Raw genomic sequence first — 90,469 nt, 5'->3', positions numbered from 1 at the left:
GATAGGGTTGAATTCCGTCATACGGTTCCTTTCTTGGCGTCGACGAGGGTGTAATCGCTTCCAACTGCCGTCTTGATACGCCCGTTGCTGAACAGGGAGAGGACAATGCGCAAAAAGATAGCATGGCTACGGCGACAAAAAGGTGATCTAACGCGAAAAATGGAATCGTTTACACTTCGACGGAAAGCACCCGACTTGCGGACAGAGGCTGATTGTTGAGTGGCTCGAGACGTTGTGGTGCGATGTTGATGATAGCGTTTTCACCCGCTTGGCCGGCAGAGAGGAGATCTCTGCCGGCGTCGGGCGTTAAGGGTGCTGATACAGCGGGTAGGTGAAGAACAGCAGGTGAGTCAGGTTAAGCCCGAAGTGGAACAGAATCGGCACCCACAGGCGGCCGCTCCACATCCACGCCAGGCCGTAGATCAACCCGGCCAGGGTGGCGAAGATCACCATCAGCATGCCGCCGGCCAGATGCGCGGCGCCGAACACCAGGGCGGCGACGATCAGCGCCGGCCAGGCGCCCAGCCATTGGCTGAGACGTTGCTGCAGGTAGCCGCGAAACAGCGCTTCTTCGGCCATGCAGACGAAGAACAGGTTCGCCATCACGAACGGCAGGATCCAGGCGGGCGCATGCAGTTCGATTTTTAAACCGCCCAGCGCTACGGCCAACAGCAACAGCGCCGGTACGCTGACGATCAATGCAATCCAGGAACCCGAGGCGGCGTTTTTTTCCGGTTTATCGGTTCTGAACAGCGTTGGCAAGCAGGCGAACAGCAGGAAAGGCACCATTGCCTTATCGAAGTTGTAATACATGGTGAACGGCGCGCTGAGCGGGCCGGCTTTTTCGCCGTCGATCATCAGCTGGTTGTGGATGCCCGGTACCAGATGCAAGAACAGCGCCACGCAGCCGGCGACCACCAACCCTTCCAGCGCGATTGCCAGATTGCGTTGCGCGCGAAAATGGTGACGCAACCCCGCCAGCGCCACGATCGCCAGCAGATAACTCAGGCTGAGCGGCGTCAGCACCCCATGATAAAGCCCCATGCCCGCCGAGGCGGCCAGGATCACCCAGGCTATCAGCCGGTTATACGGCAAGAAAAATAACGAAGCAGCCAGAACGCCCCACATAATATGTCCCTTTAAAATATGTACACGGCGCTCAGCGCCTTTGCGGCGTGCGATGATGGCGAAATTGAGCGCTAAAGCGGATAGTAGCACACCAGAATGACGCTAAAGGTCGGGGCAGTGATGGATTTGTGCATGTTGCCGGCCCACACGACCGGCGACAACGCGGGTTAGCCTTTCATCCAGGCCTGCGAACGGGTGATTTCGGCCAGGTTTTGCAAGGTATCGAGGCTTTGCTGGTGGATCTCCTGCGTGGGGGCCGCGCACAGGTCTTGCAGCACGGTCACCTGGAAACCGGCGTCGTGCGCCTGACGCGCAGTGCTCTCGATGGCGAGCGGCGTGCTGACGCCCGCCAGCAGCAGATGATGGCACCGATGCTGGCGCAGCCAGGCTAACAAATTGTTACCGGAGAAAGCGCTCACCGCCGTTTTTTCAAACTGCAGATCGCTCTCTTCCTGATGCAGTTCGGGCGACCAGCGGCAGCCCGGGCTGTTTAACCGCAGCGCGCCGATCTGTTTGAGATGGTTGAACAGCGGCGAGTGGGGCGGAATGTCGTGATAATCGTCGGCGAATCCCACCCGGACCCAAATCACCGGGATTTTTCGCACCCGGGCATAGGCCGCGGCGGCATTGACGTTGGCGAGCAGGTGGGTCGCCGCCACCTGTTCGCGGCAGTGGTTGGCGCGCCCTTTGGGCCCGATCAGATCCTCGATCAGGTCGATGATAATCAACGCAGCGGACATGGCGTCTCCAGAAAATGGCCTTCTTTCTTTCTATGATAAAAGGCCAAATGTGATGTGCTGCGGTGAAGTGTTGCCGGATATGTTTCCGCCACGTTCTAGATGGAGGCTGCCGCCAGCCGCTGATGTTGGTAGCCGTAGCCGCCCTCGCCATCGGGCACGAAGCTGAGGCGATGAGTGATGCACTGCGGCGCGTCTTCGGCATGGTGCGAGACGAACAGCAACTGGGTGGCGCCCTGGCCGATCAGCACATCGATGAAGCGGCGCACCAGTTGGCGATTGAGCGGATCCAAGCCTTGCAGCGGCTCGTCGAGGATCAGCAGCGCCGGATGCTTCACCAGCGCGCGGGCGATCAGCGCCAACCGCTGTTGGCCCCAGGAAAGGCTGTGGAACGGGGCGTCACCGTGGGCGCCGTCGAGCCCGAGCAGCGCCAGCCATTGTTCGGTCAGTTGCCGCTGACGATCCGAAACCGCCTGATAAATGCCGATCGAATCGAAGAACCCTGACAGCACCACGTTGCGCACGCTGGTGTTGACGCGATAATCCAGATGCAGGCTGCTGCTGACATAGCCGATATGGCGTTTGATTTCCCAGATGGTTTCCCCGCTGCCGCGCCGGCGGCCGAACAGCGTCAGATCGTTGCTGTAACCCTGCGGATGATCGCCGGTGATCAAACTGAGCAGGGTGGATTTGCCGGCACCGTTCGGGCCGACGATCTGCCAGTGTTCGCCGGGATTAACCTGCCAATTGAGGTGGTTGAGGATCGGCCGATCGTCATAACTGACCACGCCGTCGCGCAGGACGATCAGCGGACGATCCGTCGGCAGGGCGATCTTCTGTGTCGGATCCTCGGTCTCCGGCAGGGCCAGCCCGCTGAGATTTTCGCTGTGCGCCAGCTGTGCCACCAGCGCATCCGCCATCACCTGCCGGCGTGGCCCGCGGCTGGTCAGGGTGCAGTCAGCCAGCACGCCTACCTGCTGGACAAAGTCCGGTATCTCGTCAAAACGGTTGAGCACCAGCACCAGGGTTTGGCCCTGGGCGGAAAGCTCGCTCAGCAGCGCGGCGAGCTGCGCGCGTGAGTGCACGTCCAGTCCGTCGAAGGGTTCGTCGAGGATCAGCAGGTCGGGCTCGGGCATCAGCGCCCGGCACAGCAGGGTCTTGCGCGTTTCGCCGGTAGACAGGTATTTGAAGCGGCGCGTCAGCAGGCCGGTGATGCCGAACTGCGCGGCCAGCCGCTCACAGCGAGCGGCGTCTTTCACCTCTTCCTGAATGATCTCCGCCGCTGTGCGGCCGGTGTCGTCTTCGTCCGCGCTGAGCAGGTCGGTGTTGTTGCGTTGCCATTCGTCGCTGACCATTTTCTGCAGCTGCTCGAAGGAAAGGCGCACCGCATGTTGAAAATCGCTGCGGCGCTCGCCGCTCAGCAGAACCAGTTCGTCAGCCAGCGCGCGCGCCAGGGCGGATTTGCCGCTGCCGTTGGCGCCGACGAAGGCCCAGCTGTCGCCGGCCTGGATCGCCAGCGCGTCCAGCGTCAGGATGCGGGTATCGCTTAAGCGGAATGAACCTTGCGAAATGTGCAACGACGACATCACCTGTTCCTTTTTTTGCAATTATTTGCCTTAGAAATAGGCGCATTGCAGGGGGATGTCAATCAACAAAAACGCAACGTTACGTTGCGCTTAACACAACGTGGCGACAATCACGCGATCGGCGTTGAACAGGGCGTGTACGGCGTCGCCGACGCTCAGCCGCAGACGCTGCAGCTCCGTCGTCGTCAGCGTGGCGCACAGGGTTTCGCCGCCCGCCAGCGTCACCAGCACCTCGCTGTGTTCGGCGCCCGGCTGAATGGCGGCTACCACGCCCGCGAGGGCGTTATCCGCGTCGGCGTTATCGGCCGCATCGACGCTTAATCGCACCCAGGGCGCCTTGATCAGCGCCAGCACCTCTTTGCCGGGCGCCAGCTGCAGCCGGTCGGCGCTTTGCTGGGTTATGGCCGCCGTCAGACGGGTGCTGCCGTCGTTCAACAAAATCGCCAGATGCTGCTGCACCTGCTGATGATCGCGTTCGATCACGGTGCCGAAAAACTGATTGCGCGCGCTGGTTTGCAGCGAAAAGCGCGAGATGGCCGCCAGCAGGCTGTCGAGCGGCAGATCGTCCTGCTGCAACACGTCGAAGGCTTTTTGCTGCACCTGGCCCAGCAGGTCATACAGTTGGATCAGCCGCTGGCCATAGTGCGTCAGCTGCGCGCCGCCACCGCCTTTCCCGCCGGTGGCGCGGTCCACCACCGTTTGTTCCGCCAGCTGATTCATTTCATTGATGGCGTCCCAGGCGCTTTTGTAGCTGATGCCCGCCAGCTTGGCGCCCTGGCTGATGGAGCCGGTGTGCTGCACCTGTTTCAGCAGCGCGATGCGGCGCGGATCGGCGAACAGCTTTTGCTGGAGTTTGAGAGTCAGAAGAATTTCGGCCTGCATAGCGCATCCTGTCGGCGGCAAAAATCTTATTGTCGCCGATTTGGTGGCAAAGCGCCAAACGCAGTGCGTTGGAGAGCGAGGTAATAAAGACTGGTATTGCTTTATTGTTATAATATAACATAACAGAAAAACGATAAGGCTTTACGCCGGCTGCGGCCGGTTTTTATTTCACCACAGGGATGCTCCACATGAGTACGACACGCCGGCGTCTTAGCGCGCCCAGAAAATCTTTATGCCTTGCCGCCGCATGGGTCGGCAGCGCCTTGGCGGCGCCGTCGGCTTTCGCCGCCGACTGCGATAAAGCCCGCAATGCCACGGGATGCGAAGAACATCTCACCGTGGAGGCGGCGTCCCCCGCCGGGCGCTACGATGCGTTGAACGCCGTGAGCCGCAGCGCGTCGCAGCTTGGGCTGACCGCTCAGGAGACGCCGCGCAGCGTCGACATCATCAGCGCGCGGGCGATCCAACAGCGGGGCGACCGCTCGCTGGCCGCCGCCGTCGAGCACGCCACCGGCCTGTCCGGCGTGGCCTCGCCGACGTTATCCAATAACTTTTCCGCCCGTGGTTTCCGGCCGATCGCCTGGCTGTATAACGGCGTAGAAATGCCCGGCAGCACGCTGCAGCTGGGCGATCCGGCGCATTACGACAGCATCGAGGTGCTGCGCGGGCCGGGATCGGCGCTGAACGGCCTGAGCGCAGCGGGCGGCAGCGTCAACCTGATCTCGCGGCGGCCGACCTTCAGCCGCCAGCCGTTCGAGCTCGATTATGGCCTCGGCAGCTACCGCAGCCAGCGCTTGCATCTGGGAGCCGGCGGTGCGCTGGTGGACGATGCGGTGGCGTACCGGCTGGACGTCAGCGGCAACGACAGCGGCAGCAACGTGCAGGACGAGCGCGATCGGCAGAAGCGGGTTTCCGGCTCGTTGCTGTTTAAGCTGACGGACGATGCGCTGTTGACGCTGAGCCTGGACCGCATGCTCAATCGTACCAACAACCCTTATTACGGCACGCCGCTGCTGGACGGGCGCATCGCCGGCGAGCTGCGCGACATCAATTACAACAACCTGACCGACAGCCGCATCCAGAGCAACGCCACCGCATTTCAGGCCGGTCTTGACTGGTTTATGACGCCCGAAGTGGAATGGCATAACCAATTCTATTACTACAGCGGCTTTCGCGAATGGCGCAACGTCGAGCGTTTTCGCGTCGCGGCGGCGGCCCGGCTCGGCGACGTCAACCGCGACTCCTTCGGCGCCCTGGCGCATGACGACGATCTGATCGGCAACCGCAGTTCGCTGGTGTTCGATCGCGCCATCGCCGGTTTCGATAACCGGTTGCTGGTCGGCTTCGACCTGAGCAAGCGGCATTTCCAGTACTACTCCAACGGCTTCCCCGGCTCGGAAGATGTGCCGCTCGGCGCGCCGCCCAGAGAGTCGTTCGCTCAGGGTACCGACCGCCAACGCGCACCGGTGCGCCATGTCACCCAGAACCAGTACGCCGCCTTTCTCGAGGATCGCTTCAGCCTGACCGAGCGTTTAGCGTTGCTGGGCCAGCTGCGCTACAACCATATGAACATGGACTGGCGCTTCCAGGGGCCGCAGGAAGAGAGCCGCGCGCATACCTACGTGTTCAGCACCTGGAGCCTGGGCCCCAGCTATGCATTGACCGATAACCTCAGGCTCTACGCCAACTACACCACCGGCCAGGAGCCGGGCAACGATCTGTTCTTCCTAAGCCCAACGCAGACCGACCTGCCGTTGACGCGGGCGCGCCAGTGGGAGGCCGGCGCCAAAGGGCAGTTCTGGGGTAACAAGGGCGAGGCGACGCTGGCGCTGTACGAACTGCGCAAGGACAACCTGTTTGTGCCTGACGCGCAGCGGCCGGATGCGTTGAACGCGGTAGGCAGGCAGACGTCGCGCGGCCTAGAGCTTGGCGTGGTGCTGCGCCCCGACGATCGCTGGGAGTTGGCCGGCAACGCCGCCTACACGCACGCCCGCTACGACGACTATCGCGGCGGCAGCCCGCTGCGCAGCTACAACGGCAATCGCCCGGCCTATATCCCGGACTGGACCGCCAATCTCAGCGTGCATTATCAGGCGACGGCGCGCCTGGGGTTGGCTTCTTCGCTGCGCTACGTCGGCAGCAGTTACAACGACGACGCCAATCAGCGCAAGATGCGCGCGTACACCACGCTCGATCTGGCGGCGGACTATCAGCTTACGCCGATCGTCGATGTCGGTTTTCGCATTCGCAATGCCACCAACCAGCTGTACGCCTATCAGCGCACCTACCCGGATCAGGCGCTGATCGCGCCGCCGCGCAGCTATGAAACCTTCGTGTCGGTCAGGTTCTGACGGCGTGAAACATTCGTTTTACTCGCTGCTGTATGCCCTGGGCTTGATGTGGGGCGTTTCGCTGCCCGCCGATGCCGTCAGCCTGCACAATTGCGGAGCAATGCGCGATTACCCGCAGGTGCCGCAGCGGGTGCTGGTTTATGCCAACCCGGCGCTGGAAAACCTGCTGGCGCTGGGGCTGGCTGGCCGGGCGATCGGCGTGGTCGGGTATGACCGCGCGCGCGATCCCGCGCCGACGGTGTCGGCCGATGCGTTGCGGGCGCCCATCAGCCCGGCGCCGCCCACGGCGGAAGCGTTGCTGCTGATGCGGCCGGATTTTGTCTATTCGGCCAGCTATTACTGGCTGCACAGCCCGGAAACGCCCGATCGGACGCGGCTGGCGGAATGGGGCATCGGCACCTACCTCTCTCCCGGCGCCTGCAGCGGCCAGCAAAGCGCGATTGCCGCCGTGTTGACGTTCGAAGACATTTTCACCGAGCTGAGGGAGCTGGCGCGCATTTTCAACGCCAGCCGCGCCGGTGAAGCGCTGATCGCGCGGCTGCGCGGGCAGCTGAGAGCGCTTGAGGCGCAGCGCGCACAGCTGCCGCATTTGCGGCTGTTGTGGTGGTATGCCGGCGCGCAGACGCCCTATGTGGCCGGCTGCTGCGGTGCGCCAGGCTTGCTGAGCCGCAGCGTCGGCAGCGAGAACCTGTTCGGCGATCTGCCCGAGCTGTGGCCGACGGTGTCCTGGGAGGTCATCGCCGCGCGCGATCCGGATGCGATCGTGCTTGGCGATCTGCCGCGCGGCGGTCTCGGCGACAGCGCGGCCGACAAGATCGCCTTTCTGGAACATCACCCGCTGACCGCCAGGCTGCGCGCCGTGCGTCAGCGGCGCTACGTGATCCTTCCCGGTTACGACATGGACCCTTCCGCCCGCACCGTGGCGGCGCTGGGCCGTTTGATTCGGGGCCTGGCGGCGTTGCCGCCGCAGGTGCCGACTTTTTCCAACAAGGAACCTTGATATGACTGCCGTTTCATTCTCTTCGCTGCTGGACTCCTGGGATCGCCAGCAGGCGGCCTACATCGCTGAACGCGAAGCGCGTTTTAACGCCCAGCTGGACGTGCTGGCGCTGGCCGCCGGCCAGGATTTTCACGTGGTGGATCTGGCCTGCGGCCCGGGGTCGCTAAGCCTGCGCATTTTGCAGCGCTTTCCGCAGGCCAGGGTCACCGCCATCGATCTCGATCCGCTGCTGTTGGCGGTGGCGCGCGGCGCGTTGGCGGCGTACGGCGATCGGATCCGCATTCTGCAGGCCGATCTGGCGGATCCTGCCTGTTTTTCCGCGTTGTCCGGCCCCGCGCCGCAGGCGGCGGTGTCCAGCACGGCGCTGCACTGGCTGATGCCGGAACAGCAGCTGGCGCTGTTCCGCAACGTCGCCGGGCTGCTGGCCGACGGCGGCGTGTTCCTCAATGCCGATCATCAGCGCTATGACCATCGCCATCCGCGGCTGAAAGCGTTGGCGGAGCGGCATGATGAGCAGACCCAACAGCGCGCCTGGGACAACGGCGTCGAGGATTGGGATCGTTGGTTCGCCGGTGCGCTGCAATCGCCGGCCTTGGCCGCTTATCAGGCCGAGCGCGAAGCGCTGTTCGCCGGTCGTCCGGTGCCGCCGCCGACGCCGGTGGGCTTCCAGCTTGCGGCCCTCAGACAGGCCGGTTTCAGCGAGGTGGGGACGGTATGGCAGCTGTTGGACGACTATGTGATTGCAGGCTGGAAATAGCATGAGCCTGCGGTTACTGCCCGGTCGTGAGGCGGCGTGGCTGTTGCTGCTGGCGGCGGCGTTGCCGCTGGCCCTGCTGGGGGCCACCTTGTCGGGGCCTGCGCCGATCGCGTGGCGCGACGTATTCGGCATCAGCGGCGGCGCGGCGACCGATGCCGAAGTGTATCAGCGCATCATCTGGTCGCTGCGCATACCGCGCGCGCTGCTGGCGGCGCTGGCCGGCGCCGGGCTGGCGTTGGCGGGCACCGTGCTGCAGTCGCTGACCCGCAACCCGCTGGCCGATCCCTGGGTGCTGGGGATCTCCTCCGGCGCCGGTGTGGGGGCGGTAACGGTGTTGGTATTGGGGCTGGGGGGCGGCCTGCTGTCGGTGTCCGGCGGCGCGTTTATCGGCGCGCTGGGAGCGTTTGCGTTGGTGATGCTGCTGGCCGGGCGTTCGCTGCAGGGGGAGTCCACGCTGTTTATTCTGGCCGGGGTGGCGGTGACGCAGCTGCTCTCCGCGCTGACTTCGCTGATCACCCTCTGGCAGGCGGACGCCAACGCCACGCGCGGCGTGATGTTCTGGCTGCTGGGATCGTTCAGCGACGCGCGCTGGCCGCAGGTCGGGCTGTGCGGGCTGGCGCTGGCGGCGGTGCTGCTGCTTTGTTGGCTGCGGGCCGGTGAGCTGGACGCGCTGGCTTTCGGCGGCGTGACCGCCGCTTCGCTGGGTGTGGCGGTAGCTCCGTTGAAGCTGCTGCTGTATGTGGCGACCACCGCGCTGACGGCGGCGATCGTCGCGTTCAGCGGCGCGGTGGGATTTATCGGGCTGACGGTGCCGCACGTCGCCCGGCGGCTGGTCGGTTCGCGGCATCGGCTGTTGTTGCCAGCCAGTGCGCTGTGCGGCGCGCTGTTCGCCGTGGCGGCGGACACGCTGGCCAGAACGCTGTTTGCCCCGCGCGAGCTGCCGGTCGGGGTGCTGACGGCGCTGCTGGGGGTGCCGGTATTCCTGCTGTTGCTGTATCGGAAGGTCAATGCATGACGATTGAAAAAGCGCGCTCTGGCCTGTGCGCCGAGGCGGTGAGCTGGCGAACGGGCGCCCGCACGGTGCTGGAAAATCTCAGTTTCTGCGCCTTGCCCGGTGAGGTCACCGGCGTGCTCGGCGTCAACGGCAGCGGTAAATCCACGCTGCTCAAGCTGCTGGCCGGGCTGCAGCCCGCCGCCGGGGGCCGCGTTTGGCTGGAAGGGCGCGAAATTACCGCGTTTTCCGGGCGCGAGCGCGCCAGGCGCATCGCTTTTCTCGAGCAATCCGCCCCCGGCGCCTTCGCGCTGCCGGTGAAGGAGGCGGTGCTGCTGGGGCGCCTGGCCCATACCGGCCGCTGGCGCGGTTTCGGCGCCGAGGATCGCCGCCTCGCCGGGAGGGCGATGGAGCAAGTGGGCATCAGTCACCTGGCCGATCGCGATTGGCAGCGGCTGTCCGGCGGCGAACGGCAGCGGGTGCATCTGGCGCGCGCGCTGGCGCAGCAAACGCCGTGGCTGCTGCTGGACGAGCCCGCCAATCATCTGGATATCGCCCATCAGCAGCAGTTTATGGCCTTGCTGCGGCGGCTGAAACTCAGCGTGGTGGTGACGCTGCACGATCTTAATCTGGCGGCCTGTTATTGCGATCGGGTCGCGCTGCTGCAGCGGGGCGGGATCTGTGCGGCGGGCGCGCCGCGGCAGGCGCTGACGCCGGAGAACATTCGCGCGGTATACGGTGTGGAGGCCAGGCTGGCGGCGCCCGCCGGCTATGCGCCGCCGTTGATCTATTACCCCGCGCCAGGATGAGGGAGGCTGAAAGGGCACGTTTGGCCGATCACAATTTCACCCCGCTGGCTAAAATAACTCCGGTTTTGTCGATTTTTTGGGTTAGAATAACCCTTATGCGGTGAAAGGCATTTGCCGCTCAATGGGCAGTTAAGCGAGGCTATCATGTTGGAATTATTGAAAAGTCTGTTGTTTGCCGTGGTGATGGTGCCGGTGGTGATGGCACTGATTCTCGGCCTGATCTACGGTTTTGGCGAAGTGTTCAACGTCTTCTCCAAAGTGGGGCGTTCGAAAGAAAACCGCACCCAGCACTAACCGTTCCCCATCCCGATACCCGCCGGCATCCCCCGGCGGGCATTCCTCAAGTTATCTCACGCTTTGCCGATAAACCGCATGACAAGCTTTCGCGCAACGTTATATTATTTTTTATATAACGAAGAGTGATAATGCACGTTAACTTGCGGAGAAAAACAATGAAACAGCAATGGACTAAATGGGTTGGCGGGATCGTTCTGGCATCGGGTCTGATGGCTCAAGCTGCGGCGGCGGAAAAGATCACCGTGTTCGCCGCCGCGTCGCTGACCAATGCGCTGCAAGACATCGCCACCCAGTATCAAAAAGGCAAGGACGTGCAGGTGGTTTCCTCCTTCGCTTCGTCCTCGACGCTGGCGCGCCAAATTGAGCAGGGCGCCCCGGCCGATTTGTTCATCTCCGCCGACCAACAGTGGATGGATTACGCCATCGACAAGCAGCAGATGGTGAAAGACACGCGTTACACGCTGCTGGGCAACGAACTGGTGCTGATCGCCGCCAAGAGCGATAAGCAAGATAAGATCGCCATCGACAAGCAGACCGACTGGGCCAAGCTGCTCAACGGCGGCCGCCTGGCGGTGGGCGATCCGGATCATGTGCCGGCCGGCATCTACGCTAAGGAAGCGCTGGAACACCTGGGCGCCTGGAGCGCATTGGAGCCGAAACTGGCGCGCGCCAACAACGTGCGCAGCGCCATGGCGCTGGTGGAGCGCGGTGAAGCGCCGCTCGGCATCGTCTACGGCTCCGACGCGGTCGCCAGCGACAAGGTGAAAGTGGTGGGCGTCTTCCCGGAAGACAGCCACAAACCGGTTGAATATCCGATGGCGATTGTGAAAGATCGTCAAAATCCGACGGTCAGCGCTTTCTATACCTATCTGAAGAGCCCGGAAGCGGCCGCTATTTTCGAACATTATGGATTCACCCCGCGTAAATGATTTTGAGTGAGTACGAGTGGCAGGCGGTTGAGCTGAGCCTGAAAGTATCCGGTTTGGCGGTGGTCTGCAGCCTGCCGTTCGGCATTCTGATGGCCTGGGTGCTGGTGCGTTGCCGCTTCCCCGGCAAGGCGCTGCTGGACGGCGTCATTCACCTGCCGCTGGTGCTGCCGCCGGTGGTGGTCGGCTATTTGCTGTTGATCGCCATGGGGCGGCGCGGCGTTATCGGCGAGTGGCTGTACGACTGGTTCGGTTTCAGCTTCAGTTTCAGCTGGCGCGGCGCCGCGCTGGCGTCGGCGGTGGTGGCGTTTCCGCTGATGGTGCGCGCCATCCGGCTGGCGCTGGAGGCGGTGGATACCCGGCTGGAGCAGGCGGCGCGCACGCTGGGCGCCAACCCGTGGCGGGTGTTTTTCACCATCACGCTGCCGCTGTCGCTGCCCGGCGTCATTGTCGGCGTGGTGCTGGCCTTCGCCCGCTCGCTGGGGGAGTTCGGCGCCACCATCACTTTCGTCTCCAACATTCCCGGGGAAACCCGCACCATTCCGCTGGCGATGTATACGCTGATCGAAACGCCGGGGGCGGAGGCCGCCGCCGCGCGCCTGTGTGCGATCGCCATCGTGCTGTCGCTGGCTTCGCTGATGGTGTCCGAATGGCTGGCCCGCTGGGGCCGCAAACGGATGGGGGTGTAAATGCTGGAGCTGGATTTCTCGCAGCAGCTGGGCGATCTCAATCTCAACGTCCGCGCCGATTTACCGGCGCAGGGCATCACCGCGATTTTCGGCCTGTCCGGCGCGGGCAAAACCTCCCTGATCAACGCCATCGGCGGCCTGACTCGCCTGCAGCAGGGGCGCATCGTGCTCAACGGCCGCACGTTGGCGGATACCGCCACCGGCCAGTGCCTGCCGCCGGAAAAGCGCCGTATCGGCTACGTGTTTCAGGATGCGCGGCTGTTTCCGCATTATCGGGTGCGCGGCAATCTGCAGTACGGCATGGCGGCTGGCATGCGCGCGCAGTTCAACACCATTGTCGAGCTGCTGGGCATCGGGCCGTTGTTGAACCGGCTGCCGCTGACGCTCTCCGGCGGTGAAAAGCAGCGGGTGGCGATCGGCCGAGCGCTGCTGACCGCGCCGGAACTGCTGCTGATGGACGAACCGCTGGCCTCGCTCGATCTGCCGCGCAAGCGCGAGCTATTGCCGTATCTGGAGCGGTTGGCGCAGGACGTCAACATCCCCATCCTTTACGTCAGCCACAGCCTGGACGAGATCCTGCGCCTGGCCGAGCAGGTGATGGTGCTGGATCGCGGCGAAGTGCGCGCATTCGGCGGGCTGGAAGAAGTCTGGGCCAGCAGTGCGCTGCGGCCGTGGCTGCAGCGTGAAGATCAGAGCAGCGTGCTGCGCGTCAGCGTGATCGAGCATCATCAACGTTATGCCATGACGGCGTTGGCGCTTGGCGATCAGCGGCTGTGGGTCAGCGGCATCGACGCCGAATTGGGCACCCAACTGCGCATCCGCATCAACGCCGCCGACGTTTCGCTGGTGCTGCAACCGCCGGTCAACAGCAGCATTCGCAATGTGTTGCCGGCCAAGGTGAGCGAGTGTCTGGACGTGGACGGGCAGGTGGAAGTGAAACTGGCGCTCGGCGAACACGTGCTGTGGGCGCGAATTACGCCGTGGGCGCGCGATGAACTGGCGATCCGCCCTGGGCAGTGGTTGTATGCGCAGGTGAAGAGCGTATCCATCAGCCGCGAGAGCCGCTAAGGCAGGCCCTCCCGACGGGAGGGCGAAAAGATTACAGCACGCGGGTGCGGATCACCTCGGCGATGCCCGGCTGCAGGTTATCGGCGATCACCAGATCGGCGCGTTCCTTGATGGCGTCATCGGCGTTGCCCATTGCCACCCCTAACCCGACCGCTTCCAGCATGCTGATGTCGTTGTAGTTGTCGCCGAACGCCACCACCTGATCCATGCTCAGCCCCTGTGACTCTACCCATTGGCGCAGGCGCTTGCCTTTGCTGTTGCCGCCTTTGGCGATATCCACCTGATCGTGCCAGGACCATTCGCACGCCAACCCCAGCTCTTTCTCCACCGTGTCGGCAAACTCGCGCAGCGCGGGGATATCGGCATGTGAGGTGGCGAATTTCCAGATCGCCTGCGCGTCGTCGGCCGCCTGCGCCAGACTGCCGACCTGCAACAGCGTCGGGCGCTGCGCCGCCGGCAGAGTCTCGGCCCAGGCCAGCGATCGGGTCACGTGGCCGCTCGGTTCCTGATACAGCATGGCGTCGTCGACGTACATCAGCCCGTGAATGTCGGTCTGCTTGAGCATCTGCAGCACCTGCTTGGCCTGATCTTTCGCCAGCGGATCGGCGGCCAGCACCTTCTTCTGCTGAAAATCATACAGGTAGGTGCCGTTGCAGCAGATGGCAGGGGTGTCTATTTGCAGCGCCTGGTAAAACGGATGGATGGCGACGTGGTGGCGGCCGGTGACCACCACCACCTGGACGCCGGCGGCGCGCGCCTGCGCCAGCGCTTCCAGCGACTGCGGTAAGATGCGTTTTTGGTTGTCCAGCAGGGTGCCGTCAAGATCGAGGGCGATGACGCGGTAGCTCATAGGGTTCTCGTTATCGTTAGCCATAAAATTAATCCGATGGTACATCTTGATTATGATATATAAAAATCAATGAGTTATTTTTATCGGGGGTGCTATTGGGGTGCTGGTGGGGCAAGCCCCACACAGCATTACTTGCAGCGTTCTAACTCTTCTTTGGCGTCTTTTCTTCGTTGATCAATCAGTTCAGCCAAGTCAGCAACATGTACCATACGTGGTGATTTTTGGGTATTACCTACACGAAATGTTACTATGGGTAGTTTCCCCTCTGCAGCCTTCTGTTCAGCAGTTGATGGGCGTAGCCCAAGGTAACGCTCAGCAATTTCCGATAGTGGAATACTGGACCTTTCGTATTCGGCCATCAATAAAAACATCGTATTCATATTTTTTCTCCACACGTATCGCCCGCCGCATACGGGCATTAACTCAATCGTGACATGTCACACTGTTAATTTCGTTTCGTGCCATCCAAGGGTAAGCCAGCATGTTGCATCACCTACGCATGGACATTCTTTTACCGGCAGTTTGTCGCCGCATTTTTGACAAGATCGCTTTTGCTGGTGGCTCAGTTTCTGCTGATATTCTGCATGGCATCTCCGAATTAGCAGGCCAACAACTTCGTTGAATTCGTAAGGCTCGCGGCCAGGACGCAGGCCTGTTAATAGCTCTTGCGCCATCTGTTCTTCTTCTTGCTCCAACTGCAACTCACGAATAACAATCCCGCCTTTACGCTGGCGCGCTCGCTGGGCCGCTTTACGTTCTGCCGCTGTCTTAGCCATTCCCACCCTCCGGTGCTGCTGCCAGCATTGCGGCGCGACAGGCGTTCCACACTTCTGCAAACATGACCGATCCACCGTGCGATAAGCTGCCAGCAGTGAAAAAAAGAGTGATGTCTGCCAGCAGATTTTCAATATTCTCGGGCGTTGCTTCCGGCGGCACTGCAGGTGCTGGCGGGGCGGTGTAGAGCCACTCAATCTGGCATTGCTCCGCTTCAACCGAATCAGGCCAGCGCCAATCGTTGTACAGCCATGATACTGTGTCATTATGTCGATATCTGAACCCCACCGGCTGCGCCTCCCGGTTAGCCAGTTTGCGGCTTGCCTGCCACGCCTGCCACAACCCTCGAAACTCACCATCATCATCGCGGTATCCGTCGCCGTCTCTCCAATGTTCCCAGCCGAATCTTGGCGGATAGCCATTATGCATAGCGGTTTCCCACCATTGCTCAAACTGCTGGCGTTCTAGTGTCATTTAGTTTTCCCCATAGCGAAGTGAGTCAGCAAAGCCAGCAGGCCAATCGATCCGGCAGCGGCCATAGCGAATCGGAGCCACTCGACGTTGCAGATACCCAGTCCTAGGCCGCCGCCGAGCAGCGCCATTAGCACAGAGCAAATATGTTTTCTCATGGCTACTCATCCCCCTCGACTTTGAACCCTGCGCGACGGATTTCATTTTTGACGACATCAGCACGCATGACTGGTAAATCAATGCCGCTAATTTTTACAAATTCGATATCAGGCAACCGCACCGGCGTAGCCAGCCGCTTTTCTGCCGCATCAGCGCGCTCTTTATCCTTCTGCCACGCGTCGCGCACCAATAGAGTTGTCTCGCGTGACTCTTCCAGCCGCTTTTCCAGTTCACGAATGCGTTCGTAAGCGTGAGCATTTGCAGCACCCTCGTTATGTAGTTCTTTTTTAAGCTGCTCACTCTGCTCTTCCAGCTCGGCGATGCGCGATTCCGCTTCCTCGGCGCGTTGCTGTGCGTCCGACGCCGCCTTAATTAGATACTCACCAGTTTCGCGGAACAGCGTGTTTTCGGCCTTTACCTCTTCCAGCTCTGCCAGCAGTTCGAGAACGGCAGCAGGGTTAGCTGCGGCGATAAATGCTGCGTTTGCGCGATCCTGTTCGGCTGATAGCTCGTTGTCACCGAAAATATTAGTCAGCATGAAATCCGCTGTCCCATCACTAACAACCCAGACTTCAGTAAGTTCTGCGGCCCACTGCCCAGGAGTAGCGGCCATTGCGGCCGCTTTTAGTTCACTGAATTTATCCATTGCTCTGCTCCTTCATGGCTTTGCGTCGAGATTCGAAGAAGTCCATGCACTTGCTGTACTCAACGTCGATTTTCTCTGACTCGCGATTGAAATATGCCTGCGCGTCTTTTTCGCTATCCGGCGCAAACTCTCCAGGCCCAGCCAATTTATTGACGATCCACGCCATCGCAGCGTTTGGCCCTTCGCCATGTTCAATTTCAATAACCGCCGCTTGCATAGTCAGTAGCATTTGGCCGAACAGCAGATCGATTTCTTTGATGCGCCAGCGCATGTATTCGTTGTCGGCGAGCAGGGCGGAGACGTACTCTTGCGAGTAGAGAGGCGCGGCAGTACTACCATGCTCCAGATACCAGTCAGCATATTCCGCATCTGCTGTTAGGTGTTTGCATGACGGAGTACCAAGAACCCACGCCACCGGCTTGCTCAGTTCGCTCAGCTTATTGTCCATCTACCAGCTCCTTGATGGTGAATGTCATCGCCTGAAGTTTTTTTGCTTGCTTGTCGATCGATGCCAGCTTGGCTTCCAGCTCTGAAACCATATCCGTGGCGCGGATCAGGGACTCTTCAACGCTACGCATGTGCTTAATCGTCGGCACCTGCTCCAGCTCGGCGATGCGCCTATTCTTCGCTTCCAGCTCTGCCAGCAAATCGCGGATGACCTTTGCGACAGCGTACTCGTCAGGGAAAGTTTTCCGCCATTCTTCGCCAACAATCTTGGAACTAACTGGATTCATCGAGAAACGTTCCAGCATAAAATAGGTCAGTTCGCTCAGCTTATTGTCCATCAGTACTCACCCCAGCTGTAATTTGATGCGATCGGCCCGGGCTGTTTTGCGGCCAGGAATTCACCGTCAGGAACACTGACAACCTCCCCGCGCCGATTGATCTGTAACCCATCGTCGAGGCTTACATTTCGGACGTGTCCGGCTTCCTGAAGTCCTTTTAGGCAAAGTTCGACAGTCTCTGCAGTCAGCCAAATACGGTTGAGCTGGAACGCCTTGCGGTAGATGAATGCCTGCATTGCCTGCTCTTTAGTCAGGTGATAGCCAGAGCGTGCAGCGTTTTTCAGGCAGCGCTTTACCTGCTTGTTGCCTGGCCTGGAGTGGTACTGGCGCATCGTCTCAAGCGACATGTAAGGCATGTCGTGAGCGTGCCAAAACGTCTTTTCAGTTTCGCGCAGAATCACCCGCTCCCACAGCATGACTATCGGGCGTCCTTCGCTGTCGTTGCCGTCCACATAGCGGTAGCAATATTTTTTGTCGCTCATAATGCTTTCTCCTGGGCCTCGGCCCGCAAGGTAAGGTGTGCTATCCAACGCCTGGCAAATTCTTTCCTGTTGCGCTCAAGCCGCGATTGTTTCTTTGGCTCGGCGGCAAATAACGCTCTGGCCGCTCTGTTGCTCTTACGCTTAGCCATGCTGTAACTCCTTCGAATTAGCCTCAAACACCGCCATTGCAAATCCCCGCGGGGTTGCGCTGCGAATGTTCTTTGTTCGCGTTGACTTACCACCGCACAGACGCCAGCCTGGGTTGTCTTTCTGTGCCGGCGCTATATGACGAGCTTTTGGTTGGCGAAAGCCGTTGCCACACCAAATGTTCGTCGTCTTGTTGTAGCGGTCGCGTCCTGGGTAAACCTCTGGGTAGAGCGGGTGCTCATCACCATCAGGCAGATAGCCGGAGAAGTCGCATGGCTGAAACGCAAAGTCCGGCTTGCGATAGATGCTTGACAGAACTCCGACGGGGTTTTCGAAAGCCCACGGCGCGCCGGTGATAACGCCGACGATGCGCACCAGGTCGGCAAGCTCTGCTGCTTCAATCTGGAACATCGGATTAGCCTGGCGCTTTGCTTCGAAGTGGCGGGCGCCGGCAACAGTCAGGTCGGTACACTCCGGGAACCCGAACACCATCGCCACTCCATCACCCACCATCCGTGCAATCTCGCGCGCCTGGCTAAGCTTGTCGCCCGCGCTGAACCACATACCGACGCGGACATGGTTGCCATCTCTGGTAATGCCGGCATCGTGTTGCCCATCGAAGCACCAACACTCATAGCCAGCATCAAGCCACGGTTTTGCCATCAGCCCGGTGAAGTCGTAGAGGAAGATTGCCTTCCGCATCACTGGGCGCTCTTTCATTTGGCCTCCCGCAGCTCGTTGACGAATCGGCAAGCTAAGAAAACGACATGCTTGTACGCCTTTCCCTTAGCAGTGTTGGCCTTTTCGCATTGATATAGTTCGCCGAGGAAGTCAGCAAACTTCTCCACTCCCTGCGCCTGGATAGCTGCAAGTGCTGAGTCAGTGGTTGGGGCATCAACAGCGCACATGCTTTGAATATGTGGCGATAATCCATAGCTACCGGAAATCAACGATAGTGCTGCGGACAGAGCCTGATTCTCCACAGCCAGCGCATTAACTCGCTGCAATGCTTCCTGCTCACCCCAGATTGCATTTCCAAGATTGTGAGCCAGCATCTCAACCCGTTGTGCCAGCGCATCGCGCTCAGCCTTCAGTGCGATCACTTCCTGCTGGTGGGCATCAAATCGAACATATTCACCGTGTTCAGCTTCACGCGCGAAAGCCTCAAAGCGCACTGCGTGCATTTTGTAGTCAGGGGTAAACCGCTGGATGGTTGTCATTCGTCGTCTCCAAGCACCCAGCGGAGCGCCTGAGCGTAATCGCCGCTCGCACCCTCAAGGGCTTTCGTGATTTCTTTTCGGGACTTCATGCGGGGTTTGGCATCGCCAATCACCTGGCGCTGCCGGCGTGCCTTTTCATGGCCTTTGGTGCCGGCAGTTGCCGCTTCAACCTCTTTCACTTTTTCGCGCTGTTCGTCGGGTGTGAGGTTCGCCAGCTGTCGCGCCTGGGTAACGGTAATGTCGCCAGATTCAACCGCATCTTTAACGGCCTGAGTGGCATCGAGTAGAGCGAGTGTGGCGCGGATCGTCTGCACGCCGACGCCAAACATCAGTGACAAATCTTCTTCATCGTGGCCGCGTTCCAACGCATCGGCCATCTTCTTGGCTCGGCCCAGCGGGGTATCGGCACGCCGAATTTCGTTGGCGCTAATCATTGCTTGGGCCATGCGAACAGCAGAGCCGCGTTTTGTTACGGCAGGAACGAGCAGCAGAGCCTTTCCTGCAGCTGCCAATCGCTTGTTAGCTTCTACGGTATGCCGAACACGCTGGCGGCCATCTACCACGCAAGACAGGCCGGTTTCAGGGTCTTTCCAAACGATGATTGGCTCCAGTACCCCCTGATCCATGATGTTCAATACCATTGCCTCATCAAGCGGCAAGTGAATGCGCTCATCGTAGAGAGGGTGTGCTGTATCCGTTACGAGGTGCAGCCTTTCTGGCTCAAAATTGAGCACGTTGGTTTTGCCGCTGGCGCCGTAGGCCTCAGTTGAGTTTTTAGCCATGCTGTTTATCTCCATGTTTAACGTTAACCATCACAGCACTCCCCATTCGGTCAGCTCATTAAACCGAGCAATGAACATTGCCCGCGCCTGTAGCGGCATCACCGGATTAATTACGATGTCCGCTGGGAAAACACCTTCCAACATTGGCCATATCTGACCATCATCGATATCAAGATCCCGGCGTTCGGTAGCCAGCATCACCAGGTCTGCATGCTTCACGGCAATATCTATCTGTAGTGGCAGGCCGAAGCGTTGGCGAATCACAGCGTCGAATTGTTCCTCGATCCGCTGATAATCTGGAAGCATGCGTTTGAGTGGCGCCGGGATGTCTTTGCAATAGGCTTCTGTGGCATCGTGCATCAGCGCTTCCAGGGCAAACTCAGGCGCCACAATTTGACTGCACAGCACTGAGTGCTGGGCCACGCTATAGAAGTTCGGCAGGTGGCCGGCAAAGCGGCATTCATGGGACAGTGCCTGGGCGATATCCTCAATACAGATGCTTTCTACTGCAGGCGCCGCATAGTCCAAGTGACGGCCTGTAAAAGTGGTAATCCAGCTCATACGTTAATTACCCCACACTGATTTTCGGCAAAGCGAATCCCTGCCAGAAACTGGCAATTTTCCGCAGATAGAAAATCGGTTTTTAAGAAGGGAGGCCAGACGCCCGCATAGCGCTGGCTCCCGGTTAATTACTCACACATCTGGTGGCGCACCGAGCCGGGTATTTATACTGTGTAGATATAAATTAGGGACCGACAGAGTACGCCACCAGATATGTGAAAAAATAGCGGCCAGCCTATGAACATTATCTTCACCCCTTGTTGGTTGAAGTTCGGCGTGGCCGCCAAAGACTACACACAGCAATCGCATTTTTGCCGGATATCTGCGCTCGCTTTCGCTGCAGTGCCGCCGGCCCGGCGCATTTGGTGTGGCGGCTGGTAAACAACGCCCCTGAAGTTTCCAGCCTTGAACCACATTGGGCTGACCACTCATGGTTAGGATCCGTCACCACTTCCAGAATTAAGGAGTCGCGGAGTGATCAGCCCGATGTGCGCCTGTCAGCCGGCGCGGTGAATAAAAATCCAAAGTAAAAACCAGAAAACAGCACAACCAACAACGCAATAAACCAAAGACCGCCATCCTCGTTTACTCATCGAACGACCCTCTGCTATGAGCCTGGTTCAGCGAATCATCCCGATCTTCGTGTGCCTCGGGCGGCTACTTCGTGGGCGTCCTGCCTGTTCGCTGCTGACGTAATTAATGTAACTATAGTTACCTTTTCAGTCAAGCAAGAAATGTACTTAAAGGTACATTTATGGATAAAAAAAAGCCCCTGGCTGGGGCTTGATTGGTGCTTAGAGGTCTTGTGTGACTTGGACTACTCTTCCTATAATCCTGCAATTACCATCAATTTCAATAGGTTTGAAATTTGGGTTTAGTGGCATGAGATATTTGTTAGGGCCATCGATAACCAATTTTTTTATAGTGGCTTCAGAGCTTCCATCTATCATCGCAACAACGATCCGTCCAGATAATTCTTCGACTGAACCATAATGAGGTTCAACGATTACTGTGGATCCCTCTGGAATTGTTGGGCTGCCATGAGGATTAGTCATAGACTCACCGCGAACATCAAGCCCAAATGCATCATCAGAAACATTCACTGTAGTACTACACCATCTAAGTACATCTGAAATACGCGCAGAGCTATATGAATCAGTCCATGATCCAGCCTGCACGGAAGAAATTACCGGGACATTGATAGGGTTCGCGATAATCGGTTTAAGCCTTGTATCATCTTTGTTCTCTGGCTCGCCCTGGGCATAGAGAAGCCACTCAGGTTTTACAGAAAGAACCTGGGCCAATACATGTAGATTTTCACCGTCTGGTTGTGTGGTTCCAGTTTCCCATTTGGTAACTGAAACGCGGCTCACACCAACGGCCTTAGCTAACTGCAGCTGTGTCATATTCAGCTGCAATCGCCTCATGCGAATACGGTCATTCATTGCTGTTTTCATGTAACCAATGTTACGCGATATGAAGGTGAAAGGTGTTTGCTTTATGATGTACCTTTTGTTACCTTTATCGTGTAAACCAACAAGGAGTTTCTATGAACAAAGAAACAGTAATTTCCCATTTCGGGGGTGTTGTTAATACAGCCGTCGCCTTGGGAATAAAGCACCCAGCAGTTTGCCGTTGGGGGACAATTATTCCAGAAAAGCAGGCCATGAAAATTGAACACATCACAGGGGGTGAGTTGAAGTACGACCCTGATCTTTACAAAAAGTCTACCGCGCCAGCGGCTTAACCAAAACCACAGAAGCGGAGAAACCTTGTGGACAACAAAGACTTTCCTACCCAGGACGACATCAGCGAAGCGATACACAAGCTGATCACGTTGTTCCCAGGTAAGTACAGCGCGATGGCTCAGCAGCTGGACCCGGTGTCCGGTACCGAAAACGCATTGCGTAACCGCGTTCGCCAGGTGTCTGGTCAGGTAGTACCGCTGGGTATGGCAGCTGAAATGGAGTCTATTTCTGGCCGCAGCGATATCACAGAGGCCATGTGCAAACGGGCTGGTGGAGTTTTCGTGAAGCTTCCAGAAGTCGAGCAGATGGGCAATGAAGAGCTGCTTTACAAATTCAATGATCTGCTGGCGTCTCTCGGCCAGTTCGCGCGCTTCCACAACGAGTCAACTTCTGACGGCGTTCTGGACCGCGAAGAAAGCAAACGCATGAAGGCCAAGGGCTATCGGGTGCAGTGTCTGGTGGCTGAAATCATGGTCGTTACAGAGATGTTGTTTGGAGAGGGTGACGCCACAGATATGCGGTCTGTGGCGTCTGGCGCATTAACTAAACGTGTGGAGTAATTAACGCATGAACAGATTAGCAGATAGTCGGCTGCGTGGGCAATTTCGGTGTGTGGCTTCAAGCTGTTCAAAGCCGCTCATGCCGTTGCGTTATGTGATGAGAATACCGGGCGGCTGGATGCCTGTCACCCACAGCGCTTTGCAGGAAGTTGTGGATCGATTCAAGTATTTGGCACTGCCGGCGCCGGGAGCTGCTGCATGAGCATGAACCTGATGGCTCAAGCAATGAGCATAAAGGTTGGCAATCCCCTGCGTAAGCTGGTGCTGATTAAGATGGCTGATAACGCCAATGATGAAGGCGAATGCTGGCCGTCATATCAACACATTGCTGACCATTGCGAGTGCAGCAAGAGCGCCGTGAAGGCTCATATCACTGCACTGATAAAAATGGGGCTGCTCTCGAAAGAGAACCGCCTTGGCGTCAATAACGGAAAAGGAAATACATCAAACATTTACCAACTGACACTTGGTAACCATGTGTCGTCAGAAAACACAGCCCCTGTGTCTCGTAAAAGCACAGCACCTATGCCACCAAAAAACACAGGTGGGTCAGGAAAAGGCACAGGTGAGGCGTTAGAAAACACAGCCCCTGTGTCATCTGGTGGCACCCCCTGTGGCAGCACGTGGCACCAGAACCAGTCATTAGAACCTAAAGACCAAAACCCTTCTTGTCAGGTCGCTCCGCAACCCGACGAATCAGGCGATGAAAAGTTTTTATCTCGGCATCCAGAAGCAGCGGTATTCAGTGCCAAGAAAAAAATCTGGGGCAGCGCTGAAGACCTGAAGTGCGCGGAGTGGATCCGCTCTCGCATCGTGAAGCTGTACGAGCAAGCTGCGGAAAGCGATGGGGAAGTTGCCAGACCGAAGGAGCCTAACTGGGCTGACTGGGCAAACGAAATTCGTCTGATGTGCTCGCAGGACGGTCGCACGCACAAGCAGATCTGCGAGCTGTTCGCTAAGGCAAACCGGGATCCATTCTGGTGCAAGAACATCCTGAGCCCGTCAAAGCTGCGTGAGAAGTGGGATGACCTGACGCTGAAGCTGAGCGTTAGCCCTGCATCACAGGCCGGTGGCCATTGGAACACTGCTGAAGCATGGGAGAACACCCTATGAATAAATTCATGAGTGCTGTCCAAAATCGCGATGGTAACGCACTGGCAAGGATGATGCCGGCAGAACCGCAGGCGCGAGTGGTCAACGGGAACGCTGAAAAATTGGTTGATCTGTTGTTCGTCAATCTCATGCAAGTCTTTCCCGCTGCTAAGAAAACAGCGCTGAGTACGCCAGCAGAAGTGGCAGCCGCAAAACGTCAGTGGATCCTGGCATTCGCGGAGAATGGGATTACCTCCTTTGAGCAACTGCAGGCCGGCATGCGCATGGCTCGTCAGCAAGAAAGCGACTTCTGGCCGAGCTGTGGGAAGTTTATTGGCTGGTGTAAGGCTGGCGCTGCCGAGAATGCTGGTCTTCCATCTGTTGATGACGTTGAAGCAGAGTTCAAGCGCTACAGCGCGAATCGCGGTCAGCATTCCCGGCCTGAAGATTTCAACTGGTCGGCACCAGTTATGTACTGGATTGTGATCGACGTTCGCCATCTGATGCTTCAGCACAACTACACCGAAAGCGAGATCCGCAAATCAATTCAGCAGCACCTCAACCGATGGGCTAAACGGCTGGCCAAGGGGGAACGTGTGCCAACCCCTGCGCCACAAATCGCCCACAAGCAACACATCCCGGCGCCGTCAGAGCTAATCGATAAAGACGGCAAATTTCAGCGTAAAGGTGAAGAGCTGCTGGCGCGCATCCGCTCGAAGCGAGAGGGGAACCCATCATGAAGAAATTAACGATCCCGGTAGACGCTTTAGAAAGCGAACGCATCAACAAGGGCATTCGTCGATTGGTTCGAGAAGGTTACCTGAAAGACAACCCAGATAGCCAGATTTGCCGCGTGCGAAATGCCGCTGCTGGGGCAACGTGGCGCACGCTGCGTGACCTTGAACGGTTGGTGGGGGACATGTACGGCGTCTACGACACGCAAGCAGCTATCAGCGCTCGTCTGCGTGAATTCAGCAAGCCATTCCAGGGGCTGGTTAAGGAACGCCGGATGGCAAAAAGCAAATCGGGTAAGTGGGTTTACTTCTACCGCCTTGTTGCCGTTGAGAAGGAGCCTTCAGCATGAAGTGTGTATCTGGAATTGAGGTTATGCCGCTGCTGGTTATAGCTCATCGCATGTGGCGCTGGTGGATGCTCAGAGAAGCACGCCGTACATGGCAAGAACGCGGTGATTTTCGAAAGTACGCCCAGCGCCAGGGCTGGTTAATTGAATGGCAACGCCAGCGGTTCAGCACTGATTACTGCGTAGTGCGCTATCTAGTTCGGAAGGCAGAAGGGAGTTTTGCATGAAATATTCACTGATTTACGCAGATCCACCTTGGACCTACAACGATAAGTGCGCTGATGGGAAGCGTGGTGCAGGTTTCAAGTACCCAACGATGAGAGTTGCTGATATCTGCCGCCTGCCGGTCTGGGAGCTGGCTGCTGACTCGTGCCTTTTGGCTATGTGGTGGGTGCCGACGCAACCGGAAGAGGCGCTGCAGGTAATGCGGTCATGGGGATTCAGACTGATGACGATGAAGGGCTTCACTTGGCACAAAACAAACCGAGTGAAGGGAAACAGTGCAATCGGTATGGGTCACATGACACGCGCCAACAGCGAGGATTGTCTATTTGCCGTCAGGGGGAAATTGCCACCACGAATTGATGCTTCGATCTGCCAGCACGTCACGGCGCCAAGAATGGAGCATAGCGCTAAGCCTGATGCCTTTCGCGAAAAGCTTGTTCAATTGCTGGGGGATGTTCCACGTATAGAACTTTTCGCACGCCAGCAAGGCGATGGGTGGCATACGTGGGGGAATCAGTGTGAACAGTCGGTGGCATTGATGCCGGGAAAAGTCGAGGTGATATCGTGAGTGACGAAACCCAATACCCAGATAACAGCGCCAAGGTTTTGGCGTTTACAAAGCGCTTCGATGAGAACGCCGATATCAAGGAAATGCGGAACTTTGTCGAAGAAGATGAACGGCTATCCCGTCGTTGCTTCCACGGTGCCGTGTCCGTGTCGGAGCACGAGCGCAAAGTAACGTGTCGCCAGTGCGGTGCCGTGATCGACGCCTTCGATCACCTGCTATCACTGGCAAAGGGCGAAACGAAGCTGGACTGGGAGCTGCGTGTGCTGCGCGGCGAGATCAAACAGCACCGGGAAGGGCTGGAGAAGCTGAAACGGGAAGAGGTGAACTGCAAGGGCCGCATCAAGACGGCACAATTTAGGCTGGCAGATGTGAACCGTGCGCTGGTGGAGGCTGGCGATAAGCTGGTGGTGCAGAAAACAGGAGAGGGGAAGCCATGATTTTGACATTGCCATTCCCACCAAGCGTCAACGGCTACTGGCGTTCCCCTAACAAGGGTTCATCGCGTGGTCGCACTTTGGTCAGTGAGCGTGGAAGGGCTTTCCAGGCAGAGGCTATAGCTCAGGTAGTCGAGCAACTGCGCCGCCGGCCGAAGCCGATCAGCGCCAATATCTCGGTTCATGTGGTGTTCTGCCCGCCGAATAAAGCGCGCCGGGATCTGGATAACTACTTCAAGGCATTATTCGATGCGATGACGCAGGCTGGTGTTTGGCTTGATGACAGCCAGATTAAGCGCATAGAGGCGGAATGGGGGCCGGTCACGAAAGGCGGGAAAGTGGAACTGAGAATCAGCGAGGTGATGCCATGCGCTGCCTGTTGAAACCTATCATCATCAGCGAGCTCGGCCAGGTGATATTGAAACCAGGCGCTGATCTGATGTCGTTGTTCGGTGATCGGGTCATGGTGACCAGAGTACCGCCTGAATTCCGCAAGATGCCATCTGGCGCACTGCCGACGGTAGAACAGCAATTGGCAACTGACCCACGTTTCCGATCGTTCTTCACGCATGAGCGAGTTCTGGGGGCTGCTGGTGGCCCCGCCGCTATGCGCGATTGGTTAGGCCGTGGTTTTGAATGCCAGTGCGCCAGCACTGATGGGTATCACGATAAGAATGTCGGCGTGATGGAATACGGCGACCACAGCATCAGGATGTGCTGGCACCACCAGCACAAATACCGTGAGCAGACGAGCCCGCTGCTGAACAAGTTGGCGGAGCAGAACGTAGCTGATTTTGTCGTTTACCGGGCGCGCTCGCATTTCATGTTTGACGAATCCCACCAGCTGACGTTGCCAGAGCTGTGCTGGTGGGCATGGGTCAAAGAGGTTATCGATCTGATCCCTGAAGAGGTAGCTGCTGCATCACTGCGTGTGGCGCCGTACAGCGTACCTGCTGGGGTTAAGAAAGAATCAGATATCGAGCATACGCCGGCGGCACGCCAGATTGTTGCCGAGAAAGCCAAAAAAGCGGCCAAATCGTTAGTTATCGATCCTGTGCCACCAAAGGCGTTATTCAAGATTCCAAAGCGTGAGCGCTGGACCAGTGAGAAGTTTACCCGTTGGGTTAAATCTCAGCCATGCGCATGCTGCGGAGCCCCCTCAGACGACCCCCATCACATCATTGGCCACGGGCAGGGTGGCATGGGAACCAAGGCGCACGATTTTTTTACCATCCCACTTTGCCGAAAGCATCATGATGAATTGCATCGTGACATGTCACGGTGGGAGGAAGAGCACGGCACTCAGATCGAACTGTGGTTCAGATTCATCGACCACTCGTTATCGATCGGCGCCATTTCATAAGTGTGGAGTAATAGGCGAGCTGGCATGCGGGCCAGACGCCTGGAGAAAATGCATGATTATGTCCGAACAATACCTTCAGTACATCCGGGAATGTTTCATGATGGCAACTGCTGATACCAGCGGTAAGACAAAAGGGCAGCTACAGGCATTCACTGAAACAACGCAAGTATGCACTACGCGGTTGAAGCGTAAGAGACGCACTATCGTGGAGGAAGACGGAAAGCGAATTACAATTCATAGCGCACCTGTTCCTGGCACTGAAACCAGACCGAGTTCAGGGGCAATTGCGCTGATTGATCCTGCCACGTTTTCAGCTACTTCTTGGCGCAGGGCTATTTACCCAATCGCGAGCAATCAGCGCAGCTGGCTTTCATGGTGCTACACGGGCGATATTTCGTTTAGCCATCAGGAAGAGATCACTCGCTGGGCTTGGGGTGAATTTCGCGCCCGCATAGAAGTTATGGGCAAGCGCATAGCAGGCAAGACGATCGAAAAGCTTAGGGCGTTGACTTGGTTGGCCGCCCAAGATGTGAAAGCTAGGATAATGGGCGGTAAAGCTTACCAGTGCCAAGAAGTAGCTGAGCTACTTCAGGTATCCGCGCCAAACTGGTCAAAAAACTATGGCCAGTATTGGTCGCTGCTATGTGGAATATTCCAGAGGCTTGATCGGGAAGGTCTAATATCTTTATCGAGATCACGATCACAACAAAAAGCGACATTTTCACAACAGGGTATTGCAAAAGTTAATTAAATAGTCCATATTTAGCGTTAATTTGATATCGTGCCATAAATGTAATGACCGGCACCAAAATTAAAACCTCGCTTCGGCGGGGTTTTCTTGTTTTCAGCCCCAGCCAACATCCGACACGCACCTGGCACACCCCGTATCGCCAAATCGTTTACGGCTGGTGGCTGAACCCTATTAGCCGTGGCACAGACTGCGGTTTTTTTATGCCCTCGGTATGGAGAGGACAATTACAGCAATGAGGAGTAACGATGTCCGATCCATTAACTGCGACTGGCACCACTGCGCTGGTGTCGGCCACGATTGCGGCGCCTGCAGTTGGCATTGATTACGGGGTTATCTTTGGCGCGTTCATCGGTGCGATGTTCTACGTCACCCAGGCCAAAGACATTCCGCGAATCAGACAGGCTTTCTCGTTCGTTGTCTCATTTGGTACTGGCGTACTCGGTGCGAGTGTTGCCGGCGCCAAGCTTTCAGCATGGCTGAATTACAACGACACCCCATTAGAGCCGTTAGGTGCGCTAATCATCTCTGCCGTCGCGGTCAAGCTACTTACCTTCGTCAGTGAGAAGATGGAGGATCCGACATCGCTGTTTTCCAGATTCCGGGGAGGCGCGAATGGCAAGTAACGATATCTCTGTGATGTGGTTAAACCTCATTCACACAGTAACGACCAGTGATCCACTTGTGGTGCTGAATGTGTTGCTTTGCTCGGCGATTGTCTGCCGCCTTGCTTGCTTCAGAAAAACAGGTTACCGGCACCGGGCATGGATAGCCTGGCTGGCATGGTTGGTTATCTGCGCATATTCATGGATTCCGTTTCGCTTCATTGCTCAGCAGTACCAGGAAACACACTGGGGCGTAATCGCGGCGAATCTCATCATCTGCATCGCGCTGTACCGGGTTAAGGGGAACATCGCGAAACTGCTACACCCCCTGAGGCCACAATGACACAAAACGAATTTCAACGGGCGGCTGGTATAAGCGCCGGGTTAGCTGCGCGCTGGTATCCGCACCTGATCGCCACATTTGCTGAGTTCTCAATCGAGAAGCCAGCGGCGCAGGCAATGTTTATCGCTCAGGTTGGGCATGAATCAGCAGGCTTTACCCGCACGGTGGAGAGCCTGAACTACACGCCACAGGGATTGCTTTCAACCTTTGGGAAACGCATCACTTCCTATCAGGCTGACATGCTTGGGCGTACAACGGCACACCTGGCAAATCAGCCAGCGATTGCAAACTTGGTATACGCCGATCGCTTGGGCAATAAATCACGCGGTGATGGCTGGAAATACCGTGGGCGTGGGCTGATTCAGGTTACCGGCCAGGACAACTACCGAGCGTGCGGTATTGCGCTGAAACTCGACCTGGTTGGCAATCCTCAATTGCTGGAGAGCGACGGAAACGCGATGCGTTCTGCCGGCTGGTTCTGGAAATCTCGCGATTGCGGCCGCAATGCCAACGATATCGAATGGGTTACCCAACGTATCAATGGTGGCATCAACGGGCTATCTGATCGCCAGGCGCGGTACGACATGGCGCGTAAGGTTCTGCTATGAACTGGTTCCCATTACCAAACTGGAAAGCAATTCTGGTGGCAGTAGCTCTCGGATTGGTCTCATGGCTGGCCGTCAGCAACTGGGGTTACCGCAAAGAGCTGCGGTTGACCGACCAGAGGCTTTCCACAGAGCAGTTGAAAAACAGCAAGCAGGCGGGGTTGATAACTACGCTGCAGGCACAGGATGAAGTAAACCGCGCGCTGGTGGCATCACAACAGCAGCATGAGCAGCAGCTACGCCAGCAGTACGGCATCTTGCAGAGGAAATTCCGTGAAGCGATTAAAGATAATCCCTGCGCTGCTGAGCGTATGCCTGATGCTGTCGTTGAGCTCCTGCAGCAAAATTCCACCTTCGGCCCCAGAGCAGTTAATAAGCCTACCCCCTGAAACAGTGTTCACGCCATGCAAGCAGCCAGAGCTGCAGGGTAATACCTGGGGCGATGCTGTGAGCTACACGCTGGCGCTTCAAACCGCTTTATCAATCTGCGCCGGCCAGGTGGCCACGCTGAACCAATGGCGGGAAGCCGCCGGGAGAAACCATGAGCAAAATCGTACTTACCCTGGAACAGATTAAAGAGCTGGCACGCTTCGCTGAAGAGGAGGGCCAGCCGTCCTACACCATTACCACCGGCACTATCCCAGCGTTTGAGGCTGAGGATGGCGAGATGGTTGCGGAGTACAACGGCCTGATCGCTTACTCGGACTCGGAAGAGCACAGCGTTCTGCAATTGGTGTGATGCAGACCCAATACCACGGCAGGATCTGCCTGATGAATGCATTTCACTAAAAGGGTAAGAAGAATGAAATTTCAACTAGCGAAGCTATACCGAGGATCTTTTTTTATCGGCTATGGCATTGCCGTTAATGGTGAGCTATTGGACTGCCAAGTATCCACTGAGATTAAGACTGAGCCCAACGAAATATCCAAAGTTGTAGCAGTGTTTAACGTGACCGCTGAACATGCAGAAAATCAAATTACCATTGATCTAAGAAAAACCGAGGCGGAAACCGGGTCGGCCGCTATAGAGATCACGCCGAAATAATCATTACATGTGGCATTCACTGAGTGCCATCGATAATGCAACCAGAAAGGCCATCATCCTGCATCAGCGGGCTGGTGGCTTTTTTATACCAGCAATTAGGAGAAGAAGACATGTTAACAGTTACACATCATTACGCTGACGGTGGAGAACGCAGCTGTGAAGCACGCGAGGTTCGCCATGACGGGCATGTGATCCTTATTGACCATCCTCAATCAAATGGGGGCGCTTCAGAACGGCTGGAACTGGCGGAGGGAGACACGTTTTATGTGATGAATGAGCGAGGTAGTACTATCGCTCGTTATTTTGGCCAAAAAAAATCATCGGCGGATTAAACATGCAGGTGATTATTGACGGTGTTCCCTATGAGCCTGCAAACAAGCAGGCTTTTTCACGTATTGGTATCGCAATATCAACGCATCAGCGGCCAGAAGTTTTAGCAAGGGCTATATCGCAACACCTTAAGCATTTGCCACCTGGTGCGCTGGTGGTTGTTGTAGACGATGGTTCAAACCCGGCGGCAGCTGTTCCTGATGGGATTCAGCTTTTCAGACATGAAGAATCTCGCGGTATTGTGGCAACGAAAAATGCCAGCCTTGAGGCGTTAATTAGTACCGGTTGTGAGCACCTCTTCTTATGGGACGATGACGCATGGCCTATTGCAGACGGATGGCATATTCCATACATAGCGTCACCAGAGCCGCACTTGGCTTATCAATTCCTTGATCTGGCTGGTCCGCGAAAACTCAAGGATATGGCGGTACTGTATTCTGACAATGACCACATCGCTTACACCGGTCAACGCGGTGTGATGCTGTATTACCACCGCAGTGCGATAGAGAAAGTTGGCGGGTTCGACCCGGTATACGGTCGCGGCATGTACGAGCATCCTGATCTGGCGCTACGCATTCACAACGCCGGGCTGACGTCTTGGGCGTTTTCTGATGTAGTTGGTTCAGCTGATCTGATTCACTCGATGGACGAACACGAAGAGGGTGCGCGCTCTATACCCCGGCCTGAACGTGAGGCGCTGGCGAAAGCCAATGCTGTTATCTACAGCACTCGTAGAGACAGCGGATTTACGGCTTATGTTCCATTTCGCACCGAGCATGATGTAGTGATCACCACGCTACTGACTAGCCAGGCAGACCCACAGCGACAGGCAAAGATGGTTGCTGAACCTGACCTGCTGCAGGCGTGGTCATCGTCTATCCGTGGTAGTGCCGCTGTAGTTCTGGCCGATGAACTCGCCACAGTGCCAGCCGGCGCCAGTTTGATTAATGTGCCGATGCTGGAAATGAGCCCGTATTTCGCGCGGTGGCTTCACATCTACCAGCATCTCCGCGCCCATCCTGAATACAGAAACGTCTGGTGTACCGATGGTACCGACGTAGAGATGTTGCGAGAGCCCTGGGCAGAAATGCAGCCGGGTAAAATTTACGTGGGCTCCGAGCATAAGACGTATTCCGACGAATGGATGAAGGTTAATCACCACGGCGCTGCATACCGACAATTCCTTGAGCAGCACAGCGATGATCCGTTGCTTAATGCTGGCCTTCTTGGTGGCAGCCGTGAAGACGTCATGGATTTTGCCCACAGGATTATCCGCCTCTACTACCGGATAGAGAGCCAGCGTTTCTGGAAGATGGAGACTGCACCTGCAACGCTGGTTGATATGGGCGCGTTCGGCGTGGCCGCAAAGTCATTCGGTGATCGAATCATCACAGGCCCCAAAGTTCACACCATCTTTAAAACGGATGGCATCGGTAAGGAGTCTGCATGGTGGAAGCACAAATAAAGTTTGTTGTAGTCGGCCATCATTCCAGACGGACCAAGGCAGATGCGCTTGCCACATCGCTTCAGGCTCATTTGCTGATTGATGAAGGCGACAATGGCGCCAACTGGAACCACCGTCGCGCGCTTGAATGGGCTGCTTCTCAGCTGTGCCGCGTTGTTGTGGTTGAGGACGACGCTGAGCCAGTACCAAACCTCCTCCCCCAGGTTGAAGGATGGCTGCAGCGCAACCCTGATTCGCTGGTGAGTTTTTATCTTGGTACCGGCCGACCACCACAGTATCAGATGCAGATAGCCGAACGGTTGATAGTGGCTGACAAGACACGTGCTGACTTCATCACGCTACCGCGTCTGATACACGGCGTGTGTTACAGCGTACCGCGACAGCAGATTGAACGTGTACTGACCAACTGGGATAGCAGAAAGCCAGCCGATTACGCCGTAGGTGATGCATTAGGTGCCCCGGTTATCTATCCATGCTGGTCGCTGGTAGACCATGCAGATGGTGATCCTGTTGAGAGTCACCCAGATGGCTCGCCACGTACTGAACGCCGCCGGGCGTGGAGGTTAGCCTGATGCCTGCATTAATACCGAGAGCATGCCGTAAGCGCGGCTGTGCTGGCACAACCACAGACCGCTCAGGCTATTGCCCAAAGCACCTTAACGAAGGTTGGCAGCAACATCAGAGAGGACAGAGCAGGCATCAGCGAGGTTATGGCAGTAAGTGGGATAGGCTGCGCCCAATCGTTCTCGACAGGGACAAACACCTTTGTCAGGAATGCCTGAGAAATGGAAGGTATACACCCGCTGAGACGGTTGACCACATCATCGCCAAAGCAAATGGGGGTACCGATGACCTTTCTAACCTCGAAAGTCTCTGCAAGCCCTGCCACAGGGCGAAGACAGCAATTGAACGATTCAATTGATACCGATTCTCATTTGAGTGATTCAAGAGGGGAGGGCGGGGTGAAAGTTCAGGAATGATGCGCCAAAGGACCGCCGCCTAACCTCTTTTCACATCGCCGCAGGTTAGAAAACTTTTTTATGGGGTACCCCATTCGATGATTAATAGGAGTTTTCGATTATGTCTGGACCACCGAAAACCCCTACCCATCTACGTTTGGTGAGGGGTAACCCATCAAAACGACCAATCAATGAAAACGAACCAAAGCCCGCTGCTGGGGTACCCCCAACGCCGAAGCATTTCGACAAGCAGGGGAAATACTGGTTCAAGCGTATGGCCGAAGAGCTCGACGCGCTTGGCGTCATGTCGCAACTGGACGCGAGAGCGCTTGAGCTACTGGTTGAGGTTTACACCGAGTACCGGCATCACTGCGATACGCTTGAGAGAGAAGGCTACACCTACGCCGTATATAGCGACGAAGAGCCAGACGAAGGAAAAGAGCGAGAAATACGCATGATCAAGGCTCACCCTGCCGCCATCATGAAAGCTGATGCCTGGAAGCGTCTGCGCGCCATGCTAGGTGAGTTCGGCATGACGCCAGCCAGCCGTTCTAAAGTGAATGCTAAAGGTCCTGATGCGGTTGACCCGCTGGCCGAGTTTATGAAAGCGAGGGATTAATGGCTAAGGTAACTGAAGGCATCCGCTACGCCGAAAGGGTAGTGGCGGGGGAAATAATTGCCTGTGAGTATGTCCGCCTTGCCTGTCAGCGTTTTCTTGACGATCTGGCACACGGCGAAGAGCGCGGTATTTTCTTCAGTGAGCCGCGCGCGCAGCACATTCTGAATTTTTATAATTTTGTGCCTCACGTAAAAGGCGCGCTGGCAGGACAGCCTATTGAGCTGATGGACTGGCACGTTTTCATCCTGATTAATATTTTTGGTTTTGTTATCCCGCTGGTTAACGAAGAAACGGGAGAAAACGTCCTGCGTAACGACGGCAGCGGTCGTCCAGTAATGGTTCGGCGATTCCGTACAGCAGATGTTGAGGTGGCCCGTAAAAATGCTAAATCAACACTTTGCTCCGGCGTTGGGCTTTATATGGCTGGTGCCGACGGCGAGGGCGGGGCGGAGGTTTATTCCGCTGCAACCACCCGTGACCAGGCGCGAATTGTTTTTGAAGACGCGAAGAATATGGTGAAGAAGGCGAAAGCCACTCTTGGGCGGATCTTAGAATTCAACAAGCTTGCTATCTACCAGGAGCAAACGGCCTCCAAATTCGAGCCATTATCATCAGATGCGAACAACCTCGACGGTCTGAACATCCACTGCGCCATCGTTGACGAGCTGCATGCTCACAAAACCCGTGACGTATGGGACGTTCTGGAGACGGCAACCGGTGCGCGCCTGCAATCGCTGCTTTTCGGTATCACAACCGCCGGTTTCAACAAAGAAGGAATCTGCTACGAACTGCGGGATTACGCCATCAAGGTGCTTCGTGGACTGGTAAAAGACGATACGTTTTTTGCCATCATCTACACCTTGGATAAAGGTGACGATCCCTTTGATGAAAAAGTCTGGCAGAAGGCGAATCCGGGGCTGGGTATCTGTAAGCGCTGGGATGACCTGCGCCGCCTTGCTAAAAAGGCGAAAGAGCAGGTTTCGGCCAGGATTAACTTTTTCACCAAGCACATGAATATCTGGGTTACCGCTGAGTCGGCGTGGATGGACATGATGAAATGGGAGAAATGCGAGTTTATTGCCCCGCAGCACGAACTTAAAACCTATCCCTCCTGGGTAGGCGTTGACCTTTCAAACAAAATTGATATCTGTGCGGCCGCTAAAGTCTGGCGCGCGCCAGATGGCCACGTTCATGCAGATTTTAAATTCTGGCTACCGGAAGGACGCCTTGAGAAATGTTCACGCCAGATGGCAGAGCTCTATCGTAAGTGGGCAGAGATGGACAAGCTGATCCTTACCGACGGGGATGTAATCGACCATGCGCAGATTAAGGAAGAGCTACAAGTGTGGATTGCTGGCGAGAGTCTGAAAGAAATTGGCTTCGATCCGTGGAGTGCGACGCAGTTCAGCCTTGCGCTGGCAGAAGAAGGGTTACCGCTGGTGGAAGTGCCGCAGACGGTTCGCAATTTCTCTGAGGCGATGAAAGAGGTCGAAGCGCTGGTATACGGTGGCCGCTTCCATCACAGCGATCACCCGGTGATGAATTGGATGATGTCCAACGTAACCGTTAAGCCTGATCGGAACGAGAATATTTTTCCGAATAAGTCCACACCAGAGGCCAAGATTGATGGCCCAGCGGCATTGTTCACAGCAATGAGCCGCGTTCTGGTTAACGGTGGCAACGACCAGCAGGATCTCTCCGGATTCTTCAATAATCCCATCATGGTAGGTTTCTGATGAAAAAAAACAAACGGCCAGGCAGGGTTAAAAGTGCGCTGCTTAATTGGCTTGGTGTTCCTATCAGCCTGACTACCGGCACGTTCTGGGAGGAATGGTTTGGTACCAGCAGCAGCGGAAAGGTGGTAACGGCCGATAAAGCGATCCAGCTATCGGCAGTATGGGCATGCGTAAGGCTATTAAGCGAGTCTATTTCGACTCTTCCGCTGAAAATATACGTTCGACAGTCTGACGGTTCACGAAAAGTAGCAACCGATCACCCGGCCTATTCGATACTGTGTCGCCGCCCCAATTCAGAAATGACGCCATCACGCTTTATGTTGATGGTTGTCGCCAGTATCTGCCTGCGCGGGAACGCCTTCATTGAGAAGAAATTCATCGCAAATCGCCTAGTTTCTCTGGTGCCTTTGCTGCCACAGAACATGGTGGTAAAACGTCTCACTACCGGGGCACTGGAATACAAATACACTGAAAATGGTAACGAGCGTGTCATTCCCGTAAAAAACATAATGCACATTCGCGGGTTCGGTCTGGACGGTGTTTGCGGGATGATGCCGATGAAAACAGGTCGCGATGTGATCGGTTCAGCAATGGCGGTTGAGGAGTCTGCTGCGAAGATATTTGAACAGGGGCTTCAGAGTTCAGGTTTTCTCTCCGCTGATAACGCGTTGAATGACGAACAACGTGAAAGACTTCGCAGCTACATGGCTGCATTTACCGGTTCAAAAAACGCCGGGAAAATCATGGTGCTTGAAGGCGGATTGAAGTATCAGGGCGTCACCATGAACCCGGAAGACGCTCAGATGCTGGAAAGCCGCTCTTTCAGTATTGAGGAAATTTGTCGCTGGTTTCGCGTTCCGCCTTTCATGGTCGGCCACACCACAAAGCAAAGCAGTTGGGCATCCAGTCTTGAGGGCATGAACCTCCAGTTCCTTACGCATACCCTGCGTCCCCTGCTGGTGAACATCGAACAGGAAATTGGACGGTGCCTGCTGGACAGCGATGATGAGGTATTCGCTGAGTTCTCAGTGGAAGGGCTGCTACGCGCTGATAGCGCGGGCCGTGCTGCATACTATACCAGCGCGCTTCAGAATGGCTGGATGTCCCGCAATGACGTACGCCGTCTTGAAAATATGCCACCGATTGAAGGGGGGGACATTTACACCGTTCAGCTCAACCTGACGCAACTGAAAAATCTTGAAAGCAGCAATCCTGCTGTTCAGGCCCTGGCCCTGAGAGAACTGCATAACCACATATTCCCTGATATTTCCTTCGAACAATCTCCGCTGAAACAGGCCGCTTAGGAGCACTTTCCTGATGAGTAAAAAACAACTTCCGGTAGCACCGGCGGGTCGCCCCTGTGCGCGGGTCACCTGTGAAACCTTACCCTCTGCCCTGGACCGCTGGGACGGAGGGATCAAAGCTGCGGCCGCCGACGATAACAGTATTTCTGTTTTTGATGTGATCGGGCAGGACTACTGGGGTGAAGGCGTAACAGCCAAACGTATTTCCGGTGCGCTTAGGTCGATGAATGGCGCCGATGTAACGGTCAATATCAACTCCCCTGGCGGAGACATGTTCGAAGGACTGGCAATCTACAACCTTCTGCGTGAATACGAAGGCCGGGTGACGGTGAAGGTACTCGGTATTGCCGCCAGTGCCGCCTCGATCATTGCGATGGCCGGGGATGATATTCAGATCGGTCGTGGTGCATTCCTGATGATCCACAACTGCTGGGTCTACGCGATGGGTAACCGCCATGACTTTGCGGAACTGGCGCAATCTCTGGAGCCATTCGATGCCGCAATGGCTGATATTTACGCGGCACGTTCCGGCCTTGATATGGCAACCGTACAGAAGCTGATGGACGCCGAAAGTTATATCGGAGGGAGTGACGCTGTGGCGAAGGGACTGGCAGACAGCCTGCTTTCTGCTGATGCAGTCAGTGATGGTGACGAATCACCCGCGGCCGCGCTCCGTAAACTTGATGCGCTGCTGGCTAAAACCAACACCCCGCGCTCTGAGCGAAGAAAACTCATTAAAGCCTTATCCGGTGGCATGCCTAGCGCTGTTACCACCAACGACGGTACGCCGGGCGCTGCCGAAAATATCAAACCTGAAACCCTCAATTCACTTGAAAGCGCCCTGGCGGCGTTAGTCAAATAAGGACCATTTATGTCTGAAGTAAACGATATTTTGAAAAAAGTCACTGCCAGCATTGAAGAGGCAACCGGCAAGTTCAACGCGAAAGCAGAAGACGCACTCAAAGAAGCACAGAAGTCTGGCAAGCTGTCAGAAGAGACAAAGGCAGCCGTTGATAAAATGGCTTCTGAGTTCAACGCACTGCGTGAAGCTGAAAAAACGCTGAAGGCCGCGATGGGTGAACTTGAGCAGCACGTTGCTCAGATGCCGCTGGCAAATGCTAAACAGGTTGTCGAGTCCGTTGGCCACCAGGTGATCTCCGCTGAAGCCCTGAAAACCTTTGCTTCCAGTGTGGAAGGCGGTAAACGCATCAGTATCCCGGTTAAGGCAGCACTGACTTCTGTGGATGTGCCTGATGGTGTTGTGGAGCCACAACGCCTGCCGGGTATTGATACAGCACCGAAACAGCGCCTGTTCATCCGCGATCTGATTGCGCCAGGTCGTACTTCCTCCTCTGCTATCTTCTGGGTGCAGCAGACAGGCTTTACCAACAACGCGAAAGTGGTTCCTGAAAATACGCAGAAACCATACAGCGAAATTGAGTTCACGCCGAAAATCACTGGTGTCAGCACCATCGCCCACCTGTTCAAAGCCTCTAAGCAGATCCTGGATGACTTTGCACAGTTGCAGTCAACCGTTGATGCCGAAATGCGCTACGGACTGAAGTATGCAGAAGAGCAGGAAATTCTATTCGGTGACGGTACCGGCGTACATCTGCATGGCATCGTTCCTCAGGCGTCAGCGTTTAATCCGGCGTTCACTGTCGAACAGCAGAACGGGATTGACGATCTGCGTCTGGCAATGTTGCAGGCTCAGCTGGCGCGCTTCCCGGCATCTGGTCACGTTCTTCATTTCATTGACTGGGCGCGGATCGAACTAACAAAAGACAGTCTGGGCCGTTACATCCTGGCTAACCCTGCGGCGCTGACTGGTCCCACTCTGTGGGGGCTGCCGGTTGTTGCAACAGAAGCGGCAGCCTTCCAGGGTAAATTCCTGACTGGTGCATTCAACGCTGGCGCTCAAATCTTCGACCGCGAGGATGCGAATGTGGTTATCTCCACGGAGAACGCCGACGACTTCGAGAAAAACATGATCACCATTCGTTGCGAAGAACGTCTGGCGCTGGCCGTAAAACGTCCTGAAGCATTCGTGTATGGTTCATTCTCCGGCGGTGCAGGCAGCTAATTCACGACTGATTGGCGGCCTTCGGGCCGCTTTTATAGGTGGCAAGAATGAAACTTATCGCACTAAAGCCAATTTATTTCGGTGGCGATGTAGTTAGAGAGGGTTGTTCGCTTGAAACTCGGGAACAGCATGGACGCGAATTAATTAAAAAAGGTTATGCGAAGCCTGATGATGGTGAAGCTACAACGCTCTCGGAAATCAAAGTAGACAAGAAGGCGAAAAAGTAATGATCGACTCTGATGTGGTGAAACAGCATTGCCGCATTGATACCGATTTTACCGGCGATGATGATCTGCTGAAGGTATACACAGGGGCTGCAGCGCGGTATGTCCAAACCTGGACCAGGCGAACACTTTATGAAAATGAAAGCAGCCCTGGGTATGCAAATGACCAAAACTCTATTCTTCTTAATGAGGATGTGAAGGCGGCTATGCTGTTACTCATTGGCCATTGGTATGCGAATCGTGAAACAGTGTCCGTTGGACAAACTGTATCTGAGGTCCCATTTGCAGTAGAGGCGTTGTTGCAACCATATCGAATCTATGGGGTGTAAACGTGGCATGTGAGGGATGCCGGCGCCGCCGGGAATGGTTAAAGAACTGGTTGAGGATTGCCCATGAAAGAGCAACAGGTAAACGCACTGATAGCAGCACTGCAGGAAGAGATGAAGGCAAAGCAGGAACAGACAGCAGCACTAACCCGCCTGGCTGAGTCCAATGAATCGTTGGTCGCTGTTCTTGTTGATGCATTCAGCAATGACATGGGAGATGTTGATATCATCAAAAACGATGATAGCCAAAACTATCTCAGCAATCGGGGGTAATTATGCAGGCCGGTAAGCTGCGCCATCGCATCACCTTGCAGAAGCCCGTTAAGGTGCAGAATCCTGAAACTGGTTCAGTAGAAAATATATGGCAGGATCTTGCCCAGCTTTGGGCCGAGGTTTCTCCACTTTCCGCCCGAGAGTTTGTGGCCGCTCAGGCAATGCAAAATGCCGTAACTACAAGGATTACCATCCGCTACCGACAAGACATAGAGCCAAAATATCGGATATTGTTTCGCGGTAAAATATTCAATATTGAAGGCATTTTGTCCGATCCGAAAAGTGGTCTTGAATATCTGACGTTGCCATGCTCTGAAGGGGTTGATGATGGCTGATGGCGTTGAATACACCCTTACTGGCGTCGATGAGCTGATGGGAAAACTGGAATCTATCAGTGATGACATGAAGCGCAAAGGAGGGCGTGCGGCTTTAAGAAAAGCCGCCAACGTTATCGCCAACAGGGCAAAGGCAAATGCACAGCGACTTGATGATCCGGAAACCGGCCGCAGCATTGCCGACAATATCGCTGTGCGTTGGAATGGTCGTGAGTTTAAGCGTAATGGAAACCTGGCCTTTCGAATCGGTGTGCTACATGGTGCTGTGCTAAGAAAGCATCCCGATAAAGCCAAGAATGCCCCAACGCCGCACTGGCGCCTGCTGGAATTCGGCACCGAAAATATGCGGGCTCAACCTTTTATGCGGCCGGCGGCAGAGAACAGTGCCGCTGAGGCGTCCAATACGTTCGTTGTTGAATATGGAAAAGCTATCGACAGGGCAATAGCTAGGGAAGCCAAGAAAGGGACCAGATAATGATCGCACCAATTTTTAAAGTCTGCGCCGCCAGTCAGGCTGTAACGGCGTTGATTGGAGCAAACCCGGTTAGGCTCTATCCATTTGGCCTGCAGGATGACAATGTGGTCTATCCCTATGTCGTTTGGCAGAACATCAGTGGTTCCCCAGAGAATTACCTGGACAAACGCCCCGACGCTGACAGCTACACGCTACAGGTAGATGTCTATGCCGATACGATCGCTTCAGCTACATCCGTGGCCGCAGCGTTGCGTGATGCCATCGAGCCACATGCCTACATTACCAGATGGGGCGGCCAGAGCCGCGACCCAGAAACAAAGCGCTATCGCTATTCCTTCGACGTTGATTGGATAGTGCGTCGCTAACCTTCCAAACTTTTCAACATACCGGCCTTGCGCCGGTTTTTTTATGACCGGAGATCACCATGTCTGTATTGACACAAGGCACGCAGTTTTATGTCCTCGCCAACGGCGTTGTAAGCGAAGTTGAATGCATCACATCATTCACCCCTGGCGGCAACCCTGCCGATCAGATCGAAGATACCTGTTTAAGCGAGCGCAATAGCCGCACCTATAAAAAAGGCCTGCGCACACCGGCATCAGCTACCGTCACGCTGAATGCTGATCCGAAAAACGCAAGTCATCTGATGCTGCATAACCTGGCCGAATCAGATGATGAAGCATTGCTGACCTTTGCTGTTGGCTGGGCCGATGGTGAATCCGAACCGACTGCAGCGGCTCCAGGTGCACCAAACGCTGTAGATGGCTTGCTGTTGCCTGACGATCGTACCTGGTTTGTGTTCCAAGGCTACGTTACCGATTTCCCATTCGATTTCCAGGCAAACACGGTGGTGAGCACGACAGCAACTATTCAGCGTTCTGGTCCTTCAGTTTGGGTGCCAAAGGCTCAAGCCGGCAGCTAATCAATCTATCCGCCGGGGCCGAGTGCCCCGCGTTAACTTCTCATTGATGGTAACGACATGAAATTAACTCTGGAATCATTGAAAGAACATGGCGCATTTACAGGTCGCCCGGTAGAGAAAGAAATCACCTGGAAGCAGGGTGAGAAAGAACTGACGGCAACGGTGTATGTACGGCCTTTGGGTTACTACACAGCCCAGGCAGATATTCTTGCTATTGGCGGTAAAGTCGATGGTGTTGCAGGCCGTATAGCTGCATCGATCTGTGATGAAACTGGTAAACCAGTATTTACCGCAGCAGATATCACAGGTGAGGCAGATCTCGAACGTGGCGCACTGGATGGTAATTTAACAGTAGCATTGCTGGTGGCTATCCAACAGGTTAACAACCTGGGAAAGACGGAGCCATCAGCGCAGACGACGAAGCCTGGTGCGAACTAGTCCTTAACGGTATTGGCGGCAGGACAATAGCAGAGGCGCAGGAACGTCTAAATATTCCTGAGTTTCGTCTGTGGATGAAGTATCGCAACAAGTACGGCAGTCTAAACCCTATGATGCGGACCGAGTGGGGAGCTGCGCTGGTGGCCAGCACAATGGCAAATGTGAATAAAGGTAAAGACACACCTCCATTTCACATCTCTGACTTTGCTCCGCATATTCCACATATTGAGGATAAGCCGATATCCCTGGAAGAAGCAAAGGCAAAGTGGAGTTAAATTATTTAAAAGAGGATGCTCATGGCCAGTAAATCATTAGGCACGCTAACTATTGACCTAATTGCCAAAACGGGTGGGTTTGTCTCCGGGATGGATAAGGCAGAGCGGGCATCTGAAAAATGGAGAAAACAAGTACAGAAAGATGTGGCTGATACTAGCAAGGCCCTTGCTGGCATGGCCACAGCAGCGATGGCTGCAGCCACAGCGGTAGGTGTCGCTGGATTTCAACTTTTGAAATCCACATCGGAACAAGTCGCTAATACTGACAAGTGGGCCAAGTCATTAAAGATGTCAACTCAGGAGTTGTTGGCATGGCAATTTGCAGCTGAGAAAGCTGGTTTGTCAGGCGAAAACATGGCTGACATTTTTAAGGATCTTGGCGATAAAATTGGTGATGCTGTATTAAATAAATCAGGTGAGGCGGTAGATGCATTAAATGCGCTAGGTCTTTCAGCTGAAAAACTAGCTAAAGCATCACCAGATAAGCAGATGTTGGCGATAGGCGATGCTCTAGGTAAGATAAATACCAATGCAGCTAAGATAAACATCCTAGAAAGCATTGGTAATGATCTATCTAAACTACTTCCACTTTTTGATAATAATAATGAGAAATTAAAACAATTCATTCAGCTGGCAAAGGATTATGGTGTTGCTCCTGACCCATCATCAATAGATGACCTTGTGAAAGTAAATGATCTTTTTCAAGATATGGAAAGCCAGGTTAAAGGCTTAAAAATTGAAATTGCATTAGGACTAGCAAAAGTTGATTTGTCTCCATTACAAGATTCACTTGATCAGGTTAGATCAGTTCTAACCGATCCTACAGTTCAGCAGGGGCTTGTTGATTTAGTCAGCAATGTTGCGCAGCTTGCTGGTTGGTTTGTTAAGACTGCAGCAGCGGCCGGGGAATTGCTAAAGTTTCAAAATAATAGGGTTGCTGTTCTTGGTGGTAATATTGATGTTAATAATGTAGATCAGGTAACAGGAAGAATAAAACAACTACAAGACATGATTGATAACCGTTCTCCATTAAAAGGAGATGGGCAGTCTTGGGTTGGAAAGCTTTTAGGTGATGATGATTCTGTAGGAGCACTAACAAAAGAACTTAATAATCTCCTAGTAGTTGAGCAAAAGTTAAAAGAAAAGAGTTTTGTCGGTAACAGCTTACCTACTGGTCTGGCTACTGTTGTAAGTAATCAGTTTGGGCTTGGTAAAGGTGAAACAAACGGCAAGCCTAAATCTAATCCTGGTGCAAAAAAACTGGAGTCTGCGTTCAAAGCTACAGAATTAAATTACATGCGCCAGATCGCGCTTATCGAAACTACAGGCAAAAAAACTGCTGAGGTTACCGAAGCAGAAAAATTACGATTTGATCTCGCAAGCGGGAAACTTGTTGGTATCAATGCTGAGCAGCAGAAGCGACTTCTTCAACTCGCTGATGAGTTAGATAAACTTCAAGCGCTGAAAAAAGCCAATGAAGAAAACCTAAAGGTAGCTGCATTCGCAGCAAATCTTAAATCATCAAACGATAATGATCGCCAGACCTTGAATGCAGATATCGTTGGCTCGGGTATGGGGGAGAAAACTCGCAGCAGAATGAAAGAATTGCTGGGCATTCAGCAAGGCTTTATAACTCAGCAGCAAGAGTTGCAGAAGCAATACCAGTCAGGTGACATAACAAAATCACTTTACGATAAAGAAACTCAGGCTTTGCAGGATGCACTGAAAGAAAGGCTTGAAATTCAAGAGGACTATTACAAGAAGTCAGACGAACAGCGGGATGATTGGTCGTCTGGTATTTCAGATGCTCTGGTAGATTTTGCTGATCGCTCAAGTGATTACTATCAACAGGCCGCAGATGCTATGACATCTGTCTTAGGTTCCGCCACCGATTCCATATCTGATCATCTATATGATGTCATTAGTGGTACTGAATCTATGGGAGAGGCAATTAAGGGAATTTTCTCAGATTTAGGGCAATCAGTAATTAAAGCTCTAATTGATATGGCTGCTCAATGGTTAGTTTATCAGGGGGTTCAGTTATTGGTAGGAAAGACGGCGCAGGCTGCAGCAATCCCTGCAATGGTTGCCAATGCACAGGCTACAGCCCTACAAGCACAGCTTGCTGCTTTTGCCTCTACGGCTGCAATACCCATTGTTGGCCCGGCATTGGCACCTGCCGCTATGGCCACAGCAGCAACTATCACTGAACCTATGGTAGCAGCTATTTCAGCAGCTGGTCTTTCTGGAATGGCCCATGATGGTATTGATGCTGTTCCTGAAACGGGTACTTGGTTGCTTCAAAAGGGCGAGAGGGTAACGACTGCTGGGACAAGCGCAAAACTGGATGCAACCTTGGAGCGTGTTAGTCGGGATGCGAATACAGGTGGCGTTGCACCAAATATCGAAATTCATACGCAAGTGAATGGCGATCCTGATGCAAGGACATTGCAGATGCTGAAAGAAACCCAAAGAGCAGCAGTAAAGGAGGCGTTAGAGCAAAGCGCTTATCAAATTGCAACTGGCCGTGGTGATGTTGGAAAGGCTGTCGGCATGGGGTGGCAAACAAAACGGAGAACAGGTTAATGGGGATCACATCAACTATCGATTACCCGCATCAATACCTCCCATTGCCACTTCAGGATGGGTATGGGCTTAAGCCCATCAGCCCGTTGCTCAGAACGCAGATGGTATCAGGAAGAGCCCGCCAGAGGCGTCGGTACACTTCAACGCCAACACAGGCGCCTGTATCCTGGCTAATGAATGACGTTCAGGGGCAGGCGTTTGAGGCTTGGTATCGTGATGCAATCAGTGATGGGGCAGCATGGTTCAATATGACTTTGCGCACCCCGGTAGGGATAAAGCCCTATGTATGTAGATTTGTCGATATCTATGAAGGTCCTGTGTTGGTTGGCGGCAAATATTGGCAGTTTAGTGCAACGCTCGAACTTTGGGAGCGCCCATTGGTTCCTCCTGGTTGGGGTAATTTCCCAGAGTTTATTGCCGGTCAGGATATTATTGATCTTGCTATTAATCGGGAGTGGCCTGAAGCATGACGGTATTAAATCGACTTTATGCGTCGTCAGGTTCTGATGTCATTATCGAAACTCTGCAGATTGTGGTCGGTGGGGCGACATACTGGTTAACGCGGGGATGGGATGATATCACCGCAACGCTAGAAAACGGAGTGGCGGCAACCTTTACCGCCTGCGGGATAGATTTGTCTTTACCCGCCAGGAACGCTGACGGCACGCAGGACCTGAAATTTGCGATCTGTAATATCGATGGCAAGGTATCAAACGCCATCCGTGATGCTTTAGGGAGTCAGGAAATCGGTATGCTAACCTATCGGCATTACCTCTCTACTGATTTAACGGCACCAGCTTCTCCGCCATTTACCTTGACAATTAAATCTGGCTACTGGACCTCAATAGAGGTTCAGATCACTGCCGGCTACATGAACGTTCTTGATACAGCGTGGCCACGTCGCAGGTTTACTCTTCCAGACTATCCGGGGCTGCGCTACCTCTCGTAAGGGATATCCCATGTTTAATCCTGATAAATACCTTTCTGTCACCTGGCTTAAAGGCGGACGAACTTACCCTGAACTTGACTGTTTCGGCATTGTTAACGAGGTCCGGCGTGATATCGGCATGCCCTCCTGGCCAGATTTTGCGGGGGTGACGAAAGATAATAACGGGCTGGACCATTCAGCGCGTGAATTAATGCGGGATTTAAGCAGGTGTGAGCCTTGCGAAGGGGCAGGGATTGCTTGTTATTCCGGGAGTATGGTGACGCATGTTGCAGTTGTGGTGAGTATTGATGGAGTCCTACATGCGGCGGAATGTAATCCGAATACGAACGTAACTTTTCTTCCTCTGACGCGCTTCGAGCGGCGTTTTGTAAAAGTGGAGTATTACCAGTGATCCGCATTTATCCTTCTCGCCTGCCTGGTGAACCACTGGAAACGCATGAACATAGTTCCATGACGCTGCATCAGTGGTTCGTTGAAAATGTGGATGGTTATCAGAATGACATGCGTCACCCTATTGCCGTTGAGGTAAACGGTAAAAGTATTGCCGCTAACGAGTGGCCGCTGTGCCATATCAGTGCAGAAACGGATGTACGGATGTTTCCGATCCCGTATGGCACTGGATTAGAAATCGCTGCATGGGCTGCTGTAGCCGTAGCCGTAGCTTCCGCAGCTTACTCGTTGATCATGATGTCCCAGATGAGCAAGGATGGGATGGGATCGGCTAGTGGTGGTGACTCTCTGGATTTGTCGCCGGCGAAAGCCAACACAGCAAAACTTGGTGATCCAATCCGTGAAGTTCTTGGAAGAGATCGTGTTTATCCTGATTATCTCGTTCAGCCGGTAAGCCGTTTCGACAGCAGTAATCCACAAATTTATAGAACAGATATGTTTTTGTGTGTTGGTGTTGGCACGCACGCAATAAATCAGACGACGATAAAAATCGGTAATACTCCGGTTAGCAGTTTTGGTGACGATGTCAGTTATACGATTTATCCGCCAGGGGCTAGTGTTGCTTCTGACCACAGGACGGAAAATTGGTTTGCTTCAACGGAAGTTGGTGGAACAACATCTGGCACGGCTGGTCTTGATCTTGCTTCAACAGGGCCGGATTCAGTGAGCATTACTGCTGATGCGATCAGCGTAGCTGGCAACAATCTTTCAGTTATTGGCGCTTCAGATGGAAATGGCAATTCTGGTATTCCTGACTCATGGGTGGCAGGTACTGATCTAACAATTCAGGCACCAGACACATTCACAGTGGCTATTGAGGCTGGGCGCAATGTTATATATGGCGATTTCTCAGAACTGGCACCATCTGTAGGAATTCCTGTTTCTGTGACATGGAATGGAACTCGCATCGATTTATTCATATCAGCATATAATCCAGGGTCACCTGCTATTCCAGGGGTTGGAGGTAATGCAGCGAGCATAACAGCATCTGCATCTCCTACAACATATGACTTCAGCGCTAACCCTGTTTCATTCACATTAACTTGGGCCAGTGTTAATTATGTTATTTCTTTGACAGCTAACTATGTAACAATGTCAGGCCTCACAGATGAGATAGATGATCAACTATCTGGGTCTGGTCTAGAAGTCGTTGCTGTAGATACGAAGATAGTGATCAGAGAAAAGGAAAGCCCATTTAGCGGAAACAGTATTGGATTTAGCGTCCTGCCAACTGTTTTATTTGGCACAGATCCAGTTATTGTAGCCGGTACGGCATCAACAGGCGGTACACCGGCAGTTAGAGAAAGCATTGCATTAGCGTGGGAAAATGCGGCAGGTAATGCTTTCACAGGAATTCCGAGTGGATCACAGCGTATTGCTATTGGACTTATAGGCTATCGCTATCGTATAACAAACATTGATGGGCAAACAATCAGCGTTGAGAGACTAATAGAAAATTCAGATGGATCAACAACGGTAGATCCCTCTTGGCCAGGGTTTACCGGTCGCACATTGTTGGATTTTACAGTCACTGGATTGAGTGATTCCTATGACTGGATGGGGCCTTTCCTTTGCTGTCCAGAAAATGAAACGACGACTCAAATAGAGCTTAATTTCGTCTATCCACAGGGGTTATGCGATGTGGGAAGTAAAGACGGAGCCATTCACTGGCATGACGTAGCGATGACCGTTCAATATCGTTTGTCAGGTTCTGATAACTGGACCAGCGTACAAATAAAGCATGGGAATAACACGGTTAATGAGGTTGGCTACACCGATGCTATCACGTTTCCTACTCCCGGAAATTATGAAGTACGGATTAAGCGAGATACGCCAGTATGGGGTGGTACTACTCGAGACTCCGTCCAGTGGCAAGCAATGCGCGCTAAGCTTTCTGCTCGCAAGAACAGTTATCCCAATGTGACGACGATCGCGCTAACTATTCGAACAGGTAACCGTTTGGCCGCTCAGTCAGATCGCCGCGTTAATCTTGTTGCAACCAGGCTCTATGATGGGCATGCGTCGAGAAGCATCAGCGGTGCGTTCTACCACGTATTGAAAGACCTTGGCTATGCTGATAATCAGATAGACTTCTCTACTATCAATGCACTGGAGGCTAATTACTGGACTCCACGAGGTGAAACCTTTGACTGGTCAGCGGGCAGTAATGACACTTCTGGTTTGGAAGTGCTGCAACGGATCGCTAATGCAGGTATGGGTTACTTTTTACTGAGCGATGGGCTGGCGTCTGCCGGCAGGGAGGGGATTAAAAATTGGTCCGGCGTAATCAGCCCGCAGGAACAAACCGAGGAACTCCAGACAGCTTTCAAAGCGCTTTCGCAAGATGACTATGATGGTGTCGATGTTACATACATTAACGCCACTACATGGGCTGAGGAAACGGTTCAATGCCGTTTTAGCGACAACCCAACGCCTCAGAAGGTGGAGGACTACACCCTTGATGGAGTGAAGGCCCCTGACAGGGCCTACCGTATAGGCATGCGCAGGCTGATGAAATATCGGTATCAGCGGCTAACACATACAACCAGCACAGAAATGGATGCTCTTTGCTATAACTACGGCGATCGCATCGTTCTTACCGATGATATTCCTGGCAGCAAAACGATAAGTTGCTTGGTGGTATATGAACAGCATGATGCTAACACGGTAAGGATCCACGTTAGTGAACCCCTGGATTGGTCATTTGAAAACCCGAGGTGCTTGATCAGGTTTCAAGATGGTTCGGCATCGCCTCTGCTGGTTCCAACTCGCATTGATGAATACACGTTATCATTGAGCAACACGGTAGATGTTCGCATTGATGAATGGATAATGAATGATTCATCAGTCGAGCCACCAAGGATAGTATTCTGTTCATCTTCTCGTATGGGATACGATGCAATAATGGATTCAATAGAGCCTGGGTCTGACGGAACTTGTAAAATTAATGCCATGCAATATACACCGTTGCTTTATCAATATGACGACGCAACCTATCCATGACATATTAGTTAACTAACCTATTTATATATAACCCGCTTCTGCGGGTTTACTTTTTCATGAGGCAAAGATGACGACTTACAACACCGGAAACCCAGTTGGTCCTAATGGGTCATCAGACCCGCGAGATTTGTTTGATAACGCTCAGGTGTTTGATTTATTGATAAATTCCAACAATGAAAAGGTAGTTGGACGAATCGGAAATGATTTGTTTTCTTGGTTTGGGGTGGCGCAAAATTTAGCACCATTAGGAAAAGCATATACAATAGAGCAAGCAAATGCAGCTATTGCTTCTGGTGAAATACCTGAGGGTGGGTATTTCTTTGTATTATCTAGTAATGGTGAAACTGTTGCAGATCAGTATAAGAACATAAATGGAGTTGCAACATTTTTAGGATATGGATTTGTAAAAAGTAAGATGGTGACCGATCTTTATCAATACCTTGGTGTGCGTCTATATACTCAATCGTCAAATGTCAATAATTATTATGTTGTTGCTAGTGGTTCTAATGCAGGTAAATTATTAAAAACAACTACAGCTTCAACAGTCGTAACATATATACCAGTTAAACCAGGACAAACCTACATAATTAAAGCAACAGACTTCAGGGCTGATTACTTTGCCGTAGCACTAAAAGAAGATAATGAGTTAACTGAAACAACTCTTGGTTTAGCAATGCTATCAGGAACTGGAAATTATCGTTCATTCAAAATTCCTTCCGATAGCACAGCCAAGTATGCTTTTATTAATGTAATGATTGAGAATGGCGGTTTTGATATAAGATCAGAACTGTCTATTACATTTGATTATATTAAAGAAATAAATGGAATTGATATATATGATGACTATTCAAGAAACCATTTGATTGATGATAGTGTTAGCCTCATCGAAGAAACTGGTGGCCAGCTTTATGATTCATTAAATAATAAGACGGGATATTTTGTTAGAGCGCTTGGGGCAAATGCAGGTAATATTGAAGCATCAAATGGCGCTATACTAAATATATTCCCTGTGGTTCCTGGTAAAACCTACACTGTAGCGGCATCGAGTTTCACGAATGGATTCTTCGCGATCACGCTAAAAACAGATAACCAGCTCACAGGCCCAACTTTGGGGCTCGTTAGCCTGTCAGGATCTGGTAGCTCTCGATCCTTCACGGTTCCTGCCGGGAGCGCTGCCAAATTCGCTTTCATGAACGTTTACCTGCCATTACAGAACTGGGATATTCGTCCAGGTCTAGAGGTCAGCGGGCCAATTGAAAAAGTGAAAGGGATAAAGGCATACGGCATTTACGACGAAACCGCCAGGAAGCTGATTGCAGATCTAGAGAACTCAATACCAAAAATGTCTGTTCTCACAGGGAAATCATGGGTAGTGGTTGGTGATAGCATCACTGAAAAGAATTTCCGTTCGAACAAAAATTATCATGCCTACGTGTCGGATAATGTGGGTGGAATGACTGTATATAACTATGGTATCAGTGGTACCGGATACTATGGCCGATCAGCTGTGGCGGATACTATTACACAAGTTCCTGATTATTTAACAGTTTTCTTTGGCACCAACGACTGGGGGCAAGTTAATAACTCGAAACCACTTGGCTCTTTCCTCGACACAGGTACAGCAACGATCTCAGGTTGCATTAATACGTGTCTGCTGGGGATTATCACGAAGTTCTATTCGAAGAAAGTTGGCGTTTTCACGCCGTTACCACGGCTAAACAACTGGGGAAGCAACGCTGCACCTAATGCTGTAGGCTATACGCTTGAACAGCTTTCTGAGTTGATAAAGCGGTATGCGGATCACTACTCAATACCATGTCTCGATCTTTACCACGATAGCAACTTGCCAGTTTACGTTCCTGCAGCTAACACATACTATTTCACGTACCCTGGCGGCTCTGCGCCTGATGGATTGCATCCTAATGACGCAGGACACATCGTTATGGCAGCAAAAATACAGGCGTTTTTAGAGTCAATGTAAGGATGTTTAGTAACCGATGTGTTACCATTTAACAAGTAAAATATAATGGTGGATGTTTAATGAGCAGGATCAATTGGAAATGGATAATTAGGCCGATAGGAATCATATCACTTTGTTCTATCGCTAGTGGATTCTCATCACAGTTCTATCCCGCGCTTATAACTTCCGCAATTTATCTTGTTGTTTGGGCTCATGCGGAATTTGACTGGTGGCGTACTGGAGAAACCAAAAAAGACATAGAAAATTTAAAATCTTTTTTCAACAGACCGTAGATTACGGTCTCTTATATAGAACGGAAAAATCGAAAATCAACGCAACTTCAACAGCTTTTCCCTGAGTATTGAACGATTCATCTGATACTAGCGGCCAGCGCCCTTTATGCCAAACATAAAGCCAGTGCTGGCCTTCCTCGTCTTCGCGGATTGCGAACATCGGTGGGCTGTTCTGTTGAGGTTCTGGGTATCTGTCGTTTTCGTTGAGAATGAAGATCTGCCGGCCTGCTAGGGTGATGCTTCCCATCATTTCTCCTTTGATTTCCGAAGTAGATCAAATTTTTCATGAAGCGATTTAGGGTACAACTCAGTGTAAACTTGCCACAGTGTATTCAAGTTTTTATGCCCGGTTACCTGGGCAACTTCTTCGATACTAAATCCAGCTTCAAACAACCTACTTGCCCCCTCCCGCTTAAGATCGTGATAGTGCAAGTCATCTATCCCTATCTTCTCTCTCACCTTTATGAATGCCGCTGAGATAGACTTTGAGTTATAAGGGAAAATGTATTTTGAAACCCTTTCTTGACGCATGACTATCTCCCACGCCTCACCCAGAAGCGGAACACTCATGTGGTTTCCTGCTTTCTTCCTCGGATCCTTTCTATCCCTTACAAGAACTGATTTCTGAGCATAATCAATATCACTCCATTCTATGCGGCAAACCTCGCCGACTCGCATGCACGAAAGAATAGAAAAATTGAAAATATCGACAAACGGTATCCTGGATCGGGGATGGTTTTGTCGCTCTTGCAAGGCAGCAACGATGACGTCTATCTCTTTTTCGTCAGGGCGTCTAGTTCGCCTATTAGATTTCGAGATTAGGCTCATCTTAGCCAGAAGTGGCTTTGCTTCATCGATCGGATTAGCGGTGTAGCTGATGCCGTATATAGGCTTTGCGGCTTTCAAAACCGTGCCAAGATAACTCAAGTCATGAGAGACGGTTGATGGACTGGCGCCGTTAGCAACCCTTCGTCTGCAGTGATCAATGATGTCATTGGCCTGCAGCTTTGATAGCGCCAAGAAGCTAAACTCAGCGGTCAGCAACATGCGCAGAGTTGAGGATTTATCTTTTCCCGCCTTCCCGCCTGTTTCTTGATCATCAAGATATTTTTGTATGAGCTCGGCCACAGTTATCCGGTCGGTGTCATTAGAGTTTGGGATGCCGTTTTTTTCCAACTCAGCGACCCGGTTAATGCCCCATGTCTTCGCCAGAGCCTGTTTGCCGAACGTTCTATTTTCACGGAAAAGATAGACGCCTTTTTCCCGGACACCAACAGTGCAGCGATACCGTACAGTACCATCTGCTTTGGTTCTTTTTTCGATGCTGTAATAGGCCATAGTTAAACCATTCGGTACGATTTGAGGGGTGCTGTTAGGGGTGCTGATGAGCGGAAAATACATTAAACCTGATTAGAATGCATTAAAATAATGCAATTTTATTAGGTGGTTATGCTTTGATGTTATTGGTTTTTATATGAAATAACTGTAATTACATACAGTTATGTTTCCGATGGTACACCGGATAGCCAACGGAGAAAACCGCGTGAGCTTCCGGTGCTAAGCAGGGTTGCCATGCGACGGATGTGCGGTAAGCTAGGGGCAATCGAACGGCCTGAAACCGGTTCCTCTTTTACCCTTTGCAAGGAGAACACATGAAGCAAATCGTTTATGTCGCCAGCCCGGAGAGCCAGCAGATCCACGTCTGGCAGTTGGACGACGCCGGCGCGCTGACGCTGCTGCAAACCGTTGACGTGCCGGGCCAGGTGCAGCCGATGACCCTTCATCCGGACAAGACCCACCTGTACGTCGGCGTGCGTCCGGCGTTCGGCATCGTCAGCTACCGCATCGAGGCGGACGGCACGCTGCAGCAGGCCGGCATGGCGCCGCTGCCGGGCAGCCCGACCCATATCTCCACCGATTTGCAGGGGCGTTACCTGTTCTCCGCCTCCTACAGCGGCAACTGCGCCAGCATCAGCCCGATCGGCCACGACGGCGTGGTAACGGCGCCGATCCAGCAGATCGACGGCCTGAACGCGCCGCACTCGGCGAACATCGATCCGACCAACCAGCTGGTGCTGGTGCCGTGCCTGAAAGAAGACCGCATCCGCCTGTTCAATCTGAGCCTGGCCGGGCAGCTGACGCCGCACGCGCAGGACGCGGTGGATATCGCCGCCGGCGCCGGTCCGCGCCATATGGCGTTCCACCACAACGACAAGTTCGCCTACTGCGTCAATGAGCTGAATGGCACGGTAGACGTGCTGGCCATTTCGGAAAACGGCGGCAAGTACAGCGTGACGCAGACGCTGGACATCATGCCGAGCGATTTCGACGGCACCCGCTGGGCGGCGGACATTCATATCACGCCGAACGGCCGCTTCCTGTACACCAGCGATCGCACCGCCAGCATTCTGACCATCTTCAGCGTTTCCGAAGACGGCGGCACGCTGAGCCTGGTCGGCTATCATCCGACTGAAACGCAGCCGCGTGGTTTCAATATCGATCACAGTGGTCGCTTCGTGATTTCGTCCGGCCAGAAATCCGATCACATCGCGGTGCATGAGATTGACCAGAGCAGCGGCGAGCTGACCACGCTGGCGCGTTATCCGGTGGGCAAAGGCCCGATGTGGGTGAGCGTGCTGGCGAAGTAATTTGTCGGCCAGACTCGAGTGGAAAGCGCGGTGCGGTTGACCGCGCTTTTTTATTGGCGGGGGATCAGTTGAACATCACCGTCAGCGTGGCGCTGCCGAGACTGTGGAAATGGACGTTGAAGCCCACCAGCGCGCCGCTGGAACCCTCATCCACGTCAATGTGCTCCACGTCCAACGCATGCACGGTGAACTGATAGCGGTGGCTCTCGCCCGCTGGCGGCGCCGCGCCGCCGTAACCGGCCGAACCGAAGTCGGTGCGGGTCTGCAACGCGCCGGCGGGCAGCGGCGCTTTGCCTGAGCCCGCGCCCTGTGGCAGCTCGCGCACGTCGGCGGGAATGTTGGCCACCACCCAGTGCCACCAGCCGGAGCCGGTCGGGGCATCGGGATCGTAAACGGCGATCACGAAGCTCTTGGTGCCGGCTGGCACGCCGTCCCAGGCCAGGTGGGGCGACAGGTTATCGCCGTGGTAGCCCATGCCGTTGAAAACCTGCTGCTGCGGCAGCTTGCCGCCGTCCTGCAGATCGTTGCTGTACAAACGAAAAGCCATAGTGACTCCCAGTTGCGATAAAAGCAGAGCCCTTAAGCTAGATCTTTTTGGTGGGACAATACAAGCCCTTGCGCCAGCGACGGGCGGTTGATCTCGACGGTGATATGCACCAGTTCGGGATGAACGGCCAACAGTCGACGTATCCTGTCGGCGGTGAGGGCGCGATCGGCGCTGCTCAGGGCGATGACGCAATGATATTTTCCTTTGCCGATACGGCCTAAATGCAAATCGGTCAGCGTGAGCGAGTGGCCGGAGGTGGCCAGCGTTTGACGAATCTCTTGTGCAACGGGAGCGTCCATTTCGGCATCCAGCAAAATCTTCCCGCTATCGCGCATCAGGCTATAGGCCCAGGCGGCAACCATCATGGCGCCGACGATGCCCATCAGAGGATCGAGCCAAACGGCGCCCCAAAGCTTGCCGCCGAACAGTGCGACGATCGCCAGTACCGAAGTGGCCGCGTCGGCGATGACGTGGATATAAGCGGAACGCAGGTTGAGGTCATGATGATGGTCATCGTGGTCATCCCCGTGATGATGGTGGTGGCCGCCGCCGCGCAACAGCCAGGCGCAAAGCAGATTGACGGCCAGCCCGATCGTACCGATGGCGATGGCTTCGTTGTAATGAATCGGGCTGGGATTCATCAGCCTCTGCGCAGACTGGAACAGCATCAGCGCTGCCACCAGCACCAACAACACCGCGCTGGTGTAGCCGGCCAGCACTTCTATCTTCCAGGTGCCGAGGCTGAAGCGGCGATCTTTAGCCAGCCGTCGTGCGGCGCCGTAAGCCAGCACCGACAGGCCCAGAGCCAGCGCGTGCGAGCTCATGTGCCAACCGTCGGCCAGCAATGCCATCGAGTTAAACAGCCAGCCCCCGGCTATCTCGATGACCATCATACTGGCGGTGAGTATTACCGCCCATCTGGTGTTTCTTTCAGCCAATGGGTTACCATCGTCAAAAACGTGGCTGTGCTCGCGGCGCAAAGCGGGCGCGTGAGAAGTCATGGTGAAGTTCCTCAGCAAAAGGTAGTGTGCTGAAATATACTATACCCCAGTATAGTAAATAACAATCAGGCGGAAATGATGAGTCATACCATCAGAGATCAAAAGAAGCTGTTGGCGCGGGTGCGCCGCATTAAAGGGCAGGCCGAAGCGCTGGAGCGCGCGCTGGAAAGCGGCGGTGAGTGTTCTGCTATTCTGCAGCAGATTGCGGCGGTGCGCGGCGCGGTCAACGGTTTGATGGCGCAGGTGCTGGAAGGGCACGTGCGCGAACACTTGGCTGCTGCGGACGCCACGCCGCAGCAGCGTGAGCAAGACATCGAGCAATTGATGACCGTCTTACGTTCCTATATGAAATAACCATGATTTCACTGAAAAAACGCACGCCGTGGTTTGGCTGGCTGCGCCGTTGGGCCAAAAGCATCAAGCGCGATATCTATGCGCTGTGGCTGGCGGCCCGCGATCGCCGCACCCCGTGGTACGCCAAGCTGATCGCGCTGCTGGTGGCCGGCTATGCGATCTCGCCGATCGATCTGATCCCGGACTTCATTCCGGTATTGGGCTATCTGGATGATGTGATCATCGTGCCGTTGGGCATCATGTTGGCGGTGCGCCTGATCCCCAAGCCGCTGATGGCCGAGTTGCGCGAGAAGGCGCAACAGCGCGTCGATAATCCCACCGGCCGCATGGCGGCGGCGATGATCATTTTACTCTGGCTGCTGTGCCTGGGGCTGCTGGCCCGCTATCTGGACCAGCATTGGTAGGGGTCAGCGCGCGGCTGCGGCCACGGCTGCGGTCAGGCGGCTGAGCTGTTCCGCTTCGATGATGTAAGGCGGCATCAGGTAAATCAGTTTGCCGAACGGCCGGATCCACACCCCGCGCTCGACGAAACCGCGCTGCAGTTCGGCGACATCCACCGGTTCGCGCATCTCCACCACCCCAATCGCCCCCAGCACCCGCACGTCCGCCACCTTCGGCAGCGCCGCTAACGGCAGCAGTTCCTGCTTCAGCTGGGCTTCGATGGCGCTCACCTGTGCCTGCCAGCGATTTTCCGCCAGCAGCGCCATGCTGGCGTCCGCCACCGCGCAGGCCAGCGGGTTGCCCATAAAGGTCGGCCCGTGCATGAAGCAACCGGCTGCGCCGTTGCTGATGGTCTCCGCCACGTGGCGGGTGGTCAGAGTGGCGGAGAGGGTCATGTAACCGCCGGTCAGCGCCTTGCCCAGGCAGAGAATGTCCGGCACCACCTGCGCGTGTTCGCAGGCGAATAGCTTGCCGGTGCGGCCGAAGCCGGTGGCGATCTCGTCGGCGATCAGCAGCACCTGATGGCGATCGCACAGCTCGCGTACCCGCTTGAGGTAGGTTGGGTGGTAGATGCGCATGCCGCCAGCGCCTTGCACCACCGGCTCCAGGATCACCGCCGCCACCTCACCGGCGTGCTGCTCCAGCAGCGCGGCGAACGGGGCGATGTCCTCTTCACGCCATTCTTCGTCGAAGCGGCACTGCGGCGCGGTGGCGAACAGATGCGGTGCCAGATAGCCCTGATAGAGGCTATGCATCGAGTTGTCCGGATCGCAGACCGACATTGCGCCGAAGGTATCGCCGTGATAGCCGTGGCGCAGCGTCAGGATGCGCTGCCGCCGCTCACCGCGCGCCTGCCAGTACTGCAGCGCCATCTTCAGCGACACTTCCACCGCCACCGAACCGGAATCCGCCAGGAACACGCACTGCAACGCTTCCGGCGTCATCTCCACTAACCGGCGGCACAGCGAGATGGCGGCCGGATGGGTAATACCGCCGAACATCACGTGCGACATCTTTTCCAGCTGCTGGCTGGCGGCCTGATTCAGGTGCGGATGGTTGTAACCGTGGATCGCCGCCCACCAGGAGGACATGCCGTCCACCAGACGCCGGCCGTCGGCCAGCTGCAGCTCGACGCCGCTGGCCGACTCGATCGGATAACAGGGCAGCGGGCGGCTCATGGAGGTGTAGGGGTGCCAGATATGACGTTGGTCGAACGCCAGGTCGGAAGCGGTCACGGACATACTTGTAAACCAAATTGAATTAAGATTGGTTGACAGTATATCCACAATATTTAAACTGGCGACACTTTTTCGTTTTGGAGACGCCATGATGGCCGACCGCATTCACTGGACAGTAGGGCAAGCCCAGGCCCTGTTTGATAAACCTCTGCTTGAACTGCTGTTCGAAGCGCAAACCGTACACCGCCAGCACTTCGACTCGCGTCAGGTGCAGGTCAGCACGCTGTTGTCGATCAAGACCGGCGCCTGCCCGGAAGACTGCAAATACTGCCCGCAGAGCTCGCGCTACAAAACCGGCCTGGAGTCGGAGCGGTTGATGCAGGTCGAGCAGGTGCTGGAATCGGCGCGCAAGGCCAAGGCGAACGGCTCGACCCGTTTTTGCATGGGCGCGGCGTGGAAGAACCCGCACGAGCGCGACATGCCTTATCTGCAGCAGATGGTGCAGGGCGTGAAAGCGATGGGCATGGAAACCTGCATGACGCTGGGTACGCTGGATGGCACCCAGGCCGAGCGGTTGGCGGAGGCCGGGCTGGATTACTACAACCATAACCTCGACACCTCGCCGGAGTTCTACGGCAGCATCATCACTACCCGCAGCTACCAGGAACGTTTGGATACGCTCGACAAGGTGCGCGACGCCGGCATCAAAGTCTGTTCCGGCGGCATCGTCGGGCTGGGAGAAACGGTGCGCGACCGCGCCGGGCTGCTGGTGCAGCTGGCCAACCTGCCTAAGCCGCCGGAGAGCGTGCCGATCAACATGCTGGTGAAGGTGAAAGGTACGCCGCTGGCGGATAACGACGATGTCGATCCATTCGATTTCATCCGTACCATCGCAGTCGCGCGCATCATGATGCCGGCCTCTTATGTCCGTCTCTCCGCCGGTCGTGAACAGATGAATGAACAGACGCAGGCGATGTGCTTCATGGCCGGCGCCAACTCGATCTTCTACGGCTGCAAGCTGCTGACCACGCCGAACCCGGAAGAAGACAAAGACCTGCAGCTGTTCCGCAAGCTGGGGTTGAACCCGCAGCAGACCGCCACCGAACACGGCGACAACCAGCAACAGCAGGTGCTGGCTAAGCAGCTGCTGAATGCCGATACCGCCGAGTTTTACAACGCGGCGCCGTGATGAGCTGGTCACAACGTATCGAGCAGGCGCTGGCGGAGCGGCGTTTGAACGCCGCCTACCGTCGCCGACAGGCCACCGAGGGCGGCAATGGCCGCCAGATCCGGCTTGGCGATCGTCTCTACCTGAATTTCTCCGGCAATGACTATCTGGGGCTGAGCCAGGATGCGCGGGTGATCGCCGCCTGGCAGCAGGGCGCGCAGCGTTACGGCGTCGGCAGCGGCGGTTCGGGCCACGTTACCGGCTTTTGCGCGGCGCATCAGGCGCTGGAAGAGCAGCTGGCGGAGTGGCTCGGTTATCCGCGCGCGCTGCTGTTCATTTCCGGCTATGCCGCCAATCAGGCGGTGTTGGCGGCGCTGATGCAGAAAGGCGATCGCATTTTGGCCGATCGTCTCAGCCACGCCTCGCTGCTGGAGGCGGCGGCGCAGTCGCCGGCCGAGCTGCGCCGCTTCCAGCACAATCAGCCGCAGGCATTGGCGGATCTGTTGGCCAAACCCTGCGACGGGCAGCGGCTGGCGGTGACCGAAGGGGTGTTCAGCATGGACGGCGACGGCGCGCCGTTGGCGGAACTGCATCGTTTAACCCGTGCGGCGGGCGCCTGGCTGATGGTGGACGATGCCCACGGCGTCGGCGTGCGCGGCGAGCAAGGCCGCGGCAGCTGCTGGCAGCAGGGCGTGCGCCCTGAACTGTTGGTGGCGACCTTTGGCAAGGCGTTCGGCGTCAGCGGCGCGGCGGTGTTGTGCGATGAGGCGACCGCCGAGTACCTGCTGCAGTTCGCCCGCCATCTGATTTACAGCACCGCGATGCCGCCGGCGCAGGCCTGCGCGCTGCAGGCAGCGCTGGCCTGCATTCGAGAGGGCGATGAACTGCGCGCCCGACTGCAGGACAACATTCGGCGCTTCCGCCAGGGGGCGGCGCCGCTGGCGCTGACCCTGACGGACTCCGACACCGCCATCCAGCCGCTGCTGGTAGGGGACAATCAGCGCACGCTCGATTTGGCGACAAGGCTGCGCGAGCGCGGATTGTGGGTGAGCGCCATTCGTCCGCCGACGGTGCCGCCGGGCGGCGCGCGGCTGCGCATTACCCTGACGGCGGCGCATCAGCCGCAGGATATCGATCGTCTGCTGGAGGTATTGCATGACGTCAGCCAATGACAGGGTGAACAAACAGGCGGTCGCCTCGGCTTTCAGCCGCGCGGCTGGCAGCTACGACGCCGCCGCTGCGCTGCAGCGTGACGTTGGCGAGCGCTTACTGGAGATGGGCAGCGCTCATCCGGGCGAACGGCTACTGGACGCCGGCTGCGGCACCGGCTATTTCAGCCGCCGGTGGCGCGAGCGCGGCAAGCAGGTGACGGCGCTCGATCTGGCACCAGGGATGTTGGCATTCGCCCGCCAGCAACAGGCGGCGCACCATTATCTGCTGGGCGATATCGAGCAGGTGCCGTTGCCCGACGCGGCGATGGACATCTGTTTCAGCAGCCTGGTGGTGCAGTGGTGCAGCGATCTGCCCGCGGCGTTGGCGGAGCTGTATCGCGTCACCCGGCCCGGCGGCGTGATCCTGTTCTCCACGCTGGCGGCGGGATCGCTGCAGGAGTTGGGGGACGCCTGGCAACAGGTGGATGGCGAGCGCCACGTGAACGCCTTCCTGCCGCTGGCGCAGATCCGCGCCGCCTGCGCCGACTATCGACACGAGCTGGTGACGGAGCTGCGCACCCTGAATTACCCGGACGTGATGACGCTGATGCGTTCGCTTAAGGGCATCGGGGCGACGCATCTGCACCAGGGACGCGAGGGCGGCCTGATGTCGCGCGGCCGTCTCGCCGCTTTGCAGGCGGCTTACCCGTGCCGGCAGGGGCAGTTCCCGCTCAGCTATCATCTGGCCTATGGAGTGATTTATCGTGATTAAACGTTGGTTCGTGACCGGCACCGACACCGAGGTCGGGAAAACTGTCGCCAGCAGCGCCTTGCTGCAGGCCGCCAATCTGGCGGGCTACCGCAGCGCCGGCTATAAGCCGGTGGCCTCGGGCAGCGAGATGACCGCCGAGGGGCTGCGCAACGGCGACGCGCTGGCGCTGCAGGCCAACAGCGGCGTGGCGCTGGGGTACGACGAAGTGAACCCTTACGTTTTTGCCGAACCGACTTCGCCGCATATCGTTAGCGCCGATGAAGGCCGGCCGATCGACGCGGCGCGGCTGTCCGACGGCCTGCGCCGGCTGGAACAGCGCGCCGACTGGGTATTGGTCGAGGGCGCCGGCGGGTGGTTTACTCCGTTGTCGGCGCAGTACACCTTCGCCGACTGGGTACAGCAGGAGCAACTGCCGGTGATCCTGGTGGTGGGCATCAAACTGGGCTGCATCAACCATGCGGTATTGACGGCGCAGGCGGTGCAACAGGCGGGGCTGACGCTGGCCGGTTGGATCGCCAACGACGTGGCACCGCCGGGGCGACGGCATCAGGAATACCTGGCCACGCTGCGCCGCATGCTGCCGGCGCCGCTGCTGGGCGAAATCCCGCACCTGCCGCAGGCCGAACGGGCGCCGTTGGGACAATATCTGGATATCAGCCTGTTATAAACTCTCAATGAGGGAGCCTCGCTCCCTCATCCTCCGTCCTGTCCCGCCAGACCGACGCCGATCAGCGCCTCATCCAGCTGCGCCAGCGCGCCGTGCGCCACCGTGCGCCCGCTATCCAGCAGGCAAAAGCGATCCGCCACCCGGCGCACGAACGGCAGCTGATGTTCTACCAACAAAATGGTCATGCCCAACTCATAGTTGAGCCTGCGGATCACATTGCCGATATCGGCGGCGATCGAAGGCGGCACGCCCGCCGTCGGTTCGTCGAGGATCAGCAGCGCCGGTTCCTGGGCCAACGCACGGCCGATGGCCAGCTGGCGTTGGGCGCCTGCGCACAGATCGCCGGCGCGGCGGGCGCGCATCTGGCGCAAGTTGGGGAACAGGCTGTAGATCAGCGGCGGAATGCGGCGAGGAGCGCCGCGCACGGCCATCTGCGCCACCTGCAGATTCTCTTCCACGCTCAGCTGCGAGAAGAGTTGCCGCCCCTGGGGCACGTGGCTGATGCCCAGCGCGGCCCGGCGCTCCATCGGCTGCAACAGCAGGTTTTGCGGCGGCTCATCCGCCGGCTGCCAGGTCATGCTGCCGCTCACCACCGGCAAGTGCCCCACGATACAGTTGACCAGCGTGGTTTTGCCCACGCCGTTGCGCCCGAGCAGCACGGTGCACTGGCCGCGCGGCAGCTCCAGATTGATGTCCCACAGGATGTGGTTCTGCCCGTAAAATTGATTGACCGATCTCAGGCTCAGCATTTGGCATTCTCCTCATCGACGCCCATTCCACCCGTTGGCGGGTTGCTGCAAAGGCCGCTTTGGCGGCTGATTTCCCGAGTGTGGCAATGCCTGGAACAAAATGCCGTCCGTCCGATGCCCGATCACGGTTAGCGGTGGACGGAATGACAGTCAATATGTCGTGAAAAGCGACGCTTATGACGACTTGGTGTCGTTCTCGCGCTTTTACGAAGGATAGTGCGACGCCGGGATGGGGCACTGGGCAGCGCATTATGCTGCCGCGTCCGGTGTGCACGCAGAAAGATAAAGCAACTCCCAGGCCAGTTTTTTCGTCGGATGAAAATGGCAGGTTGTTATCGTCTTGTTAACCGCCGGTCGGGCCTGGCGGGCGGCGCCGCGGCGGCTCGAAAATATGCGGGGAAGTTAACCCGAACGTTTTTTGCACTCTTGTGGTGCTCCCCGAGGTGGGCGTGGTGCAAGGCGTTGCGCCGCCGTCAAGAACGATCGGGGCGAAAGGGGACAATGCGATTTTGGCAATGGGGATTTTTAGTATTAATCGGCATAAACAAAGCGATATTTTTATGAAAAAATAACTAAAAAAGGCATTTTGGCGAGTGTAAAGGGCGAAAAGCTTTCTTTCTGTAACTCCCGCCACGGGCGGGGCGGTGAGAGTTATCCACTATTCCTGTGGATAACCTTGTGTATTAGATTTAGAAAAACGCTGTAAAGCGAGAGCGGACGCGGGTTCTGTTCGCTTTGTCCGCATTCTCGTCTTTTTATTAAATTAATTAAATATCAATAGGTTAATTAAAATCAAGACGCAAGGGTATTGTTCGCGCTTCTATGTATGATTTTTCGCCGCGGTGCTATCAATAAGTTAATTTGCGGCAAGTTCTGGGGATAAATCTGTTATTGACAATAAAAATGTCACCCGACTGTAACGCCACGGTGCAATGACGCGCTCGCCACGCCGGGCGCAGCGACGAATCCGCTTGAAGCTGGTTTTATATCCAGTATCATGGGCACTGGCGCAAATCGCCGACACTTTCCATAATTAGGGGCCATGCCCGGCGCAGAGCCGGCTGGCCGCCTGAGCGCGCGCATCTCCACAGGGTAGCCGAGCCATGAGTAAACTGTTCAAACTGCATTCTGAATTCAAACCGGCCGGCGATCAGCCGGAAGCCATCCGCAAGCTGGAAGAGGGGCTGGAAGACGGCCTGGCGCACCAGACGCTGCTGGGGGTCACCGGTTCGGGCAAGACCTTCACCATCGCCAACGTGATAGCCGATTTAAATCGGCCGACCATGGTGCTGGCGCCGAACAAGACGTTGGCGGCGCAGCTGTACGGCGAGATGAAAGAGTTTTTCCCGGAGAATGCGGTGGAGTACTTCGTCTCCTACTACGACTACTACCAGCCGGAAGCCTACGTGCCGAGCTCCGACACCTTCATTGAAAAAGACGCGTCGGTGAACGAGCACATCGAGCAGATGCGTCTTTCCGCCACCAAGGCGCTGCTCGAACGGCGCGACGTGGTGGTGGTGGCGTCGGTGTCGGCGATCTACGGCCTGGGGGATCCGGATCTTTACCTGAAGATGATGCTGCATCTGACCCAGGGCATGATCATCGATCAACGCTCCATTTTGCGCCGGCTGGCGGAGCTGCAGTATTCCCGCAACGATCAGGCCTTCCAGCGCGCCACCTTCCGCGTGCGCGGCGAGGTGATCGACATTTACCCGGCGGAATCGGACGAGCTGGCGCTGCGCGTCGAGCTGTTCGACGAAGAAGTGGAACGGCTGTCGCTGTTCGATCCGCTGACCGGGCAGATCGAGCAGGTGGTGCCGCGTTTTACCATTTACCCTAAGTCGCACTACGTCACGCCGCGCGAGCGGATCATACAGGCGATGGAAGAGATCAAGGTCGATCTGGCGGACCGCCGCAAGGTGTTGCTGGCCAACAACAAGCTGCTGGAAGAGCAGCGCCTGACGCAGCGCACCCAGTTCGATCTGGAGATGATGAACGAACTGGGTTACTGCTCGGGCATCGAAAACTATTCGCGCTACCTGTCCGGCCGCGCCGAGGGTGAACCGCCGCCGACGCTGTTCGATTACCTGCCGGCGGACGGCCTGCTGGTGGTCGACGAATCCCACGTCACCATTCCGCAGATCGGCGCGATGTTCAAGGGCGACCGCGCGCGTAAGGAAACGCTGGTGGAATACGGTTTCCGCCTGCCGTCGGCGCTGGATAACCGCCCGCTGCGCTTCGAGGAGTTCGAGGCGCTGGCACCGCAGACCATCTATGTCTCCGCGACGCCGGGCAAATATGAGCTGGAGAAATCCGGCGGCGATCTGATCGATCAGGTGGTGCGTCCGACCGGGTTGCTGGATCCGATCGTCGAGGTGCGGCCGGTCGCCACCCAGGTGGACGATCTGCTCTCCGAGATCCGCAAGCGCGCGGCGATCAACGAGCGCGTGCTGGTGACCACCCTGACCAAACGCATGGCGGAAGATCTGACCGAATACCTGGAAGAGCATGGCGAGCGCGTGCGCTATCTGCACTCGGACATCGATACCGTGGAACGGGTCGAAATCATCCGCGATCTGCGTCTGGGCGAGTTTGACGTGCTGGTGGGCATCAACCTGTTGCGTGAGGGGCTCGACATGCCTGAGGTGTCGCTGGTGGCGATTCTGGACGCCGACAAGGAAGGCTTCCTGCGCTCCGAGCGTTCGCTGATCCAGACCATCGGCCGCGCGGCGCGTAACCTGAACGGCAAGGCGATCCTGTATGGCGATCGCATCACCGATTCAATGGCCAAGGCGATCGGCGAAACCGAGCGGCGCCGCGCCAAGCAGCAGGCGTACAACGAAGCCAACGGCATCGTGCCGCAGGGGCTGAACAAGAAGATCGGCGATATCCTGCAGATCGGCCAACCGGTCAACCGTGCCAAGGGCAAAGGCAAGGGCAAGGCAGCGGAAAGCGGCACTCAGCTTCAGAACCTTACGCCGAAAGCGTTGGATCAGAAGATCCGCGATCTGGAGGCGCAGATGTACACTCACGCGCAGAACCTGGAGTTCGAACAGGCGGCGGCGCTGCGCGACGAAATCCATCAGCTGCGCGAGCAGTTCATCGCGATTTCCTGATCGTTTGGCGGCGCCTGCGCTGCGGGCGTCAAAATTCCTTGTCGGCCGCGTCAAAGCTGTTATGGTGTGCGGCCCGATCTGACCGCGAGAGTACCGAACATGAACCAACACCAGTCTAAAGACCCGCTGCACGGCGTAACGCTGGAGCAACTGCTGAATAAACTGGTGGATCACTACGGTTGGTCCGAGCTGGGCGAGCGCATTCGCATCAACTGTTTCCGCAGCGATCCGAGCATCAAGTCCAGCCTGAAGTTTTTGCGCCGAACGCCCTGGGCGCGCAAAGAGGTGGAAGATCTGTATATCGATATGGTCAGCCATCCCGCCCCGGCCAGCGATAACCCCTGGCTGCGCGGGCGCGACGGCTAAATTCGGTCAGCGGCGGGCGGCCAGCTCCACCAGCGCTTGATCCAGCGCCTGACGCAGCAGCTGGCGATCGTGGCGGTAGGGGATGTCGCTCGCTTCCAGCGGCTGTTGAATCACCACCCGATCCTGCACTTCACTGGCGTCCACCGCCGGGCCGACGATCAGCGCGTCGATCATAGGGCGGCCGATCTTATCTTCCATCAGCGTCAGCTTATCCTTTAACGACAGCGCCGCGGCGGCCACGCTCAGCTCGCGGCCGAGGTTGCCGATATAGATCATGCTGGCGCTGCTGCGGCGCAGCGCCTGGGTGAGATCGTCCAGCAGCAGCAGCGGCATCAGGCTGGTGAGGAAACTGCCTGGCCCGATCAGGATCACGTCGGCCTGCGCGATGGCGTCCAGCGCTTCGCGCGTGGCGTTGACCGGCGGCGACAGCATCAGCTCCTGCGGCATATGGGTCAGCTGATCGACATTCACTTCACCGTAAACATGGTTGCCTTCGTGATCGTGCGCCATCAAATCCACCGGCTGTTCCGACATCGGGATCAGCGCGGCGTCCACCTTCAGCAGGCTGCGCACCAGGTTGATCGCTTCCAGCGGGCGCACGCTCAGGTGATCCAGCGCTTTCAACATCAGGTTGCCGAGGTTGTGGCCGGCCAGTTCGCCGTTGCCGCTGAAGCGGTATTCGAACATCGCCGAGGCGACGCTCGGTTCGGTGATCAGCTGGTTGAGACAGTTACGGGTATCGCCCCAGGCAATGCCGCCTTCCGAACGACGGATACGGCCGGTGGAGCCGCCGTTGTCGGTGGTGGTGACGATGCCGGTCAGGCGTGAGCCTAAGGACGACAGGGCCGACATGACACGGCCCAGGCCGTGTCCGCCGCCTAACGCCACCACGCGGTCGAGATCGGCCAGGGTACGATTGAGCATAAATTTCCTTACAAAGGGGCTGAACTGCCCGCATAAGGTAGCGGATCCGGCGTAAAAACGCGATAAGAGTGTCATTTGCGTGATTCCGGTCAATTCGTCCGCGCAAGCGATGTTTATCATGGTTTACCAGAATACGCGGCGTCCAAAAACGCTGTATAGACAATTATATAGCGAATTTACGCGTTGGCTATCGTTACCGATTAGCGCTAGAATTCTGTTGAAAACCACGGTTTCGTTCCGGCTACTTAAGCTAGCGGAAAGAGAAATCAAACTCCTAGCCCCTGCGCCTACGTTGTTCATCATGAACGATATGGCGCCTGGGCCGTGGCGAAGTCAGCCACCAGGGTGCAGAGGGGAAACGCTCGCATCTCCCGACTTTGGAAAGGTGTTATGGTACCGCAACTCATTGATGCTTATGAGCGCAAGTTCTATTACCTGCGCTTGTCGATCACCGACGTGTGCAATTTTCGTTGCACCTATTGTCTGCCCGATGGCTACAAGCCGAGCGGCAGCCCGAAAAGCTTCCTGTCGCTGGATGAAATCCGCCGCGTCAGCCGCGCGTTCGCCGAGCTGGGCACCGAAAAGGTGCGCCTGACCGGGGGCGAGCCTTCGCTGCGCCGCGATTTTACCGAGATCATCGCCGCCGTGCGGGAAAACCCGGCCATTCGCACGCTGGCGGTCACCACCAATGGCTACCGGCTGGCGCGCGACGTCGCCGCCTGGCGTGACGCCGGTCTGACGGCGATCAACGTCAGCGTCGACAGCCTGGATCCGCGCCAGTTTCACGCCATTACCGGTCAGGATAAGTTCCGCCAGGTGATGGACGGTATCGACGCCGCCTTTAGCGCCGGTTTCAGCAAGGTCAAGGTCAACGCGGTGCTGATGCGCGACGTTAACCACCAGCAGCTCGGCGCCTTTCTCGCCTGGATCAAGGATCGGCCGATCCAGCTGCGCTTTATCGAACTGATGGAAACCGGCGAGGGCGGCGAGCTGTTTCGCAAACACCACGTCTCCGGCGAAGTGATTCGCCAGCAGCTGGAGCAGCAGGGCTGGCAGCGCCAGGCGCGCGGCCGCAGCGATGGCCCGGCGCAGGTGTTCAGCCACCCGGACTATCAGGGCGAGGTGGGGCTTATCATGCCGTACGAAAAAGACTTCTGCGCCAGCTGCAACCGACTGCGCGTTTCTTCCATCGGCAATCTGCACCTGTGCCTGTTCGGCGAGCAGGGCGTGCCCCTGCGCGATCTGCTGGCGGACGACGGCCAGCTCGACGCGCTGAAGGCGCGCATCCAGCGCGGGCTGCTGAGCAAGAAGCAGACCCATTTCCTGCATCAGGGCAACAGCGGGATTACCCAGAACCTGTCGTTTATCGGCGGCTGACAGCCAATAGGAGCTTATTGAACCATGAGCCATGCGAGTAGCGAATTTATTGCGGCGCACATCGCCATACTGACCGTGTCCGACAGTCGCGGCGCGGCGGAGGATACCTCCGGCCAATACCTGCAGGAAGCGGCGCAGGAAGCCGGCCATCAGGTGGTGGATCGCGCCATCGTCAAAGATGACATTTACCAGATCCGCGCGCGGGTTTCCGCCTGGATCGCCGATGACAACGTGCAGGCGGTGCTGATCACCGGCGGCACCGGTTTTACCGCCCGCGACAACACGCCGGAAGCGCTGTTGCCGCTGTTCGACAGAGAGGTGGAGGGGTTCGGCGAACTGTTCCGCATGGTGTCGTACGAAGAGATCGGCACCGCGACGATCCAGTCGCGCGCGCTGGCCGGCCTGGCCAACCGCACGGTGATTTTCGCCATGCCGGGATCTACCCGCGCCTGCCGCACCGCCTGGGAGCGGATTATCGAAGAGCAGTTGGACGCGCGCCATCGGCCGTGCAACTTCCAGCCCCATTTGAAGAAGCCCTGAGTCATGACACAGCTAACCCACATTAACGCCGCCGGCGAAGCCCATATGGTCGACGTTTCCGCCAAGGCGGAAACGGTGCGCGAGGCGCGCGCCGAAGCCTTCGTCGAGATGCTGCCCGCCACGCTGGCGATGATCGTCGACGGTAGCCATCACAAGGGCGACGTGTTTGCCACGGCGCGCATCGCCGGTATTCAGGCGGCCAAGCGCACCTGGGAGCTGATCCCGCTGTGCCATCCACTGATGCTGAGCAAGGTCGAAGTGCAGCTGGAGGCGCAGACGCAGCACAACCGGGTGCGCATCGAAACCTGCTGCCGGCTGACCGGCAAAACCGGCGTCGAGATGGAGGCGCTGACCGCCGCCTCGGTAGCGGCATTGACCATCTATGACATGTGCAAAGCGGTGCAGAAAGACATGGTGATCGGCCCGGTGCGCCTGCTGGCGAAAAGCGGCGGCAAATCCGGCGATTTTAAGGTGAACGCATGATCGATATTCTTTTCTTCGCGCAGGTGCGCGAATTGGTGGGCACCGGCGGTCTGTCGATGCCGGCGGATTATCCCACCGTTGAGGCGTTGCGTCAGGCGCTGTGTGCGCGCGGCGATCGCTGGGCGTTGGCGCTGGAGTCCGGCAAGCTGCTGGCGGCGGTCAATCAGTCGCTGGTGGCGGCGGACCATCCGCTGCGCGCCGGCGATGAAGTGGCTTTCTTCCCGCCGGTCACCGGGGGGTAAACATGGAAAACACCCGCATTCGCGTGGGCGAAGCGCCGTTCAACGTCGGCGACGAGTATCAGTGGCTGGCGCAGTGCGACGCCGACGGCGCGGTGGTGACCTTCACCGGCAAGGTGCGCAACCATAATCTGGGGGACGACGTCAGCGCGCTGACGCTGGAACACTACCCCGGCATGACCGAGAAGGCGCTGGCGGAGATCGTGGCCGAGGCGCGCAGCCGCTGGCCGCTGCAGCGCGTGACGGTGATCCACCGCGTCGGCGCGCTGTATCCCGGCGACGAGATCGTGTTCGTCGGCGTGACCGGCGCGCACCGCAGCATGGCGTTCGCCGCCAGCGAGTTCATCATGGACTACCTGAAGACCCGCGCGCCGTTCTGGAAGCGCGAAGCCACCGGCCAGGGCGATCGTTGGGTGGACGCCCGCGACAGCGATCGTCAGGCGGCGCAGCGCTGGCAAAAAGCGGCTAAATAGCGCGTCAACAGCGGAAACAAATCAATACCTTTGCCGCTTTCGCGCGGCATATTCTGTGGTACGCTTATAGCAGGCGAAGCCCCGCTCGCGGGGCTTCGGAATCTTGTTTACAACGCAAAAGGTAACCGTCATGGACCGATATCCACGCTCTAATGGTTCAATCGTCGAACGTGCCAACAGCGGCATTCAGGCCTACATGGCGCAGGTCTACGGCTGGATGACCTGCGGTCTGCTGCTGACGGCGTTCGTTTCCTGGTATGCGGCCAACACGCCCGCGATCCTCAACTTCATCTTCTCCAGCCAGATCACCTTCTTCGGTCTGATCATCGCTCAATTAGCGCTGGTGTTTGTGATTTCCGGCATGGTCAACCGCCTGAGCGGCACGGTGGCTACTTCTCTGTTCATGCTGTACTCGGCGCTGACCGGGCTGACGCTGTCGAGCATCTTCATCGCTTACACCTACAGCTCGATCGCCAGCACCTTCGTGGTTACCGCCGGCATGTTCGGCGCCATGAGCCTGTACGGCTACACCACCAAACGCGATCTGAGCGGCTTCGGCAGCATGCTGTTCATGGCGCTGATCGGCATCGTGCTGGCCTCGCTGGTGAACATCTGGCTGAAGAGCACCGCGCTGATGTGGGCGATTACCTACATCGGGGTGGTGGTGTTTGTCGGCCTGACCGCCTACGACACGCAAAAACTCAAGGCGATGGGCGAGCAGCTGAATGCCGATGATAAAGACGGCTTCCGCAAGTACGCCATCGTTGGCGCGTTGACGCTGTATCTCGACTTCATCAACCTGTTCCTGATGTTGCTGCGTATCTTCGGCAACCGTCGCTAAATCCTTTGTTTTTCAAACCATAGGGTGTCTGGCGTTCAAAGAGCTCTGCATGTGACATGCAGAGCTTTTTTTATGCGATTTTGCGGCGGAACAGCGCATAGGCGGCACTGCCGGTGGTGGCGGTGATCACCAGCAGCGGCCACAGGCTGTGCCAGATGATGTCGAAGCTGGCGTCCTTCAGGTAGATCTGCTTGGTGATGTCGGTGAAGTGGCGTATCGGGTTCACCCAGGTCAGATCCTGCAGCCATACCGGCATGTTTTCCACCGGCGAGACGTAACCCGAGAGCAGGATCGCCGGCATCATGAACACGAACACCCCGATGAATGCCTGCTGCTGAGTGGCGCACAGCGACGAAATCAGCAGGCCGAATCCCACCAGCGACAGCCCGTAGATCAACATGGTGGCGTAGAACAACAGCAGCGATCCGGCGAATGGGATCCGGTACAGGAAAATGCCGATCAGCAGCACGATTGAAGCCTGGAACATCGCGACGATCTGCGCCGGCACCGCCTTGCCGATAAAGATTTGCCAGGTGGTAAGCGGTGAGACCAGCAGCTGTTCCAGCGTGCCCTGTTCACGTTCGCGCGCCACCGATAGCGAGGTGACGATCAGCACGCCGATGGTAGTGATCATGGCGATCAGCGACGGCACCACGAACCATTTGTAGTCCAGATTCGGGTTATACCAGTTGCGCACCACCAGCTCGCTGTTGTTGGGTTTGGCGCGGCTGCCGAGCAGCTCGTTCTGATATTCCTGCACGATCTGCTGTACGTAGTTGGCGGCGATTTGCGCGCTGTTGGAGTTGCGCCCGTCGAGCAGCAGCTGCAGCGGCGCGGTGTTGCCGGCGGCGATATCGCGCGAGAACTGCGCCGGGAAGCGGATCAGCAGCAGCGCCCGTTGGTTATCAATGGTAGCTTTTATCTCCTGCGGGCTGCGCAGCAACAGCACGTGTTGAAAGGCCTTGGCCTTGGCGAAGCGTTGGGTCAACTCCACCGAGGACTGGCCGCTGTCCTCGCTGTAGACCGCGATGGTGGCGTTGGTGACTTCCAGCGTCGCGGCGAACGGGAACAGCAGCACCTGCAGGATCACCGGCATGATTAAAATGGCGCGGGTTTGCGGATCGCGCAGCAGCGCCTGCATTTCCTTGATGATGAGCGTCAACAGACGATGAAACATCGCTCTTTCTCCTCAATCCAGCCGGCGCTGGGTTTTCCAGGCCGTCAGGCCGATGAACACCACGGCGGAAGCGATCAGGAACAGCAGATTGATCGCCAGCACGGTGCCGACGTTACCCGCCAAAAACAGCGTTTGCAGCGTGCTGACGAAGTAGCGCGCCGGAATGATGTAGGTCACCGCGCGCACGATGGCCGGCATGCTGTCGATCTGGAAGATAAAGCCCGACAGCATGATCGAAGGCAGGAAGGCGGCGTTCAGCGCCACCATCGCCGCGTTGAACTGATTGCGGGTGAGGGTGGAAATCAGCAGGCCCATGCCGAGGGTGCTGGCGAGGAACAGGCTGCTTATCAGCAGCAGAATGGGCAGCGAGCCGCGGTAGGGGACGCCGAGCACCCAGACCGCCACCGCCATGCACAGCGCCATGGCGAACATGCCGAGGAAATAGTAGGGAATAAGCTTCGAGAGCAGCAGTTCGCTGCGGGTCACCTGGGTGGACAGCAAGGCTTCCATGGTGCCGCGCTCCCACTCGCGGGCGATCACCAGCGAAGTGAGGATGGCGCCGATCACCGTCATGATAATGGTGATGGCACCGGGAATGATGTAGTGCCGGCTGATGGCCGCCGGGTTGAACCAGTAACGCATTTGCACGTCGATCAGCGGCTTGTCGCTGCTCCCGCTATCGGCGGCGCGCTGCTGCTGCCAAATTTGCCAAACGCCTTGGGCGTAGCCCTGCACAAAGTTGGCGGTGTTCGGTTCACTGCCGTCGGTGATCACCTGAATCGGTGCGCTGTCGTGCGGGCGCGCCATGCGCTGGTCGAAATCCACCGGGATCACCACCAGACCGCGGATCGTACCGGCCTGCATTTGCTGGATCAGCTGCTGGCGGTTATCGCTGATGGTTGGTTCGATATAGGGCGAGCCGGCGAAGGCATGGGCCAGATCGCGCGCGTCTTCGCTTTGTTGCTCCATCAAGATACCCAGATGCAGTTTGCTGGAGTCGAGATTGATGCCGTAGCCGAAGATAAACAGCAACATCAGCGGGATGACGAAGGCGATCAAACCGCTGCTGGGATCGCGCAGTATTTGCCGCGTCTCCTTCAGGCACAGCGCGCGCAGCCGGCGCCAGGAGAAGCCGCCGTCGTCGATTGGGGATCGGTTGTCGCTCACCGCGTTTCCTCCTTGTCGTAGCCCTGTACCAGCTCGATAAATGCCTGTTCCATTGAAGGATTGGGATTATTGTCGCGCGCCACCTGCTGTTTGAGGTCGTCCGGGGTGCCGGCGGCGATGATCTTGCCGCGGTACACCAGGCCGATGCGGTCGCAGTACTCCGCCTCGTCCATAAAGTGGGTGGTCACCATCACCGTGACGCCTTTGTCGACCATGCCGTTGATGTGCAACCAGAACTCGCGTCGCGTCAGCGGATCGACGCCGGAAGTCGGTTCGTCGAGGAACAGAATGTCCGGTTCGTGCATCAGCGCGCAGGCCAGCGCCAGGCGTTGCTTGAAGCCGAGCGGCAGCGCGTCCGGCGTTTGAGCGAGGATCGGCGCGAAGTTAAAGGCGCGGGACATTTCATCGATTTTATCGCGTTGCGCCTTGCCGCTCAGGCCGTAGACGCCGGAGAAGAATTTCAGGTTCTGCGCCACCGTCAGGTTGCCGTACAGCGAGAATTTTTGCGCCATGTAGCCGAGCCGTTGGCGCGCCTTGCCGGAGCTGGTCTTCAGATCCATCCCCAGCACCAGCGCTTTACCTTCGGACGGCACCAGCAGACCGCACATCATTTTAAAGGTGGTGGACTTACCGGCGCCGTTCGGGCCGAGCAGGCCGAAAATTTCACCGCGCCGCACCTGAAAGTCGACGTGATCGGTGGCGGCGAAGTCGCCGAATTTTTTGGTCAGCTGCACCGCTTCGATCACGGTTTCGCCGCTTTCACCGTTGACGGTCGGCATGATCTCCGCCAGCGCCGAGCGGTGGTTGGGGCCGCCGCCGAGCAGATCGATAAACGCATCTTCGAAGCGTGGATCCGCCTCGTCGAGTTCGGCGTCCGGCAGATCCAGCGCCTGAAGCAGTTGGCGGTGATCCTCGCCCTCCTTCAGGATCAGGCGCAGAGATTTTCCCTGGATCACCCCGTCGGTGACCGACGGCAGGCAGATCGCCCGCTGCAGCAAGGCGCGATGACTGCCGGGCGGCGCGGCGATCAACACCGTGCGCCCGGCCATGCGTTGGGTCAGATCCTGCGGCGCACCGTTGAACAGCAGTTCGCCCTCGTTGAGCAGCAGCACCTCGCGGCACTGCTCGGCCTCATCGAGATAGGAGGTGCTCCACAGGATCAACATGCCGTCGTTGGCCAGTTCGTGCACCATGCGCCACAGCTCGCGGCGCGAGATCGGATCGACGCCGACGCCCGGCTCGTCCAGCAACAGCACCTGAGGTTCGCCTACCAGCGTGCAGGCCAGGCCGAGCTTCTGTTTCATGCCGCCGGACAGCTTGCCCGCCAGGCGCTCAGTGAAGCGCGTCAGATCGGTGAATTTCAACAGCCGTTCGAAGGTCTGGCGGCGAAGATCGCCGGTAACGCCGCGCAGATCGGCGTACAGCGTCAGGTTCTCCATCACCGTCAGATCCTCATACAGCCCGAACTTCTGCGGCATGTAGCCGAGGATCGCGTGCAGTTGGCGATCCTGGGCGATCGGATCCAGCCCGGCGACCCGCAATTTGCCGCTGCTGGGCTGCAGCAGCCCGGCCAGCATGCGCAGCAGGGTGGTTTTGCCGGCGCCGTCCGGCCCGACCAGCCCGATGACCGCGCCGCTGCGCAGGGTGGTGGTCAGGCTGGCGACCGCCGGTTTTTCAAGCGACGGGAAGCGTTTTTCCAACCCTTCCAGTTCGATGGTGTGCACCTGTTCCATGGCCGGCCTCAGGGTTTGGCGAAGCGCAGGGTAACCGGCATGCCCTGGCGCAGCGCATCGTCGGCGTCGGTGACGATCACCCGCAGGCGGTACACCAGATCGGTGCGCAGATCCGGCGTTTCAACGCTTTTCGGCGTGAATTCCGCGGTCGGCGAGACGAAACCGATCTTGCCGTGGTAAGGCTTGTCGGGCCGGCCGTCGGTGTAAATTTCCAGCTCGGTGCCGGGCACCGCCTGGTTCAGGCTGGTCTCGTTGACGTAGGCGCGCACCCACACCGGCCGGGTCAGCGACAGGGTGAACACCGTACCGCCGGCGCCGAGCATGGTGCCCGGCTCCACCGCGCGGGTCAGCACCGTGCCGGCGGACGGGGAGACCAACGTGGCGTCTTGCAGGTTCAATTGCGCCTGCGCCAGCGCCGCTTCGCTCTGCGCCACGTCGGCCTTGGCCTGTTCAATCTCTTGCGGGCGATTGCCGCTGCGGTATTGCGACAGCTTGTCCTTCGCCGCCTGCAGGTTGGCCTGTGCCTGATTGCGGGCGGTGCGCGCATCCTCCAGCGCGTCGGCGGACGTGGCGTTTTTCGCCCACAGCCCTTGCTGGCGCTTCAGGAAGCTGTCGGCGTAGGCGAAGGCGGACTGACGTTGCGCCATTTCTGACTGTACCTGGGCTATCTCTTCAGTGCGATAGCCGGCCTGCAGCAGCGACAGTTTGGCGCGCGCGCTGCCGACGTTGGCCTCGGCCTGCTGCAGCGCGTTGCGGTAGGGGGCATCGTCCAGTTTGCCGAGCAGCTGGCCCGGCTGAACGGCATCGCCTTCATCCACCGTCAGCGACGCCAGGCGGCCGTCGACGCGAAAACCGAGGTTGACCGTGCGGATATCGACGTTGCCGTACAGCGTCAGCGGCTTATCCTGCTGCCGTTGGTAATGCCAGACCGCGTAAGCGGCGGCCGCGATCAGCAAAATTAACAACACGATCAAGGCACTGCGTTTTTTGTTCATAACACTCCCTGCCTGAATTTACGCGCCATGGCGTTGGCGCAGCCCAATAACCAAAATCTCGATATGCTCGCTCAGCACCGCTGCGATCTGCGCGGCTTCACTTTCACCAATCTCTTGCCAGCCGGCCTGACGACGGATGGTCTCTCGCGCAACGCGGAACGACAGCACCTCGCCGATCAGCGCGTGGGTATGCAGCACCAGGCGAGTGGCGTGCTCGTCAATGCCGGTCGCGGCAGACAGCAGGCGGCACAGCCGCTCGTGCATCGGCGCGATCACCTGGCTGTGGATCAGCGGGTAAGCGTCGGTCGGGGCGAGCTGTTCGCGCGACATGATTTTGCTCAGGTTCAGCGTGTGCGGTTGAGTCATCAGCGCGCTGAAGGCCAGCAGTCCGCGTTGCAGCAAGCACAGCGCGGCGTCGGGTGTGTGGTGTTCGGGGGCTTCTTGCCCAAAGCGATCGGCCTCTTCGGCCAGCGGGGCGAACGCCTGCTGGATGAAATCGGCGAGCGACTGCGCAACGGCCAGATACAGCCCCTCTTTGGAACTGAAGTAATAGGTGATGGCGGCGATGTTCTGGCCGGCGCGCTGAGCGATATCGCGCGTGGTGGCGCCCTGCAGGCCGTATTCGCCGAACAGTTCGGTCGCCGCGGCGAGCAGCTGCCGGCGCGTTTGCTCGCCGCGCGCCCGGCCGGCGGCCTGATGAGGTACGGAAGCTGGCATGGGTCACGCTCAAAGTTAATCAATCATATGATTAACTTTATGCCAGATTGTCTAAAACGCAACCGCTAACCACAATGAGTTATGTGATCGGTCTCAGACAATGCTGAATTTACGGCAGATTGTGCTTTCTACGCGTAAAAGTGCTTTTTATTGCGCGACTTCTGTTACAATCGCCGCCTGGTGCACTGCAGTTTGTGCCAATCCCTCGTGGTCATGCTTAATGCCCCGTCTGATCATCCTCCCAGGAAACTGCACCGAACACCGTTAGGTTAGGGGGGATCTGGAGTTTTTCTCTTTATGTCATTTGAAACCCTCGGCTTAAGTGCTGAAATTGTGCGCGCTGTTGAAGAACAGGGCTATCGCGAACCGACGCCAATTCAGCGTCAGGCTATCCCTGTCGTGCTGGAAGGTCGTGACCTGATGGCCAGCGCCCAGACCGGCACCGGTAAAACCGCCGGTTTTACCCTGCCGCTGTTGCAGCTGCTGAGCAAGCATGACCATCCGGTCAAAGGCCGCCGCCCGGTGCGCGCGCTGATCCTGACGCCAACCCGTGAGCTGGCGGCGCAGATCGGCGAAAACGTCGATGCCTACAGCAAACACCTGCGCCTGCGTTCGCTGGTGGTGTTTGGCGGCGTGAGCATCAACCCGCAGATGATGAAGCTGCGCGGCGGCGTCGACATCCTGGTGGCGACACCGGGCCGTCTGCTGGATCTGGAGCATCAGAACGCGGTTGACCTGTCCAAAATTGAAATTCTGGTGCTGGACGAAGCGGATCGCATGTTGGACATGGGCTTTATCCACGACATTCGCCGCGTGCTGGCCAAGCTGCCGGCCAAGCGCCAGAACCTGCTGTTCTCCGCGACCTTCTCCGACGACATCAAGGCGCTGGCCAACAAGCTGCTGCACAACCCGGCTTCGGTGGAAGTGGCGCGCCGCAACACCGCGTCCGAGCAGATCGAGCAGAGCGTGCATTTCGTCGACAAGAAGCGTAAGCGGGAACTGCTGTCGCAGATGATCGGCGAAGGCGATTGGAAACAGGTGCTGGTGTTCACCCGCACCAAGCACGGCGCCAACCACCTGGCGGAACAGCTGAACAAAGACGGCATCACCGCCGCGGCGATCCACGGCAACAAGAGCCAGGGTGCCCGTACCCGCGCGCTCGCCGACTTCAAAGACGGCCGCATTCGCGTGCTGGTAGCGACCGACATCGCGGCGCGCGGTCTGGATATCGACCAGCTGCCGCATGTGGTGAACTACGAGCTGCCTAACGTGCCGGAAGACTACGTACACCGCATTGGCCGCACCGGCCGCGCGGAGCGTACCGGTGAAGCTATCTCGCTGGTGTGCGTGGATGAACACAAACTGCTGCGCGACATCGAACGTCTGCTGAAGCGTGAAATTCCACGCATCGCGCTGCCGGGCTACGATCCGGATCCGACCATCAAGGCCGAGCCGATCATCAACGGCCGTCAGGGTGGCGGGCGCGGTGCACCGCGCGGCAACGGCGGCGGCCAGCGTTCCGGTAACGGCGGCGGTCAGCGCAGTGGCAACGGTAACGGCGGCCAGCGTGAAAACCGTGGCAACGGCAACGGCAACGGTAATGCCCGCCCGCAGGGTGATGGCCAGCGTCGTTCCGGCGCGCCATCTTCGCGCCGCCCGCGCAGCCGCAAACCGGCCGAATAAGCCTGATTGCTCAAAGAGTAAGCCGCCGATACGGGCGGCTTTTTTTTTGCCTGGCGGAACGGCATTTTCGTACTAGGCTGGACGGTGGCTAAACCTAATTCCAGGAGACGGAGATGAAATTGAAGTGCGCAATTCTCGATGATTACCAACAGGTGGCGCTCAAAATGGCGGACTGGTCGGCGCTGGCCGATCGGGTGGAGGTGTCGGCCATCAGCTCGCACTTTACCGATGAAGCGGAGCTGGCGGTGCATCTGCAGGAGTGCGACATTCTGGTCATCATGCGCGAGCGCACCCCGATGACCGCCTCGCTGTTGGCGCGGCTGCCGAAGCTGAAGCTGCTGATCACTTCCGGCATGCGCAACGCCTCTATCGATCTGGCCGCCGCCGCCGAGCGGGGCGTGGTGGTGTGCGGCACCGCCAGCGGGTCGGCCGCGCCGATGGAGCTGACCTGGGCGCTGCTGCTCGGGCTGGCGAAGCATATCGTGCCGGAAAGCGTCGGGCTGCGGAACAACGGCCCGTGGCAGCTGGGCTTAGGCGTCACGCTGCAAGGAAAAACGCTGGGGCTGCTGGGGCTGGGCAAGATCGGCGGCCAGATGGCCAAGGTAGCGCAGGCGTTTGGCATGCGGGTGCTGGCCTGGAGCCAGAACCTGACGGCGGAGCGGGCGGCGCAAGAGGGTGTCCTGCTGGCGCCGTCCAAACGGGCGCTGTTCGAACAGAGCGACTTTGTCTCCATTCACCTGGTGCTGAGCGATCGCAGCCGCGGGTTGGTGGGGCGTGATGAATTGGCGGCGATGAAACCCACCGCCTACCTGATCAACACCTCGCGTGCGGGTATCGTCGATCAGGCGGCACTGGCGGACGCCCTGCAACAGCGGAAGATCGCCGGCGCCGGGCTGGACGTGTTCGAGACGGAGCCGTTGCCGGCCGACGACGTGTTTCGCCAACTGCCCAACGTGCTGGCGACGCCGCATGTGGGTTACGTGGCGGACGACAACTACCGCGCCTACTTCACCGAGGCGGTCGAGGATATCGCGGCGTTCCTCGCCGGCCAACCGATCCGCCGGCTGGGCTGACGGCATTTTTAATGCCCGCTGAGGCTTGTCTGGCGCGGGCATTCACCCGTATCATTGCGGGTCTTTTTTTAGCTGGGATTGGTCATGCGCGTATTATTGGCTCCGATGGAGGGCGTTCTCGATTCTTTGGTGCGTGAGTTACTCACTGAAGTGAACGACTACGATCTGTGCATCACCGAATTTTTGCGCGTGGTCGATCAGCTGCTGCCGGCCAAGTCATTCTACCGGCTGTGCCCGGAGCTGCGTCATGCCAGCCGCACGCCGTCGGGCACACAGGTGCGCGTACAGCTGCTGGGGCAGTACCCGCAGTGGCTGGCGGAGAACGCCGCGCGTGCAGTGGAACTGGGCTCTTACGGCGTCGATCTCAACTGCGGCTGCCCGTCCAAGCTGGTGAACGGCAGCGGCGGCGGGGCGACGCTGCTCAAAGATCCGGAACTGATCTACCAGGGCGCCAAAGCGATGCGCGCGGCGGTGCCGGCCCATCTGCCGGTCACGGTGAAGGTGCGTCTGGGCTGGGACTCTTCGAACCGCAGTTTTGAAATCGCCGATGCGGTGCAGCAGGCGGGCGCCAGCGAGCTGACGGTGCACGGCCGCACCAAAGAGGATGGCTACAAGGCGGATCGCATCAACTGGGCGGCGATCGGCGAGATCCGTCAGCGGCTCAGCATCCCGGTTGTCGCCAACGGCGAGATCTGGGATTACCAGAGCGCGCAGGATTGCCTGCAGGCGACCGGCTGCGACGCCATCATGCTGGGGCGCGGCGCGCTCAACGTGCCGAACCTGAGCCGGGTGGTGAAGTATAACGAACCGCGCATGCCTTGGCCGCAGGTGGTGGAACTGTTGCAAAAATACGTCCATCTGGAAAAGCAGGGCGACACCGGTCTCTACCACGTGGCGCGCATCAAACAGTGGCTGGGGTATTTGCGTAAAGAATATGACGAAGCCACCGAACTGTTCAGCGAAATACGTGCACTGACGACGTCAGGGGATATTGCGCGAGTCATCTGTCGCAGTTAAAAATAAACCCGCACGCGGCGGGTTTATTTAAAATTGGCATTATCAGGCGGCTTTATCGAGGCGGTTTAATTCTATCTCGATATCCTGAATGGTTTTTTCCAGCCCTTCCAGGCAGGCGCCCTGTTTATTCAACAGGTCGTTGATGGCTTCGGCGAATGCCTTATTTTTGCATTCCCCCTGATCGAAGGCCAGCCAGTGTGCGGAGAGCGTCTCGGTATTCGACTGCGCATAGTGGCGCATTTCCTTCAGCTGGGAAGCGACGTTACGTAAATTATCCAGCTGCGCCTGTGCGTTTGCATTGTTGCTCATGAATTTCTCCTTGAGTTGGCCGTTAAATAATTTCGACTACGGGATTAAGCTTACCCCATCTAAATAAAAATATCACCCTTGGTGGCCCTGGTGGTTATTTTTTAATGGACGAGATAATATTTATTTCTCGGTTGAACAAGGACTTGGGTAGAATTGTAAAAATAGATAAATACGGTTTTTTTGGCGGTTATTTACGGCCATTCCATGCGGAATGACCGTTATTCTAACGCTTAAGAGTGATGCTTATTATGCCGCGTCTGCCAGCATAAACATGCCGTAGGGGTGTATTTCCAGATAATAATGTTCGCCGACGTTGGGCTGCAGGCGAGTGGCGTTAACCTGCAGCAAAATCTGCTGCCCATGCCACGCCACCGTGACTTCATACTGCGGCCCCATGTAGGCGACATGCTGGATCACGCAGCGCTGGCTTTCCTCGCCGCGCTCGCTCAACGTGATCGCTTCCGGCCGCACGCCCACCGTGCCGGCGCCCTCGGCGGCAAAGTGCGCGGGGCGCGGCAGGCGATAGCCGCTGATATCGACATGATCGGCGCCGAAGCTGGCCGGGAACAGGTTGGCGTCCCCCATAAAGCTCGCCATAAAGCGCGACGCGGGCTGCCGATAGAGATCCTGCGGCGAACCGATCTGCATGATATGCCCCTTGTTCATCACCAGCACGGTGTCTGAGACCGCAAAGGCCTCGCTCTGATCGTGGGTGACGTACAGCGACGTGATATCAAACTGCTTTTGCAACTCGCGGATCTTTTCGCGCATGCTGCGGCGCAGGTTGGCGTCGAGGTTGCTCAATGGCTCATCGAACAGCAGCACTTTCGGCTTGAGGATCAGCGCACGCGCCAGCGCCACGCGCTGTTGTTGGCCGCCGGAGATCTGATCGACGTAGCGATCGTCGAACCCCGCCAGATCCACCATCGCCAGCGCTTCCTGCACGCGCGCTTTCACTTCGGCGCGCGGAATGCCGAGCATCTTCAGCCCATAGCCGACGTTTTCCCCCAGCGACATATGCGGGAACAGGGCGTAAGACTGGAACACCATGCAGATATCGCGCTGCTGGATGGAACGATGGGTGACGTCTTCGCCATCGATGAAGATCTGCCCGTCGCTCGGTTTCTCCAGCCCGGCGACCAGGCGCAAAATGGTGGTCTTGCCGCAGCCTGAAGGGCCGAGCAGCGTCACCATTTGCCCCCGCGGGATGGTGAGCGTGATGTTATCGATAACCGTGTTGCTGCCGAACCGTTTGGAGACGTTGCGCAGTTCAACAAAATTTTTCTGACTCATAGTGCGCTCCATTACGCCTGGTTTTTGGCTTTTGAACGGGAGATGCGAGCCTCGCCGATCAGCCAGTCAAAGAGGAAAATAATCGCCAGCATCACCACGATCAGAATTGAACCGTAGGCGATCGCTACCCCGTATTCGCCGTCTTCCACGCGGTTGAGGATGTAGGCGGTGGCCACGCGGGTATCGGGCGTCACCAGGAAGACGATGGCGCTGACGGTGGTGATGGCGCGCACGAAGCTGTAGATCAGCGCCGACAGGATAGCCGGGCGCAGCAGCGGCAGCAGGATGTGCGTGATGGTGCGCAGCGAGCCGGCGCGCAGGCTGAGCGAGGCTTCGTCCAGCGATTTGTCTATCTGGCCCAGTCCGGCGATCCCGGCGCGAATCCCCACTGGCACGTTGCGCATCACCATCGAGATAATCACGATGGCGGCCGTTCCGGTGAGGTACACCGGCGCGCTGTTGAAGGCGAGAATGTAAGAGACGCCCGCCACGGTGCCCGGCACCGCAAAGCACAGCATGGTGGTGAACTCGATGGTCTTTTTGCCCCTGAACTGCTGGCGCACCACGATCCAGGCGATCAGCAGGCCGAACGCGGCGGTGATCGGCGCGGCGATCCCGGCGTACAGCAGCGTATCGAGCAGCGAAGGCCACGCGCCGTCGCTCATGCCCTGACCGAACAGCTTGATGAAGTTATCCAGCGTCAGCGTGTAATCCACGCCCCAGTTGACGGTGAAACTGCCGTAGAAAATGCTGCCGTAGAGCAGGGCGTTAAAGGCTACCCACACTGCCAGCAACGCCATCACGCTCCAGACCAGCGTGACCGGCAGCGGCTGCACGTCGCCGCGATAGGATTTGCCGGACACGGTGACGTAGGAACGCTTGCCGATCCACAGGTACTGAATGCAGAACACCAGCAGCGAGAACAGCAGCAGGAAGGCGCCGAGGGTGCTGGCAGCCTGATAGTCGAGCTGCGAGCCGGTGATGTAGAAATAGATTTGCGTCGCCAGCACGTCGAAGTTGCCGCCGAGCACCAGCGGGTTGCTGAAGTCGGCCAGCGATTGCACCACCACGATCAGAAACGCGTTGGCCAGCGCCGGTTTCAGCAGCGGCACGAACACGCCGTTAAAAGTTTGCCAACGGCTGGCGCGCAGGGTGTAGGAGGCCTCTTCCAGCGAAGGATGAATGGTCTTGATCGCGCCGTCGAGGATCATGAACGCCATCGGCGTGAACGCCAGCACCTGCGCCAGCCAGATGCCGGTAAAGCCGTACAGCCAGTTGGTGTTGGTCAGGCCGAACCAGGCCACCATCCACTCGGTGACGTAGCCGGAGCGCCCCATCATCAACGTCACGCCCAGGCCGACGACGAACGGTGGCGTGACGATGGGCAGGATGGAGAAGATGCGGCCGATAATGGCGCTGCGCCTGGCGATGCGGGTGGTGTAAATCGCCAGCACCAGGCCGAAGAAGGTACAACCGGCGCCGACCGCGATCGACAGGGCGATGGAGTTGAGGATCACCTGAACGATATGCGCCTGTGACAGCACGTTCATAAACGCCAGCGGCGCGAAGGCGCCCGTCTGGTCGGTGAACATCGGAATGAAAATCGCGATGCTCGGCCAAACGATGAAGACGCCGATCAGCGCTACGATGGTGACCAGCGCGCCGATAACGAAACGGTCGCCGCCCAGCCATTCGAGGCGGGTCAGCGCCAGCGTCATGATGGCACCCAGCGCGATAAACTGCACCAGGGTGGCGTAGCCTAAACCGCGTCCCGCCAGCGTGGCGCTGACGACGATAAAGGCCATGCACAGCAGCGCCCAGCCGGCATCGAACGCGTGGCGCCGCCGCCGTTCACCGCCCGCCGCGGCGTGGGGACGCAGCAGCAACAGGCTTGGCAACAGGCACCAAAGCCAACTGATATTGCGATTTGACCAGCCGTAGGCCGTGAGGATCTCTTCGCCGGTGGACTCCAGCAGGCCGTAATCCAGGCTCCAGCTCGGCAGCAGGGCGAACGCCAGCCAGCCAAGCAAGACCCAAAGGGATATCGCATCTCGTTTATTCACGAGATGGAGTGCGTGTGTATGTGACATAAGTTTCCCGGATGTTCAGGCCGGGTAAGGTATGAGGCTTACCCGGCAACAGGCGCAGAATGTGGGCTTATTTACCCATCTTGACTTCGCTGACCCACTTGTTGATCAGCGCCTTGCGGACCTCGGTCGAGCCGTACTTGTCCATGTCGTAGTTGATCAGCTTCAGATCGTCGAGCTTCAGCGAGTTCGGCGAGGTATCGGCGGTAGTGTTGGTCAAGATCTGATAGGACTTGCCTTTCTTCCACGCCAGCTCCTGCGCCTCTTTCGACAGCACCCAATCCACGAACAGCTTGGCGTTGTCGAGGTTGCGCGCGCCTTTGAGGATGCTGACGCCGCCGATTTCGTAGCCGGTGCCTTCACAAGGCGAGATCAGCTTCAGCGGCGCGCCCTGTTCTTTTTCGAGCGAGTAGTCATGCAGGAAACCGATGCCGATCGCCGTTTCGCCGCGGGCGGCGTTGCGCGCCGGGGCAATGCCGGACTTGGTGTACTGCGAGACGTTGGCGTTCAGCTGCTTCAGGTAATCGAAGGCCTGATCGTCTCCCCACAGCTGGGCAAAGGTCGCCAGCGCGGTATAGGCGGTGCCGGAGCTCTGCGGATCGGCGATTTGAATCTCGCCTTTGTATTCCGGTTTGGTCAGGTCTTTCCAGCACTTGGGCACCGGCAGGTTTTTCTCTTTCAGGCGCTGGGTATTGACGCCGAAGCCGAGGATGCCGACGTAGACCGCCGAAGAGTAGTTGCCTTTCAGCTTCGCCGGGTCGCGGAATTGCGTCATCACCTGTTCGAGGTTCGGCGATTTGTACGGCTGCAGCAGCCCCATTTCACCGGCCTGGGATTGCGGATCGAGCGTGCCGCCATACCAGACGTCCGCCTGCGGGTTTTTCTTCTCGGCGTCCACTTTCGCCAGCGTGCTGCCGGAGCCGTTGCGGATGAACGAGGTTTTCACGTCATATTTCTCGCCGAAGGCTTTGGTTTCCGCTTCGCACATTTCATTGGTGGCGCTGCAGTAGACCACCAGGCGGCCCTTGGCGTGCGCGGCGCCGCTCAACGTCGCCAGCGCGATGCCGGAAGCTATCAGGGTAGTGACCCACGTTTTTTTCATTGTTTTATCCTTCTCTCGGTAGAGGTGGTAACGCTCGCCATCAACAGCGGCATCAGCAATAAACCCATAAGAACGGCGGCGATCGACAGCAAACTGAACATGCCTGACCAGCCGTAGCCTTCGATGACCTGCGACAGCGGCCAGCCCGCCAGTGCGGCCCCCAGATAGGCGAACAGGCCGAGAAAACCGGTGATGGAGCCGGCCGCGCCTTTGTGCCCGCATTCCACGGCGGCGAGGCCAATCAGCATCTGTGGGCCGAAGACAAAAAAGCCCACCGTAAAGAAACAGCCCGCCAGCAGCGCGTAGTGGTGCACCGGCGCCAGCCACAGCGCGGCGACGGAAACCATCAGCCCGAGCGTGAACAGCAAAATCATCGGCGCGCGCTGCCCGCCGAACAGCAAATCCGAGCCCCAGCCGGCGAACAGCGCGCCGAGCAGACCGCCTGCCTCGAACAGCATCACCGTCGCGTTAGCGCTGAGCAGGTTGACGCCGTGGCTTTCCGTCAGCCAGAGATTGCCCCAGTCGTTCAAGGCGATGCGGATCAGGTAGACCAGCACGTAAGAGACGCCCAGCAGCCAGATCATCGGGTTCTTCAGCATCGTGGTGCGTAACATCCGCCACAGTCCCATCGGCGGGCTTTGCTGTTCCTGACGCAGCTCCAGCGGATCGTGACGCCATTGGCCGACCGACGGCAGGCCTTCTTCCTGCGGCGTGCCTTTCAGCCGCCGCGTGAGCCAGATGCCCAACACCATGCTGACGGCCCCCGGGATCAGCATCGCCGCCTGCCAGCCCCAGCGTTGGGCGGCGAAGGCACTGATCAGCGGCACTAACGCGCCGCCGAGGTTGATCGACATATTCCAGCAGCCCCACCAGAAGCCGCGCTCGTTGCGCGAATACCAGTGGGTCAACAGCCGCGCGCAGGGCGGCCAGCCCCAGCCCTGAAAGAAGCCGTTCAGCGCCCAGACCACCAGCAGCAGCGGCAGCGATTCGCCGAAGGCGAACACCAGGTTCAGCAGGCCGGTAGCGAACAGGCCGATCCCCATAAATCTGCGCTGCCCGTGGCCGTCGTGCCACAGTCCGGCGGCGAATTTCGACAGGCCGTAGCTCAGGTAAAACAGCGAGCCGAGCAGGCCGATGTCCCCTTTGTCCAGCCCCAAATCCGTTTGCAGCGCCGGCAGCACGTAATTCACGCTTTTGCGCGTCAGGTAAAAGGCGGCATACCCGATGACCATGTACAGCAGCAGTCGCGGGCGCAGCGTGTGGTAACGGTGATCGATCTCAGATGCCTGCATAGCCGCCTCCCTGGTGCTGACTATAAGAAGGTGAAAGGGAAAGGGGATGAGAGAAAGTCTGGAGTGGCTAAGACTTTTTCCTAGTTAGCCGGCGCTTTGTGGCAAATTTGTGGGCAGGTTAACAATTACCCGCGTGCCGCGCTGCGTTTCCAACGTCAGTTCGCCGCCGAGTGCGCTGACCCGTTCGCGCATCCCCTGAATGCCGAAGCCGGGCATCGGGTTTGCACGGATGCCGACGCCGTTGTCCCGCACCTCGAGGTGCAAAAGCGCGCCTTGTTGATACAGGACGATGACGACCTCGCTGGCCTTGGCGTGTTTACACACGTTGTTGAGCAGCTCTTGCAGCAGCCGGTAGAGGGTGAAACGCACCGTCTCGCCGGCGGGCGTGTCGGTCAGCCGGTAGTCGAAACGGCAACGGATGCCCCGTTCGGCAAAGGCGAATTCGTTCAGCAGGTGGTGCAGCGCCTCTTTGAACGCCAGCTCGTCCAGCGCGGGCGGGCGCAGCTGGCGCAGCAGCTGGCGCGTGGAGTGATGAATGCGCCGGGCGAGATCGGCTATCTGGTTCGCGGCGGCCTGGGTTTGCACCGCATCGCGCGCCCGTTTGACCAGCTGCGACTGGATTTGAATCGCGGTGATGTTCTGGCCGATTTCATCGTGCAGCTCGCGCGCCAGATTTTTCCGCGTGTCTTCTTCGGCGTGGATCAGTTTTTCGGTCAGCGCCCGCCGCGCCGCCAGCTCCTCTTCCAGGCGGCGGCGATAGTGGTGCAGGTTTTGCGCCAGGTGCTGCTGGCGGCTGATGGCGATGCCCAGGCCGATGCCGAGCAGCGCCTGCGTTGCCAGAAAGATCTCCAGCTCGACCAGATTGCCGAACCCTCCGCCGACCTGCCGGGCGAGGGTGATCATCATGCTGCCGAGCAGGCCGGACAATACGCCGCCCTGCCAGCCGAACTTCCACGCCATCACCACATTCGGCAGAAACACCACGATCAGCAGCAGGCGTTCGATTTCCGGCGACAGCACCATCTGCGTGCCGATGCCGATAACGAAAAACAGGCTGCACCAGATGATTAAGGACGCGCGTAGCGGCGGGTTGGTGGTGTCCAGCCCCAGCAGATGGTAACGGTGCTGCTGGCGCAGAAATTCAAAGATCAGGTAGACGAACGGGGTCAGCAAGACGCCGCCGGTAAACGACGCCAGGCCGAGCAGCATCGCCGGGCTTGGCACTAATGGCGTAAGCAGGGCGGTATTGAGCAGCGAGGCAGCGGTCACCGCAGCCAGTAGAGCGGAAAACGGCGCCAGACTCGTTGCGCGAGCGCCGCCGGGATCAGGGTGATAAACGGCGCGGCCAGCAGACCGTAGCCGCTCAGCAGGCGTTCGCCGTGCAGCCAGAACAGCAGCAGCATCGGTGGCGCTATCAGGGCGGGCCAATAGCGACGCGCCAGCAGGATCAGCAGCGCGAGATAGACGCCGTGCGGCAAAAACAGCACCGCCTGATTGCCGTTGTGGGTCAGATAGAAACCGAGCGTCCACAGCATCAGCCAGCCGCTGCCCCAGGCCAACAGGATAAACAGCGAGATAACCCAGGGGCGGAAGCGGGGCGACATCAATGCCCCGCCAGCAGCTGATGGTCGAGGGCGAAATGCACCAGCTCGATGGTGCTGCTGCACTGCAGCTTGCCCAGGACGTTGGCGCGATGCACGTGCACCGTTTTGTGGCTGAGATCGAGCTTGAAAGCGATCTCTTTGACGCTGTCGCCCCTGACCAACAGATCGAAGACCTCGCGCTCGCGCGGGGTCAAGGCTTCCAGCGCCGTGTTCGGTTGCTCGCCGCCGCGCAGCGCCCGCAGCGCGTCGGCGCACAGGTAATGGCCACCCATATCGACGGAGCGTACCGCCTGCACCAGTTCTTCCGGCCCGCAGCGTTTGGTCAGATAGCCGCTGGCACCGGCATCCAGCGCGCTCTGCACGAAGGTGGGAGAGTCATAGATGCTGAGGATGATCGCGCGGAACTGCGGCTTGTGCGCCCGCAGGCGCTTCAACAGGCTCAGGCCGTTTTCATCCGGCATGGCGATGTCCATCACCGCGACGCTGACGTCTTCGCGCAGCAATGCCGGCCAGGCCGCCGCCGCGCTGCTGTATTGCCCCACCACGTCGAGATCGTCCTCGAGGCTGAGCAACTGGGCAAAGCCGGAGCGCACCACCACATGGTCATCCACCAGTATCACACGGATCATTTTTCGCACTCTGCTGCCGAATCATGACCCTATGATGCCTGCCGCCGCGGGGCTGGCAATCAGCCAAGCGCGGTTATGCAATCGATGTAACAGAATCGTAATAAAAGGGCGCCGCCGGCGCCGTTAACGATCCACATCGATGGCGAAATGCTGCCACAGCGCGGCGCGGCGTTCCTCTTCAGAATGCAACGTCGTTTCGTGGCGCTGGTGATCTTCGGTCACGATCAGCTTCATGTCGCTGAGGGTGACCCGGCCGTGGTCCGTCGGCCGTGAACATACCAGGCGTTGGGTGAAGTGCGATTGCGGCGAGGTGCTGTGGAAGTGGCACATCTCGTCGAACTCATGCAATTCGCGCGGCTGAACGGTAAAGCGATACAGCGTTTTGGCATGCGAACGCTGGTCGCCGTTGCGGCGCTCCAGCAGGTAATACTCGCCTTCCCGCTCCAGGTGGAAGGTGCCGCTGGCCTGCGGTTGCGGCTCGGCGACGACGATCTTCAGCGGCGTCAGGAAGGAATCGCCGAAACCGACGTCCACCAGCCAGGCCTGGTCCGCCAGATCCACCCGCAGCGCCAGATGGTCGTAGCGCGGGCCGAAATGGCCGTCGCGGGCGCGGATCTCGCCGGAGATGAAGCTCACCTTGAAGCCGAGCTCTCGCAGCAGCAGGGCGAACAGCGTATTCAGTTCATAACAGAAGCCGCCGCGGTTACGTTCGACCACCTTGCTGAACAGCGCCTCCGGCGCCAGCTGAATGCCCTGATGATAGATAATGCTCAGGTTCTCGAACGGGACGCTCAGCATGTGACGATGGTGCAGCTGTTGCAACGTGGGGAGGTCAGGGCGGGCGACGCCGGTAAAACCGATATGCTGCAGGTAGCGTTGGGTATCCACAGGGTGTCTCGCATGAGAAAAAGTAGGCATAAAATAGCGGGCTTTGCGGTATTTGTGAGCGCATTCCGTGCTGCGCTGTCGCTGCTGCCGCAAACTGTCACTGGTCGGCGCTAGCCTGTTCCCCGGAGTTCAACATTGCAGGAGAACGGCTATGCAAGATTTCAAACATCGTGTGGCGCTGGTGACCGGCGCTTCCACCGGCATCGGCGAAGCGATCGCCGCCGAGCTGTTTCGGCGCGGAGCCACGGTGGTGATGACCGGCCGCCACGCCGCGCCTCTCGCCGCCGCCGCCGCGCGGCTCGATCCCGACGGTCGACGGGTGATGACGTTGCGGATGGACGTGCGCGATGCGCCGTCGGTGCAGCAGGGCATTGAAGAGACGGTGCGGCGCTACGGCGCGCTGCATCTGCTGGTCAACAACGCCGGGATCACCGGCCCGCACGAGGTGGGTATCGATCGGTACGCGGTCGACGATTGGCATGAGGTGATCGCCACCTGCCTGAGCGGCACATTTTTCGGCATGAAGTACGGCCTGCCGGCGATCGTCGCCGGCGGCGGCGGGGCGGTGGTGAACCTCTCTTCCGCCAACGGGGTGGTGGGCATTGCCGGGATCGCGCCCTATACTGCCGCGAAACATGGCGTGCTGGGCTTGACGCGCTCGGCGGCGCTGGAATTCGCCACGCGCGGCGTACGCGTCAACGCCGTCGGGCCGGGCTATGTGGATACGCCGGCGATGGGGGCACTGCCAGCGTCGGCGCGGGCGCAGATGGCCGCTTCGCACCCGATGGGGAGAATGGCGACGCGGGAAGAGGTGGCGAAAACGGTGGCCTTTCTGCTTTCGGACCACAGCAGTTTCACCACCGGCGCGTTCTACAGTATCGACGGCGGTTATACTGCGTGCTGAGCCAGCGTCTGCAGCCAGGCCAGAAACGCCGCCGCGCCGGGCTTTTCCAGCGTGCGCGCCGGGTAAACCACGTAGTAGGGTTTGCTGAGCGGCAGCGCCGGTTCGGCCAACGTGACCAGCCGGCCCTCCGCCAGTTCGCGGGCGATCAGCCGCCGCTGGCCGAGCAGCACCCCGCGCCCTTGCACGGCGGCGTCGATGGCCAGTGAAGTCAGGTTATAGGTCAGCCCGCGCCGCGGTGGCGGCA

General features: G+C 57.3%; 108 protein-coding genes, 1 pseudogene and 1 riboswitch (1 of these 110 cut by a window edge). Of the genes and pseudogenes, 70 read left to right on the top strand and 39 right to left on the bottom strand.

Annotated features, from left to right (window positions below; all coding sequences use genetic code 11):
• Positions 1-306: 306 nt before the first annotated feature.
• The 4 genes from AC6BYQ_RS07040 to modE form a co-directional block, all read right to left on the bottom strand.
• Positions 307-1,128 (bottom strand): CPBP family intramembrane glutamic endopeptidase, encoded by an 822-nt coding sequence (locus AC6BYQ_RS07040; protein ID WP_498056583.1) that lies wholly within the window; start codon positions 1,126-1,128, stop codon positions 307-309.
• 167 nt (positions 1,129-1,295) lie between these two features.
• On the bottom strand, positions 1,296-1,868 hold the full coding sequence (locus AC6BYQ_RS07035; protein WP_019454014.1) for a cysteine hydrolase family protein: 573 nt from the start codon (positions 1,866-1,868) through the stop codon (positions 1,296-1,298).
• Positions 1,869-1,963: 95 nt separating this feature from the next.
• On the bottom strand, positions 1,964-3,451 hold the full coding sequence (gene modF / locus AC6BYQ_RS07030; protein WP_063919583.1) for a molybdate ABC transporter ATP-binding protein ModF: 1,488 nt from the start codon (positions 3,449-3,451) through the stop codon (positions 1,964-1,966).
• A gap of 90 nt (positions 3,452-3,541) precedes the next feature.
• The gene (gene modE / locus AC6BYQ_RS07025) at positions 3,542-4,333 is read right to left on the bottom strand and encodes a molybdenum-dependent transcriptional regulator (RefSeq protein ID WP_197667265.1); all 792 of its coding nucleotides are present in this window, start codon (positions 4,331-4,333) and stop codon (positions 3,542-3,544) included.
• Positions 4,334-4,521: 188 nt separating this feature from the next.
• Here modE and AC6BYQ_RS07020 point away from each other — a divergent pair, with 188 nt between their 5' ends.
• The 9 genes from AC6BYQ_RS07020 (at position 4,522) to modC (ending at position 13,221) form a co-directional block, all read left to right on the top strand.
• Positions 4,522-6,684, top strand: coding sequence for a TonB-dependent receptor (locus AC6BYQ_RS07020; protein ID WP_498056582.1), 2,163 nt, complete (start codon positions 4,522-4,524; stop codon positions 6,682-6,684).
• Between the two features lie 4 nt (positions 6,685-6,688).
• The gene (locus AC6BYQ_RS07015) at positions 6,689-7,684 is read left to right on the top strand and encodes an ABC transporter substrate-binding protein (protein ID WP_498056581.1); all 996 of its coding nucleotides are present in this window, start codon (positions 6,689-6,691) and stop codon (positions 7,682-7,684) included.
• A gap of 1 nt (position 7,685) precedes the next feature.
• Positions 7,686-8,441, top strand: a complete 756-nt coding sequence (locus tag AC6BYQ_RS07010; protein WP_154746696.1) for a class I SAM-dependent methyltransferase — start codon at positions 7,686-7,688, stop codon at positions 8,439-8,441.
• Position 8,442: 1 nt separating this feature from the next.
• Positions 8,443-9,456: a FecCD family ABC transporter permease gene (locus AC6BYQ_RS07005; protein ID WP_211129925.1), complete on the top strand. Its 1,014-nt coding sequence runs from the start codon at positions 8,443-8,445 to the stop codon at positions 9,454-9,456.
• Entirely contained in the window at positions 9,453-10,241 is a 789-nt protein-coding gene (locus AC6BYQ_RS07000; protein WP_498056580.1) for an ABC transporter ATP-binding protein, read from the top strand. The genes AC6BYQ_RS07005 and AC6BYQ_RS07000 overlap by 4 nt, the downstream gene beginning before the upstream one ends.
• A gap of 144 nt (positions 10,242-10,385) precedes the next feature.
• Complete coding sequence (locus AC6BYQ_RS06995; RefSeq protein WP_004939813.1) at positions 10,386-10,535, top strand: AcrZ family multidrug efflux pump-associated protein; 150 nt, start codon at positions 10,386-10,388, stop codon at positions 10,533-10,535.
• Between the two features lie 158 nt (positions 10,536-10,693).
• Complete coding sequence (gene modA / locus AC6BYQ_RS06990) at positions 10,694-11,467, top strand: molybdate ABC transporter substrate-binding protein (protein WP_498056579.1); 774 nt, start codon at positions 10,694-10,696, stop codon at positions 11,465-11,467.
• A complete protein-coding gene (gene modB / locus AC6BYQ_RS06985) occupies positions 11,464-12,153 on the top strand; it encodes a molybdate ABC transporter permease subunit (RefSeq protein ID WP_019454005.1) in 690 nt (229 codons plus the stop codon). The genes modA and modB overlap by 4 nt, the downstream gene beginning before the upstream one ends.
• Positions 12,154-13,221: a molybdenum ABC transporter ATP-binding protein ModC gene (modC, locus tag AC6BYQ_RS06980; RefSeq protein ID WP_498056578.1), complete on the top strand. Its 1,068-nt coding sequence runs from the start codon at positions 12,154-12,156 to the stop codon at positions 13,219-13,221.
• Between the two features lie 31 nt (positions 13,222-13,252).
• Here modC and AC6BYQ_RS06975 read toward each other — a convergent pair whose 3' ends face one another.
• The 14 genes from AC6BYQ_RS06975 to AC6BYQ_RS06910 form a co-directional block, all read right to left on the bottom strand.
• Entirely contained in the window at positions 13,253-14,071 is an 819-nt protein-coding gene (locus tag AC6BYQ_RS06975; RefSeq protein WP_025160025.1) for a pyridoxal phosphatase, read from the bottom strand.
• A gap of 128 nt (positions 14,072-14,199) precedes the next feature.
• Positions 14,200-14,451: a pyocin activator PrtN family protein gene (locus AC6BYQ_RS06970; RefSeq protein ID WP_072265566.1), complete on the bottom strand. Its 252-nt coding sequence runs from the start codon at positions 14,449-14,451 to the stop codon at positions 14,200-14,202.
• 57 nt (positions 14,452-14,508) lie between these two features.
• Positions 14,509-14,847: a hypothetical protein gene (locus AC6BYQ_RS06965; protein WP_498056577.1), complete on the bottom strand. Its 339-nt coding sequence runs from the start codon at positions 14,845-14,847 to the stop codon at positions 14,509-14,511.
• Positions 14,840-15,319, bottom strand: a complete 480-nt coding sequence (locus tag AC6BYQ_RS06960; protein WP_498056576.1) for a hypothetical protein — start codon at positions 15,317-15,319, stop codon at positions 14,840-14,842. The genes AC6BYQ_RS06965 and AC6BYQ_RS06960 overlap by 8 nt, the downstream gene beginning before the upstream one ends.
• 157 nt (positions 15,320-15,476) lie before the next feature.
• Positions 15,477-16,121 (bottom strand): ead/Ea22-like family protein, encoded by a 645-nt coding sequence (locus AC6BYQ_RS06955; RefSeq protein WP_498056575.1) that lies wholly within the window; start codon positions 16,119-16,121, stop codon positions 15,477-15,479.
• Positions 16,114-16,569 carry a hypothetical protein gene (locus AC6BYQ_RS06950; RefSeq protein ID WP_498056574.1) on the bottom strand — a complete coding sequence of 152 codons (456 nt, stop codon included), beginning with the start codon at positions 16,567-16,569 and terminating at the stop codon, positions 16,114-16,116. The genes AC6BYQ_RS06955 and AC6BYQ_RS06950 overlap by 8 nt, the downstream gene beginning before the upstream one ends.
• Entirely contained in the window at positions 16,559-16,906 is a 348-nt protein-coding gene (locus tag AC6BYQ_RS06945) for a hypothetical protein (protein WP_498056573.1), read from the bottom strand. Before AC6BYQ_RS06945 ends, AC6BYQ_RS06950 begins: the two co-directional genes overlap by 11 nt.
• Positions 16,906-17,388, bottom strand: coding sequence for a hypothetical protein (locus AC6BYQ_RS06940; RefSeq protein WP_498056572.1), 483 nt, complete (start codon positions 17,386-17,388; stop codon positions 16,906-16,908). The genes AC6BYQ_RS06945 and AC6BYQ_RS06940 overlap by 1 nt, the downstream gene beginning before the upstream one ends.
• Complete coding sequence (locus AC6BYQ_RS06935; RefSeq protein ID WP_498056571.1) at positions 17,385-17,537, bottom strand: hypothetical protein; 153 nt, start codon at positions 17,535-17,537, stop codon at positions 17,385-17,387. The genes AC6BYQ_RS06940 and AC6BYQ_RS06935 overlap by 4 nt, the downstream gene beginning before the upstream one ends.
• Complete coding sequence (locus tag AC6BYQ_RS06930) at positions 17,530-18,255, bottom strand: Dcm methylase (RefSeq protein WP_498056570.1); 726 nt, start codon at positions 18,253-18,255, stop codon at positions 17,530-17,532. Before AC6BYQ_RS06930 ends, AC6BYQ_RS06935 begins: the two co-directional genes overlap by 8 nt.
• Complete coding sequence (locus tag AC6BYQ_RS06925) at positions 18,252-18,755, bottom strand: hypothetical protein (RefSeq protein ID WP_498056569.1); 504 nt, start codon at positions 18,753-18,755, stop codon at positions 18,252-18,254. The genes AC6BYQ_RS06930 and AC6BYQ_RS06925 overlap by 4 nt, the downstream gene beginning before the upstream one ends.
• Positions 18,752-19,537 (bottom strand): ParB/RepB/Spo0J family partition protein, encoded by a 786-nt coding sequence (locus tag AC6BYQ_RS06920; RefSeq protein ID WP_498056568.1) that lies wholly within the window; start codon positions 19,535-19,537, stop codon positions 18,752-18,754. Before AC6BYQ_RS06920 ends, AC6BYQ_RS06925 begins: the two co-directional genes overlap by 4 nt.
• 30 nt (positions 19,538-19,567) lie before the next feature.
• A complete protein-coding gene (locus AC6BYQ_RS06915) occupies positions 19,568-20,098 on the bottom strand; it encodes an HD family hydrolase (RefSeq protein WP_498056567.1) in 531 nt (176 codons plus the stop codon).
• Positions 20,099-20,892: 794 nt separating this feature from the next.
• Positions 20,893-21,555: a LexA family protein gene (locus tag AC6BYQ_RS06910; protein ID WP_019453535.1), complete on the bottom strand. Its 663-nt coding sequence runs from the start codon at positions 21,553-21,555 to the stop codon at positions 20,893-20,895.
• Positions 21,556-21,647: 92 nt separating this feature from the next.
• On the opposite strand from AC6BYQ_RS06910, the gene AC6BYQ_RS06905 reads away from it, so the two are divergent.
• The 42 genes from AC6BYQ_RS06905 to AC6BYQ_RS06700 all read left to right on the top strand — a co-directional run bounded on the left by AC6BYQ_RS06905 (position 21,648) and on the right by AC6BYQ_RS06700 (position 51,248).
• Positions 21,648-21,845 carry a Cro/CI family transcriptional regulator gene (locus AC6BYQ_RS06905; RefSeq protein WP_019453536.1) on the top strand — a complete coding sequence of 66 codons (198 nt, stop codon included), beginning with the start codon at positions 21,648-21,650 and terminating at the stop codon, positions 21,843-21,845.
• 27 nt (positions 21,846-21,872) lie between these two features.
• The gene (locus AC6BYQ_RS06900; RefSeq protein WP_498056566.1) at positions 21,873-22,406 is read left to right on the top strand and encodes a YmfL family putative regulatory protein; all 534 of its coding nucleotides are present in this window, start codon (positions 21,873-21,875) and stop codon (positions 22,404-22,406) included.
• Positions 22,407-22,604: 198 nt separating this feature from the next.
• Positions 22,605-23,519, top strand: coding sequence for a helix-turn-helix domain-containing protein (locus AC6BYQ_RS06895; protein ID WP_498056565.1), 915 nt, complete (start codon positions 22,605-22,607; stop codon positions 23,517-23,519).
• Entirely contained in the window at positions 23,516-24,238 is a 723-nt protein-coding gene (locus AC6BYQ_RS06890) for a replication protein P (RefSeq protein WP_498056564.1), read from the top strand. Before AC6BYQ_RS06895 ends, AC6BYQ_RS06890 begins: the two co-directional genes overlap by 4 nt.
• Positions 24,235-24,582: a hypothetical protein gene (locus tag AC6BYQ_RS06885; RefSeq protein WP_498056563.1), complete on the top strand. Its 348-nt coding sequence runs from the start codon at positions 24,235-24,237 to the stop codon at positions 24,580-24,582. Before AC6BYQ_RS06890 ends, AC6BYQ_RS06885 begins: the two co-directional genes overlap by 4 nt.
• The gene (locus AC6BYQ_RS06880; RefSeq protein ID WP_019453541.1) at positions 24,579-24,806 is read left to right on the top strand and encodes a hypothetical protein; all 228 of its coding nucleotides are present in this window, start codon (positions 24,579-24,581) and stop codon (positions 24,804-24,806) included. The genes AC6BYQ_RS06885 and AC6BYQ_RS06880 overlap by 4 nt, the downstream gene beginning before the upstream one ends.
• Positions 24,803-25,372 (top strand): MT-A70 family methyltransferase, encoded by a 570-nt coding sequence (locus AC6BYQ_RS06875; protein ID WP_060446909.1) that lies wholly within the window; start codon positions 24,803-24,805, stop codon positions 25,370-25,372. Before AC6BYQ_RS06880 ends, AC6BYQ_RS06875 begins: the two co-directional genes overlap by 4 nt.
• Positions 25,369-25,809: a hypothetical protein gene (locus AC6BYQ_RS06870; protein WP_060446908.1), complete on the top strand. Its 441-nt coding sequence runs from the start codon at positions 25,369-25,371 to the stop codon at positions 25,807-25,809. The genes AC6BYQ_RS06875 and AC6BYQ_RS06870 overlap by 4 nt, the downstream gene beginning before the upstream one ends.
• Positions 25,806-26,189, top strand: coding sequence for a RusA family crossover junction endodeoxyribonuclease (locus AC6BYQ_RS06865; protein WP_060446907.1), 384 nt, complete (start codon positions 25,806-25,808; stop codon positions 26,187-26,189). The genes AC6BYQ_RS06870 and AC6BYQ_RS06865 overlap by 4 nt, the downstream gene beginning before the upstream one ends.
• The gene (locus AC6BYQ_RS06860) at positions 26,186-27,169 is read left to right on the top strand and encodes a DUF968 domain-containing protein (protein WP_498056562.1); all 984 of its coding nucleotides are present in this window, start codon (positions 26,186-26,188) and stop codon (positions 27,167-27,169) included. Before AC6BYQ_RS06865 ends, AC6BYQ_RS06860 begins: the two co-directional genes overlap by 4 nt.
• 52 nt (positions 27,170-27,221) lie before the next feature.
• Positions 27,222-27,920, top strand: a complete 699-nt coding sequence (locus tag AC6BYQ_RS06855) for a bacteriophage antitermination protein Q (protein WP_498056561.1) — start codon at positions 27,222-27,224, stop codon at positions 27,918-27,920.
• A 245-nt stretch (positions 27,921-28,165) separates the two neighbouring features.
• Complete coding sequence (locus AC6BYQ_RS06850; RefSeq protein ID WP_049202652.1) at positions 28,166-28,543, top strand: putative holin; 378 nt, start codon at positions 28,166-28,168, stop codon at positions 28,541-28,543.
• Positions 28,533-28,865 (top strand): phage holin family protein, encoded by a 333-nt coding sequence (locus AC6BYQ_RS06845; protein ID WP_230116436.1) that lies wholly within the window; start codon positions 28,533-28,535, stop codon positions 28,863-28,865. Before AC6BYQ_RS06850 ends, AC6BYQ_RS06845 begins: the two co-directional genes overlap by 11 nt.
• Positions 28,862-29,473 carry a glycoside hydrolase family 19 protein gene (locus tag AC6BYQ_RS06840; protein ID WP_498056560.1) on the top strand — a complete coding sequence of 204 codons (612 nt, stop codon included), beginning with the start codon at positions 28,862-28,864 and terminating at the stop codon, positions 29,471-29,473. Before AC6BYQ_RS06845 ends, AC6BYQ_RS06840 begins: the two co-directional genes overlap by 4 nt.
• The gene (locus AC6BYQ_RS06835) at positions 29,470-29,859 is read left to right on the top strand and encodes a DUF2570 family protein (protein ID WP_498056559.1); all 390 of its coding nucleotides are present in this window, start codon (positions 29,470-29,472) and stop codon (positions 29,857-29,859) included. Before AC6BYQ_RS06840 ends, AC6BYQ_RS06835 begins: the two co-directional genes overlap by 4 nt.
• Positions 29,789-30,046: an Rz1-like lysis system protein LysC gene (gene lysC, locus AC6BYQ_RS06830; RefSeq protein WP_498056558.1), complete on the top strand. Its 258-nt coding sequence runs from the start codon at positions 29,789-29,791 to the stop codon at positions 30,044-30,046. The genes AC6BYQ_RS06835 and lysC overlap by 71 nt, the downstream gene beginning before the upstream one ends.
• Positions 30,012-30,209 carry a hypothetical protein gene (locus AC6BYQ_RS06825; protein ID WP_498056557.1) on the top strand — a complete coding sequence of 66 codons (198 nt, stop codon included), beginning with the start codon at positions 30,012-30,014 and terminating at the stop codon, positions 30,207-30,209. The genes lysC and AC6BYQ_RS06825 overlap by 35 nt, the downstream gene beginning before the upstream one ends.
• A 63-nt stretch (positions 30,210-30,272) precedes the next feature.
• Positions 30,273-30,515 carry a hypothetical protein gene (locus AC6BYQ_RS06820; protein ID WP_498056556.1) on the top strand — a complete coding sequence of 81 codons (243 nt, stop codon included), beginning with the start codon at positions 30,273-30,275 and terminating at the stop codon, positions 30,513-30,515.
• A gap of 35 nt (positions 30,516-30,550) precedes the next feature.
• Positions 30,551-30,847 carry a hypothetical protein gene (locus AC6BYQ_RS06815; RefSeq protein ID WP_498056555.1) on the top strand — a complete coding sequence of 99 codons (297 nt, stop codon included), beginning with the start codon at positions 30,551-30,553 and terminating at the stop codon, positions 30,845-30,847.
• Between the two features lie 2 nt (positions 30,848-30,849).
• A complete protein-coding gene (locus AC6BYQ_RS06810) occupies positions 30,850-32,310 on the top strand; it encodes a glycosyltransferase family 2 protein (protein WP_498056554.1) in 1,461 nt (486 codons plus the stop codon).
• Entirely contained in the window at positions 32,292-32,882 is a 591-nt protein-coding gene (locus tag AC6BYQ_RS06805) for a hypothetical protein (RefSeq protein WP_498056553.1), read from the top strand. Before AC6BYQ_RS06810 ends, AC6BYQ_RS06805 begins: the two co-directional genes overlap by 19 nt.
• On the top strand, positions 32,882-33,232 hold the full coding sequence (locus AC6BYQ_RS06800; RefSeq protein ID WP_498056552.1) for an HNH endonuclease: 351 nt from the start codon (positions 32,882-32,884) through the stop codon (positions 33,230-33,232). The genes AC6BYQ_RS06805 and AC6BYQ_RS06800 overlap by 1 nt, the downstream gene beginning before the upstream one ends.
• Before the next feature lie 158 nt (positions 33,233-33,390).
• Positions 33,391-33,888, top strand: coding sequence for a phage terminase small subunit P27 family (locus AC6BYQ_RS06795; RefSeq protein WP_156565102.1), 498 nt, complete (start codon positions 33,391-33,393; stop codon positions 33,886-33,888).
• The gene (locus tag AC6BYQ_RS06790) at positions 33,888-35,624 is read left to right on the top strand and encodes a terminase large subunit (RefSeq protein WP_498056551.1); all 1,737 of its coding nucleotides are present in this window, start codon (positions 33,888-33,890) and stop codon (positions 35,622-35,624) included. Before AC6BYQ_RS06795 ends, AC6BYQ_RS06790 begins: the two co-directional genes overlap by 1 nt.
• Complete coding sequence (locus AC6BYQ_RS06785) at positions 35,624-36,928, top strand: phage portal protein (RefSeq protein WP_498056550.1); 1,305 nt, start codon at positions 35,624-35,626, stop codon at positions 36,926-36,928. The genes AC6BYQ_RS06790 and AC6BYQ_RS06785 overlap by 1 nt, the downstream gene beginning before the upstream one ends.
• A gap of 13 nt (positions 36,929-36,941) precedes the next feature.
• On the top strand, positions 36,942-37,790 hold the full coding sequence (locus tag AC6BYQ_RS06780; RefSeq protein WP_498056549.1) for a head maturation protease, ClpP-related: 849 nt from the start codon (positions 36,942-36,944) through the stop codon (positions 37,788-37,790).
• 9 nt (positions 37,791-37,799) lie between these two features.
• Positions 37,800-39,011 carry a phage major capsid protein gene (locus tag AC6BYQ_RS06775; RefSeq protein WP_443005108.1) on the top strand — a complete coding sequence of 404 codons (1,212 nt, stop codon included), beginning with the start codon at positions 37,800-37,802 and terminating at the stop codon, positions 39,009-39,011.
• A 47-nt stretch (positions 39,012-39,058) separates the two neighbouring features.
• On the top strand, positions 39,059-39,238 hold the full coding sequence (locus AC6BYQ_RS06770) for a DUF7210 family protein (protein WP_394947978.1): 180 nt from the start codon (positions 39,059-39,061) through the stop codon (positions 39,236-39,238).
• Positions 39,238-39,564, top strand: coding sequence for a head-tail connector protein (locus AC6BYQ_RS06765; protein WP_498056548.1), 327 nt, complete (start codon positions 39,238-39,240; stop codon positions 39,562-39,564). Before AC6BYQ_RS06770 ends, AC6BYQ_RS06765 begins: the two co-directional genes overlap by 1 nt.
• 63 nt (positions 39,565-39,627) lie before the next feature.
• Positions 39,628-39,834, top strand: coding sequence for a hypothetical protein (locus AC6BYQ_RS06760; protein ID WP_498056547.1), 207 nt, complete (start codon positions 39,628-39,630; stop codon positions 39,832-39,834).
• Between the two features lie 2 nt (positions 39,835-39,836).
• Complete coding sequence (locus tag AC6BYQ_RS06755) at positions 39,837-40,169, top strand: phage head closure protein (protein ID WP_060429320.1); 333 nt, start codon at positions 39,837-39,839, stop codon at positions 40,167-40,169.
• Positions 40,162-40,644, top strand: coding sequence for an HK97-gp10 family putative phage morphogenesis protein (locus AC6BYQ_RS06750; RefSeq protein WP_498056604.1), 483 nt, complete (start codon positions 40,162-40,164; stop codon positions 40,642-40,644). The genes AC6BYQ_RS06755 and AC6BYQ_RS06750 overlap by 8 nt, the downstream gene beginning before the upstream one ends.
• A complete protein-coding gene (locus AC6BYQ_RS06745) occupies positions 40,644-41,009 on the top strand; it encodes a DUF3168 domain-containing protein (protein ID WP_498056546.1) in 366 nt (121 codons plus the stop codon). Before AC6BYQ_RS06750 ends, AC6BYQ_RS06745 begins: the two co-directional genes overlap by 1 nt.
• Before the next feature lie 59 nt (positions 41,010-41,068).
• A complete protein-coding gene (locus AC6BYQ_RS06740) occupies positions 41,069-41,566 on the top strand; it encodes a phage tail tube protein (RefSeq protein ID WP_338878193.1) in 498 nt (165 codons plus the stop codon).
• A gap of 57 nt (positions 41,567-41,623) precedes the next feature.
• A complete protein-coding gene (locus AC6BYQ_RS06735) occupies positions 41,624-42,004 on the top strand; it encodes a phage tail assembly chaperone family protein, TAC (protein ID WP_498056545.1) in 381 nt (126 codons plus the stop codon).
• Positions 41,971-42,279 carry a phage tail assembly protein T gene (locus AC6BYQ_RS06730; protein ID WP_498056603.1) on the top strand — a complete coding sequence of 103 codons (309 nt, stop codon included), beginning with the start codon at positions 41,971-41,973 and terminating at the stop codon, positions 42,277-42,279. The genes AC6BYQ_RS06735 and AC6BYQ_RS06730 overlap by 34 nt, the downstream gene beginning before the upstream one ends.
• Positions 42,280-42,300: 21 nt before the next feature.
• Entirely contained in the window at positions 42,301-44,865 is a 2,565-nt protein-coding gene (locus tag AC6BYQ_RS06725) for a phage tail tape measure protein (protein WP_498056544.1), read from the top strand.
• Positions 44,865-45,335 (top strand): hypothetical protein, encoded by a 471-nt coding sequence (locus AC6BYQ_RS06720; RefSeq protein ID WP_442534336.1) that lies wholly within the window; start codon positions 44,865-44,867, stop codon positions 45,333-45,335. Before AC6BYQ_RS06725 ends, AC6BYQ_RS06720 begins: the two co-directional genes overlap by 1 nt.
• Positions 45,332-45,814 carry a DUF1833 family protein gene (locus AC6BYQ_RS06715; protein ID WP_498056543.1) on the top strand — a complete coding sequence of 161 codons (483 nt, stop codon included), beginning with the start codon at positions 45,332-45,334 and terminating at the stop codon, positions 45,812-45,814. The genes AC6BYQ_RS06720 and AC6BYQ_RS06715 overlap by 4 nt, the downstream gene beginning before the upstream one ends.
• A 10-nt stretch (positions 45,815-45,824) precedes the next feature.
• A complete protein-coding gene (locus AC6BYQ_RS06710; protein WP_442534334.1) occupies positions 45,825-46,205 on the top strand; it encodes a nitrite transporter in 381 nt (126 codons plus the stop codon).
• Positions 46,202-49,267, top strand: coding sequence for a host specificity factor TipJ family phage tail protein (locus tag AC6BYQ_RS06705; protein WP_498056542.1), 3,066 nt, complete (start codon positions 46,202-46,204; stop codon positions 49,265-49,267). The genes AC6BYQ_RS06710 and AC6BYQ_RS06705 overlap by 4 nt, the downstream gene beginning before the upstream one ends.
• Before the next feature lie 67 nt (positions 49,268-49,334).
• Entirely contained in the window at positions 49,335-51,248 is a 1,914-nt protein-coding gene (locus AC6BYQ_RS06700) for an SGNH/GDSL hydrolase family protein (protein ID WP_498056541.1), read from the top strand.
• A gap of 273 nt (positions 51,249-51,521) precedes the next feature.
• Here AC6BYQ_RS06700 and AC6BYQ_RS06695 read toward each other — a convergent pair whose 3' ends face one another.
• Together AC6BYQ_RS06695 and AC6BYQ_RS06690 are read right to left on the bottom strand one after the other, a co-directional pair.
• On the bottom strand, positions 51,522-51,767 hold the full coding sequence (locus tag AC6BYQ_RS06695; protein WP_498056540.1) for a hypothetical protein: 246 nt from the start codon (positions 51,765-51,767) through the stop codon (positions 51,522-51,524).
• Positions 51,767-52,858: a tyrosine-type recombinase/integrase gene (locus AC6BYQ_RS06690; protein WP_498056539.1), complete on the bottom strand. Its 1,092-nt coding sequence runs from the start codon at positions 52,856-52,858 to the stop codon at positions 51,767-51,769. Before AC6BYQ_RS06690 ends, AC6BYQ_RS06695 begins: the two co-directional genes overlap by 1 nt.
• Positions 52,859-53,172: 314 nt before the next feature.
• Between AC6BYQ_RS06690 and pgl the strand changes: the two genes are divergently transcribed.
• The gene (gene pgl / locus AC6BYQ_RS06685; RefSeq protein WP_154746701.1) at positions 53,173-54,168 is read left to right on the top strand and encodes a 6-phosphogluconolactonase; all 996 of its coding nucleotides are present in this window, start codon (positions 53,173-53,175) and stop codon (positions 54,166-54,168) included.
• 64 nt (positions 54,169-54,232) lie between these two features.
• Here the strand turns inward: pgl and AC6BYQ_RS06680 are convergent, their stop codons facing one another.
• On the bottom strand, positions 54,233-54,715 hold the full coding sequence (locus AC6BYQ_RS06680) for a kinase inhibitor (RefSeq protein WP_019454001.1): 483 nt from the start codon (positions 54,713-54,715) through the stop codon (positions 54,233-54,235).
• Positions 54,716-54,747: 32 nt separating this feature from the next.
• Positions 54,748-55,716 carry a CDF family Co(II)/Ni(II) efflux transporter DmeF gene (gene dmeF / locus AC6BYQ_RS06675; RefSeq protein WP_498056538.1) on the bottom strand — a complete coding sequence of 323 codons (969 nt, stop codon included), beginning with the start codon at positions 55,714-55,716 and terminating at the stop codon, positions 54,748-54,750.
• A 78-nt stretch (positions 55,717-55,794) separates the two neighbouring features.
• Between dmeF and AC6BYQ_RS06670 the strand changes: the two genes are divergently transcribed.
• Together AC6BYQ_RS06670 and AC6BYQ_RS06665 are read left to right on the top strand one after the other, a co-directional pair.
• The gene (locus AC6BYQ_RS06670) at positions 55,795-56,070 is read left to right on the top strand and encodes a metal/formaldehyde-sensitive transcriptional repressor (RefSeq protein WP_019453999.1); all 276 of its coding nucleotides are present in this window, start codon (positions 55,795-55,797) and stop codon (positions 56,068-56,070) included.
• 2 nt (positions 56,071-56,072) lie between these two features.
• Positions 56,073-56,474, top strand: coding sequence for a YkvA family protein (locus AC6BYQ_RS06665; RefSeq protein ID WP_019453998.1), 402 nt, complete (start codon positions 56,073-56,075; stop codon positions 56,472-56,474).
• A gap of 3 nt (positions 56,475-56,477) precedes the next feature.
• On the opposite strand, the gene bioA is transcribed toward AC6BYQ_RS06665, so the two are convergent.
• Positions 56,478-57,752 carry an adenosylmethionine--8-amino-7-oxononanoate transaminase gene (bioA, locus tag AC6BYQ_RS06660; RefSeq protein ID WP_154746703.1) on the bottom strand — a complete coding sequence of 425 codons (1,275 nt, stop codon included), beginning with the start codon at positions 57,750-57,752 and terminating at the stop codon, positions 56,478-56,480.
• Positions 57,753-57,840: 88 nt separating this feature from the next.
• On the opposite strand from bioA, the gene bioB reads away from it, so the two are divergent.
• The 4 genes from bioB to bioD are packed head-to-tail and all read left to right on the top strand — an operon-like array spanning position 57,841 to position 61,447.
• Positions 57,841-58,878, top strand: a complete 1,038-nt coding sequence (gene bioB, locus AC6BYQ_RS06655) for a biotin synthase BioB (RefSeq protein ID WP_154746704.1) — start codon at positions 57,841-57,843, stop codon at positions 58,876-58,878.
• Complete coding sequence (bioF, locus tag AC6BYQ_RS06650; RefSeq protein ID WP_211129928.1) at positions 58,878-60,029, top strand: 8-amino-7-oxononanoate synthase; 1,152 nt, start codon at positions 58,878-58,880, stop codon at positions 60,027-60,029. The genes bioB and bioF overlap by 1 nt, the downstream gene beginning before the upstream one ends.
• Positions 60,013-60,780 (top strand): malonyl-ACP O-methyltransferase BioC, encoded by a 768-nt coding sequence (gene bioC, locus AC6BYQ_RS06645; RefSeq protein WP_198636083.1) that lies wholly within the window; start codon positions 60,013-60,015, stop codon positions 60,778-60,780. Before bioF ends, bioC begins: the two co-directional genes overlap by 17 nt.
• A complete protein-coding gene (gene bioD / locus AC6BYQ_RS06640; RefSeq protein ID WP_021504003.1) occupies positions 60,773-61,447 on the top strand; it encodes a dethiobiotin synthase in 675 nt (224 codons plus the stop codon). The genes bioC and bioD overlap by 8 nt, the downstream gene beginning before the upstream one ends.
• 26 nt (positions 61,448-61,473) lie before the next feature.
• On the opposite strand, the gene AC6BYQ_RS06635 is transcribed toward bioD, so the two are convergent.
• Positions 61,474-62,196, bottom strand: coding sequence for an ATP-binding cassette domain-containing protein (locus AC6BYQ_RS06635; RefSeq protein ID WP_019453992.1), 723 nt, complete (start codon positions 62,194-62,196; stop codon positions 61,474-61,476).
• A 1,103-nt stretch (positions 62,197-63,299) separates the two neighbouring features.
• On the opposite strand from AC6BYQ_RS06635, the gene uvrB reads away from it, so the two are divergent.
• Positions 63,300-65,312: an excinuclease ABC subunit UvrB gene (uvrB, locus tag AC6BYQ_RS06630; protein ID WP_019453991.1), complete on the top strand. Its 2,013-nt coding sequence runs from the start codon at positions 63,300-63,302 to the stop codon at positions 65,310-65,312.
• Between the two features lie 99 nt (positions 65,313-65,411).
• Positions 65,412-65,678: a VF530 family protein gene (locus tag AC6BYQ_RS06625; RefSeq protein WP_019453990.1), complete on the top strand. Its 267-nt coding sequence runs from the start codon at positions 65,412-65,414 to the stop codon at positions 65,676-65,678.
• A 6-nt stretch (positions 65,679-65,684) separates the two neighbouring features.
• Here the strand turns inward: AC6BYQ_RS06625 and yvcK are convergent, their stop codons facing one another.
• Entirely contained in the window at positions 65,685-66,602 is a 918-nt protein-coding gene (gene yvcK / locus AC6BYQ_RS06620) for a uridine diphosphate-N-acetylglucosamine-binding protein YvcK (protein ID WP_063918936.1), read from the bottom strand.
• Positions 66,603-66,861: 259 nt separating this feature from the next.
• Positions 66,862-67,006: riboswitch (molybdenum cofactor riboswitch) on the top strand.
• Between yvcK and moaA the strand changes: the two genes are divergently transcribed.
• From moaA to AC6BYQ_RS06590, 6 genes are all read left to right on the top strand, one after another.
• Positions 66,993-67,979: a GTP 3',8-cyclase MoaA gene (gene moaA, locus AC6BYQ_RS06615; protein WP_154746707.1), complete on the top strand. Its 987-nt coding sequence runs from the start codon at positions 66,993-66,995 to the stop codon at positions 67,977-67,979. It overlaps the preceding riboswitch by 14 nt.
• Positions 67,980-68,003: 24 nt before the next feature.
• Positions 68,004-68,519: a molybdenum cofactor biosynthesis protein B gene (gene moaB / locus AC6BYQ_RS06610; RefSeq protein WP_019453987.1), complete on the top strand. Its 516-nt coding sequence runs from the start codon at positions 68,004-68,006 to the stop codon at positions 68,517-68,519.
• A 3-nt stretch (positions 68,520-68,522) separates the two neighbouring features.
• Positions 68,523-69,002: a cyclic pyranopterin monophosphate synthase MoaC gene (moaC, locus tag AC6BYQ_RS06605; protein WP_019453986.1), complete on the top strand. Its 480-nt coding sequence runs from the start codon at positions 68,523-68,525 to the stop codon at positions 69,000-69,002.
• On the top strand, positions 68,999-69,244 hold the full coding sequence (gene moaD / locus AC6BYQ_RS06600; protein WP_019453985.1) for a molybdopterin synthase sulfur carrier subunit: 246 nt from the start codon (positions 68,999-69,001) through the stop codon (positions 69,242-69,244). The genes moaC and moaD overlap by 4 nt, the downstream gene beginning before the upstream one ends.
• Before the next feature lie 2 nt (positions 69,245-69,246).
• Positions 69,247-69,714 (top strand): molybdopterin synthase catalytic subunit MoaE, encoded by a 468-nt coding sequence (moaE, locus tag AC6BYQ_RS06595; protein ID WP_019453984.1) that lies wholly within the window; start codon positions 69,247-69,249, stop codon positions 69,712-69,714.
• Positions 69,715-69,844: 130 nt separating this feature from the next.
• Entirely contained in the window at positions 69,845-70,555 is a 711-nt protein-coding gene (locus AC6BYQ_RS06590) for a Bax inhibitor-1/YccA family protein (protein ID WP_198636080.1), read from the top strand.
• 70 nt (positions 70,556-70,625) lie between these two features.
• Here AC6BYQ_RS06590 and AC6BYQ_RS06585 read toward each other — a convergent pair whose 3' ends face one another.
• From AC6BYQ_RS06585 to AC6BYQ_RS06565, 5 genes are read right to left on the bottom strand one after another with little or no spacing between them, the layout of a single operon-like run.
• Positions 70,626-71,732: an ABC transporter permease gene (locus AC6BYQ_RS06585; protein ID WP_154746708.1), complete on the bottom strand. Its 1,107-nt coding sequence runs from the start codon at positions 71,730-71,732 to the stop codon at positions 70,626-70,628.
• Positions 71,733-71,744: 12 nt separating this feature from the next.
• Positions 71,745-72,899, bottom strand: coding sequence for an ABC transporter permease (locus tag AC6BYQ_RS06580; protein WP_498056537.1), 1,155 nt, complete (start codon positions 72,897-72,899; stop codon positions 71,745-71,747).
• The gene (locus tag AC6BYQ_RS06575) at positions 72,896-74,632 is read right to left on the bottom strand and encodes an ATP-binding cassette domain-containing protein (protein WP_498056536.1); all 1,737 of its coding nucleotides are present in this window, start codon (positions 74,630-74,632) and stop codon (positions 72,896-72,898) included. Before AC6BYQ_RS06575 ends, AC6BYQ_RS06580 begins: the two co-directional genes overlap by 4 nt.
• 8 nt (positions 74,633-74,640) lie before the next feature.
• Complete coding sequence (gene hlyD, locus AC6BYQ_RS06570) at positions 74,641-75,627, bottom strand: secretion protein HlyD (protein ID WP_074054823.1); 987 nt, start codon at positions 75,625-75,627, stop codon at positions 74,641-74,643.
• A gap of 18 nt (positions 75,628-75,645) precedes the next feature.
• Positions 75,646-76,344 carry a CerR family C-terminal domain-containing protein gene (locus tag AC6BYQ_RS06565; protein ID WP_498056535.1) on the bottom strand — a complete coding sequence of 233 codons (699 nt, stop codon included), beginning with the start codon at positions 76,342-76,344 and terminating at the stop codon, positions 75,646-75,648.
• A 297-nt stretch (positions 76,345-76,641) separates the two neighbouring features.
• On the opposite strand from AC6BYQ_RS06565, the gene rhlE reads away from it, so the two are divergent.
• From rhlE to dusC, 3 genes are all read left to right on the top strand, one after another.
• Positions 76,642-78,027, top strand: coding sequence for an ATP-dependent RNA helicase RhlE (gene rhlE, locus AC6BYQ_RS06560; RefSeq protein WP_498056534.1), 1,386 nt, complete (start codon positions 76,642-76,644; stop codon positions 78,025-78,027).
• A 113-nt stretch (positions 78,028-78,140) separates the two neighbouring features.
• Complete coding sequence (locus AC6BYQ_RS06555) at positions 78,141-79,100, top strand: D-2-hydroxyacid dehydrogenase family protein (RefSeq protein WP_154746713.1); 960 nt, start codon at positions 78,141-78,143, stop codon at positions 79,098-79,100.
• 84 nt (positions 79,101-79,184) lie between these two features.
• Positions 79,185-80,117 carry a tRNA dihydrouridine(16) synthase DusC gene (dusC, locus tag AC6BYQ_RS06550; protein ID WP_025160021.1) on the top strand — a complete coding sequence of 311 codons (933 nt, stop codon included), beginning with the start codon at positions 79,185-79,187 and terminating at the stop codon, positions 80,115-80,117.
• A gap of 42 nt (positions 80,118-80,159) precedes the next feature.
• On the opposite strand, the gene AC6BYQ_RS06545 is transcribed toward dusC, so the two are convergent.
• The 8 genes and pseudogenes from AC6BYQ_RS06545 to AC6BYQ_RS06510 all read right to left on the bottom strand — a co-directional run bounded on the left by AC6BYQ_RS06545 (position 80,160) and on the right by AC6BYQ_RS06510 (position 89,321).
• Positions 80,160-80,426 carry a hypothetical protein gene (locus AC6BYQ_RS06545; RefSeq protein WP_049201133.1) on the bottom strand — a complete coding sequence of 89 codons (267 nt, stop codon included), beginning with the start codon at positions 80,424-80,426 and terminating at the stop codon, positions 80,160-80,162.
• Between the two features lie 246 nt (positions 80,427-80,672).
• Positions 80,673-81,719, bottom strand: coding sequence for a ferric ABC transporter ATP-binding protein (fbpC, locus tag AC6BYQ_RS06540; protein ID WP_498056533.1), 1,047 nt, complete (start codon positions 81,717-81,719; stop codon positions 80,673-80,675).
• Between the two features lie 11 nt (positions 81,720-81,730).
• A complete protein-coding gene (locus AC6BYQ_RS06535) occupies positions 81,731-83,809 on the bottom strand; it encodes an ABC transporter permease (protein WP_197667302.1) in 2,079 nt (692 codons plus the stop codon).
• Between the two features lie 67 nt (positions 83,810-83,876).
• Positions 83,877-84,908, bottom strand: coding sequence for an ABC transporter substrate-binding protein (locus tag AC6BYQ_RS06530; RefSeq protein WP_498056532.1), 1,032 nt, complete (start codon positions 84,906-84,908; stop codon positions 83,877-83,879).
• Positions 84,905-86,200: an MFS transporter family glucose-6-phosphate receptor UhpC gene (uhpC, locus tag AC6BYQ_RS06525; protein ID WP_154746716.1), complete on the bottom strand. Its 1,296-nt coding sequence runs from the start codon at positions 86,198-86,200 to the stop codon at positions 84,905-84,907. Before uhpC ends, AC6BYQ_RS06530 begins: the two co-directional genes overlap by 4 nt.
• A gap of 84 nt (positions 86,201-86,284) precedes the next feature.
• Positions 86,285-87,804: pseudogene (locus AC6BYQ_RS06520) on the bottom strand (MASE1 domain-containing sensor histidine kinase).
• On the bottom strand, positions 87,804-88,433 hold the full coding sequence (locus tag AC6BYQ_RS06515) for a response regulator transcription factor (protein WP_154746718.1): 630 nt from the start codon (positions 88,431-88,433) through the stop codon (positions 87,804-87,806). The pseudogene AC6BYQ_RS06520 and the gene AC6BYQ_RS06515 overlap by 1 nt, the downstream one beginning before the upstream one ends.
• 123 nt (positions 88,434-88,556) lie before the next feature.
• Positions 88,557-89,321: an arylamine N-acetyltransferase family protein gene (locus AC6BYQ_RS06510; RefSeq protein ID WP_498056531.1), complete on the bottom strand. Its 765-nt coding sequence runs from the start codon at positions 89,319-89,321 to the stop codon at positions 88,557-88,559.
• Positions 89,322-89,472: 151 nt separating this feature from the next.
• On the opposite strand from AC6BYQ_RS06510, the gene AC6BYQ_RS06505 reads away from it, so the two are divergent.
• On the top strand, positions 89,473-90,225 hold the full coding sequence (locus AC6BYQ_RS06505; protein WP_019453967.1) for an SDR family NAD(P)-dependent oxidoreductase: 753 nt from the start codon (positions 89,473-89,475) through the stop codon (positions 90,223-90,225).
• On the opposite strand, the gene AC6BYQ_RS06500 is transcribed toward AC6BYQ_RS06505, so the two are convergent.
• Positions 90,210-90,469, bottom strand: partial view of a LysR substrate-binding domain-containing protein gene (locus AC6BYQ_RS06500; protein WP_211129938.1) — the 3' portion only. The gene runs 637 nt beyond the window's last position; the window shows 260 of its 897 coding nt (coding positions 638-897); its start codon lies off the right edge, out of view; its stop codon occupies positions 90,210-90,212. The two genes, AC6BYQ_RS06505 and AC6BYQ_RS06500, sit on opposite strands and share 16 nt — an antisense overlap.

It is taken from the genome of Serratia sp. LTN-2, from assembly GCF_059740205.1.
Note: the sequence above shows the minus strand (reverse complement) of the source record. Positions and strands in the feature narration are given on the sequence as shown.

Excerpts from the sequence above, each read along its gene's own strand:
- AC6BYQ_RS07040 (WP_498056583.1), bottom strand. The coding sequence starts at position 1,128 with ATGTGGGGCGTTCTGGCTGCTTCGTTATTTTTCTTGCCGTATAACCGG.
- AC6BYQ_RS07035 (WP_019454014.1), bottom strand. The coding sequence starts at position 1,868 with ATGTCCGCTGCGTTGATTATCATCGACCTGATCGAGGATCTGATCGGG.
- modF (WP_063919583.1), bottom strand. The coding sequence starts at position 3,451 with ATGTCGTCGTTGCACATTTCGCAAGGTTCATTCCGCTTAAGCGATACC.
- modE (WP_197667265.1), bottom strand. The coding sequence starts at position 4,333 with ATGCAGGCCGAAATTCTTCTGACTCTCAAACTCCAGCAAAAGCTGTTC.
- AC6BYQ_RS07020 (WP_498056582.1), top strand. The coding sequence starts at position 4,522 with ATGAGTACGACACGCCGGCGTCTTAGCGCGCCCAGAAAATCTTTATGC.
- AC6BYQ_RS07010 (WP_154746696.1), top strand. The coding sequence starts at position 7,686 with ATGACTGCCGTTTCATTCTCTTCGCTGCTGGACTCCTGGGATCGCCAG.
- AC6BYQ_RS07005 (WP_211129925.1), top strand. The coding sequence starts at position 8,443 with ATGAGCCTGCGGTTACTGCCCGGTCGTGAGGCGGCGTGGCTGTTGCTG.
- AC6BYQ_RS07000 (WP_498056580.1), top strand. The coding sequence starts at position 9,453 with ATGACGATTGAAAAAGCGCGCTCTGGCCTGTGCGCCGAGGCGGTGAGC.
- AC6BYQ_RS06995 (WP_004939813.1), top strand. The coding sequence starts at position 10,386 with ATGTTGGAATTATTGAAAAGTCTGTTGTTTGCCGTGGTGATGGTGCCG.
- modA (WP_498056579.1), top strand. The coding sequence starts at position 10,694 with ATGAAACAGCAATGGACTAAATGGGTTGGCGGGATCGTTCTGGCATCG.
- modB (WP_019454005.1), top strand. The coding sequence starts at position 11,464 with ATGATTTTGAGTGAGTACGAGTGGCAGGCGGTTGAGCTGAGCCTGAAA.
- modC (WP_498056578.1), top strand. The coding sequence starts at position 12,154 with ATGCTGGAGCTGGATTTCTCGCAGCAGCTGGGCGATCTCAATCTCAAC.
- AC6BYQ_RS06975 (WP_025160025.1), bottom strand. The coding sequence starts at position 14,071 with ATGAGCTACCGCGTCATCGCCCTCGATCTTGACGGCACCCTGCTGGAC.
- AC6BYQ_RS06970 (WP_072265566.1), bottom strand. The coding sequence starts at position 14,451 with ATGAATACGATGTTTTTATTGATGGCCGAATACGAAAGGTCCAGTATT.
- AC6BYQ_RS06965 (WP_498056577.1), bottom strand. The coding sequence starts at position 14,847 with ATGGCTAAGACAGCGGCAGAACGTAAAGCGGCCCAGCGAGCGCGCCAG.
- AC6BYQ_RS06960 (WP_498056576.1), bottom strand. The coding sequence starts at position 15,319 with ATGACACTAGAACGCCAGCAGTTTGAGCAATGGTGGGAAACCGCTATG.
- AC6BYQ_RS06955 (WP_498056575.1), bottom strand. The coding sequence starts at position 16,121 with ATGGATAAATTCAGTGAACTAAAAGCGGCCGCAATGGCCGCTACTCCT.
- AC6BYQ_RS06950 (WP_498056574.1), bottom strand. The coding sequence starts at position 16,569 with ATGGACAATAAGCTGAGCGAACTGAGCAAGCCGGTGGCGTGGGTTCTT.
- AC6BYQ_RS06945 (WP_498056573.1), bottom strand. The coding sequence starts at position 16,906 with ATGGACAATAAGCTGAGCGAACTGACCTATTTTATGCTGGAACGTTTC.
- AC6BYQ_RS06940 (WP_498056572.1), bottom strand. The coding sequence starts at position 17,388 with ATGAGCGACAAAAAATATTGCTACCGCTATGTGGACGGCAACGACAGC.
- AC6BYQ_RS06935 (WP_498056571.1), bottom strand. The coding sequence starts at position 17,537 with ATGGCTAAGCGTAAGAGCAACAGAGCGGCCAGAGCGTTATTTGCCGCC.
- AC6BYQ_RS06930 (WP_498056570.1), bottom strand. The coding sequence starts at position 18,255 with ATGAAAGAGCGCCCAGTGATGCGGAAGGCAATCTTCCTCTACGACTTC.
- AC6BYQ_RS06925 (WP_498056569.1), bottom strand. The coding sequence starts at position 18,755 with ATGACAACCATCCAGCGGTTTACCCCTGACTACAAAATGCACGCAGTG.
- AC6BYQ_RS06920 (WP_498056568.1), bottom strand. The coding sequence starts at position 19,537 with ATGGCTAAAAACTCAACTGAGGCCTACGGCGCCAGCGGCAAAACCAAC.
- AC6BYQ_RS06915 (WP_498056567.1), bottom strand. The coding sequence starts at position 20,098 with ATGAGCTGGATTACCACTTTTACAGGCCGTCACTTGGACTATGCGGCG.
- AC6BYQ_RS06910 (WP_019453535.1), bottom strand. The coding sequence starts at position 21,555 with ATGAAAACAGCAATGAATGACCGTATTCGCATGAGGCGATTGCAGCTG.
- AC6BYQ_RS06905 (WP_019453536.1), top strand. The coding sequence starts at position 21,648 with ATGAACAAAGAAACAGTAATTTCCCATTTCGGGGGTGTTGTTAATACA.
- AC6BYQ_RS06895 (WP_498056565.1), top strand. The coding sequence starts at position 22,605 with ATGAGCATGAACCTGATGGCTCAAGCAATGAGCATAAAGGTTGGCAAT.
- AC6BYQ_RS06890 (WP_498056564.1), top strand. The coding sequence starts at position 23,516 with ATGAATAAATTCATGAGTGCTGTCCAAAATCGCGATGGTAACGCACTG.
- AC6BYQ_RS06885 (WP_498056563.1), top strand. The coding sequence starts at position 24,235 with ATGAAGAAATTAACGATCCCGGTAGACGCTTTAGAAAGCGAACGCATC.
- AC6BYQ_RS06880 (WP_019453541.1), top strand. The coding sequence starts at position 24,579 with ATGAAGTGTGTATCTGGAATTGAGGTTATGCCGCTGCTGGTTATAGCT.
- AC6BYQ_RS06875 (WP_060446909.1), top strand. The coding sequence starts at position 24,803 with ATGAAATATTCACTGATTTACGCAGATCCACCTTGGACCTACAACGAT.
- AC6BYQ_RS06865 (WP_060446907.1), top strand. The coding sequence starts at position 25,806 with ATGATTTTGACATTGCCATTCCCACCAAGCGTCAACGGCTACTGGCGT.
- AC6BYQ_RS06855 (WP_498056561.1), top strand. The coding sequence starts at position 27,222 with ATGATTATGTCCGAACAATACCTTCAGTACATCCGGGAATGTTTCATG.
- AC6BYQ_RS06850 (WP_049202652.1), top strand. The coding sequence starts at position 28,166 with ATGTCCGATCCATTAACTGCGACTGGCACCACTGCGCTGGTGTCGGCC.
- AC6BYQ_RS06845 (WP_230116436.1), top strand. The coding sequence starts at position 28,533 with ATGGCAAGTAACGATATCTCTGTGATGTGGTTAAACCTCATTCACACA.
- AC6BYQ_RS06840 (WP_498056560.1), top strand. The coding sequence starts at position 28,862 with ATGACACAAAACGAATTTCAACGGGCGGCTGGTATAAGCGCCGGGTTA.
- AC6BYQ_RS06835 (WP_498056559.1), top strand. The coding sequence starts at position 29,470 with ATGAACTGGTTCCCATTACCAAACTGGAAAGCAATTCTGGTGGCAGTA.
- lysC (WP_498056558.1), top strand. The coding sequence starts at position 29,789 with ATGCTGTCGTTGAGCTCCTGCAGCAAAATTCCACCTTCGGCCCCAGAG.
- AC6BYQ_RS06825 (WP_498056557.1), top strand. The coding sequence starts at position 30,012 with ATGAGCAAAATCGTACTTACCCTGGAACAGATTAAAGAGCTGGCACGC.
- AC6BYQ_RS06820 (WP_498056556.1), top strand. The coding sequence starts at position 30,273 with ATGAAATTTCAACTAGCGAAGCTATACCGAGGATCTTTTTTTATCGGC.
- AC6BYQ_RS06815 (WP_498056555.1), top strand. The coding sequence starts at position 30,551 with ATGCAACCAGAAAGGCCATCATCCTGCATCAGCGGGCTGGTGGCTTTT.
- AC6BYQ_RS06810 (WP_498056554.1), top strand. The coding sequence starts at position 30,850 with ATGCAGGTGATTATTGACGGTGTTCCCTATGAGCCTGCAAACAAGCAG.
- AC6BYQ_RS06805 (WP_498056553.1), top strand. The coding sequence starts at position 32,292 with ATGGTGGAAGCACAAATAAAGTTTGTTGTAGTCGGCCATCATTCCAGA.
- AC6BYQ_RS06800 (WP_498056552.1), top strand. The coding sequence starts at position 32,882 with ATGCCTGCATTAATACCGAGAGCATGCCGTAAGCGCGGCTGTGCTGGC.
- AC6BYQ_RS06795 (WP_156565102.1), top strand. The coding sequence starts at position 33,391 with ATGTCTGGACCACCGAAAACCCCTACCCATCTACGTTTGGTGAGGGGT.
- AC6BYQ_RS06790 (WP_498056551.1), top strand. The coding sequence starts at position 33,888 with ATGGCTAAGGTAACTGAAGGCATCCGCTACGCCGAAAGGGTAGTGGCG.
- AC6BYQ_RS06785 (WP_498056550.1), top strand. The coding sequence starts at position 35,624 with ATGAAAAAAAACAAACGGCCAGGCAGGGTTAAAAGTGCGCTGCTTAAT.
- AC6BYQ_RS06780 (WP_498056549.1), top strand. The coding sequence starts at position 36,942 with ATGAGTAAAAAACAACTTCCGGTAGCACCGGCGGGTCGCCCCTGTGCG.
- AC6BYQ_RS06775 (WP_443005108.1), top strand. The coding sequence starts at position 37,800 with ATGTCTGAAGTAAACGATATTTTGAAAAAAGTCACTGCCAGCATTGAA.
- AC6BYQ_RS06770 (WP_394947978.1), top strand. The coding sequence starts at position 39,059 with ATGAAACTTATCGCACTAAAGCCAATTTATTTCGGTGGCGATGTAGTT.
- AC6BYQ_RS06765 (WP_498056548.1), top strand. The coding sequence starts at position 39,238 with ATGATCGACTCTGATGTGGTGAAACAGCATTGCCGCATTGATACCGAT.
- AC6BYQ_RS06760 (WP_498056547.1), top strand. The coding sequence starts at position 39,628 with ATGAAAGAGCAACAGGTAAACGCACTGATAGCAGCACTGCAGGAAGAG.
- AC6BYQ_RS06755 (WP_060429320.1), top strand. The coding sequence starts at position 39,837 with ATGCAGGCCGGTAAGCTGCGCCATCGCATCACCTTGCAGAAGCCCGTT.
- AC6BYQ_RS06750 (WP_498056604.1), top strand. The coding sequence starts at position 40,162 with ATGGCTGATGGCGTTGAATACACCCTTACTGGCGTCGATGAGCTGATG.
- AC6BYQ_RS06745 (WP_498056546.1), top strand. The coding sequence starts at position 40,644 with ATGATCGCACCAATTTTTAAAGTCTGCGCCGCCAGTCAGGCTGTAACG.
- AC6BYQ_RS06740 (WP_338878193.1), top strand. The coding sequence starts at position 41,069 with ATGTCTGTATTGACACAAGGCACGCAGTTTTATGTCCTCGCCAACGGC.
- AC6BYQ_RS06735 (WP_498056545.1), top strand. The coding sequence starts at position 41,624 with ATGAAATTAACTCTGGAATCATTGAAAGAACATGGCGCATTTACAGGT.
- AC6BYQ_RS06725 (WP_498056544.1), top strand. The coding sequence starts at position 42,301 with ATGGCCAGTAAATCATTAGGCACGCTAACTATTGACCTAATTGCCAAA.
- AC6BYQ_RS06720 (WP_442534336.1), top strand. The coding sequence starts at position 44,865 with ATGGGGATCACATCAACTATCGATTACCCGCATCAATACCTCCCATTG.
- AC6BYQ_RS06715 (WP_498056543.1), top strand. The coding sequence starts at position 45,332 with ATGACGGTATTAAATCGACTTTATGCGTCGTCAGGTTCTGATGTCATT.
- AC6BYQ_RS06710 (WP_442534334.1), top strand. The coding sequence starts at position 45,825 with ATGTTTAATCCTGATAAATACCTTTCTGTCACCTGGCTTAAAGGCGGA.
- AC6BYQ_RS06700 (WP_498056541.1), top strand. The coding sequence starts at position 49,335 with ATGACGACTTACAACACCGGAAACCCAGTTGGTCCTAATGGGTCATCA.
- AC6BYQ_RS06695 (WP_498056540.1), bottom strand. The coding sequence starts at position 51,767 with ATGGGAAGCATCACCCTAGCAGGCCGGCAGATCTTCATTCTCAACGAA.
- AC6BYQ_RS06690 (WP_498056539.1), bottom strand. The coding sequence starts at position 52,858 with ATGGCCTATTACAGCATCGAAAAAAGAACCAAAGCAGATGGTACTGTA.
- pgl (WP_154746701.1), top strand. The coding sequence starts at position 53,173 with ATGAAGCAAATCGTTTATGTCGCCAGCCCGGAGAGCCAGCAGATCCAC.
- AC6BYQ_RS06680 (WP_019454001.1), bottom strand. The coding sequence starts at position 54,715 with ATGGCTTTTCGTTTGTACAGCAACGATCTGCAGGACGGCGGCAAGCTG.
- dmeF (WP_498056538.1), bottom strand. The coding sequence starts at position 55,716 with ATGACTTCTCACGCGCCCGCTTTGCGCCGCGAGCACAGCCACGTTTTT.
- AC6BYQ_RS06670 (WP_019453999.1), top strand. The coding sequence starts at position 55,795 with ATGAGTCATACCATCAGAGATCAAAAGAAGCTGTTGGCGCGGGTGCGC.
- AC6BYQ_RS06665 (WP_019453998.1), top strand. The coding sequence starts at position 56,073 with ATGATTTCACTGAAAAAACGCACGCCGTGGTTTGGCTGGCTGCGCCGT.
- bioA (WP_154746703.1), bottom strand. The coding sequence starts at position 57,752 with ATGTCCGTGACCGCTTCCGACCTGGCGTTCGACCAACGTCATATCTGG.
- bioB (WP_154746704.1), top strand. The coding sequence starts at position 57,841 with ATGGCCGACCGCATTCACTGGACAGTAGGGCAAGCCCAGGCCCTGTTT.
- bioF (WP_211129928.1), top strand. The coding sequence starts at position 58,878 with ATGAGCTGGTCACAACGTATCGAGCAGGCGCTGGCGGAGCGGCGTTTG.
- bioC (WP_198636083.1), top strand. The coding sequence starts at position 60,013 with ATGACGTCAGCCAATGACAGGGTGAACAAACAGGCGGTCGCCTCGGCT.
- AC6BYQ_RS06635 (WP_019453992.1), bottom strand. The coding sequence starts at position 62,196 with ATGCTGAGCCTGAGATCGGTCAATCAATTTTACGGGCAGAACCACATC.
- uvrB (WP_019453991.1), top strand. The coding sequence starts at position 63,300 with ATGAGTAAACTGTTCAAACTGCATTCTGAATTCAAACCGGCCGGCGAT.
- AC6BYQ_RS06625 (WP_019453990.1), top strand. The coding sequence starts at position 65,412 with ATGAACCAACACCAGTCTAAAGACCCGCTGCACGGCGTAACGCTGGAG.
- yvcK (WP_063918936.1), bottom strand. The coding sequence starts at position 66,602 with ATGCTCAATCGTACCCTGGCCGATCTCGACCGCGTGGTGGCGTTAGGC.
- moaA (WP_154746707.1), top strand. The coding sequence starts at position 66,993 with ATGGTACCGCAACTCATTGATGCTTATGAGCGCAAGTTCTATTACCTG.
- moaB (WP_019453987.1), top strand. The coding sequence starts at position 68,004 with ATGAGCCATGCGAGTAGCGAATTTATTGCGGCGCACATCGCCATACTG.
- moaC (WP_019453986.1), top strand. The coding sequence starts at position 68,523 with ATGACACAGCTAACCCACATTAACGCCGCCGGCGAAGCCCATATGGTC.
- moaD (WP_019453985.1), top strand. The coding sequence starts at position 68,999 with ATGATCGATATTCTTTTCTTCGCGCAGGTGCGCGAATTGGTGGGCACC.
- moaE (WP_019453984.1), top strand. The coding sequence starts at position 69,247 with ATGGAAAACACCCGCATTCGCGTGGGCGAAGCGCCGTTCAACGTCGGC.
- AC6BYQ_RS06590 (WP_198636080.1), top strand. The coding sequence starts at position 69,845 with ATGGACCGATATCCACGCTCTAATGGTTCAATCGTCGAACGTGCCAAC.
- AC6BYQ_RS06585 (WP_154746708.1), bottom strand. The coding sequence starts at position 71,732 with ATGTTTCATCGTCTGTTGACGCTCATCATCAAGGAAATGCAGGCGCTG.
- AC6BYQ_RS06575 (WP_498056536.1), bottom strand. The coding sequence starts at position 74,632 with ATGGAACAGGTGCACACCATCGAACTGGAAGGGTTGGAAAAACGCTTC.
- hlyD (WP_074054823.1), bottom strand. The coding sequence starts at position 75,627 with ATGAACAAAAAACGCAGTGCCTTGATCGTGTTGTTAATTTTGCTGATC.
- AC6BYQ_RS06565 (WP_498056535.1), bottom strand. The coding sequence starts at position 76,344 with ATGCCAGCTTCCGTACCTCATCAGGCCGCCGGCCGGGCGCGCGGCGAG.
- rhlE (WP_498056534.1), top strand. The coding sequence starts at position 76,642 with ATGTCATTTGAAACCCTCGGCTTAAGTGCTGAAATTGTGCGCGCTGTT.
- AC6BYQ_RS06555 (WP_154746713.1), top strand. The coding sequence starts at position 78,141 with ATGAAATTGAAGTGCGCAATTCTCGATGATTACCAACAGGTGGCGCTC.
- dusC (WP_025160021.1), top strand. The coding sequence starts at position 79,185 with ATGCGCGTATTATTGGCTCCGATGGAGGGCGTTCTCGATTCTTTGGTG.
- AC6BYQ_RS06545 (WP_049201133.1), bottom strand. The coding sequence starts at position 80,426 with ATGAGCAACAATGCAAACGCACAGGCGCAGCTGGATAATTTACGTAAC.
- fbpC (WP_498056533.1), bottom strand. The coding sequence starts at position 81,719 with ATGAGTCAGAAAAATTTTGTTGAACTGCGCAACGTCTCCAAACGGTTC.
- AC6BYQ_RS06535 (WP_197667302.1), bottom strand. The coding sequence starts at position 83,809 with ATGTCACATACACACGCACTCCATCTCGTGAATAAACGAGATGCGATA.
- AC6BYQ_RS06530 (WP_498056532.1), bottom strand. The coding sequence starts at position 84,908 with ATGAAAAAAACGTGGGTCACTACCCTGATAGCTTCCGGCATCGCGCTG.
- uhpC (WP_154746716.1), bottom strand. The coding sequence starts at position 86,200 with ATGCAGGCATCTGAGATCGATCACCGTTACCACACGCTGCGCCCGCGA.
- AC6BYQ_RS06515 (WP_154746718.1), bottom strand. The coding sequence starts at position 88,433 with ATGATCCGTGTGATACTGGTGGATGACCATGTGGTGGTGCGCTCCGGC.
- AC6BYQ_RS06505 (WP_019453967.1), top strand. The coding sequence starts at position 89,473 with ATGCAAGATTTCAAACATCGTGTGGCGCTGGTGACCGGCGCTTCCACC.